Genomic DNA, 114,241 nt, shown 5'->3' with positions numbered 1-114,241 from the left:
GGGACCCGTCGCCGAAGTGGGTGCTCCAGCGGATGCCGAAGGTCTGGACGCCGAGGTGGGCCAGCCGCCAGGCGATGGTGGTGACGGGGGCGGGGTCGGGGGTGGGCCAGGCCCAGTCGATCTTCCAGGTGCCGTCGACCTGGCGGATGGACCAGCAGTTGGGGACCGGCTCCCAGAAGTACTCCTCGTCGGTGAGGCCCTTGAGCCGTGGGAGGAGGTGATAGGACCAGTAGAACTCGATCTGTGCCACGAGTTGGTCACGCCACATGACAGACCTAGCCGATGACGTGGCGGGCGGTGCGTTCACGAGGTATCGCCACCTCGACACGATCCCCGCCGCCGGTACCGCCCTCACCGGATAGGCTGCTCCTGCGCCAGGGACCTAACTCGGTTTTCATGAAAGTGTCCTCCCTGTGGGGGCTACCTCACAGTCTCCTCGGCGGCCTTGGTGGCGTCCAGGGATCGGCAGGCGACAACGCACAGCCGCTGTCGGCCGGGGGTCGCGCTCGCCCGCACGTTCCGACAGGCCCAGGATCCACTCCCGGGGTGTCCGGATCCCTCACCCGCGTGCGCCGGCTCGTTCCGATGTGGAGCGAAGACGGTCGACTAGTGCCGTGTCCAGGTGGGGAGGGTCGTTTATCCGTGGATCCAGGTGGTCGCTGGCAAGGCGCCGGGAAGCCGCTCGTACCGGGTTGTACTCGGGCTTTCCGGCAACGCCGCCAGCGGCCGCCTGGGCCGCGGAGAAACGTGCCCTCCTCGCCTGGACGCGGCACTAGGACGACGACGTGGCTCCGACCCGCCTGCCGGTGCGGTACAGGTCACGCATGAGCACGACCTCGGCGCCGTAGTGGATCAGCTCCCGGTTCACGTGGAGGATCAGGGTCGTGAACGAGCGCTCGTCCGCGGGCTGGTGGGCCAGGACGCCGCGGCGCCAGTGCTCGTAGTGGGTCGCCAGGGCGCGCAGGGCCTCGGACGCGGTCTTCGGCCAGCGGACCTTGTCGACCGTGAGGGAGCCGTCGCCGAACATGGCGCTTGCCCGGATGCCCAGGGTCTGGATGCCCATGTGCGCCAGGCGCCACGCGATGGTGGTCATGGGCGCGGGCTCCGGGGCGGGCCACTCCCAGTCCATCGACCACGTGCCGTCCTCACGCCTGCGCACGGACCAGCACCCGGGCACCGGCTCCCAGAAGTACTCCTCGTCCGTGAGCCCGCGCAGTCGCGGCCACAGGTTGTGGTCCCAGTAGAACTCCAGCTGCGCCAACAGCTCTTCACGGCCTGAGCCCGATCGTTCGCTCACGGCGCAGACGGTAGCGCCACTGTCACCTCGGCTCCACCATCGGTCGCGTTGGCGAGGGTGAGTTCAGCCGAAAGGACGCGTGCCTGGGCCACCGCGATGGTCAGGCCGAGGCCGTGACCATCGGATCTGTTCGGATCGGCCGTGCGGAAGCGGCTCGGGCCGTCACGCAGCAGGTCGTCGGCGAAGCCTGGGCCGTGGTCCCGCACCACGATCGTGCGGCCCGACACCGTCACCACCACCGGCGGCGAGCCGTGGCGCTCCGCGTTCTCCAGGAGGTTCACCAGCACGCGCTCCAGCCTGCGCGGGTCGGTCCGCACTGTCTCCGCCTCCGACACCACCGCCGACGGCACCCGGCGGGACACGAAGTCACCCAGCGGCACCGCCACCAGCTCCGCCTGCTCGGTCGCCGTGTCCAGTCTGGCCACCTCCAGGATGTCCTCGACCAGCGACCGCAGCACCCCCACCCGGTCGCGCACCAGCTCGGCGGGTCTCGACGGCGGCAGCAGCTCCGCGGCCGTCACCAGGCCGGTGACCGGCGTGCGTAGCTCGTGCGCGATGTCGGCGGTCACCCGCTGTTCCGCCACGATGCGCTCCCGCAGCGCGGCCGCCATCGCGTCGACCGCGTGGGCCAGCTCGGTCGTCTCGTCGCCCGGCCGGTCGCCGATCTCCGAGCCAACGGTCAGGGTCGCGTCGCCTTCGGCCACCCGGCGGGCGGCCACCGCGGCTCGGCGCAACCGCTTCGACAGCCTGCCGCCCAGCAGCACGCCCAGCACGGACGCCAGCACGAACACCCCGACCGAACCCAGGATCAGCGCGTTGTCCAGCTGACGCAACGCGTCGTCGCGGTCGGTGTAGGGGCTGCGCAGCGACAGGACGTGCCCGTCGGTCTCCGCTGCCGCCCAGATCCACGCGCCTGCCTGCGTCCTCTGCAGGTAGGTGGCTCGGCGGCCGCCGTCGACCGCCACGAGCAGGTCGCGGGGCACGTCAGTCGCGTCGAGTCTGCTGCCCAGTGCCGCGCGGCCGGTGAGGCCGTAGTCACGCACCACGAGCTGGATCCGCTCGTCCTGCACGCGCCTCGCGTCCGCCAGCTGCACCCTGCTGAACTCGGTGCGCACCAGCAGCGACAGCGCGACCGCCAGCACGGCGCTGACCAGCGCGATCACGGCCGAGAGCCGCCAGCGCAGGCTCCGAGGGAAGAGCCTCACGTCCCGCTCTTGAGCTTGTAGCCGAACCCCCGCACGGTCTCGATCAGGTCCTGGCCGATCTTCGCCCGCAGGCGTTGCACGTGGACGTCCACGACCCGCGAGTCGCCGCCCCACTGGTAGTCCCACACCTGTTCGAGCAGCACGTCCCTGGTCAGCACGGTGCCCGGCGAGTCGACGAAGCACAGCAGCAGCCGCAGCTCGGTCGGGGTGAGCTCGACCGGCTCGCCCTTGAGGCGGACCTCCAGCGCGTCCCGGTCCACCTCGAGGTCGCCGAACGACGTGCCCGACTGCACCGGCGCGACCGCGCGGCTCATCCTGCGCACGACCGCCCGGATCCGGGCCACCAACACCGTGCTGTCGAAGGGTTTTGTGACGTAGTCGTCCGCGCCCGCCTCCAGGCCGAGCACCACGTCCACCGGGTCCGCTCGGGCCGACATCATGATCACCGGGGTGGGGCTCTCCTCGCGGATCTGGCGGCACAGGGACACGCCGTTCATGCCGGGCAGCATGATGTCGAGCAACGCGACGTCCGGCGGGCGCTCGCGGAACGCGTCGAGACCGGTCAGCCCGTCGGCGGCCACGTCGACGGTGAACCCGTTGCGCTCCAACGCGAGCTGGGTCGCCTCGCGGATCACGTCATCGTCCTCGACGAGCAGTACTCTCACTTCGGCTCAACCTCGATGAACTTCGTGCCGTCCCACCGGTACAGCACCACGGTCTGGTCGGTCGGGCAGCAGGGGTCGTCCCTGGTGGCCCACCGGTTGTGGATCACGAGCAGGCCAGGACGCTCCTTCGTGGACACCACGAGGTCGAGGGAGGCGTCCTCGACCTCCAACAGCCTGCTCGGGGGATGCGTGGCGAGGTCGTACACGTAGGCCGCGTACCCGCTGGTCGCCTGGCGGACGCCGGTGGCCATCGCCTTGGCCTTCAGCTCCGTGTCGGTGCACGGGTACAGCGTCACCAGCAGCTCGGCCACGCCGTCGCCGGTGAGGTCGATGTACCGGTCGTCGATCGGGTAGGAGCCGTCGGGGCACGGGACCAGCGTGGCCTTGATCTTGGCGTCGAGGGTCTCGTCGGCACGCAGGACGGCGACGGCGTCGGCCGAGGCCGGGGTGCCGCTCGGCGTCGTCGTGGTCGACGGCGGCGGGCTGACCTGGCTCGCGCGGCCCTCCACCTCGACGCCGCCCGCCACGCCGCAGCCGCCGAACAACATCACACCACAGAGCAGAACGAGCACTCTCCGCATCCGATCCTCCTTCCCGCGCAAGGAGACCATGCCAGGCCGCGCACCGCCACATTCCGCTGTTACCCGGCCGGGGCAGACCTGCCGGTCGCCTGTTACACGACCGTCGCCACCCGGGCGCAATCCGTCCCTAACGTCGGTGGGGAGCGGGGTCCGTCCGGAATTGGGGGTTCTGTCATGGTGGCGTGGCTGGGGCGGGCGTTCGTCACGCTCCTGTCGGTCGCCGTCGTCGCGGCGGTCGGGTTCGGCTGGTACACCTACCGGACCGCGGCCGACAACGTGGTGCGCGACGACGTGATCCCGGCCGCGCCGGAGCAGGCGCCGTCGGCCCGCGACCTGCCGAGGACGTCACAGACGATCCTGCTGGTCGGGCTGGACTCACGCACCGACAACCAGGGCAACCCGCTGCCGAGGGAGGTCCTCGACGCGCTGAACGCGGGCGACGCGACCGGCGTGCAGAACACGGACACGATGATGGTCGTGCACATCCCGGCCGACCCCGAGAAGAAGGCGTTCGCCGTGTCGCTGCCCCGCGACTCCTATGTGGACATCGCGGGCGGGTTCGGCGAGCACAAGCTGAACTCGGCCTACGTCAGGGGGAAGAACGAGGAGGCGAGCCGCCTGCAGGGCTCCGGTCTCGACGCGGCGGCGATCGACCGCGAGTCCTCGACCGCGGGCCGCAAGAACCTGATCGCCACCGTCCAGAACCTGACCGGGCTCACGATCGACCACTACGCGGAGATCAACCTGTACGGGTTCTCGGAGCTGACGAAGGCCGTCGGCGGGGTGCCGGTCTGCCTGAACGAGCCGGTGCACGACACCTACTCCGGGGCGAACTTCCCGGCGGGGGAACAGGTGCTGCAGGGCGTTGACGCGCTGCGGTTCGTGCGTCAACGGCACGGTCTGCCGAACGGCGACCTGGACCGGGTGCGACGGCAGCAGGCCTTCATGGCGGGGCTGACGAACCAGCTGTTCAGCTCGGGGACGCTGACCTCGCCCAGCCGGATCAGCTCGCTGGTGGACGCGCTGACGAAGTCGGTCGTGCTGGACCAGAACTGGGACCTGATGAGCTTCGCGACCCAGGTGGCCACCCTGACCGGCGACGACATCCAGTTCTCGACGATCCCGACCGGCACCATCAACCTGTCGACGCCGTACGACGGGAGCGCGGTGGAGGTCGACCCTGACCAGGTTCGGGCCTACTTCCAGGGGCTGCTGAACGGCCCGACGGCCAGCACGCAGTCGCCGCCCACTCCCCCTGTTGAGCCCGGCACGCCCGAGGCCGGGTACCACACGTCCACTCCGGACGACCGGTCCGTGACCGTGCAGAAGCTGGCCCAGGAGCAGCCCGACGCGCAGACCATTACGGCCGCGGGAATCCCCTGCGTCAACTAGCGCGTCGCCCGACCGTACTGAAGGACGCCTTCAGTACGCCCAGCGTTACGAAGGACGCCTTCAGTACCCCCAGCGTTACGAAGGACGCCTTCAGTGCCCCCAGCGTTACGAAGGACGCCTTCAGTACGTTGGGCGAGGGCGTCAGGCGACCAGCATCGGGGCCTGGATCGACGAGTCGTGCTCCAGGATCAGGTGTTGGAGCTGTTGCAGCTCGCGGCCCGGTTCGATGCCGAGGCCGTCGACGAGGGCCATCCGCGTCCGGCGGTAGACCTTCAACGCATCGACCTGCCGACCGGAGCGGTACAGGGCGAGCATGAACTGCTGGCACAGCCGCTCCCGCAGCGGCTCGGTCTCCGTCAGGATCTCCAGCTCCGGTGTGATCTCCCGGTGGTGCCCGCACGCCAGCTCGGCGTCGAAGCAGTCCTCCAGGGCCAGTAGGCGCTCGTTCTCGACGGCGGCCAGCTCCGACCACATCGTGCCGCGTTCGACCAGGTCGGCCAGTGCCCTGCCGCGCCACAGGTCCAGCGCCTCGCGCAGGAGGGCCACGCCACGCTGCGCCGAGCCCGCGTCGATCGCCGTGCGGCCCTGCTCCACCAGGTGGCGGAAGTGGTGCATGTCCACGTTGTCCGGGTCGACCTGCAGGCGGTAGCCGGGCGAGTGGGTGTGCAGCCTCGCGTCATCACCGTGGGCCGCGAGGGTCCTGCGGATCCCCGACACCGCGTTCTGCACCATCTTGCGGGCGGTCAGCGGGGCGTGTTCGTCCCAGAGGGCGCGGAGCATGCGACTGGTGGGCACCACGTGGTTCGCGTGCAGGAGCAGGTAGCCGAGAACGGCGCGTTGCACGCCGCCGCCGAGCTCCACCTGTTCGCCGTCGTCCACTACTTCCAGTGAACCAAGTAAGTGAAACCTCATCGCACGTCACCCCTAGACAGTGGTCTCGCATTCTTCACGCCCCCCAGCAACAGTTTCATAATCACATGTCCGACCACTCCGGCGGAACCCCCGCTCCATCGGGCCTTCCCTTCTCCGGCGCCCGTTTTCTCGCTTTAACGTCGACGAAGAGCCTGGTCCCGGGGTCGGCCGTGAAAAAAGCACTGTCGCCAGATGAAAGGCTCAGGCGACAGTCCTGGAGTGGTTAGGGTGAAACGGTGAGCGGGGCACCGCGAAACATTTTCAGGAAAAGAACTTCGTCAGTGGGCGATAGGGATTCGCGCGCACAGGCCGAAACGGCTGTCGCCCTCGTACAGGGCCGTCAGCAGGCCACCGAGGGCCGCGACGCGGTCGGACATGTTGCGGATGCCGCTGCCCCAACCGTCCTTGTCCCGCTCCGACGGCAGCGTGGCGCCGTCGTTCACCACGTTGAGGCGCACGCCGTCGTCCTGTGTCCGGATGCTGATCTCGCAGCACTCGCCCTTGCTGTGCCGCAGGACGTTCGTCACTCCCTCACGCAACACCGTCGCGAGCACCGTGCTCACCTCGGGCGGCAGCTCCTCGTACGCGACGTCCATGCGCACCGCGAGCCCCGCGGTGGTCAGCAGGGACTCGGCGGTCCGGCACTCCTCTTCCAGCGACATCTCGTGGTAGCCGCTCGCCACCGAGCGCACGTCCGCCAGCGCGTGTCTGGAGATCTCCAGGACCTCCGCCAGCTCGACACCGGCGCGTTTCGGGTCCAGCAGGATCAACCGGTACGCCAGCTCGCTCTTCAGCGTGATCGCCGAAAGGCTCAGGCCGAGCAGGTCGTGCAGGTCCCGCGCGAAGCGCAGCCGGGTCTCCGCGAGCGCCACCTCGGCCAGCTCCTGGCGCGCCGCCCGCAGCTGGCGGACCGTGCGGGCCATCCACGTCAGACCATAGGTCACCAGCGCGAGGTCCACCTGGACGAAGATCTGCCCGAGCGCGCTGGGAAGCAGCGTGCCGGAACCGATCTGCGTCCACGCCACCGCGCCCGTCACGACCGCGAAGACCGTCCACCCCAGCGCGGGGCGCAGTACCAGCAGCGCGCTTCCCGCGAGGAACCCGGGAAGACCGGTCCACGACTCGTTGAACTGCAACCACGGCAGGCCGACCAGCAGCGCCTGCAGGCCGAGCAACAGGTATCCCGTCGGGGAGTGCAGGCGCACGCCCGGCCTGCTGAAGTACGCCAGCTGCAACACCAGGGACGCCAGCAGGTACGCGGAGCCGATCGCGACGTGGCGCACGTCCTGGTCGACGAACATCAACCGCATCACGGCCTGGAGGAACAGGCCACAGAGCACGGCGACGACGAGGCCGCCGGCCAGCTTGGTCGCCACCTCCGGCATGGACCTGCGCGGCTGGTCGGCGGCGGCGTGCGTGCCTTCCGGCGACCTGGCCGTCACCGGAAGGCGGACGTGCAGGCGTAGTCGCCCGCCGGCATCCACCTCCACCGACAGCCTGCCCGCCATGCGGGACACCATGGTCTGCAGGTTCTCGAAGTCGTTCGCGTCGTCGGGGACCTCGCCCGGCTCGTCGTTGACGATCTCGACCGTGACGAAGCCGTCCTCCTGGCGCAGGACGATCTCGCAGTGCTCCACATCGCGGTGGCGCAGCACGTACGCGACGCCCTCGCGCAGCAGCGCGGACAGTGACGTGCGCATGTGCGACGGCAGCTCCCGCAGCTCCACCTCGACCTGCAGCTCCACATCGGACGCGGCGAGCATCTGCTGGATGGTCTGCGTCTCGTCGTTGAGCGAGATCTCGCGGTACAGGCGCGCGATCGAGCGCACGTCGGCGAGCGCGCGGCGGGAGATCTCCAGGATCTCCGACAGCTCCCGCTCCGCCCGGCCGGGGTTCCTGCGCACCAGGCGCAACGCGAGCTCACCCTTGGGGGCGATGGCCGACAGGCTCAGGCCGAGCAGGTCGTGCAGGTCACGGGCGAACCGCAGGCGTTCGTGCGCCACCTCCGTCTTCGCCAGCTCGTCACGGGCCTCGTGCAGCGCGGTGACCAGCCGGGCCAACCGCGTCAGGCCGTAGACGAACAACCCGGCGGTCCCGGTGTTCACGAGGATGTAGACCACGTCGAGTGACGAGGAGCTCACGTAGTACTGCGCGACGCCGGTGCTGATGGTGATCGCGGTGAACACCGGCCACGCGACGTACGACCGCATCACCAACAGGGCGCTGCCCGCGAGGAACGACGGCTGGGAGACCCACGCCTGTCCGAACACGATGACCGGCAGGTACGCCAGCAGGGCCTGCAACACGAACATTCCGTAGGCCTGTGGTGACGCCAGGTTCACACTCGGCCGGCCGAAGTAGAAATACTGCAGCGCGAGCAGAGCGCCGAGACAGGTGACCGCCAGCAGTATTTCGCCGACGCTCATCCGCTCTTCCAGCACCCACAGCAGCGCGATGGAGCCGAATCCGCAGAAGACGGTCGCGACGATGGCCCTGGCCAGGGTCAACGCGATCAACGCGCCGTGGTCCTCGGCGTCGTCGACGGGACCGGGAACCGTTGTCCGGTCCAGGTTCTCCACAGCCGACGACGTCATGCCCGCCTCGCTATCGCCGCACCGACCGCGCTCGGCGCACAGTGCGGGGTCGAGCGCCAAGTCCTCCAAGGCCTGAATTATATGCAGAGATCATGTCGCCTCCGTCAGCGATCAAGTCATGCTTCAGAGGAACATCGGGATGGGATTCACCTGGTTGTAAGGCGTCGGTTGGGCCAATCGGGCGAGACGCACGGGTACGTCGAACAGCCGACCGGGCGCGAATCGCGCCCAGAAGTGCCGCATGCCGGGCACGATCACCTTCACGACCGGGAGCTCGACGTCCGGTCGCGTCTGGTCGAGCACCAGCAGCTCCATGCCGAGTTCCTCCACCTTGGCCCGCAGCCCGTCGAGGTCCTCGAGGAGGTCGCTCCTCGGCGTGTAGTCGTAGTCCTCGGGACCGAGCGCGGGACCGTCCGCGTCCGGCGCGAGGTAGGGCTGTTCGGCCAGCGTCGCGGTACGCAGCCAGTTCACCATGTCCGGGTCCTCGCAGCGGTACCGACCGTCCGGTTCGGCCGCGATCAGCTGCGGCATCATCTGGTTCAGCTCGGTCAGCGCACGGCGCAGCGCGAGCCGCGGGTCGAGGTGGGCGCCGAAACCGAACAGGATCTCCTCGTTCTCGCGGTCGACCCGGCGGGACACCGCGGCCATCACCGGCACGCCGAAGTCCGAGGTCAGGTCGAGCACCCAGACCTCACGGCCAAGGCCCGCGTACACGTCTCGCAGCTCCTCGAGCCACGGGTCGTCGAACCGTTCGAGGTCGACGGCGGGCTGGGTGGTGCGGTTGTACCACCACAGCGCGACCGCCTCGCGCTCGATCAGCTCGAGCAGGCCCTGCAGCACGGCGTCCTCGACGCTGCTGCCCGCCGCGTTGCCGTTGGAGTCGGCGTGCAGGTAGTGCGGGCCGGGCTCGTTCGGGGCGCCGAAGTACAGCATGGCGGTCGGGAGCAGCTTGTGCCGCCGCTCTGAGAGCGACCAGACCGGTGTCCAGTCCATGACGACGTCCTCGTCGAACGGCGCGGACACGTGCTGGAAAGGACCGTGCGCGGCGTTCCAGTCCGACCGGGACTCGTACTGCCGAGCGTCGTAGAGCTGGCACGCGTTCGGGTGAACGGCGTCGTCCCCCAGCGAGCGCAGGCTACCCCGCACGCGCAGCTCGTCGCCGAAGAAGTTGCCGGAGTACCGTTCGATCGCCTCGCAGAGCGCGCTCGCCCGCGCGTGCACCGCGGTGACGCCCTTGCCGCCGTTCTCGATGCGCATGGTGGCGCGCAGCGTGCTGACGTTGTTCATCCGCGCGGCGACGTTCGGGCCGGAGCGGAACGAGTTGAAGAACTCCGGGCCGTGCTCGTCGCGCCTGATCTCCTTGATCACACCGGTCACCGGGCTCACCAGGTGCTGGTAGCGGTCGAGGACCTGCTCGGGCGTCTGCGAGCGGTGGCCGCCGCTGTAGGAGGCCTTGCGCCGCGACTCCAACGCGACCGGACGCCGTGCCTTGCGCCGCATGAGGTCGGGGTCGCCGCAGGTGGGGCACTGCGGGAAGGGGCGGAGCTCGTGGGGCTCGCCACGCAGCTCGACGCTGTCGAAGGTCCAGATCTGGCCCTGGTTGGGATGGCGGTGGCCGGAGAGCCACTTAGTTGCCTCGAGCGCGATCATCCCCATCGCCGCCGCACGCAACGCCGGGATGGACGCGACCGGACTCTGGGCAGGCCCCCGCCTGCCCAGAGTGCTCTGCGCGACCGCCTCGGCGTTGCGGTGGCCCCACAGGCGCACGGACAGGCAGTGCCAGCAGCCCGGCTCGGCCGGCTGGAACACCGGGCCGAGCCAGACCTTGACACCGACCGGCTTCGCGAGCAGCCAGGGCAGTCCCTGTGCCCGGTGCATGGCGTCGATCTCGGCCAGCTCCGGGTTGAGGTAGTCGTCGCACAGGACGACCGAGAGCGCGGGCGCCGAGCAGGGATCGTGCTCGGCGGCCACGGTCAGACCGGCGGCCCGCACAGCCGCCAGTGCCGGTTGTACGTCCACGTCGCCCACCGTCATCACCCGGAGGGTCTGCGCGGACGTGTTGGCGACGGCGGTGGTCGAGTCGACCCCGATGGCCTCCCAGTAGGCGAGCGTGTGCTCGTCGACCGAGTGGTCCACCGGGGGCCGCAGCGCGACCAGCCCGGCGTCGGCCAGTCGCCGGATGAGCCCGGCGACCTGCTGTGGCGTCATGCCCCCTGGCATGGCGCCCAGAAGGGTCGCGATGTCGCGGGTACCGTCGAGCAGCGCGGCCAGGGCTTCGACGTTGGCACCCTTGAGCACCGTCACGCCGTTCTCGGCGAACAGGTAGGTTCCTTCGCCTGCCGACACCTCCGCACGAAGGTGTCGCTTGAAGCCGACGAGCGGCGCTGCCACGGTCCCCGCGTTCATCACGCGACTCGCTCGAGTGAGTCCGTGCCGGTGCAGATGCCGGAGCTCGGGATCAGCGCGGCGTTGCGCGGGTTGGTCCACTGGTCGAACTCGTCGATGGCCAGCTCGATGTCGAGCAGGTCGGCACCGAAGCCGAGCCCGGTTAAGAGGACGTTGACGTCGTTGCCGGGAAGGGTATTCTGGACGGTTTCCTGCAGGGTGATGTTCATGATTTTACTCCGCTGTGGGTCGGGGATTCTGCGAAAATGTGAAATAATTTCCCGGAGCCGGGAAAGTCAGGCACATTCCGAGCAGCCGAGCAGCCCCTCGGAACGTCTCGAACACTTTCTCTGGTCGACCGCAGCACTCAGGCGGCGGTCGGGAACTCGACGTCGGCGACGGGCCATTCGGCCGGGTCGTCCCCGAGCGCACTCAGTTCGGCGACCTGCGGGCGGCACCACGGTGAGACGGTGATGTCGCCGGTCGCCACGGCGTAGACGAACTCCGGCCATCCGACCCATTCGAAGTCACCGACCTCGACGGGGTCCGGACACGGTGGTTCGTCGGTGACCACCCGGAAGACTGGGCACAGCTCGCCGGTGAGCTCGCCGTCCGCCCGCATCCCTTGTCGGGAAGTCGGCAGGATCAGCTCGGCCGCAGACGAGATCCCCAGCTCGTCCCGCAGTGTGCGGGACACGGCTTCGGGAAGGGATTCGCCGGGGGCCGGATGCCCGTAGCAGGAGTTGGCCCAGATACCGGGCCAGGCTTTCTTGGCGTGCCCCCGCATGGTCAGCAGCAACCGTCCGTCGCTGGTGAACAGGTAGCAGGAGAACGCGGTGACGTGGTCTAAGTCCGCTTCCGACATGGCGACATCCCGGTCAGCTCTCGGTCACCGTGAGGACGGCGGTGGTCTCGCGGGCGACCCGTCGGTGGGTCCCCGTCGTGACTCGCGCCAGCACAGTGCCGGTCATCATGGGAGTACTGCCGGTGGTAGTGGGTCCTGGCGGGTTCGACCTTGCCCCGTCCCGGAGGACGCTGTCGAAGTCACTGCCTGGAACCTCACACATGGTGGTGGTCATGGGAGCCTCCTTGCAACCACTCCGGTGGGGCGGAGTGGGAGCTTTTCGCTCCCCACAAATTTGCGCCATCCGGGGGGTTTGAAACAAGGCAGCAGGTCACCGTCTACTCAAGGATTGCTCACTACCGCCTCGTGAATCGCTCACGTTGGCTTGAGTACCGCTTGACTACACGGGGGTAGGACGTTCTACTGGACCACGCCGACCGGCCGCTCAGCCGAAGAGCCAGCGGAGCACGGAGTCCGAGGCCACCACCAGGACGCCGGTCCAGAGCCCTGCGCCGATGACGAGCCACGTGAACAGGCGCCATCTGGCCATGCCGACCGCGGTACCCACCGCCGCCGACACCCACGTGCCGAACACGGCAGGCCCGACCAGGCCGAGACCGACCGGACCGAACCGGTCGAGCACCGCGTGCGCACGGCGGGCCGTACGGCCGCGCCGCTCGGCACGTCGTGAGGTCACCTCGGGGACGCGTACGGGCCGTCGCGCGCGCCAGAACGCGCGCAGCCGCTCCATGGCGAACAGCGCGACCGCGAACGAGGACGTCACCCCGGCGAAGACGGCGAGGAACGCGAGGGGCGGCGGCAGGTCGAACGCGAGACCCGTCGGCGTCGCGGCCGACGGGCCGAGGAGGAACGCGGCGAGGACCACGGTGCCGAACCTGCCCACGGGCCCTCCTCGCCGACTGTCATGAAGGCGTCCTTCGTAGCGCCGGCCGTTACGAAGGAGTCCTTCACTGCACGGTAGGAGCCGGGAGTCAGGCGCCGGTAACCGCCGAGGAACCGTGGCGGGGTCTGGCGGACCTCGCGAGGCGGTCGAGCAGCATGTCGGAGGTGAGCGAGTGGTTGGCCAGCACCGGTGCCGTGGACAGCAGGGCCATCTGCAGCGCCTGGATGCGCTCCGACGGCTCGATGCCCAGCTCGTGCAGCATCCGCTGCCTGAAGCGCAGGTAGACCTCCAGCGCCGCGGACGTGCGGCCCGAGCGGTACAGCGCGAGCATCAGCATGGCGTGCGCCGACTCGTGCAGCGGGTGCTCGACGACGAGGGAGGCCAGCTCGCTGATCGTCTCGCGGTGGCGGCCGAGACACAGGTCCGCGTCGATCCTCGTGGTGTGCGCGTAGAAACGGCGTTCCTCGAGCCTGGCGACCTGGGCACGCAGGCCGGTCCCCCACTGGCCGGGGTGCACGACCGTGCCCCGCCACAGCGCGAGCGAGCGGCGCAGGCTGTCCGCCGCGCGCTCGTGGTCGCCCGCGTGCATGGCGGCGCTGCCCGAGGTGACCAGCTGCTCGAACTCGGTGATGTCGAGCTGGCTCGGGTCGACACGCAGGATGTAGCCGCCCGAGCAGGTCTGCAGCACCTCGTTGGTGACGTGCTCGACCGACAGGCCCAGCACGACCCTGAAGAGCCTGCGCAGCTTGAACATGTACGTCTGGAGCGTGGCGTGTGCCGTGCGCGGCGCGTCGTCCCCCCACAGCTCCTTGATCAGCGCCGATGCGCCGACCGGCTTGTTCGCGTTGAACAGGAGCGTGGCGAGGATCAGGCGCAGCTTCGGCGCGCTCGGGGCCACGTCACGGTGCCCGTGCCTGATGACCAGGGGGCCGAGCAGCTCGAACCGCAGCTCGGACACCGGGTGCTCCACCGGTGTCCTCGGGGGGAACACCTCGGGATCGGGATCGGCGTGGACGTCCGGGATATCGGTCGCCTCGAGCAGAGCGGCGAGCAGGCTGAGCTTTTCCTCGTGCGTCATCGCGGCCAGCACGTCTGTCTTGGCGACCATTTCGGACCTCGCTATCCGCCAGTCCGCCGCGCTTTCCGGGCCGGACGGCTCGGAAAGCCCCCAGGAAGGATGCGACGATCACGGGTTTCAGGACAATGACAAAGGTATTGGCGCCTGCCGCCCAACCGATAGTGACGGCGTCACAAACGGGGAATGAGTAACAGAGGTCGAGCAGGTGACCCGCGCACTGTCGTTCACTCAAGCGAGAGGCAACCCTGGTACCAGGCGCACTCCAGTGACCGTCTGGGAAGTGAAAGTAATGCCATGACAGACCGACTGACGGGTTTCTCCGCCGACACCGCTCGGGCCGGACTCGAGGACGGCCTGCCGCCAGCTCTCCTCGAGCTCGTGCGGCGTGACGTGGCTGCCCTGTGCTGGTACAACCGAACCCAGGCTCCCGGGGTGACTCTCGACGGCCGCCCCGACCACGGGGCGGCGAGCCGCGGGAGAGCGAGCCGAACCACCAATCGTGTGAACCGTGCGGCGCGGCATGTGCCACGAGGAGCGACAGTGCACATCGACTCCGGGGCGCATCTCCTCGACCAGGGCATTCCGTTGTGGTCGTTCCGCGAGGACGTGGCGATCGAGTCGACCGAGGTCGGGCTCAACATCCTCACGCGGTGGGGCGAGGTACGCATCGACAGGCCCACGGCGGCCATCGACGACAGCCTGCACCGCATGACGCTCGGTCCGGTGGCGCTCACCAACGTCACCGACCTCGACTGGGCCGACCTGCACGACGTGTTCCGCCAGCTGCCCGGCTGTGTCGTCCGCTCGCTCGGCCTGCGCAACTCCGCGTCGCCGTTGCTCTCGGCGACCCCGGTCACGCAGAACGCACGCTTCGAGCTGCCCAAGCTGGACGGCACCCAGGTCCTGCGCCTGTCCCGCTTCGCCTTCCTGCGTGACAGCGCGGGCGAGATGACGCTCGAGTCGCCGCTGTCCCACCACCGCGTGGTGCTGCACCGGCCGCTCGCCTCGTGGGTCGTCAGCGCGCTCGGCCGCACGACGACCACCTCGGAGGTGGCCCGCGTGGTCAACGTCGCGGAGCCGCTGGTCGCGGAGATCATCGCGTACCTGGTCGCCGCGGACATGGTGGTCCACGGCGAGGAGGGCGAGGCACTGGCCCCGGCACCGAGGTTCGGCGAGGACAGCGACCCCGCACTGGTCACCTGGGCCCCGCACGACCTGCTGTTCCACTCCCGCAGCCGTCTCGGCCGCCACGACGCCCCCGTCGGGGCGGGCTTCTCCGGCGCGGACCACCTGCCGCCGCTGCCCGTCGTGAAGCCGCCGCCCGCCGGGCCGCGCTTCCCGCTGTACCGCCCCGACCTCGACGCGCCGACCGTGCGGGAGATGACACTGTCCTCGGCCATCGAACAGCGCAGGTCGGTGCGCGAGTTCGCCGAGGACGGCCCCTCCGCCGAGCAGCTCGGCGAGCTGCTGTACCGGTCGGCCCGGGTGCGGTCGCTGACCGACGCCGTCGGTGCCGGGCTCGTGCCCTACACGGTGTCCGAGCGGCCCTACCCGAGCGCGGGATCGCTGTACGAGCTGGACCTGTACCTGACCGTCGACCGCTGCGCCGGGCTGCCACGCGGGATCTACCACTACGACCCCGACGGCCACGCGCTGACGCTGGTGAACGACCGGTCCGAGCACGCGGACGAGCTGCTCGACAACGCGATGGTGCTGATCGGCGCCACCAGGCGCCCGCCTGCGCTGATCACGATGACCGCACGGATGGGTCGGCTGTCCTGGGTGTACGACAGCATTGCGTATGCCACTACGCTCAAGCACGTCGGCGTGCTGCAGCAGACCCTCTATCTCGTCGCGACGGTGCTCGGGCTCGCGCCGTGCGCGCTCGCGACGGGGGACGACGAGGTCGCCACCGCCGCTTTCGGACTCGACTACCCGGCAGAGGTCAGCGTCGGCGAGTTCGTCGTCGGACTGCCCATCTCGAGGTGACAGGGGGTACTCACTCATGGACGGAACGCGCTTACCGAGAACCCGGCGATCATGAAGGGTTCACTGACACCGGGTGGCGTGGTACAACGGGCGGGTAGCTGGCACCCCGGAGGGACGCCACGCATGATCAGGGTGATGCTTGCCGAGGACATGCACATGGTGCGCGGCGCACTGGTCGCGTTGCTGAACCTGGAAGCCGACATCGAGGTCGTCGCCGAGGTCTCCAACGGCAACGACATCCTTCCCACCGCGAGGTCCGTTCGGCCGACCGTGGCCGTCATCGACATCGACCTGCCCGGCAAGGACGGTCTGACCGCGGTGGCCGAGCTCCACGAGGCGCTGCCCGAGATCCGCACGCTCATCCTCACGGGACTGTCGCGGCCGGGCAACCTGCGCAGGGCGCTGTCCGCGAAGGTCACGGGCTTCATGCTGAAGGACGCACCGGCCGCCCAGCTCGCCGACGCGATCCGCAACGTCTCGGCAGGCCGCCGCGTCGTCGACAGCCAGCTGGCCATGGCGGCGTGGGACAGCGCGGAGTGCCCGCTGACCGCACGCGAGATCGAGGTGCTGCGGCTGACCGCGGACGGCATGCAGGCGGTGGACATCGCCTCCCGCCTGTTCCTGTCGGTCGGGACGGTCCGCAACTACCTGACGACGATCATCGGCAAGGTGGCCGCCAGGAACCGCGTCGACGCGATCCGGATCGCCCGCGACGCCGGCTGGCTCTGACCCGCTACCGGGTGGGGCTGCTCCGCTGCGTGAGACCGAGCAGCTCCACGAGATCGCGTCGTGCCCGTGCCACGCGTGACCGGATGGTGCCGACCGGGCAACCGCACACCTCCGCGGCCTCCGCGTAGCCGAGGCCGAGCACCTGGGTCAGCACGAACGCGTCGCGCCGGTCCTCGGTGAGTGCCCGCACGGCGAGCCCGAGGGTGACGGTGTCGTCGATGCCGGGGAGGTTGGGGGACAGTGCCAGCTCGGCAGCCGCCTGCCAGTCGTGCTCCGAGGCGATCCTGGGGCGTGCGTTCGCCGCACGGAAGTAGTCGACGACCACCCGCCGCGCGATGGAGAGCAGCCACGTCCGCGCGTTGCTCCGCGCGGTGAACCGGTGCACGCCCGCGAACGCGCGCACGAAGGTCTCCTGCGTGAGGTCCTCCGCCTCGTTGCGACCCGCGAGGTAGACGAGGAACCGGTAGACGTCCCGCTGGGTGCCCCTGATGAAGGCGTTCGCCGCCGCCCGGTCTCCCCGCCCGGCCGCGAGAGCCAACTTGGTGATCTCATCATCCAGCGCCTCGGACATGCCCCGAAGGTAGCTCCGCCGACGTCCGGAGAGAACGCGGTCGAGCCACGCACAAGTGAGGCTCGTCCCCACGCCGAGCGAAATCCTCTCCGGCGGACGAGAACACGGCAACCGGTCGAGGTTTTCCGACTTTCCCGAAACGGGGAAAAAGGCGATGGCCGGGCCGCTCCCCGGAGAAAGGGGGGCTGCCCGGCCGTCATTCGCCGAACGGCACCGTCACGCGGCGTTGGTCAGCGGCGGGGTACCCGGCAGGTCCGTCACCGGCGCCAGGAGCTCGATCCAGTCGGAAAGAGTCGGCCGCGCCGCCAGATCGACGAAGCCGACCTCGGCGCCCGCGTCGCGCCACCGTTCCAGCAGGGTCAGCAGCCGGATGGAGTCGAGCCCCGCCTCGAACAGGTCGTCCGAGTCGCGCACCTCGTCCGGCAGCAGGTGGAGCAGTTCCGTCACGTCAGCTCGTATGGCAGAGACAGTCAGCGTCAACTCGCGTCACCCCTTGGAAAGAGACGAGCCGGCCCGGCGGCGCCACTGTGCGCCGCCGGTCCCGGTGACACGGGAAATCCACCGGCTAGTCGTCGTAGACGGTGACCCGGTAGGACACCGCGGGCTCGGGGGTCGCGGTGTGCAGCGCCCGGTGGATGAGGCTGCGGTTGTCCCACACCAGCATGTCGCCCTTCTCGAACGTCTGCAGGTGGATGTTCTCGTGCTCGTAGGTCCGGTCCAGCTGGCCGGTGGCCTCGAGCAGCTCCTGCAGGAGGTCCGGCCTGGACGTTCCGTCAGCGTCCTGGACGGACATGGTGAAACCCTCGCTTATGTATAGAACGGTTTCACCGGTGTGCGGGTGCTCGACCGCCGTCGGGCTGACGACCGGCGGGGTCTTGCCGTTGACCTCGTCGATGATCTCCGAGATGGGCCGGTAGACGTCGTCGGGGCGGATCTTGAAGTAGCGCAGCACACTGTGCGTCGCCGTGGTGCCCTTGACGGCCAGCTTCAGGTCCTCGGACAGCGACTGGTAGGCGTCGGCCATGTTGATGAAGAACGTGCCGCGGTTCCTCGACGGCACGACCTGCGGGTAGATGAGCGTGAGGTCGAAGGGACGCGGCATGAACTGGTAGTCCGAGTGCCAGAACTTGCCGGTCTTCGGCACGCCGACCTGCTTGCCGTCGTCCTCCTTGACGTTGGAGGAGACGAAGACCTCCTTGACCTTCGGGTGGTGGTAGACCGGCTCGTAGTACTCGGCCACCTCACCCATCTTCTTGCCGAGGCCGAGGAACTCCTCCGGGTCGAGGTGCTGGTTCTTGAGCACGGCGATCTTGCTGGTGTAGACCGCCTTCTTCAGCTCGGCGATGTCCTGCGCCGTCGCGGTGTTCGCGTCGAAGCCCTCCACGACGACGCCGAGCGCCTTGCCATCCTGTGGGGAAATTTTCATGATGCTTCCTTCGGTAATCGGTGGCGGCCACATGAGAAATTCATGTCCACACTCACAACCCATCACTGCGGTCTCGTGAAGGTAGTCGGGAAGCACCAGTGACTGGTTCCCGCCGCGACGGCACAAATCGTCATCCGGGCATGATTACCGGCTCGTGACCGTGAAGTTCCCCGGGCAATGTTTGCGCAGCATATCCTCGGTGCAATGACGCCTGCCGGGCGTCACTCAGTCCTGAGTGGACCGAGGAGGCGGCATGTGCGTCCGGTCACACCGCACGGTCCACAGTGGACTACCTGCTCGTGGCGCCCTCTAGTTCGCCTTGTCACGTACCCGTCACACGCTGGTGCCGCGGGACGCGGCACCCTTCCCGATGGTAAGAACACCAGGAAGAAGGCACGCAGGTGCGTGTCTGGCCGACGAGCTCGTGACGCGTGCGCACATGCCGAGGAGCGACAAGTGCAACCCGATGCAGACGCGCCACCACCGGAGTCGCGCCAACAGCTCTGGTCGTTCCGCGACGACGTCGCCATCGAGGCGGACCGGAACGGCAACCTGACGATCCTGACCCGCTGGGGCGACGTCGGAGTGCCCTCCCCGCCCCCTGGCGTCGAGGACTTCCTACGTCGTATGACCTACGGGCCCGTGGCGCTCGCCAACGCCGTCGACCTCGTCCCCAAGGACCTGCACGACACGCTCGCGAAGCTGCCGGGCAGCGTCGTGCACTCGCTCGCGCTGCGGGGCGCCTCGAGCCCGCTCATCTCCGTCGTCCCCGTCTCGCCGCGCGGGCTCTTCGAGCTGCCTGCCCAGACGTCGGTCACCGAGTCGCGGCCGATCCGCCTCTCGCGTTTCGCGTTCCTCCGCGAGAAGGGTGGCGAGCTGCTCGTCGAGTCCCCCCTCGCACACCACCACGTGGTGCTGCACCGCCCCCTCGCGTCGTGGGTCGTCGGCTCGCTCGGCCGGCCGACCAACTGCGTCGAGGTGGCACGCGGTGCCAACCTCTCGAGGCCGCTCGTGGTCGAGATCGTCGCCTACCTGGCAGGCGCGGGCATGGTGCTGCTCGGCGACGAGGACGCGGACACGCCGACCTTCGCGGAGGACGCCGACCCCGCGCTGCTCACGTGGTCGCCGCACGACCTGTTGTTCCACTCCCGCAGCAGGCTCGGGCGGCACGACAACCCGGCGGGCGCGGCGTTCAACCACGTCACCACGATGCCGCCGCTGCCCGTGGTCAAGCCGCCGCCCCCGGGCGAGCACTTCCCGCTGTGGCGGCCCGATCCGCTTGGCGGGGACACGCACGAGATGACCCTGACCGACGCCGTGGAACACCGCCGCTCGGTGCGTGAGTTCGCCGAGCGGGGGCCGACCGCGGCGCAGCTCGGCGAGCTGCTGTTCCGCACGGCGCGGATCCGCTCGCAACAGGAGGTCAGCGGCGCGGGCGACGTCCGGTACACCGTGTCGGCACGCCCCTACCCGAGCGCCGGTTCCCTGTACGAACTGGACCTCTACCTCACCGTCGACCGCTGCGCCGACCTGCCGCGCGGGATCTACCACTACGACCCGGAAGGCCACGCGCTGACGCTGATCAACGCCCGCGAGAGCGAGGTCGACGAGCTGCTCGCCGGCGCGACCGTGCTCATCGGATCGACACGGCCGCCGGTCCTCATCACGATGACCGCGCGGATCGGCAGGCTCTCCTGGGTCTACGACAGCATCGCCTACGCCACCACGCTCAAACACGTCGGCGTGCTCCAGCAGACGCTCTACCTCGTCGCCACCATGCTGGGGCTCGCCCCGTGCGCGCTCGCCATGGGAGACAGTGAACTGGCGACCTCCGCGTTCGGGCTCGACTGGCCCTCGGAGGTGAGCGTCGGCGAGTTCGTCATCGGCGTTCCCGGTGACTCACCGGAAACGGTTGTGAACGCAAGGGAATCGGCCTGACGCAAGGGGGGTGCGCCGCCGGATTCCGCGTGATACAACGGGAGGGCTGTCGGGCCCGGAGGGACGCCGAATGATCAAAGTGATGCTTGCCGAAGACATGCACATGGTCCGGGGCGCCCTCGTCGCGCTGCTCAACCTCGAGCCGGACATCGAGGTCGTCGCGGAAGTGGCCAACGGCAACGACATCGTGCCGACGGCGCAGAAGGTTCGGCCGGACGTGGCGGTCCTGGACATCGACCTGCCCGGCAAGGACGGTCTCACCGCCGTCGTCGAGCTCCACGAGGCGCTCCCCGGCATCCGAACGCTCATCCTCACGGGACTGTCCAGGCCGGGCAACCTCCGCAGGGCGCTTTCGGCCAAGGTAACGGGTTTCATGCTCAAGGACGCGCCGGCGGCACAGCTCGCGGACGCGATCCGCAACGTCGCCGCGGGCCGTCGTGTGGTGGACAGCCAGCTGGCGATGTCCGCATGGGACAGTGCGGAGTCACCACTCACGGCACGTGAGACGGAGGTCCTTCGCCTCACCTCCGAAGGACTGCAGGCAGTCGACATCGCGTCGAAGATGTTCCTGTCAGTCGGCACCGTCCGGAACTACCTCACCACGATCATCGGCAAGCTCGCGGCTCGCAACCGTGTCGACGCCATCCGCATCGCGAGGGACGCCGGCTGGCTCTGAACCCCGCGTGGTCTGCGTGCCCGCGACGGCGTGTCGCGCCATGCGCAACGGCACCTCGGCCCTCAGTCGGAACACATTGGGCCCGTGTACCACGGTGATGGTGCCGCCCGCCTCCTTGGCACGCACGGAAAGGTTGTGCAGTCCACCGACGCCCTGCTGCTCCCGGTCGTCCTGCCGCGCGGGCAGCGCGTCGTTGAGGATCTCGATCGACGCGCGGTCCTCGTCCTGACGAATAGTGATCGCACAGTGCTTGGCTTTGCTGTGTCGCAAGAGGTTTGTGACACCTTCGCGCAGCACGGTCGCCAGCACGGTGCTCACCTGGACCGGTAGGTCGATGTGGTCGCTCTCCAGCCGGACCGCGACTTCCGCCGCCGCGAGCACCGACATCGCCGAGCGGCACTCCTCCTCGAGCGACATCTCGCGGTAGCCGGTCGCGACCATGCGGGCGTCGGACATCGCGAGCCGCGAGATCTCGAGTACCTCGAGCAGCTGGTCGGATGCCGCCTGCGGCGCGCTTTCCATCAGCCGATGGGTCAGCTCGATTTTCAGTGTGATCGCCGACAGGCTGTACCCGAGCAGGTCGTGCAGGTCCCGCGCGAACCGCAACCGTTCACGCAGCACCGCGAGCCGCGCGTTCTCGGCGCGGCTCGTCCGAACCTCGGCGACGAGCGCGGACAGCCGGGAGAGGCCGTAGACCACCAGGCCGGTCGTGACCGTGAAGATCGCCGCGTACAGCGCCTCCACGAGCGTGGCGGTGAACACCCACTGTGCCGACGCGGTACTCGCCACGACGACGCCGAAGGCGGGCCACGCGAGGAACGGGCGCAGCACCAGGAGCAGGCTGCCCGCGAAGAAGCCGGGCATGCCGACCCACGCCTCCCCGAACACCAGCATCGGCAGGTAGCCGAGCAGGGCCTGCGTGCCGAGAACCGCGTAGCCGAGCGGGCTTCGGAGTCTGTCGTTGTCCCGCGTGTACCAGAGCAGCTGTACGAGCAGGAGCACGAAGACGCACACGAAGGAGAGCAGGAGGGCACCAGCGCCCACGTCCGGCAGCAGTGACACCCGAAGGAAGCCGATCAGGCTGATGCTGACGAAGACAGCGGTCACCACACCGACCGCAAGCCTCGGCGAGGAGGTCGGTCCTATGTCCCCTAAGTGGCCAGGCGTGCTGGGAGAGCTCACGAGACGGGCTCCGGCACCGGCTCAAGGCGTCCAGCGCGTGCGTAAGTGAGGCGCGCACCACGCACGCCATCTACTCGGCCACCCGATCGCAGGCACCACAGAAACAGACACGACTCTCACCCCTGTAACTCCGCCCGATACCTTGAGTGTGTGTCTCGCTTGTTCACTTGTGGCCGGCCGTCCGGCCACCCCGGTCGAGCCACGGGTAGCCGCCACCGGCACGCTCACCGCAATACATTCCGCAAATGAACGATCCGCCATGAGCAGATTACACCAGGTTCGCGGCGCTCGGGTGAATTTCTTACTGCGCGAAGTCCATTCCGCTTTTCGGTCTAACGGCGCTGAGCCTGGCGGCTCGCCGGCCGCAGCGACGCGGCGAGCGCCGTGACGAGGTCCTGCCTGGCACGGGCCACGCGGGAGCGGATCGTCCCCACCGGACAGTCACACACCCGCGCCGCGTCGGGGTAGCCGAGGCCGAGCACCTGGGTGAGCACGAAGGCGTCGCGCCGGTCGGGTGGCAGGTTGCGGACCGCATCGTTGATCGCGACCGTGTCGTCGGGACCTGGCAGTTGGCGGGCTGCGACCTCCTCGGCGGCACGGTACCGCTCCTGGTCAGCGGCGATGTGCGGCCGGCTCGCGGCGGTACGCAGGTGGTCGGCGGCGACCCCGCGCGCGATGGCGAGCAGCCAGGTCCGTCCGGTGTCACGAGCGCCGAACCGGCGCGCACCGCGCAACGCGCGGACGAAGGTCTCCCGCGTGAGGTCCTCCGCGTCGCCGTGCCCGACCAGGTAGAGCAGGAAGCGCCATACGTCACGCTGCGTGGCGCGGATCAACGCGCTCGCCGCGTCCCGGTCGCCCCGACCCGCCGCGACGGCTAAGTCGGTGACCTCGTCCCCTGAATCCGACATAATAATCAGGGTAGCTCCGGAATCGACCGCGGAACGGACGGTCGAGTGGGGGTCGAGTGAGACTCATCCCGAAATTCAAGAATGTGTTGGAACCAGGTGGCGCGAATTTCCGACTACTAGTTCGTGGACTGCGAAGACTTCCGAGAAGCCCTGAGCGCACGCCTTGACGACGAGGAGGGCGCCGCGGACCATCCGACCGACGCGCACCTCGACCACTGCACCGACTGCCGCTACTGGTACGACGCCGCGGCGCTCATCACGCGGCGCACCAGGACCTCCGCGGTGGTGGCCTGGCCGGACGTCTCCGACGCCGTGCTGGCCCGCGTCCCACCCCGCGTGGAACGCCCTTTCCTGGTGCGTGTCGCGCTCGGCGCGGTCGGCGTCCTGCAGTGCGGCACCGGTCTGGCCACCCTCGCGGGGACCGCGTACGAGACGGGTGCGTGGCAGGTCGCACTCGGTGTCGCCCTCGTGACGGCCGCCGCGCGGCGGCTGTCCGTCACCACCCTGCTCCCCCTGCTCGGCACCCTGGTCGCACTGCTCGCGCTGGGCGAGGTCGCGGGTGGCACGAACCCGGCGGGCATCGCGTCACTGGTGCTCGCCACGGCAGGCCTCGCACTCGCCGTGGTGCTCGGCAGGACCCCGCCGCAGGACCGGGGACCCAGCCCGTCGAAGCCCGCCGCGAACCGGCTCCGCCTCCCGGGAGAGCCGGAGGATAACCGCGACTCGGCAAGTGTGGTAATTCACGAGACCAGAACGGCCAAGAGCGCCTGAGACGTAGGACGATACGGGTTGTCGTCCAGCTCGCGAACCGCCGTAAACGGTGACGTCGAGGTGTTGAAAAATGTCGAACCGGCGGGGTGTCCGTCGGTTCGACATGTTCGAATCATGACGATGAATTCCCTCAGCTCGCCCTGGCCAGCGGCCGGGCACCGTACGTGACGCGGACGATGCCGTCCTGGTGGCGTTCAGTCACCGCCGTCACCCCGAAGACGTCCGAAAGCACCTCCGGCGTGAGGGCGTCCAACACCGGTCCGGTCGCCACGACCCGGCCGGAGTCGAGCACCGTCAGCCGGTCGCAGCTGCGGGCGGCGAGGTCCAGGTCGTGCAGCACGGCGAGCGTGGTCACCCCGACCGTGTGCACCAGCTCCAGCAGCTCGAACCTGGCCCGGATGTCGAGGTGGTTGGTCGGCTCGTCCAGCACGAGCAGCTCCGGCTCCTGCACCAGCGCCCTGGCCAGCAGCACCCGCTGACGCTCACCGCCGGACAGCGAGCCGTAGATCCGCTCTGCGTAGCCGAGCATGCCGGTCCGCTCGAGCGAGTCGACCACGATCTCGCGGTCGGCCGCGGTCTCCCGGTCGAACATGCCCTTGTGCGGTGTGCGGCCGAGCGCCGCGACCTCGTGCACGGTCAGGCCCGGTGGCGTCGGGCTGTTCTGCAGTACCGCCGCCGTGCGCCGGGCAGCCGTCCGCGCGGAGAGGGACCACACGTCCGCGCCGCCGAGCAGCACGGTGCCCCCACTCGGCCGTACGGACCGGTAGATGGTCCGCAGCAGCGTCGACTTGCCGCTGCCGTTGGGTCCGATCAACCCGACGAACTCCCCTGGCGCGACGTCGAGGCTGACGTCGTGGAGGATCGGGGTGCCGCCGATTGCGACACTCACGTTGCACACTTCGAGTTTCATGACGCGGACAAGCTCCTGTCCCGGCGCATGAGCCAGATGAAGAACGGCACGCCGAAAACGGCGGTCAGGATGTTGAGCGGCAGCTCGTTCGGCGGGTCGAGGGTCCTGGACAGCAGGTCGACGACCACCAGGTACATGGCGCCGACCAGGGCCGCGAGCGGGAGCAGCCTGCGGTGGTCGACCCCGAACGCGAGGCGCACGAGGTGGGGCACCATCAGGCCGACGAAGCCGATGCCGCCCGCCACCGCGATGAGCACGCCCGCGAGCAGCGACGTCAGGATGATCAGGACGATCCGCAGCCGCTTCACGTCGATGCCGAGCGCGGTCGCCGACTCGTCGCCGGTCACCAGCGCGTTGAGCTGGCGGCCGTAGAAGGTCAGCAGGACGGTCACCGCGATCACCACGACGCCCGCCACGTGCAGTTGCTCCCAGTGCGCCCCGGACACGCTGCCCAGCAGCCAGAACATGATCTGTCGCATGTTGTTCGGCTCGGTCTGCAGCTGGAGGTAGCTCGTGATCGAGGTGAACACGTAGCTGATCGCCACGCCCGCGAGCACGAGCCGGACCGGGTTGAGGCGTCCGCCCTGCTGTCCGAGCAGGAACACGAGCGCGACCGCGAGCATCGAGCCGAGGAAGGCCGCGCTCGACACCCCCAGGCCGCCGAGCGCGCTCGCGCCGAGCGCCATCACGATGACCGCACCGACCGAGCCGCCCGCGGACACGCCGAGGATGAACGGGTCGGCGAGCGGGTTGGACACCAGCGCCTGGAGCACCACACCGGCCACCGCGAGCCCGGCACCGCACAGCGCGGCGAGCAGGACCCTCGGGATCCGGAAGTTCCACACGATCTGGTCGTACGCCCGCTCGACCCCGGACTGGCCGCCGGTGAGGTGCGCCCACACGATCCGCCAGCTGTCACCGAGCGACACCGAGACCGAGCCGACCGCGGCCGCCGCGAGGATGGCGAGGACCAGCAGACCGCCGAGGACGAGCAGGCACACCGAGAGCGGCACGCCGTGCAACGGCGCAGGCCGCGCGGAAGCCCTCGGCTTCCGCGTGACCGGCAGTTCACGCACCGTGGTCATGACTTAGAACGCCTCTTCGTGGGCGACGTGTGCGATCTTGTCCACCGCGATGTCGTTGCTGGGGCCGAGGTAGATCGAGTCGGACAGCACGACGTAGGACTTCTTCTTCGCCGCGTCCCACTGCGGGAACTCGCCGAACAGCTTGGCCGCGTCGGCGTCCGGGTCCTCGGACATGTAGTCGACGACGACCAGCACCTCGACGTCCGCCTTCGCCACCTGCTCACGCGAGGGGTTGGCGAACATCTGATCGCTCGCCGTGGCGAACACGTTGTCGACGCCGGCCTTCGCCATGATGTCGTTCCAGATGGCGGTGCCGCCGACCGAGCTGAACTCGCTGCCCATGGCCATGCCCGGGATGATCAGCATCGCCTTCTTCTTCGGCAGGTTCCCGACCTTCGCCTGGATGTCGGCGATCTCGTTCTTCGAGTCGGCGATGACCTTCTCGGCCTTCTCGCTGACCCCGAAGATCCTGCCGAGGTCACGCAGCAGTGTGTAGCTGTCCTCTATGGACGGTGTGCCGCTGACCGTGCTGACCTCGCCGCAGCTGCTCTCCGGCGCGTAGGTGTTGGCGCCGACGGCGGCCAGGTCCTCGCGGGTGGCGAAGCCCGCCTCGGCGCGGAACCCGCCGTTGTAGGTGGAGATCACGAAGTCCGGCGCCAGCCCGATCATGGCCTCGCGCGGGATGTCCATCATGTCGTTGAGCTTGATGTCACCGGTCGGCAGCTTCGCGATGGCGGCGGCGCGGCCGGGCACCTCGGAGGCGCCGTACGACTGCGCGTTGGCGACGATCCTGTCGCCGAGTCCCAGCTCCAGCAGGGCGGACACCTCGGCGACCGAGCCGCCGTTCATCACGACCACCCGCTTCGGGGCCTCCTTGAACGTGTACTCCTTGCCGCAGTTCCTGATCGTCACCGGGTAACCCGCCGTTGGCGCACCACTGGTCGGGTCGGCGCTCGTCGTCGCCGCGCTGCACGCCGTGGCGGCGAGGCAGACGACCGCCGCCGCCGCGGCGGCGATGTGCTTGACCTTCATGGGTTTCTTCTCCCTTAGTTGGTTGCGGTCGAGACCGCTTCCTTCTGTGGCACCGGCGCCGCGGCGTCGGCGAGCTCCTGGACCGGCTGCCTGTGCAGCCGCGCGCTGAGCAGGCTCGTGGTCGTGGCGAGGGCCGCGAGCAGCAGCGCGGCGAAGGTGAAGGCCCGCGCGTGGTCGGCGAAGGGCACGCCTGCGTCACCGGGGGTCGCGCCGAGGACCGTGCGGTAGCAGACGCCTGCCGCCGCGACACCGAGTGCGAGACCGACCTGCGTGACCGTCGTGGCCATGCCCGACGCGGCACCCGCCTCGGCCGGGGCGACCCTGCTGAGGATCCCGGCCACGAGCGGCGCGACGACGAGTCCCTGGCCGAAGCCGACGATCGAGATCATGGCCACGAGCAGCGGCGGCTGGACACCCTCCGGCAGCTGGACGACGAGCGCACCCGCGTACAGCACGGTCGCGACGAGGGCGGTGCCCGCGACGGGCAGGGGCATCATGACCCGGTGACCGAGCCTGCGGCACACGGCCGAGCCGAGTGCGAAGGTGAACCCCAGTGGCACGAACATGAGCCCGGCCGTCGCGGGGTCGATGCGCAGGCCGGTCTGCAGGTAGTACGTGTACACCAGGTAGAGGCCCGCGCTCGTGGCGAAGAAGGACAGCACCGTCAACAGGGACAGGCGCATGCCCGGGGCGGTGACGACCCGCGGCGGGAACAGCGGGTCGCCACCACCTTTGTGCAGCTCACGCTGCTGTGCGGCCAAGATCGCGAACACAGCGAGCGCGAGCCCCAGGCCGAGCCACAGCCACCACCTGTCGCCCGGCCCGAGGATCAACGCCACCAGCAGGGCGGGCAGCCCCACGGTGGTCAGCAGTGCGCCGACGAGGTCGAGACGTCGTGACCTGACCGCCTCACCCTTCGGCAGCAGTGCGGTCAGGACGAGCACGACCAGCCCGACCGGCACGTTGACGAGCAGGACCGGGCGCCAGCCGAGCCCCGCGACGTCGAGGTCCACGAGTACGCCGCCGCCCGCGATCCCGGTGATCACACCGAGACCGATGACGACGCCGTAGACACCGAGCACCTTCGCACGTGCCTCGGCGTCGAGGACCGTGGCGCGGATGATAGCGAGAACCTGCGGTGCCATGAAAGCCGCCGTGGCGCCCTGCAGGAACCGCGCGGTAACCAGCAGCTCCGCGCTGGGCGCTAGTCCACAGAGGAGGGACGTGATCGTGAACCCCGCCACGCCCCACAGGAACACGGACCGGTGGCCGACCCGGTCGCCGAGGCGCGCGCCGGTGACCATCAGCGCACCGAAGGCGATCACGTACGCGGCGCCGACGAGCTGGATCTGGTCGAAGCCCGCGTCGAGGTCGTCCTGGATCGAGGGACTGGCCACGTTGACCACGAACCCGTCGACCTGCGTCATGAAGGTGGCGGCCAGCACCGCGATGAGGCCGAGCCACTCCCGTTTACCGATCACGGCACACTCCTGTGTTGACTAGTTCCCGCCGCGCGTGCCGCGATGGCCGCGGCGATCCTGGCGAGTGGTTCGGCACTGGTCATCGCGTTGTGGCTGCACGGGATCCGGTGTACGTCGACCTGTCCGTCCACATGCGACGACCAGGTGTCGGGGCCTGGCCAGTCGGGGGTCTTGTCCTCGGTGGCCTCGAAGAGCAGCACGTCGCCGACGATCCGGCGCGGCGTCCACTCGGCGCCGAGGCGGGAGTGGTGCGTGAAGGTCTGGTAGGCCAGGGCGATCTGGTCGGGGTCAAGGCCCGCCAGCTCGGCGGCGACCTCGCTCTCGGTGAGCGGGGGCCGGTCCCGCCACGCCGCCGGGAAGGGGTACGAGTCGAGCAGCGCCACGAGTACGACCTGCTCACCGGCCTCCTGCAGCTGTGCGGCCATCTCGTGGGCGACCAGCCCGCCGAAGGACGCGCCGAGCAGGTGGTAGGGGCCTGCCGGCTGGATCTCCCGCACGCGGGCGACGAAGCTCGCGGCGAGGTCGGCCACGGTCGTGGTCCGCACGCCGACGAGCTGCAGGCCGTACACCGGGCGGCCGGGAAGTGCGGCGAGCAGGCCGGTGTAGGCGAGTGCGAGGCCGGTGGCGGGCGCGACACAGAACAGGGGAGGTTCGATGCCGTCGGCACGCAACGGCAGCAGCACACGGTCCTCGTCGCCGTCCTCGTCGCCGTCTCCGCCGATGGCGACGGCGAGCCGCGCGGCCGTGGGCGCCTCGAAGACCGTGCGGATGCCGATCCTGACGCCGAACTCCCCCCTGACGCGGTTGATCAGCTTGGCGACGAGCAGGGAGTGGCCGCCGAGGGAGAAGAAGTCGTCGTCGATGCCGACCTCGTCGATGCCGAGCAGCTCGGCGAACAGTCCACAGAGGACCGCCTCGCGGTGGTCCCGCGGTGCCCGGCCGGAGACCGCGGTCGACTCCGGCGCGGGCAGCGCAGCGCGGTCGAGCTTCCCGTTGGTGGTGCGCGGAATGCGCTCGAGCGTGACGTAGACGGGCGGGACCATGTAGTCCGGCAGGCGTTCGGCGAGGTAGTGGCGCAGGTCCGCGGGTTCCGGCACCGTCGAGACCGGCACCGCGTAGCCGACGAGCCGCGGCTGCCCGGGAGTGTCCTCGCGGGGTATCACGGCCGCCTGCGCGATGTCCGGGTGGCCGGTCAGCGCTGCCTCGATCTCACCGAGTTCGATGCGGAAGCCGCGGATCTTGACCTGGTCGTCGGCGCGGCCGAGGAACTCGAGCGTGCCGTCCGGGCGCCAACGGGCGAGGTCCCCGGTGCGGTACATCTTCCCGGCGTGGAACGGGTCGTCCGGGAAGCGTTCCTCGGTCAGCTCCGGGCGGTCGTGGTAGCCGCGGGCGACGGGTGCGCCCGCGAAGTACAGCTCGCCGACCACACCGGGCGGGACGAGCCGCCGGTCGCCGTCGAGCACGTACGCGCGGGTGTTGGCGAGCGGGCGGCCGACGATCGGCTCCGCGCTCTCGTCGAGCCGGCACCACAGCGTGTCCACTGTGCACTCGGTCGGGCCGTACAGGTTGTAGACGGTCATGCCCGCGTCCCGCAACGTGGTCCACAGCGCGGGTCCGGTCGCCTCGCCGCCGAGAGCCAGCACCGCCGGTCTGCGTGGCGCGTCGAGGAAGCCTTCCGACACCAGCTCCTCGGCATAGGTCGGGGTGATGTCCATGAAGTCGATCTCGTTGTCGGACACGTACGCCAGGAGCTCGGTCGGCTGACGGCGCAGCTCGTCGTCGATGAAGTGCAGCTCATGGCCGTCGAGCAGCCAGAGCAGGCCCTCCCATGAGGTGTCGAACGACAGCGACGCGGACAGGGCGGCCCTGCGTGCCCTTCCGCCCGCATTGGGGCGGATGAGCGTGTCCCGGTGGTGGTGGAAGAGGTTCACCAGGCCGCGGTGCTCGATCACGACACCCTTGGGCGTGCCGGTCGACCCGGACGTGTAGATGAGGCAGGCCGCGTCCCGTGGTCCCGGACCGGTTCCCGGAGTGTCCACATCGGACGACCGGTCCAGCGCGGGCAGCTCGTCGAGCACCAGCACCGGTCCGCTGTCGGCGATGATGGCCTCGATGCGCCTGGCCGGGTAGTCGGGGTCGACCGGTACGTACGCGGCGCCGGACCTGAGCACGGCCAACAACGCGACGATCGCGTCGGAGGTCCTCGGCAGCAGTAGCGCGACGTAGGTGCCCGGCCCGGCGCCACGCTCGACGAGCCACCGCGCGAGCCGGTTCACCCTGCCCGCCAGCTCGGTGAAGGTCAGCGCCGCGTCGCAGGCCACGAGTGCCGTGCGGTCCGGGGTCGCCTTCGCCTGTGCGGCGAGGAGGTCCGGCACGGTCACCGCCGGCAGGGGCCTGTCCGTGTCGTTCCACGTCTCCAGGAGCAGCTCGCGTTCGCCGTCCAGCAGCAGGTCGATGTCCGTGACCGGCACGTTCGGCTCGCTCGTGACGCGCCCGAGGAAGGTCATGAACCGGTCGAGGTGCGTCTTCAGCTCGTCCGGGTCGTAGGAGTTCGGGTTGGCGTCGAGGACGATCCGCAGCCCGTGGCCGTCCGCGCGGTCGTAGATGTGCACGACCATGTCCTCGACCAGGCCCGCGCTCACGTTGTGCACCACACCGGGCGTGCCCGCGAAGCGCAGCCGGTAGTCGAACGGCATGATGTTGACCGAGGGGCCGAAGAGCTTGCGCTCATTGGCGACCAGCCTGAGGTCGCGGCGCAGCTGCTCGTACCGGTAGCGCAGGTGTGGCCTGCCGTCGCGCAGCTGGGCGGAGACCTGGCCGGTCAGCTCGGTGAACGTGATCCCGGGCGGCGTGCTCACCCACAGCGGCACGACGTTCGTGACCATGCACGGCACCCGCACCGACACCGACCCGAGGCGCACCATCACCGGCAGCGCGAGCACGGCCTCGTCGGTGCCGGTCATCCGGTGCAGGTAGGCCGCGAACGCGGCGGCGAGCGTCTCCGTCCACATGGCACGCGCCTGGGCGGCGACGGCCTTGAGCGCCGGGATGGCGTCGTCGAACTCGGCGCTGACCCGGATCACCGACCGCGCGAGCCTGCCCGGATCGCGCGACAGCACCACGGGCACGGGCCGTCCCTCGGCCATGCCGACCCAGTAGTCGCGGGCGGCGGCGTACTTCTCCGAGTCCAGATAGGACTGATCCTCGCGGACCACGCTCTCCAGTGACCCGAACGGATGGGCAGGCGGCTCGCGGTCCTCGGCGAGCGCCGTGTAAACCTCGGCGACCCGGCGCGCGACGAGCGAGAGGCCGTACCCGTCGAGCGCGATGTGGTGCACCCGGTGGTACCACAGGACGTGGTCGGGCCCGAGGAGGAACACCGCGTGGCAGAACAGGCGGTCACGGCGCAGGTCCACGGCCACGGACAGGTCCGCCCGCATCCACTTCGTCGCGGCGGCATGGGGGTCCGGCTCGTCCTGGACGTCGACGACGTGCACCGGCCACGAGGAGTCGGGCGCAAGCCGTTGCCAGACGTGGCCTTCCTCGTCCGTGCCGAACACCGAGTGCACCGAGTCCGTCTCGGCGACGGCCCGGCGGATGGCCGCCTCGAGCAGGACGACGTCGACCGGGCCGTGGATCTCCACGTACTCGGCCGTGTTGAAGGCGGGGCTGTCCCGGTCGAACTCCTGACCGGTCCAGATCCCCTCCTGGGCCGCGCCGAGCGGCATCGCGTCACGCATGTGTCTTGACCGTCCAATCCGGACTAGCCGTCGTAGACGGACAGGGCAGGCTCTGGCGTCGCGGTGAGCGGCGCGCGGTGGATCAGGCTGCGGTTGTCCCAGACGAGCAGGTCACCCTTCTCGAACGTCTGGACGTGGATGTTCTCGTGCCGGTAGGTCTGGTCGAGCTGGCCGGACGCCTCGAGCAGCGCCGCGAGCAGGTCCGGGCGGTCCTCGCCGTCCGCGTCCCGCACCGCCAGCGTGAAGCCCTCGCTGACGTGCAGCAGGGTCTCCCCCGTCCTCGGGTGGGTGACCGCCGCCGGGACCGTCAGCGGCGGGTTCCTGCCGTTGACCTGCTCGACGATGTCCGGGAGCGCCCGGTCGAGGTCCTCCGGCTCGAACCGGACGTGGCGCAGCAGGCTGTGCGTCGCGATCGCGCCGCTCACCGCCTGCTTCAGGCTCATCGACAGGCGCTTGTAGGCGGCCGCGGTGTCGATGAAGTAGATCGGCACCACCTTCGGGTAGACCATGCCGAAGTCGTACGGCTCGGTCATGAGCTGGTAGTCGGAGTGCCAGAACGAGCCTGAGTGGTCGTAGGCAGGGTCGAAGTGCTCCACCTCGCGACCGAGACTTCTGCCGAGCGCCAGGAACCGCCGTGGTGTGAGGTCCTGGTCCTTCAGGACGGCGATCTTGCTGGTGTAGACCGCCTCCTTCAGCGCCGCGATGTCCGCCGCCGACGCGCTACCGGCGGCAAACCCCTCGACGGTGACGCCGAGCTCCTGTCCTGCCTGCGCGGTGATTCTCATTCAGAAGTTCCTCGTGTCGCATGCCATCAGTCCACTGTGGAAGGCCGAGGCGGGTGGGACCCCGACATCCCACCCGCTCGACCGTGTCCGGGTTACGAGGCCGTCACCATCGCCTTCGGTTCGACCTCCGCCGCCTGTCCGGTGGCACGCGGTGGCTCGTTCTCGGCCAGTGCCCTGAACCGCCGCAGCCGCAGGCTGTTCGACACCACGAACACCGAGCTGCCCGCCATGATCAGCCCGGCCAGCATCGGGTTGAGCAACCCGCTCGACGCGAGCGGGATGGCCGCCACGTTGTAGGCGAAGGCCCAGAACAGGTTGCCCCTGATCGTGCCGAGTGTCCTGCGGGCCAACCGGATCGCGTCCGCCACGACGCGAAGGTCGCCGCGCACGAGCGTCAGGTCGCTCGCCTCGATGGCCACGTCGGTGCCGGTGCCCATCGCGATGCCGAGGTCGGCCTGCGCGAGCGCGGCGGCGTCGTTGACGCCGTCACCGACCATCGCGACGACCTTCTTCCCCTCCTGCAGGCGTTTCACCTCGGCGACCTTCTCCGAGGGCAGGACCTCGGCGATCACCTCGGTGATGCCGACCTCCGCCGCGACCGCCCGCGCCGCCGCCTCGTTGTCGCCGGTGAGCAGGATCGGGGTGAGCCCGAGCTTCCTGAGCTGCCGGACGGCCTGGGCACTGGTCGGCTTCACCGTGTCGGACACGACCAGCAGACCGCGGATCTCGCCGTCCCAGCCGACCGTCACCGACGTGCGGCCCGCCGCGTCGGCCTCCGCCTTCGCCCCTGCCAGCTCCGAGGGCAGCGAGTCGGCCCACCCGGCCAGCAACGACGTGCGGCCGACGATCACCTCGTGGCCGCCGACCGTGCCGCGCACACCGAGCCCCGCCTCGTTCGTGAAACCGTCCACGGTGGGCAGCTCACCGACCCGCTCCCTGGCGCCCGCCGCGATGGCCCGCGCGATCGGGTGCTCCGACGCGTGTTCCAGCGCGCCGGCCAGCCGCAGCAGCTCGACGCCCTTGACCCCGGCCGCGGGCACGACGTCGACCAGCGACATCTGCCCGGTGGTGACGGTGCCGGTCTTGTCGAGCACCACCGTGTCCACGGTCCTCGTCGACTCGAGCACCTGCGGGCCCTTGATGAGGATGCCGAGCTGAGCGCCCCGGCCAGTGCCGACGAGCAGCGCGGTCGGTGTGGCAAGGCCGAGCGCGCACGGGCAGGCGACGATCAGCACCGCCACCGCGGCCGTGAACGCGGCGGCGGGTGGCTGGTCCGAGCCGAGCCAGAAGCCGAGCGTGGCGAGCGACAGCAGGATGACGAACGGCACGAAGATCCCGGACACCCGGTCCGCGAGCCGCTGCACCTCCGCCTTGCCGGTCTGCGCCTCCTCGACGAGCCGCGCCATCTGCGCGAGCTGCGTCTCCTCGCCGACCCGCGTGGCACGCACCACGAGCCGGCCGCCGACGTTCACCGTCGCGCCGACCACCTCGTCACCCGGCCCGACCTCGACCGGGACGGACTCGCCGGTGAGCATGCTCGCGTCGACGGCCGAGGAACCCTCCTCCACCACCCCGTCGGTCGCGACCTTCTCCCCAGGCCGCACCACGAACCGGTCGCCCTCGGCCAGCTCGGCCACCGGCACGGTCACCTCGACGCCGTCCCGCAGCACCGCGACTTCCTTGGCACCGAGGGAGAGCAGGGCACGCAGGGCGGCGCCGGAGCGGCGCTTCGCGCGTGCCTCGAAGTACCGTCCACAGAGGATGAACAGCGTCACGCCCGCGGCGACCTCGAGGTACATGTTCGCGGTGCCGTCGGTCCGCTCGATCGTGATGCGGAACGGGTGGCGCATGCCGGGCATGCCGGCCTCGCCGAGGAACAACGTGTAGAGCGACCAGGACAGCGCCGACAGCGTGCCGACCGAGACCAGCGTGTCCATCGTCGCGGCGCCGTGGCGCAGGTTGCCGAAGGCAGCCCGGTGGAACGGCCACGCGCCCCACACGACCACCGGGCCGCACAGCGCGAGGCAGGCCCACTGCCAGTAGTCGAACTGCAGTCTTTCCCACATGGACATCGCGATGACCGGGACGGCCAGCACCGCGACGATCCACACCCGGTTGCGGGCGGACCTCAGCTCGGCGTCGTGCCGTGCCTCCTCGTCGGTGCCGGGGTCCACGGTGGACGTCGTGGTCTCCTTGACCACCGGCTTCGCGGTGTAGCCGATCTCCTCGACGGCAGCGATCACCTGCTGCGCCGAGACGTCACCGGCGAGGGTGACCTTCGCCTTCTCGGTGGCGTAGTTGACCGAGGCCGCCACGCCGTCCAGCTCGTTGAGGTGCTCCTCGATCCGCGCGGCACACGACGCGCACGTCATGCCGCCGATCAGCAGCTCGCACCGGTCGTCAGTGGCCATGCGACGTCCCTCCCGAAGAACCACCGGCTGCCGCCGGAGTGCCGCCCGAGAGCGCGGCCTTCTCGTTCGCGGCCTTGATCGCCTCGTAGGTGGCCTCGTCCAGGCCGTGCGGCGGCGGGTTCTTGCCGCCGACGTTCACCGTGAACACCGCGGTGTGCACGACGCCGCCGTGCTGGAAGTCCAGGAAGAACCGGTAGGCGCCGTAGGTCGGCGGCGTCGCCATGAAGTCGATGTCCGGCCCCGGCTTCGTCCTGCCGTCACCTGGCGTGCCCGTCGGATGCACGTGGAGGTAGGCGAGGTCGCCGTCCCGCAGCACGACCAGGTGGCCGTACGCGGCCAGGTAGGGCTCCAGGTCGGTGACCGGCTTGCCGTCCTTGGCGATGCTGATCTTCAGGTTGCCCATCTTGCCCGCGGTCAGCGTGCCCTTCATCGTGGCCGTGTAGCCGTCGACGGTCGTCGTGTTCGACGGCGCGGGCAGCGCGTGCGGCTGGAAGTTGCCAGCCACCGAGATGTCCTGTGCGACGACCGAGTTGTGGATGCCCCACAGCGGGAAGAAGTCCGCGAACACCTTGTACTCGCCCGCCTCGGCGAAGGTCAGCGGCACCCGCCACACGCCGTCGGGCCCCAGGTTGGGGTGCACGTGCTGGAAGTTGGTGAGGTCGCGCCGCGCGACGATCATGTGCAGCAGCTTGTCGTGCTGTGGCTTGTACTTCATCAGCGGCGTGCCGTCGTACTGCAGGATCTGGAAGGCGAACGTCACCGGGACACCGGCCTGGACCGAGTCGGTGAGCACCTTGATCTGCATGCTCTCCCCGACGACCTCCAGGCCGCTGGCGGCCGGCTCCACCTCCGCGGCGACCGGGGCCGCCGCGGCCGGTGGCGGACCGACGATCCTGCCGACGACGTAGGCGCTCCCGAACACCAGCACAAGGGCGAGCGCGAACGCCCCGAGCTTCGTCAACGTCTTCATAATTCCCGTCCCATGTGGACTATCGGCTTGATCCGTGCCTTCCTGCGACAATAAGTGGGGGTGAGCGCACGGGCCACGAGAACCAGCCGGAGGACGTTACCGCACCAGCCTGCGATTACCGCCCCGTGGACAGACGGATGACCAGCACGGAATCAAATGTGGAGACAGGGTGAGGCAGCCGCCTGGTGGTAGCGGCTGCCTTGGGAGGAACGTCTTCCCGCTGTTGCTGCTGTTCGTTGGCACCACCGCCGGCGCGTTGCCCCGCCCCGGCGGTGGGCCGGACCCTGGTGCGTTTCGGTTGGCTCAAATGTCGGTCATCGCCCCGCACACCGGCAAGGTCGCGGCTCATCGATCGGTCCAGGATTTCTCACCGGCGCCTGGTGAATCGTTCACTCGTGCGCCCGTCATCGGTTACCGTGAGGAAATCATGATTCGTGACCTGGGGGTTCCCGGGCAGTGACCTGCGGTGCGACGCTCTGTGCCGACCGGTACTCGGTCCACGGTTCCAACTCGGAGTGAGACCCATGCAGTTCTCTGTTCTCGGTTCGACCGAGGTCACCGCGGATGGCGTCCAGCAGGAGCTGGGCGGGGTCAAGCAGCGGGCGATCCTCGGCTACCTCGTGCTGCACGCCAACAAGGTCGTGCCGACCAGCCAGATCCTGGCCGCGATGTGGGAGGGCAACCCGCCGCCCACGGCCAGGAAGATGGTCCAGAACGCGGTGTCGGGCATCCGCAGGATGCTGGCCAACGACCCGAACGCGCCGGAGCTGCTGACACACGCCCCCGGCTACCAGCTGCGCGTCGCCACCGACGACGTCGACCTGTTCCGCTTCCGCGCGCTCGTGCGGGAGGGCCGGGCGGCCATCACCGACGGCATGCCGAGCCACGGCGTCGAGCTGTTGCGTGACGCCCTGTCCATGTGGCGCGGCCGCGCACTCGCCGACCTCGTCGAGACCGGCATCGGGTGGTCGGAGCTCGCGGCCATCGAGGACGAGCGGCTGTCCGCGCTCGAGGACCGCCTCGACGCCGAGCTGGTGTGCGGGCGACACCGCGAGATCACCCCGGAACTGGAGGTGCTGACCGCGACCGAGCCACTGCGTGAGCGGCTGTGCCTGCAGTTCATGTTGGCGCTGTACCGGTCCGGGCGGCAGGCGGACGCGCTGCGGGTGTACCGGCGCACCCGCGAGGCGCTGATCGACGGCCTGGGCCTCGAGCCTGGCCGGGAGCTGCGGGAGCTGCAGCAGCGCATCCTCGAACACGACGCGGCCATCCAGGTCACCGCCGTAGCGGCCTGACCGGTGCGCACCGACCGGCTCGTGCCCCTGCCCGACATGGTCCGGGCAGGGGCGAGCCGCGCGGGCATCGCCTTCGCCGATGTGCGGCGCGAGGTGACCCACGCCGAGCTGGCGGCACGCACCGAACGGTTGGCAGGACACCTCGCGGACCTGGGGGTCCGCCCAGCGGACCGGGTCGTGGTCCTACTGGACGGCGTGGCGGGTGTGGAGAGCGTGGTGGCCACGGTGCGGGCCGGCGCCGTGGCCGTCCCGCTCGACGCGACGGTCGACGACGCCGAGCTGGCCAGGCTCGTCGCGGACGCCCGCGCCACCACGGTGATCACCGACGCCGCCTGCGCGCGCCGCGTCTCGCCGAGGACGCTCATCGTGGACGGACCGTACGACGGCGCGGCACTCGACTACGAGATGCTGGCGACGACCGACCCGGTGTCGGCCGCGCGCGACGGCGCCGACCTCGACGGCGTGTCCTTCCTGTGCCACACGGCCGGGGTGACCGGTCCACGCCGAGGAGTGCCCACCACACAGCGGAACCTGCTGTGGGCGGCACTCGGCTCGTACGGGGACGTGCTGTCCGCGAAGGACCGTCTGCTGTGGACACTGCCGCTGCACTGCGGGCCCGCGCACGTGTTCGCGGCGCTCGCGACCGGCGTCACGGTCTGGCTTGCCGCAGGCCGCAACAGCACCGAGGTCCGCCACGCCCTCGCCGAGCAGCAGAGCACGGTGATCGCCGCGAACGCGATGATGTTCGCCGAGCTGCGACGCCTGACCCAGAGCGTCCGGTTCGGGCTGCTGGTCGGCTCCGGCCGCGCCGACTCGCGGTTCCCGCTGCTGACCGTGTACACGATCACCGAGACGGCCGGCCCGGTGGCGATGAGCAGACCGGGCAACGACGGCCTGGTGCCGATCCCCGGCGTCCGGGTCGCCGTCGCGGACGACGGCGAGATCCTGGTCAGCGGCCCGACCGTGACCACGGGTGGCTGGTACCAGACCGGCGACCTCGGCACGCGCGACGAGCTGGAACGCCTGACGGTCACCGGCCGCGTCGCGGACCTGATCAACGTCGGCGACGAGGTGGTCCGCCTCGAGGAGGTGGACGCGGCCCTGCGCTCGGTGCCCGGCGTCCGCGACGCCGCGATCGCCCACGGCCCGGTCGCGTACGTGGTCGCGGACGACGTGGACGCGGGAGACCTGTTCACCGCGTGCCGCACCGCGCTGACCGCCGCCGCGGTGCCCGCGGAGCTCTACGGCGTCCGCGCGATCCCGCGCACGGCGACGGGTTCACCACTGCGGCACCGACTTCCCGGCCTGCCCGCACGCCTGCTCGGGGTGGCCGCGGGCACGCACGAGACGCTCTTCGCACAGCACTGGGAGCCGCTCCCCGAGGTGACCGGGGAGCCGGGCAGGTGGGCGGTCACCGGCCCGGCCGAGCTGACGGCCGGGCTCGACGCGCCGGGTTTCGTCGTCGAGGCCGGACACTCGACGGTGGCGGAGGTGGTCGGGTCGTGGCTCGCGGAGCACACGCACATCCGCCTGGTCCTGCTGACGCACGGCGCGGTCCACGCAGGCGGCTACGCCCCCGACCCGGACGGGGCGGCCATCTGGAGCCTGGGCAGGCAGGCTCAGTCCCGCCACCCCGGCCGGCTCGTCCTGCTGGACGCCGACAAGGTGACCGACGCGGCACTGGTCGCGGCGGTGGCCTCCGGCGAGCCAGAGCTCGCCCTGCGTGCGGGTGAGCTGCTGCGACCGACGTACACGGCCGTCCCGTCGGCGTCGGCGGGGCGCCCGCTGTCCGGCACGGTGGTCGTGGTGGGCGACGAGCCGTCGCTGGCGTACCACCTGGTGGCTGCCCACGACGTGCGTGAGCTGATCCTGACGGGTCCGGCGTCCCCGCCCGAGGTCCCCGGCGTGGACGTGGTGCACCGGGCCGGGATCGCCGAGGCGTTGGAGGAACGCCTGGTGGACGGCGTGGTCGGGGTGGACCTGACCGCGCGGGAGGCGTGGACCCTGCACGAGACGACGCTGGCGCACAACCTGTCGGCGTTCGTACTGCTGAACAGCCACCCCAGCGCGGTCGCCGACGCGTTGGTGCGCCACCGCAGGATCCTGGAGCTGCCCGCGGTGTCGGTGACGTGGAACCACGACGGCTTCACGACGCTCCCGCCCTCCTGGCGCACGCCCGTGGTCGACGCGGCACTCGCGGTGGCCGAGCCGTGCGTGGTGGCGGGTCTGCGTGGCGCGCGGGCGGCGGAGGCGGTACGCGAGTCGTTGAAGGAGCGGGTCCTGTCGGCCCAGGACCGCGTCGGCGTGCTGCTGGACGTGGTGCGCGCCGAGCTGGTCGGGGTGCTGGGCCTGCCGGTCGCACGGGGCATGTCGTTCCGCGAGCTTGGCCTGGACTGGCTGGCCACGGTCCGCTTCCGCACCCGCCTGTGCGCGGCGACCGGACTTGACCTGCCCGCGACACTGACCTCCGTGCATCCGACACCGACGGCGCTGGCCGAACACCTGTTGTCCGCACTGGGAGTGCTGCCGCCGCTGAAGGCGATAAAGAGCCTCCAGTCCACTGTGGATGTCGTCGAGCAGGCTCCCCCACAGCCCCAGCTGGTCCCGTGGCTCCTGTCCGCACCCACCGAACAGGCCCTGCGCGAGGAGGCGGCGTGGCTGGCACGGGCACTGGGTGACCACGACGTGCTGGCGACAGCGAGAACCCTGGCCGCGCGGCCCGTGTATCCGCACCGGGCGGCGATAACGGGCACGACCCGCGAGGAGCTGACCGACGGCCTCCGCGCGGTGGCGGCGGGTGCCCTACCGTCCACAGTGGTCGGTTCGGGAGGCGTGGCGTTCCTGTTCACCGGCCAGGGCGCCCAGCGCGTCGGCATGGGCGCGGAGCTGTCGGCGCGGTTCCCCGTCTTCAGGACGGCGTTCGACGAGGCGTGCGACGCGTTCGCCCCACACCTGCCGACGCCACTGAACGACGTGCTGAACACGGAGGCGTTGCACGACACGGAGTTCTCCCAGCCTGCGTTGTTCGCCGTCCAGGTGGCCCTGTTGCGCCTGCTGGAGTCGTGGGGCGTGCGCCCGGACTACGTGGCGGGCCACGCGGCAGGCGAGCTGGCGGCGGCGTACGCGGCAGGCGTGTGGTCGCTCGCGGACGCGGCGCAGCTGGTGGCCGCGAGAGCCCGCCTGATGCAGGCGCTGCCGAGGACCGGCGCGATGGTGGTGGTCGAGGCGACCGTGGAGCAGATAGCCCCGCTGCTGTCGCCGACGGTGTCGGTGGCGGCCGTCAACGGGCCGACGACGCTCGTGCTGTCCGGCGAGGCGTCCGCGACCCTGGCGGCGGCGGAGGAGCTGGCCGACCGGGGCCGCAAGACGAGGCGCATACCGGTGACACACGCGTTCCACTCCCCCCAGATGGATCCGATGCTGGCGCGCCTCGAGTCGATCGCGCACACGATCCCGCACCGGACCCCCGTGATCCCCTTGATCTCCACCCTTTCCGGCGAGGAGGAGACGCCGGACGCGCGTCACTGGGCCACGCAGGCAAGATCAACCGTCCACTTCACGAAGACGCTGGCGACACTGACCGGCAGGGGTGTCGAAACGTTCGTGGAGCTGGGTCCCGACGCGGTACTGACCCGGATGACCAGGAACAACGCGCCGGACCGGGTCGCCGTCCCCACCATGGCCGACAGGCAGCCGGAGACCAGCACGGTCGCCAGGGCGTTCGGCAGGCTGTTCACCCTCGGGTCCACAAGGGACACACTGGCCTTCTTCCCGGCGGTCCCGGAAATCCCCCTCCCGGACCGGGAACCCCACCGCCGGTCCGCGTAGTCGACAAAAACGGGACAACCCGAGCGTGCGCGGAGACTCCCCGGAATCCGTGGAAAAACAGGTACTATTGGCTCAGACCTGTGGCAGTTCGGGGAGGCGGCATGGCAAACCTGACAGACGCTGATCTCGACTCACAAGTGGTCGACCTGACGGCTGTCCCCCTGGCCGAGCTGCGCACCCTCCACACATCGGCGCTGGTAGCGGCCCTGGAACGGATGTACGCGGCAGCCGAGCACGTGACGGGAACCGAGGTCCAGGGGCAGGCCCCGCCACCCGGTAGCCGTATCTGACCTTTCGGGGGAAGCCCTGACCACGCACCGACTCACTCGCGCTGCGTTCGATCAGTTGTGCGCCGGCCCGATCACCGGCGACACGATGGCGTTACTCGAGAACTCACAGCACAGCCATCGCAGGCTGGCCTTCCGCGCCCTGCTGGACCAGCTGCGGGTGAACCCCGCCACGGTGGGAACCCGCGTCCAGCCGGAGGAGGCGTGGCGCGTGCTCGCGGAGGCCGAGCGCAGGGACGCCGACGTGGTGGCCGACATCCTCATGTACCCGACGGTCGGCGTCTGGCTCACCCGCGCACTGCACCACACGCGTGCCGGCCGGGGCACTCCCTGGGCGGAACTCGGCTACCTGCATCTGATCGCCGCCTCCGCCGCCATCAGATGTGGTTACCAGTGCACGATTCGGGTGCCGGTCTGGCGCGGGTTCGTCTCCCTCCCCACCGTCGGGCACCTGCGCCTCCCCGGAGCGTTCCCGTCCGGCTCGGTGGACGTCGCCTGCGCGGGCGCCGGCTCGCGGGCCCACGTCAACCGCGCCGTCACCATCCCGCTCGACGGCACGGACCCCGCCTTCACCCCGACCAGGCGGCACGTGAACACCAGCCGCGGCGTGACGATGTGCGTCTGGGTCGAGGACAGGGACGCCTACCACGGCTTCGGCGACCCCGTCCCACCCGTCGTCCTCACGGACGCCGAGTCCTCGGAATGGCACAAGCTCCTCGACGAGGCGTGGGACGTCCTCACCCTCGACCATCCCCGGCACGCGCGGGAGCTGGCCGCCGGACTCCGCATGGTCGTGCCGATCGAGCCGGACTCGGACACCATCGGCGCGTCGTCCCCGGCCGCGTTCGGCGGCGTGCGCATGTCCGCGAACGCCTCGGCGACCGAGTTCGCCGAGGCACTCATGCACGAGCTGCAGCACTCGAAGCTGAACGGCCTGATGGGCCTGGTGAAGCTCGTCGAGGACGACGGCGGGCGCTACCTCGCCCCGTGGCGCGACGATCCGCGGCCCCTGGCCGGCCTCGTGCACGGCGTGTACGCGTTCACCTGCGGCGTCGAGTTCTGGCTCGCGCAGGAGCCGACGGCACAGGTTCACGAGGCACGCCGCATCGCGTTCGACATCGCCTACCGGCGCGCACAGGTGCGGCGGGCGCTCGGCACTCTCGCGGCGAGCGGCCACCTGACCCAGCCGGGCGAAGCACTGGTGGAAGCGGTCTCGGCACGGCTGGCGGTCTGTGAGCAGGCGCCGGTGACCACGATGCTGGCCAGGACGGTCACCACGATGCTCGACGACCACCAGGGACTGTGGCGGTTGCGCCACGTCCGCCCCGACGGCGAGGCGGTCACCGCGTTGGCGACCGCCTGGCGCGACGGCGCCCCACCACCGTCCCGTGCGGTCGGCTCACACGTCGTCACCGGAGACGAGCGCCGCCTGCCCGCGAACCGGCACGCCCTGTTGCGTGCCAGGGCCATCGACCCGGACCTGTACGCGGCACTGGCACGCGTGCCGGCCGAGCTACCCGGCACGACGCCCCGTGCCGACGCGGCGCTGTGCGGCGGCGACCACGCGGGCGCGGCCACGGCCTACGAGAACCGGCTCCACGACGACCCTGAGGACGGCCAGGCGTGGGTCGGTCTCGGCCTGGCCCTGCGGGCACAGGGCCGGAACGCGACCGCGTTGCTGGCGCATCCGGAGGTCACCGTGGCCGTGCACCGCCGGGTTCGGCTGCTCACGGGCCGAGCCCCCCGCCCGACGGCGCTGTCGGCGTGGCTCAGCCCTTCCCTGTGACCTGAGGGCTACAGCTGCATCGTGTCGGTGTCGCAGTTCGCCCGGACGTTCTGGCTCGCGGCCAGGGTGGCCGGGTGCTCGTCGCCGAGCACCTTGCGGAAGCTGACCGAGGTCTTGGTGTGCAGGATCGCCGCCTTGTCGGGGAAACCGAGCAGGTTGAGGTCGATCGAGAGGTTGTGGGCGATGGCGAGCGTGGTGGGGTGCTCCGCGCCCAGCTTCCGCGTACTCCGCTCGAGGGTGTCCTCGTCGAGCCTGCGTGCCTCCTCCAGGTCCCCCAGCTCGGCGAAGTCGCTGGCCAGGTTCGCCCTGGCGACGAGAACGAACGGGTGGTCCTCGTCGAGCCGGGTCAGGAAGCCGTCCACGGCACGTTTGTTCAGCTTCCGCGCCTCGTCGACGTCACCGGCCAGCCGCCTGCTGACGGCCAGGTTGGTCGTCGCGATCATGGTGAACGGGTGCTCGGCGTAGTAGGTCCGCTCGAACCCGGTGACACTGCGGAGGCCGAAGTCCAGCGACTTCTCGAGATCCCCCATCTGGCGCAGCTCGGTGGCCATGTCCATCATCGAGGTGACGGTGTCGCCGTGGTCGGCGCCGTGCCGCAGGCGGTAGCGGTTGTAGACGTCCTCCGTCAGGTCCATGGCCTTGGCGTGCAACCCCGCCTTGCGCCGCGCCACGGCCAGACACCGGTCGCCGCCGATCGTGATGGGGTGGTCCCGCCCGAGAACCTCGGTGGCGATGGTGCTCGTCTCCTCCTGCATCTGACAGGCCTCGACGTACTGCCCGCACTCGCGGATGTCCATCGCGAGCCCACTGCGGGTGTTGAGGGTGGACGCGTGCGAACCGCCGAGGATCGCCGTGCGCCGCCGCAGGATCGTCTGGTCGAGATCCCTCGCCTCGAAGTACTGGCCGGTGAGACGGAGCCGCGCGGCGTAGTTGTTCGCGTACGTCAGCGTCGACGGGTCCTCCTCACCGAAGACGTTCCGCGCACGTTCGAGGATGCTCGCCGAGCGGTCGCGCTCCTCAGCCAGCTTGCCCTCCGCCCTCGGGTCGATGAGGAAGACCTCGGCCATGGCGAGGGTGGCCTCGTGGTCCTCGCCGAGGTTCTCCGTCATCAGCTCGTACACCTGGCTGTTGAGCTCCCTGGACTCCGCCGTGCTGCCGACGCGGAAGTAGGCGTTGCCGAGGTAGCGGCCCATGACCAGCGTGTCGACGTTGGTCTTGCCGAGCGACTCCTGCCACGTCTCCCACGCGCTCTGCGCCAGGCTCAGCGCGCCGCGGTAGTCACCGGAGTTCGTGAGGTACCTGACCAGGTTCGTGACGAGGGTGATCACCCACTTGTCGGTGCACTCGACCGCGCGGGAGTTGATCGCGTGTGGCAGCAGGTCGGCGTAGACCGGCCAGTTCTCGCTGATGTTCGGGTCACCCGGGTCGCCGTTGACGAGCATCAGGTGGACTGAGTGGCGCATGTTGTCCCATTGTGAACGGTCCAGCTGGTCCCGCAGGACGGCCTGGACAAGTCGGTGGAGTTGGATGGTGTTGCGGCTGTGGTCGATCTTCGCCAGGCTGTAGCGGTTGATCTCGCGGATCGCCTGGTTGAGGCGGATCGGATCGCCGAGTGCCTCCGCCAGTGCTTCTGGCACCGGCGCGACACGTACACCCGTGAAGAGGCTGCGGGAGATCGGTTCCGGGCTGAAGAACGCACAGACCTGCAACAGCTCCAGCGCTCCCCGCCGATCCTCCTTCAGCTTGGTCAGTGGCACGTTCCACGCCGCCGCGACCGGGAGCTCGTACTCACCGGGGGCACCTGCCTGCAACAGCGCCGCGCTGTTCTTCTCCAACAGGTCGACGTACTCGGCGACGGGCATGCCGGTCTGCGCACGCCAGGACGCGGCCTGCTCGACGGCCAGTGGCAGGTCGCCGAGGGCCTCGGCCAGGCGGTTGGCGTCCGCGTCGGTGATGTTGCCGCCGCCTCGTCTGCGCAGCAGCTCCTTGCTCTCCTCGCGGGTGAACAGGTCGACCTCGACGGTGCGTGCCACGCCTGCCCATTCGGCGTTGCGCGACGTGACCACCACGTGGCCGAGACCCGTCGGGAGGAACGAACGGACAATGTCCGGATGTTCGGCGTTGTCGAAGACCAGGATCCAGCGGCGGTTCTGGACACCGCTGCGCAGGGTCTCGAGCACCGCGGGCACGGCGGTGTCGGCGCTGCTCGCCTTGATACCGAGGCGCTTGGCGAGGTCCACGAAGCTCGACCGAATCGTGGTGGGGTGTTCAGCGGGAATCCACCACACAATGTCGTATTCCGTGGCGTGTTGATAAATGTACTCGACGACGGTCTGCGACTTGCCGACACCGCCCATTCCGTGCAATGCTTCCGGCAGCACGACAGTTGCCCGCTCACCGGGTTCGAGCAAACGAATACGAAGTTGCTCCAGCAGTTCCTCGCGGCCGACGAAATCGGGGTTTCGCAGCGGAACCGAACCCCAGATCTGCGGTTGACGCGCCAACGCCCGGCCACTTCCCTCCGGATGACTTGACTCGGGCGCAGTCATGTTCCCTCCATCTTCAGCTAACTGAGGTAAAGTGTCGGACACCGGCCCATCCTGCTGCTGCGGAGATTCAGGCCCGATGATCGTACTGTCGTCCGGGCTCTGCTCGCTGGCGGGTAAGGGCGGATCGATCTTGCGCAGCTTGGCGCGGAGGCGTCCGGCGCGCGGGGCGTACCTGCCGGACAACGCCCGGAATACGGCCTCCTGCACGCGAAGGTAGGGTCGCGCCTCGACCGTCGGCTCCGGGGTCGGGGTGTTGTCCGGGTCGGTCAGGGCGTCGCGGAAATTTCGCACGATCGGGTTACGCGGTCCGAGGTGGTCACCAATGAGTCTGGCGACGCGCACGGTGTCACTGCGACGGCCACTCGACAGCAGCTCCTCCCGTACGCCTTTGTGGAACTCGTAGCCGACCGCGTCCCGGTCGTCGGGGCGGAAACCCGTTTTCCTGAGCAGGCCGCCGAGCACGACCTCCGCGATGGCGGACAGGTCGGAGGTCGGCAGCAGCACCCTTTGCACCAGCTTTATCGTCGGCAGCGACAAGGGCACCGCGGCGAGCAATCCGGCCAGCTGGAATGCGGGCACGGACGCGAACGCGCGGAATCTCAGCACCCGTTCCCTCGGCAGGATTTCCACCGGCTCGGGGAAAGGCGCCACGACGGGTTCCTCGACCACCGCGTCGGGTTCCACGAACACCGAGGTGGTGTCCACCCAGCCCGCGCCCGCCACCGAGACCAGCCGGGCCCACGACGACCACCATTCCGGTTCCAGCCCCAGCACCGGGATCGGCACCGCCGAGTCATCCTTTATGGACAGTCCGGCCTCGGTTCGGACCCGCAGCATGGTGTTCGGGGAGCCCGGGACGGCCGCACGAAGCGCGACCCGGCGCGGGGTCAGGTTGCTCCAGTGCCACAGCCTTTGTGGAAGCAAATTGACCAGGGCGACCGGCGTGCGACTCGCCCACGAGGCGAGGACACGGGCGATCGCGCCACTGCGCCAGCCGTCGCCGATGCCGTCGGTCAACGCGAGGAACAGCGTCCGGCCCGTCGGGTCGAGGTGGTCGCGCCAGCCCGTCACCGCCCCGTCCGGGCCCTCGGCCCGCAGCACCACCTCGCCACCGCTCGCGCCGTCGACCAGCAGCACCCGCACGTTGCGGAACGCCCCCTGGCGGCGCAGCAGGTCGCACAGCTCGCGGACAAGCTGCTGCCACACGTCGGCGGCACCGGCGGTGTCGACGACGATCACCAGCTCGAACTCGTGCCACGACTGGGGGCCGAACACCGGGATCCACAGCCTGTCGCGTGCGGCTCGCTCGGCGGTTGCCTCCTCGTTCAGCACGGTCCGCCACGGCGACGGCCGCCTGCGCGACAGCGGGCGCAGTGCCCTGGCGATCAGGCGGCTGTTCGGCAGTGCCGGGGACGTCGGCCACACCAGGGGCGCCGCGGACGTGTCCTTGTCGAAGCCGGCGCCACGTACGGGGTGCGGGCGCCCGACGGTCCAGTCCTGCGGCTCGGGCCCCGGCGTGGGCACAGGGGCCTCGGCGGGTGCCCGAGGCTCGTCCCGGGGTGGTTCTGGTGGCTTCTCCGCTGACGGTGGGGGCGGTGCGGGTGGCCTGCGCGACGGCGGCGGTGGGGGCTGCGGTGGAGGTGGCGGGGTCGGCGGCGCCGTGGGGCGGAGCGTGCCCGCGAGCCACAGCGCGTCGCGGACCTCCCGCCACTCGAGGTCGGCCGTCGCGAGGCGCGACTGACCGGCCTCCTGGACGTCCAGGTGCGGGAGCACGCCCGAGTCCAGACCGGGTCCGCCGTCGGCCGGGTCGTCGAGTGGCAGGCCGCTCATCTCATCCCGCCTCCGACGAGGACGTCAGGGGATGCCAGATGGCGGTGAGCAGCTCCTGCCAGTCGTCGTCGGGTTGGTAGGCGCCGGACGTGGCCAGCTCCATCGCCATGTGGACGGCGTTGAGCAGCTGGTCGGAGGCCAGCCCGCCAGTCTCCTCGCTGCGGGCGAGGAACTCCGAGATCAGCCGGGAGACGTCGATGCCGTCGGTGTCGCCGAACTGGGCGGCCACCATCGCGCCGAGCTGTTCGAACGACGGCGGCTCCACGTGCAGTTTCAGGCAGCGGCGCAGGAAGGGGGCCGGGAACTCCCGTTCGCCGTTGCTGGTGATGATGACGACGGGGAACGACCGGCACCGCACGTGGCCCCGCCGCACCACCGCTGAGCCCTCGTGGTCGCCGGTCAGCACCGTCACCTCGGGATGGCGTGCGGCCAGCCGCGACAGCTCGTCGATCGTGAACTCGGCGTCCTCGAAGACGTTGAGCAGGTCGTTGGGCAGGTCGATGTCGCTCTTGTCCAGCTCGTCGATCAGCAGGACCCTCGGCCGCTCGTAGGGCAGCAGAGCCGTGCCGAGCGGACCGAGGTGCACGAACTGCCCGATGTCCGGCTCGACGCCCTGCTGAGCGTTGATCTCCTGCACGCGCCCGATGGCGTCGTAGGAGTAGAGGCCGTCCCGCAGCGCGGTCCGCGAGGAGATGGGCCAGCGCAGCACCGGTCCCAACCCCAGCTCGCGGGAGATCAGGTACGCCAGGCTCGACTTGCCGGTGCCCGGCCTGCCCGTCACCAGCAGCGGCCGCCGCAGGTAGATCGCGGCGTTGACCATCGACACCTCGTGCGGGCTGGGAATCCGCCCGGTCACGGAGACACCGCCGATGCGCCGGTCCGCCTCGCCGCCGTCACCCGAGGGCGGCCTGCACACCGGCTCCCCGGCGAACCGTCGCCACGGAGGCGGCTCCGGCAGCGTCTCCACGGCGCCCGGCAGGCCAGTACCGCGATACACGTGCCAGCCCACAAGCGCCTGAACCGAATCGGAGTTCATGCCGCCTCCCTGGGATCGCGAGGAGGGCCTAGGTCGGCCGGCACGACCAATCGTTCCGGATCGTCCCACATCAGCGCGAGGTTGTGGCCGACATGCCCGGCGTGGGACTGGTAAGCCGTTGTCCGAAGCTGTTTCACGCGTTGTAGGACATCACCCGGACCATCACCATGCAGCAGTTCCCGCACCGCGGTCAAGAACTCGTCGGAATCGCAGTCCGCACGAGACCAGACGATGACCGGTATACCCGCACGTAACGCGCAGAAGACCTCCGGCCCACCGCCCGGGGCGGGATCTGGTGGTTTGCTCAGCATCAGGGAGACCACATTCGGATCGTTCTCGAAATCGGCGACCAGCTTGACGATGGTGTCATCCTCCTCCACCCGACGACCCGATTCGGGCAGAATCGCACCGTTCTTGAGCTGATCAGTGAGAACCTCCCAGCGTTGCCACCACGACCGGTGCCACTTGCCGGCCTGCATTCGCTCCAGTGATCGAATCGCGAACAAGTAGCGACAACCGATCGGCACCGGCGGGAGTGGAGTTTCCACCTCCCACGCCCACTGGTCGACATCCAGGTTCAACAGTTCACCCGAAAGAACCATTTCAATCCGGATGTCCGGCTGGTACCTCGCCCAATTCGTTTCCACCGACTCGATGAGCGTCGCGACCTGCCGTTTGACCTCGTCGAGAGTGCCGGTGAAGTCGTCGCCCCGCTTGGGCCGCCACCCTTCGGAGAGGTCGAGCTGCCTCCAGTGGTCGAGCTGGTAGCGGTCACCGGTGAGGCCGACCCGGCGCAGCAACATGACGAGGTAGGCGGGTGAGTTCGGCGGCGGTCCCGGTGGCGGCGCCTTGAACTCACGCCGCATCTTCTGCAGCTCGGTGACCACGCCGAGCCTGCTCGCCTGCCGGTCGGCCCACCTGCGCAGCTCGATGGACAGCTCGGAACGCCTGCCGAACGCCAGGTGCTCGACGAACAGGATCGGCTTCGGCAGGCCGCTGGGGTCCGCGTTCAACGTCTCCAACGTCAGGAACACCTCGTGATAGCTGGTTTCCGCCGGCAGCTCCGGCGCGTCGGCACCCGCGACCTGGCGGTACAGCTCGACGAGATCCTTGAAGATCATCCCCGACAGCAGCGCGAAGAGCCGCTCCCGTTCCTCCGCTGGCCACAGCGGCAGGTCGGCGGTGTGTTCCGCAATGATGCGCTCGACCGCTAGAAGATGGATGGTTCCCTCGTCCATCTCCCGGATGATGTCCAGCAGCGCCCGCAGGCCGTCCGGACGGCGGGCGCAGACCTCGACGATGTTGAGGATGTGCAGGTGCGCCTTCGGGCTCTCGTCGATCTGGAGGATGGTGTTGAGCCGGTCGGCGAGCAGCCGCACGACGAAGTTCCTGTCCTGGACCGATCCCAGGCACTGCAGGTTCGCGAGCGCCTTCGTGAGCGGCCACAGTGTTCCGCCGCTGCCTGGCGTCACGAGGCCCGCTCCTCTCCCCGACGTTCGACGTCGCTCCGGACTTGCCTTCCCCTCACCGGCTCGTCGCGGCACCCAACGACAACAGGTGCCTCAGCGGCACCGACTCGACCGACTCCTGGTTCATGATCGCCTGCACCAGCTCCACGACGCCGTTCTCGAAGTCGAGGCAGGTGCGCAGGATGCTCATGACGTGCGCCCGCCGGTTGCCGAAGTAGCGGATCATCCCGGAGAAGCGCAGGTCCTCGACCACCTGTGAACGCAGGTGCTCGTTCTTCATGCACGGGATCGTCTCCAGCACGTCGACGAACTCCCAGAACTCCGGTGACGCCGGACGGATCACCGGTACGACGAACAGCTGCCGCTCGTCGGGCATGGCGACGGGCCGCTCCACCGACGGCGCCGTCTGGGGCGGGACCGCGACCCCGTGCGCGGACCCGTGGTCGGGCAGCCGGATCCAGCCGTGGCAGCTGGTCTCCTTGACGTCGACGGGAACTCGCAGGTACTCGTTCGGCGCGTAGGCCGCGTGGTGCCTGATCACCTCGGTGAAGAACCATTCCGACGCGATGACGGCGAGCGTGCCGGACGACCTGGCCAGGGCCTCCTTCAGCGGCGGCGCGTCGAGCAGCCTGCACGCGTGGATGATGGCGGTCGCGGTCACGCCGTGATCATCGTAGGTCACCTCTCCCGCGTGCAACGCCATCCTGAGTCTTATCCGCTCCTCCGGCGGATGCACCTCGTTGTGCGCCCCGAGCGCGGCGACCAGCGCCGTGGGCAGACGACCGGCAAATGCCCCCTTCGGCACCTCGGCGGGCACCAACGCCAGAATCGAGTCGCCGACGTCCTGCCGGAAACACCGCTCCCAGGGAATGCCCGCGGCCGCAAACGCCTGTTCAACCGCCTCGTACATCCCGTCACGCAGGGTGACCCGGTTCGGGCGGGTTCGGTCCATGCCTCCGAAGCCCGCGATGTCGACACTGCAAACCGTCTGATGAACGTCCACACTCACTCACCCCGGGTTCAGGATGCAGCGCGTCTACTGCCGGCACAAGAACGGAAGACCCGACAATTGCACCTGAAACCGGTTCGTTTCCGGAGATCGCTGCTAGGAGCCGAGCCGGCGCGAAAGTGTCGTGTTTTTGTCATCCCGGCACGTTCCGGCCCCCGGCACCCTGCGCATCCGGTTCTTCACGTCCCGTGGGAGAAGGCGCTCGACTCCTTGCCACGCAGGGGCTTCTCCTGCCTGCCGAGCCGCTCGACCACGCGCCGGAGATCGTCGACCAGGAGGTCCGCGAGGTCGTGGGTCATCCCGTTGCGCACGACGACGCGGAGCACGGACAGGTCCGTCCGGTCGGCGGGGAAGGTGTAGGCGGGCACGAGCCAGCCGGCCTCCCGCAGGTGCGCGGAGACGTCGAACACGGAGTACTCGGTGACGTCGTCGGCGAGGGTGAAGGCGAAGACGGGCAGCTGGTCGCCTCGCGTGAGCAGGCGGAACGGCCCCGTGTCCGCGATCCGGTCCGACAGCCCGGTGGCGACGTCCCGGCAGTACCGCTGCACGCGCTGGAACCCGTCGAACCCGAGCCGCAGGAAGGTGAAGTACTGGGCGACGACCTGCGCGCCGGGCCGGGAGAAGTTGAGCGCGAAGGTGGGCATGTCACCGCCGAGGTAGTTGACGTGGAACACGAGGTCGTCGGGCAGCGACGCCTTGTCCCGCCAGACGACCCAGCCGACCCCCGGGTAGACGAGTCCGTACTTGTGTCCGGACGTGTTGACCGAACAGACGCGCTCGAGCCGGAAGTCCCACTCGAGGTCCGGGTCGCAGAAGGGCGCGATCATCGCACCCGACGCACCGTCGACGTGGACGGGAACGTGGGGGTGGTGCTCGTCGAGTGCCTGGCAGATCTCGGCGACGGGCTCGTAGCTGCCGTCGAAGGTGGACCCGAGCACGGCGACGACACCGATCGTGTTCTCGTCGCAGTAGCGGACGGCCGCCTCGGCGGTGAGGTGGAACCGGTCCCCCTCCATGGGCACGACCCGGGCCTCGACCTCCCAGTAGTTGGCGAACTTCTCCCAGCAGATCTGGACGTTCGCCCCCATGACGATGTTGGGCCTGCCCGATCCCCCGGTCCGGTGCTGCCACCGCCGCTTCATGGCCAGCCCGGCGAGCATGCACGCCTCGCTCGACCCCGTGGTGGAACACCCGACCGCGGTGCTCGGGTCCGGCGCGTGCCACAGCTGCGCGAGCATCCGCACGCACCGCTCCTCCAGCGCGGCCGTGCGCGGGTACTCGTCCTTGTCGATCATGTTCTTGTCGAAGCACTCGGCCATGAGCCGCTCAGCCGTCGGCTCCATCCAGGTGGTCACGAACGTGGCCAGGTTGAGCCGGGCGTTCCCGTCGAGCATCAGCTCGTCGTGGACGATCTGGTAGGCCACGTCCGGCGACAGTCCCCCGGACGGCAGGGAGTTCCTGGGCAGCTGGACGGGCTCGTCCACGAAGACGGGGTTGACGGCGACGAGATCGCGTCGGGAGTCGCGGCTGTCGCCGGAGTTGGCCAAGGTCATGGCCCCACGTTAGAAGCGGCCGTGGGGGCCCGCAGCGTTACCGCTCGCGCGTGCCGACCACGCGGGCCGCCCGCGCGCGCTCACGCTCGTGGAGGATCCCGAACGTGAAGCCGTTCTCACCGGCCAGGTGGGCCTGCATGCCCAGCTCGCGCAGCATGGGCTGCGCGACGCTCCCGTCCACGTACTCGCCGAGCAGCTTCGTGAGCTTCTTGGCCCGCCTGCGCTTCTTCGACCCCGGCGACGCCACCTCGAGCGCGTACCGGTACCGCTTCGCCGCCTTGCGGGTGTCGTGCAGCGTGTCCTGTTCGTCGATGCGGCGGCGGGCCCTGCGCGCGTGCCTGCCCAGCTCCTTGGCCGGCCGGGCCGCGTGCGGGGCCATCGGCAGGTCCGCCAACCGGTCCAACTCGTCGAGCAGCCGCCGGTAACGCTTGTCGCCCAACGCCTTCAGCACCGTCTCGCGGGCACCGGCCTGCGCTGGGCCGAAGTACCGGGTCAGCCGCGCCTCGACCGGGCCGACCACCAGCTCCTCCGGCAGCGACGCCACCTCCGCCCGCAGGTGCTCGTACTGCACCTCCAGGTCACGCGACGGGGAGAGCTGACGGCCGAGCCACTTCAGGTCGTCCCGCACCCGTGCCGTGCCGGGCAGCAGCCGCTTGTACACGCGCAGCACGCTGCGCAGCCGCCTGCACGCCACCCGCATCCGGTGCACGGAGTCGTCCTCGTCGCGGCGCACACGCAGGTCCTGCTTCACCAGCTCGTCGACCTGGGTGCGCAGGTAGGCGAGCAGCACCTCGCCCGCGGTGTCACCAGAGGAGGGCGACTCGGGCGGCGGCATCACCCTGGCCAGCTTCGAGCGGTGCCGGGACCGGCGCAGACCCGCCTTGCGCAGCGCGCGGTCCAGTGCGGGGCCGGCGGCGGGGTCGGCCAGCTCGACCTCCAGCTCGTGCCACTTGTCCGCGGCGTCCGTCGAGTCGAGACGGCGTGCCGTCACCCGGTCGTCGGCGACCTCGGCCACCAGGCCACCCGGCCCCGTGAGCCGCCAGGTCCGCCGCTTGGTCTTGAGCTGGGCCACCGGCCGCAGCTCGATGCCGCGGGTCATGCCGAACGTCAGCTCGGCGAGCTCCTCCGGCGGCGCGTTCGTCGCGGGCGCGGAGTCGAGCGGGAGCCGCAGCTCCACCCGCGAGTCGCCGCCGACGGGGACCTTGAGGTGCCAGCCCTCGTCCGCGCCGCCGGTGCGCCTGCGCAGCGTCGCGCCGTGCCTGGCGAGCCGCTGGTCGGCCGTGTCGTAGTAGACGGCCGACAACCGCACCTCCTGCGGACCTTCCACCCCGGAGATCCCGGGCAGGTCGGCCAGCGGCGGCAGATCGTCGCCCGCCTCGTACTTGAGTTCGGTCTCCAGCTCACTGACGACAGCCATAGAACCTGTCTACCCGTCACCTGGCGGGTTAACCACCGCGGCCAGCAACGAACGGAGCGGCTCCTCGAACCGCGCCATCGACCGCGCGTCCTCGATGGACGGTTGGCCGACCACCGCCGAGCTGGCCACCGCCACCGCGCAGCGGGACCCGACCGCGATGCCCAGCTGTGGCGTGGCGCCGTCGTGGCGCGCGGCCGCCGCGACGGCCTCGGCGTGCGCGTCCTCGGCGGCGTCCGCGACGAACACGAGCAGGAAGTCGCGGAACCGCACGCCGACGGGCTCGGCGTGCACCTTCACGCAGCCCCGCAGCTTGCGTCGGGCCTCGACGGTGTCCGGTGCGTTGCCGAGCCACACGGCGGGCAGCTCGTGCGCCACGCCCGCGTCGGTGACCTCGTAGGTGCCGTCGTCCTCGATGAGGTCCGCGACACGCAGCGCGAGGTTCAGCAGGTCGTCGGACTCGAGGCCGCTGTCGCTCTCCAGCAGCACCGGTCCCGCCGCGGTCCTCAGCTCGCGGTAGCCCCAGTCGGCGTGGATGTCCACGTCGTCCATCACCGCGCGGGCGATGATGTCACCGACCGCCTGCTGTGCCCTCGGCACCGCGCCGACCAGCACCTCGTCCGGCTCCAGCCCGACCCGCCGCGCCGCGTAGGAGGCGAGCGAGGCCACCACCACGACGTCACGCCAGTCGACCCGCTCGACGTCGATGACCGAGAGCGCGTCGAAGGCGGCCTCCGCCGCACCGGGGTCCTCGTTGCGCAGCGCCGCGAGCACGCAGCGGCGGGCGAACGTCATGATCGTGTAGAAGTCGTCCATGGTCAGGCTTTCCCGCACCCGCGCGCGGTCGGCGACCGTGGTGTAGGCGCGGACGAACGCCCACACGGCCGCGTCCTCCTGCGCGTCGACCCACCGCCACAGCACGTCGGCCGCGTCGGGGTACTCGGTGTCCCGCAACGGCGACGGCCCGGCCGCGGTAACGCGGTGTAACTCGTCTGCCACGCGCGCGACAGCAAGTTCCATACCCAGGAACACATCGTCGTTCATGGTCGCCACTCTAAGTGAGCAGTCACTCTCGGCACCCTCGCGTGGGAACACTGTCCTTACTCTGTCAACTGGACAGAGTCCGCTCCCACAGCCGCAGATACACCTCGGCTCCCCTGCTCATGTCCGACACGATGGCCTGGCCGTCCGGGCCCGCGACGATCCGCAGGTCCTCCAGCCAGTCGGGCACCATGCCGTAGTGGGCGAACCCGTCGACGTTCACGTCGTACACCCGCTGTCCGGTCCGCTGTCTGTCCACGACGGACCCGCCGTCGAAGGTGCGGAACGGGTACTGGACCATGCTGCCGACCCTCGGCGGCGGCTGGTTGCCGAACCCGTTCGTGTCGAAGCCGACCCCGAAGCCGAACTCGTAGCGCGGGTCGGCGACGGCCTTCATCGCCTTCCACTCGCCGTAGAACTGCTCGGTGCCGAACCCGTACGGCACGGCCATGCCGCCGAGGGAGTAGATGCGCGGGTAGTAGCTCGGGTCGACCCACGAGTGCCCGGACACGACGCCGGGATAGTCGTTGGCTTCCAACAGGTCCAACGCCTGGTCGGTGGCCTTCGCACTCATGTGGTCGACGTCGACGATCATGCCCCGGTCGATGATCCCCTGGATGGCGTACGCACCGAGGTCGGTCAGCCCGTTGACGTTGCAGTGCGGAGCGCTCGGGTAGACCGGAAGGGTGACACCCGGTGGTAGTAGGGCCTGGAGCGGCCCGGCGAGCACGCCTGCTTCGAAGGAGATCGTGTTGTCGTGCGCGCCGGTCGGGCACGGCTCGACCTGCCAGAAGCGGCTGGTCGAGTAGAAGTTCGCCGCGTTGACGATCGTGCCAGCGGTGCCGCCGTCGAACCGGACGCCGCACAGGGCGTTGTCGAACTTGTGGCACACGAACATCCGCCGCACGCCGAGGTCGTACAGCTCGTCGAGGCCCGCGTCGATGTCCGCCCGGTCGCACTGCGGCACACCGTTCCGCACGCCACACCCGAACGGCTGCGACACCTCGACGCCGAGCACCACCGCGAGCTTGCCCTGCTCGATGACCGAGCGCGCCTGCCGCGGGTCCCGCACGATCCGGAACCAGCCCGTGCCCGGCCCGCCGCTCTGGTCGTCGATGAAGTCCTGCAGTTCGTAGATCCGCTGTGCCTGCAGGCGGATCGACGCCATGTCGTCGCACGGGTTGGTCTTGATCGGGTAGATCTCGCACAGCGCCTGGTTGTTGACGAACAGGTTCGTGTAGACCCGCAGGCCGCCGCGCCACGCCCGCTCGACCCAGCGGTAGTAGGTCGCCTCGTGGGTCCAGGAGTTGTGCTTGGGCCAGTCCCTGAAGGTCGGCCAGCCCCTGGTTTCGTGGGTGAACGTCGGGTAGCCCCCGCCCGCGAGGTTCTCCCACCACGCGCCGAGACCGTTCGGCTCGTGGTCGGGGCAGTCGACGAGCGCGGCGGTGATGCCGTACGGGCTCCACGGCTCGCCGCAGTGGATGTCGCCGCCGATGAACTCGTACGCGGTCAGGTGGTTGTGCAGGTCGGCGAGGCCACGCACCTCGCCGTTCACGGTGCCGGTGAAGGGCTCGCCGGTGATGTCCAGGTCCGCCTCCGGCGCGGTCGCGCAGCCCTCGGCGGGAACGAGCGTGAAGCGGGTGCCGGTGGCGCGCAGCGCGAGGGTGCGCAGGATCGGGTCGACGGCGAGCTGCCGGTTCGCGGTGACGGCCGTGACCACGACCGCGTCGCCGTCGTTCGCGAGGCGCCAGTCGGTGTCCGCGCCCGCCGCCCGCGCCGACAGGACACCGAGCGTGCCGAGGCCCTGTCCGAGGAAGTCGTTGCCGTTGCCGAAGAACAGGTAGCTCGCGGCACCGGTCCGCTGCAACCGGAACGGCTGCGCCGCGCCGGTGCCGGTGGCCTGGTAGCCGCCGAGTGCGTTGCGCACCACGAACTTCCCGCCTGGTGCCTGGAGCGCGACGCACGCGTCGTTCAGGGAGTCGACGTCCGGCGGCGCGGCCTGGGCGACCGGCACGCCGAGCGCGGCGATGGTCAGCACGGCGGCCATGGACCCGAGAACGCGTCGTCGCATCGGTAACCTCCGGCGTCGGCTGAGGCCTACCGTCGCGTAACAACCACCCTCCGTCAATCCGCCGATCAGCCTGTTCAGCGGACGAACGCGACAGCGGCGACGATTCGCCTGCGGTCGACGAAGTCCTCCGGTTCGAGCGTGGCGAGCCTGACCCGCACGGCGTCGAGGAAGTCGGCCCTGGCGTCGGCGGACAACCCGGCGAGGCGGCGGGCCGTGTGCCCGAGGATGACGTGGTGCTCGACGAACCGCTCCATCGTCGGTTGGTACGACCAGGTCACGGGCAGACTCTCGACGTCGGCGAAGCCCGAGTCCCCGAGCAGTGCGGTGAGCTTGTCGGGTGTGTTGACCACGTCGTGGTTGGCGACCAGGGGCGCGTCCTGTGGTGCGTCGTACCGGTCGAGCTCCTCGTGCCAGATGTCGGTCGCCCGCACCGGGAAGTCCTCGCCCCACGTCGTGACGCCGAGCGCGCCGCCCGGCGTGAGCACCCGGCGTGCCTCCCGCAGGCCGGTCGGCGGGTCGGGCAGGTGGAAGAGCATGAACGCGAGCACGGCGACGTCGAACGAGCCGGTGGCGAACGGCAGCCGCATCGCGGTACCCACGACCCTGGGGAACGCGGCGGGCGCGCGGGCGATCATGCCGGGCGACCGGTCGAACCCGACGACGGTCGCGCCCGGCGCCGTCTCGGCGAGCCGTGGCAGGAGGGTGCCGACGCCGGTGCCGAGGTCGAGGACGCGGCGAGCGTCGGCCAGTGGCAGCCGGTCGACCAGCTGTCTGCTGACGGGGTGGAGCACCCCGGCCCAGATGCGTTCGTACTCCTGAGCGGCACTGGAGTAGTGGTTGGCGAGGGTGCGGACGGAGTCGTCGACGGTCACGACGGACACGTTAGGGCCAGTGTCGAGATCCGCGCTCGTCGTTCGTCCTCGGCGCATGGAGTTGTACCGACACGCACAGGACGAGTTCGACAGGACACTGGCGGCGGTGCCGCCGTCCGGCTGGGACATCCCCTCGACATGCCCGGGCTGGACGGTCCGGGACGTCGCCGGACACGTGATCTGGGGCCAGCGCCAACTACTGGCCTGGGCGACGGGCGGCGCCGACCCGTCGCGGGCGGGTGCCCCCGGCTCGCCACACCCCGCGGAGATGATCGCCGACGACCCCCTGACCGAGTGGCGGATGGCCAGGGACGAGGCCAACGCGGTGCTGACCGAGGAAACCCTGGCCAGGAGGATCACCCTGCCAGGCATGGGCGAGGTCCCGATCGCGGCGGTGGCCCGGGTTGCTCACGTGCGACATCACCACCCATTCGTGGGACATCGGCCATCCGCTCGGGCAGTCGGTGCGGTTGCCGGCGGCTCTGGTCGCGGCCGCTCACGAGTGGGCGCGGGCGCATGCGGTGCGGGTGCCGGGGTTCTTCGGTCCGGAGCTGACACCGGCCCCGGACGCCGACGCCCAGACCCGCATGCTCGCCTTCCTGGGCCGCGCGGCGTAGCCGGGCGACTGCACTGAAGGCGTCCTTCGTGACGTTTTGGCCTGGGCCGCCGAGGGATGTGCCCTCGGCGATGTGGTGCCTGGGATCCGGCAGGGTGGGGTGCCGGGCGCTGCACGCCCGGCACCCGTCCACGGGATGCGCTGTTCTGGCAGGCGGAACCGGACAGGCAACTTCGTCGCCCGCTGGGCGGAGATACACGGGGTCCAGCAGTCGTCTCCACGGTCTGCTGCGGTCTGAGCGCATTCCGGGCGGCCTCCGGCCCCCCGAAATCCAGCCTAGCGACGGCCACCGACACGATCAGAGTCTCAGGGGCATCAGGTTCGACCGTGCATGCCCTGCGGCGATGCACGGTTCACCCACCGAAACGCACATGACGGGTGGAAGATCCTCAATGGACGCAAGCCGGGCGTGACGAAGGCGTCCTTCGGTGCACCAGGCAGGCATGGTCCGTCGGACTCGACAGAACAACCACGCGGTAGACCATCCCACCTCGCCAGCCGCGCGCGAAACGCCCGGCCCCCACACTCGAACAGGCGCCACTCGAAACGCCACAGCCAGCCGGAACCCACCACTGGATCCAGGCCCAGTTCAAGGAAAGCGTCCTTCAGCGGGGTTCCGGAGGTGCGTCCCGCAGGCGGCCCGCCAGGAAGCGGCGGTCGGCCGGGTCGGTGGCCAGTTCGTGGGCCCGCTCGTAGGCCACGGCCGCTTCCCCCTCCCGCCCCTGTCTGCGCAGCAGGTCGGCGCGAGTGGCGTGCCACAGGTGGTACCGGTCCAGCCCCTCGATGCCGTCGACCAGCTCGAGCCCCGCCGCGGCCCCGACCGACTCCGCTACCGCCACCGCGTGGTTCAACGCCACCACCGGCGACGGCTCGACAGTCAGCAGCATCGAGTACAGCGCCGCGATCCGTGCCCAGTCCGGCGGCGGCTGCGCATGCTGCACCGCGATCATGGCCTGGAGCTGGTAGGGCCCGACCGTCCCGTGCCGCAGCGCCCGGTCGAGGACGCCGACCGCCTCCGCGATCCTCACCTGGTCCCACCGCGACGTGTCCTGGTCGGCCAGCAGCACCAGGTCCCCCTCCGCCGACAGCCGCGTGCCCGAGCGTGACTCGTGGAGCAGCAGCAACGCGACCAGTCCGAGCACCTCGGGCTCGTCCGGCATGAGCGTCGCGACGAGTTTCGCGAGCCGGACTGCCTCGTCTCGCAGCCCAGGCCCCGTGCCGTAGGCGTGTGTGTAGATCAGGTAGACGACCGCGAGCACGCTGGTCAGCCGCTCGGGCAGGAGGTGGTCGGCAGGCACCGCGAGGGAGATGCCCGCGTCGCGGATCTTCCGCTTCGCCCGCACCAGGCGTTGCGCGAGCGTGGCCTCGCCGACCAGGAACATCCGCGCGATCTCACCCGCCGTCAGCCCGACCACCGCCTGGAGGGTCAGCGCCACCCTCGCCTCCTCCGCCAGGGCGGGATGGCAGCACGTGAAGACCAGGCTCAGGCGTTCGTCACCCAGGCTGAGCAGGCGTTCGACGGAGTGCTCCGGAAAGTCGGCCGGCACGGCGGACGCCTCCTTCTCCCGGCCGACCCGGTCGCGGCGCAGCCGGTCGATCGCCCGGTTGCGGGCCACCGTGAGCAGCCACGCGACCGGGTCGTCCGGCACACCGGCCACCCAGCGGCGCAGGGCCAGCGCGCACGCGTCCTGCAGCACGTCCTCGGCGAGCTCGAAGTCGCCGAACACGCGGATGAGCGCCGCGAGCATGCGCGCGCGGTGCTCCCGATAGACCCGCTCGACCGCGGGCCCCGGCGTGTTCACACGGGCGAGTGGTCGAGGCCGGGCAGCTTCGCGAGCGGACGCACCTCGATCGTGCCCTGGCCTGCCATCGGACAGAGCGCGGCCAGCTCGAGAGCCTCGTCGAGGTCGCGGCAGTCGAGGACGTAGTAGCCACCGAGGTGCTCGCGGGTCTCCACGAACGGACCGTCGGTGATCAGCGTCCTCCCCTCGCGGACGGCGACCGTGGTGGCCGCGTCGTCGTTCGTGAGCGGGTCGCCCGCCACCCACGCGCCCCGGCGCCTGCACTCGTCCGCGAACGCGTTCACCCTGGCCAGGGCGTCCTCGAACTGCGGGTCGCCCGGCTCTGGCCGGTCGCAGTTGTAGATCAGCAGCAGGTACTTCACGTCTCCTCCATCCACGTCCTGCAGAGGATGACGAACGTGCCCACCCGATCTCGACAGGTCCTCAGCGAGATTTTCGCGCCGGCCGGCTCGCCACGATCACACTGTCCCTCCCGACCTGTTGTATCTCCGGATGGTCGGTCTCGTTGCACCAGTGGCCGTTCTCACCCAGGTACCGGAACCGGACGGGGGTGCCGTCCGGGACGGTCACGGCCACCGAGCGCAGGCCGTTGCTCCTGGGGCGCAGCTCGTGCGCGCCGGGCCGCCACCCGTTGAAGTCGCCGACGACGCTCACGCGCCCCCTCGGCTCGTTCGGTCGCAGGACGAAGGTGACGCGGACATCACCGGTGCGATCGCGGTCGATCCTCAGCACGTCAAATCTCCACAGTCGATCTTGTCGGAGGGTCGTCAACATAATGCCCGCATGACCGTGCCGGCCTTCCACGGCGCCGGTGAAAATCCCCCGAAAGAGTCGGGTTCGACGCCACCGGGTGACAACACCGCGAGCACGGGCTGAATACCTTGTCCGATATGGCGAAACCCCTCGCACTGGTGGTCACACTGGTCCTGGTTGGACTGTCCCCTGTGGCCGAGGCGGCGCCGCCTGCCGACGAGTGGGCGGTGTGCGACCGGATCCCGGCCGCCTACCCGACCGCGCCGGCGGGGGCGGTGGTGGTCGAGCCCGTCGACGGCGAGGTGCGGCGCCAGACGGCCGCGCACCCGGCGGGCACCACGTTCTGGCTGGCGGCGGGCACCCACACGCTCGGTGACGACGAGTACGGCCAGATCATCCCCAAGGACGGCAACGCCTACCTCGGCGCACCGGGCGCGGTGCTCGACGGCCGGGGCGTCAACCGGTACGCGTTCACCGGGTACGCCACGGACGTGGTCGTGCGCGACCTGACGGTCCGGCACTTCGTCGCGCCCCGCGACGAGGGCGTGGTCAACCACGACTCCGCGGACGGCTGGGTGATCGAGCACAACACCGTCGAGGACAACAAGGGCGCGGGCCTGATGGCGGGGGCGCACCAGCGGGTGCGTGGCAACTGCCTGCGTGACAACGGCCAGTACGGCTTGAACGCGCACAAGGACGGCGACCTGACCGATCTCGTGCTGGAGGGCAACGAGATCACCGGCAACAACACCGACGACTGGGAGCACCGGTCACCCGGCTGCGGCTGCACCGGCGGCGTGAAGTTCTGGTCGGTGAACCGTGCCGACGTGCGCGGCAACTGGGTGCACGGCAACCACGGCGCCGGTCTGTGGATGGACACGAACAACAACGACTTCCTCGTCGAGCACAACCTGGTCGAGCACAACGAGGCGGAGGCGTTGTTCTACGAGACGAGCTACAACGCGGTCGTCCGCGACAACACCTTCCGGGGGAACACGATCGTGACGGGCAGGGCCTTCGCGGCGCGCGGCGACGACTTCCCGGTCGGCACCGTCTACGTCTCGGAGTCCGGCGGCGAGCCCCGCGTGCCCGCCCGCACGGACGAGCTGGAGATCACGGCCAACAGGTTCGAGGACAACTGGTCGGGCGTCACGCTGTGGGAGAACGCGGACCGCTTCTGCAACAGCCCGGCGAACACGTCGACGGGCACCTGCACGAAGCTGGTGGCGGACCGGTCGAGCTGCGCCCAGCCCGGCATCGCGGACGAGCCGCTCCGGAGCGACTGCCGGTGGCGGACCCAGCACGTGCACGTCCACGACAACACGTTCACCGTCGACCCGACCACCGTCGGCTGCGACACGGGCTGCGCCCGCATGGCGGTGCTGTCCAACTGGGGCACCTACCCGGAGTGGTCCCCCTACAAGGCGGACGCGGTGCAGCGGTCGATCACGTTCGAGCAGGACAACGTGTGGCACCACAACACCTACGTGGGCCCGTGGACGTTCACCCCGTTCGACACGTCCGGCGTGCTGGACCACCAGGCGTGGCAGGCGGCTCCCTACGGCCAGGACAGCTGCAGCGCGTTCACGCTGGCGCCGACGACGTGCTAGCCGCTGTCACGTCCGGCCGGGTCGCCGAGTCCGACACGGTATGACACCCATCCTCGTCACCGGCGGCACGGGCACCCTGGGCCGCGCGGTGGTCGCCGAGCTGAGGTCCTCCGGTCTCGCCGTGCGGATCCTGAGCCGGAAACCGGGCCGCGACCACGTGGTGGGCGACCTGACACGCCCGGTGTCGCTGCCCGAGGCGGCGACCGTCGTGCATCTGGCCACCACTCTGAGAGGCCGGAAGGACGTGGCGACCACGCGACACCTTCTGGAGGCGCTACCGGGCGTCCGCCACCTGATCTACATTTCCATAGTCGGAATCGACGAAATCCCGATCGGCTACTACCGGGGAAAGCGTGCGGCGGAGGCCCTGGTTTCCACGGTTCCGCACACAATCCTGCGGGCGACCCAGTTCCACGACCTGGTCCGCGGAATTCTGGCGGGAGCTTCGAAGCTCCCGGTGATGCCGATCCCGGCGCTGAGGGTCCAGCCGGTGGACGTGCGAGACGTGGCGGCGCGCCTTGCGGAGCTGGTCGCGGCCTCGCCACAGGGCAGGGTCGAGGATTTCGGCGGCCCCGAGGTCCACACCTTCGAGGCGCTCGCCCAGCAGTACCTGAGAGACGCGGGCCGATCCAGGAAGCTGCTCCGGGTGTCCCTGCCGGGGAGGGCGTTCCGCGCCTACCGCGACGGCGCCAACCTGGCCCCGGCACTGGGCCTGCGAACCTTCGCCGACTACCTGGCGGCGAGGCCGTGATCCGCCCGCTGGGGGCCAACCTCACGTGGGTGGTCCCGCACCAGGCCCACTACTCGGCAGGCGAGGTGGTGGCCCTGGCCGTTGGGTACTGCGACCGGCCGCGTTGCTGGTAGGCGCCCGCCAGCCGCGAAATAAACTGGTTTGGCCGGCCCCCCGAGGCCGGCCAAACCAGCTGGCTCATCCCAGTCGCACGACCGCGTAGTCCGACACGGCGGCGAGGACGTCCTCGGCGAAGGTGCCTGGGCTCGCGGCCCCGGTGCCGGGGCTGGCCGCGAACGCCGCGACCTCCTCCGGCGGCGGGCACAGGGCACCATCCAGATAGGACAGCGTGATCAGGTCGTTGCTCGCGGCAGGCTCGATCACCGTTCGCCAGCCGGTCTGTTCCTCCCACACCAGGGCCACGTCCAGCTCGGGGAATGCCGGCACCCGGTCCTCCAACGGGATGTAACCCGTCAGTGGGCGTTCCACCCGCACGGAGAACGCCTCCCCGGAGCCGCACGCCTCGGCCACCAGGCGGACGTACTCCCTCAACCCCCTGGCCGGCTCGCCCCAGCTCTCGAAGTCCATCCTTCACCTCACCCTTCGGCGCACAGCGCGTACTCCCCCACGGGATACCCAGGCCGTCACACCTTCACACGTACGGGAAGGGCGGTTTTTTTCAAACAGGTGAAATTGGGTCCGGTCAGACCAACGCCGGGTGGGCCATTCGTGCCAGTGAGTTACCGCTCGGCTACTCTGGGGCAGCGGTGGCGGACGGGCGCCAGGACGGCACCACGTCGAAGGCCGGCGCGTCCACTGTGGCCCAGTCGGCCTCGTACGTGAACGGCTCGGAGTCGAGGTCCTGCCGCCACGCCGCGAAAAGGGCGATCAGCTCAGCGAATTCCGACTCCACGAATCGATGTGTCGTACTTCCGATCAGTCTCGTTACCAGTGTCAAACGTTCCCAGTTGCCGTCCGGAAACCAACAGAAACCCACTGTGACAACGAAAAGCCGACTGCCCCACCATCTCGGCATGATCAAACCGCATGACAGGGCCGATCGTGGGGTATCCACGTCGAGAAGAGGTGTGTGATGCGAGATACCTTCCACGGCGAGCTGCTCGAGCTGCGCGACCTGCTGAGTGACATGTGCGTGCAGGCGGCGACGGCCATGCGCGACGCGACCGACGCGCTCCTGTCCGCCGACCTCGTCCGGGCCGAGGCGGTGCTCTCCGCCGACGCCGAGCTCGACCGCAGGCGTGACGAGGTGGAGGAGCGTGCGCGGCAGATGCTCGTCCTCCAGGCACCCAAGGCGAGTGACCTACGTCTCGTCCTGTCCTCGATCTACTGCGCCGACCGGGTCGAGCGCATGGGTGACCTCGCCGAGCACATCGCGAGCACGACCCGCCGCATACACCCCGCACACGTCGTGCCGCCCGAGCTGCGGGACACGTTCGCCGAGCTGGGCACCATCGCGGCGAGCATGGCCGACGGCCTGGTCCCGCACATCGCCTGCCCTCGGGAGGGCACGTTCGCCGAGCTCGACGAGACCGACCACCGCGTGGACGACCTGCACGCCGAGGTGCTGCACCGGATCACCGGCGTTGGCTGGCGGCACGGCGTCCAGGCCGCGACCTCACTGGCCCTGGTCGTGCGCTTCTACGAGCGGTTCGCGGACCAAGCGGTGTCCGTCGCGAAACGGGTCGAGTTCGTGAGCACGGGTGTGACGCCGCGCTAGCGTTCGCGGACGTGACGCTGAGAGTTCGCGGCTACGCCCTCCCCGACGGCGAGTACGTCGACCTGTACGCCGACGGCGACCGGTGGACCACCGACCCCGTGCCAGGAGCGGACCTGGTGGCAGAGGGCTGGCTCGTGCCGGGACTGGTCGACGCGCACACCCACCCCGGCGCGGAGGAGGTCGGCGACCGGCTCGACGAGGACCTGCTGCGGGCGCACCTCCACCAGCACGTCGAGGCCGGTGTGACGGCCATCCGCTCCCCCGGCCTCGCCGACGACCCGCCCGCCTGGTTCGGCACCGACCCCGACCTGCCGAGGGCCTGGCACGCGGGCCCCTGGCTCGCCCAGGCGGGCCAGTTCTTCGACGGCTGGGGGCGCCGCCCGGACCTCGCGGACCTGCCTGCCGTCGCCGCCGAGCAGGCACGGCGCACGGGCTGGGCCAAGATCGTCGCCGACTGGGGTGTCGACGACGACGCGATACCGCCGGACGTCCTGCGTGCGGCGGTCGAGGCCGTGCACGCCGTCGGCGGCAGGCTGGCCGTGCACAGCCAGCAGTCGGCTGGTGGCGCCGCGGCAGTGGTCGCGGGCGTCGACTCGGTCGAGCACGGCATGTGCCTCGACCCGGCGCTGCTGAACGACATGGCCGCGAAGGACATGGTGCTCACGCCGACTCTTTCGGTGCTGATGTCATCCCTGGCCAGGGCCAGGACGCGTCCGGACAGCCCCGGCAGACGCTGGTACGTCCAGGGTGCGTCCGCCCATCCCGGCCTGGTCGTCGCCGCGGCCGAGGCAGGCGTGCCACTGCTGGCCGGCACGGACTCGCTGCCCCACGGCCGCGTCCTCGACGAGGTCCGCGCGCTCGCCGACGCGGGCCTGCGCCCCCACGACGCGCTGGCCGCCGCCTCGTGGACGGCCCGGCGCTACCTGGGCCTCCCCGGCCTCGAACCGGGTGCCCCGGCCGACGCGGTCGTCTACGAGAGCGACCCGCGAGCGGACCTCGACCAGCTGGCGCACCCACTTGCGGTGGTCCTGCGTGGTCGTCGCGTCCGTTGAGATCGACCAGTATGGGTGGTATGGGCCTACTGCTGCGTGATGTGACGATCGGGTTCACCGGCCGGCGTGCCGACGTGCGCGTCGAGGGTGGCCGCGTGACCGCCGTCGAGCCCACCGGGCTGCCGGGCGACGGCGCCGAGGTGGTCGACGGCCGGGGCGGGACGCTCCTGCCGGGGCTGGTCGACGCGCACGCCCACCTGCTCCAGTGGGCCAGCTCGCGGCGCCGCGTCCCCCTCGCGACCGCGAGGTCCGCCACGCACGCCGCCGAGCTGATCGCCTCGGCCGACGCCACGCCGGGCGTCCTCCTGCAGGGCGCCAACTTCCACCCCGCCCTGTGGCCGGACCGTCCGGACAAGGCGCTGCTCGACCGGGCACTCCCCGGCCAGCCGGTCGCCCTGTTCAGCAACGACCTGCACACGCTGTGGCTCAGCTCCGCCGCCATGCGGATGGTGAACGTCGACCACCCGACCGGCGTGTTCGTCGAGGACCAGTGCATGGCACTCACCGCGACCCTGCCGAAGCCGTCGACGGAGGTCACCGACCGGTGGGTCCTCGAGGCCACCGAGGCCGCCGCCGCCAGGGGCGTCACCACGATCGCCGACTACGAGTACGCCGACACGGTCACCGACTGGCGCCGCCGCGCCACCCCGGCGACCCGGATCCGCTGCGTCGTCGCCAGGTTCCTCCTCGACGAGACGATCGCGCGCGGCCTGCGCACCGGCGACCCGGTCGGCGAACGGCTCACGGTCGGCCCGCTCAAGATCTTCATGGACGGCTCGCTCAACACGCGTACCGCCTACTGCCACGACCACTACCCGGACAGCGCCTACGACGGGGAGCTGCTCGCACCCCTCGACGAGCTGCTCCCCGTGCTGCGCGGAGCGGTCGCGGGCGGCATCGGCCTCGCGCTGCACGCCATCGGCGACCGGGCCAACACGCTCGCCCTCGACGCGTTCGAGGCCCTTGGCGTCGGCGGTCGCGTCGAGCACGCCCAGCTGCTCGCTCCCGGGGACCTCCCGAGGTTCGCCCGGCTCGGCGTGGTCGCCGGCGTACAACCCGCACACCAGCCCGACGACCGCGACGCCGCGGACCACCACTGGGCGGGCCGCACCGACCGCGCCTTCGCCTACCGGGCACTGCACGACGCGGGCGCCACCCTGGAGTTCGGGTCCGACGCCCCGGTCGCCCCGCTCGACCCGTGGGACGGCATCGCCTCCGCGGTCTCGCGGACCGACGACGACCGGCCCGGCTGGCACCCCGAGCAGGCCCTCACCCTGGCGACCGCCGTCGCGGCCAGCACGGGTGGCGACGCGACCGTGCGGGAAGGCGGCCCGGCCGACCTGGTCCTGGTCGGCCGGGACATCACGGGTCTACCCCCGAGCGAGCTCAGGGACCTGCCGATCCTCGCGACCGTCCTCGGCGGCGACCTCACGCACCGGGCGTAGGGCCGCCACCAGCACCGCGACGGCGACCAGCCCCGCGACGGCCGCGACGGGTGCCAGTGCCTCGATGCCGACGTGGCTGATCACGAACCCGCCGGACAGGCCGGACAGACCGACGCCGAGGTAGATCGCCGAGGCGTTCAGCGACAGCAGGAGCCCGCTGTTCGCCCCGGCCAGCCCGATCAGGTGGTGCTGCATCGGCGGGTTGAACGACCAGGTGAACATGCCCCACACGAACATCACCACGGCCGCCGCGGGCACGCTGACCACGGTGAACGGCAGCGTCGCGAGCAGCAGCACCGAGGCGCCGAGCGCGGTGAACAGCGGCAGGGGGCTGCCGAACCGGTCAGTCGCGCGTCCGCCGAGCGTGTTGCCGACGGTCGCGCCGATGCCGTAGCCGACCAGCAGGAAGCTGATGGTCGCGCCGTGCGCGCCAGAGGAGGCGGACAGCAGCGGCGCGATGTAGGTGAACGGCGCCATCGCCGCCAGCACGCCGAGCACGGTCACGCCGAGCAGGAGCAGCACCCGCCGGTCCGCGGCGACGGCCAGCCGCGCCCGCAGCCCGACGGCGGCAGGCGCCGCGACGGCGGGCACACCGAGCCGCACGGCGACCGCTCCCAGCACCGACACGGCGGCGACCAGCGCGAACACGCCGTGGTAACCGAGCGGCCCGCTCAGCAGGTTGCCCGATGGCACGCCGATGACCAGCGCGAGCGTGAGGCCCCCGAACACCATCGCGACCGCGCGGCCACGGCGCTCCGGCGGGTTGAGCACGGTCGCGAACCCGGTCGCCGTCGGCGTGTAGACGGCCGCCCCCAGCGCCGCGATCACCCGGGTGACGAGCAGCAGTTCGTAGGTCGGCGCTACTGCGGCGAGCGCGTTGCCGAGTGCGCTGACCAGCAGTGCGACGACCAGGAGCCTGCGGCGCTCCCACCGCCCGGTGAACGCGGCGAGCAGCGGGGCCGCGATGGCGAGCGCGATCGCGAACACCGTGCCGAGCTGCCCCGCGGTGGCGATCGAGACGCCCAGCTCGCGGCTGACCTCGGGCAGGATCCCCGAGACGATGTATCCGCTGGTGCCCACGGTGAAGGCGCCCAGTGCGAGCAGATAGGTACGTGGCGACATGTCTCTCCCTGTGGAACTACTTGTACGACGGACACCGTACTACGATTGTCGTCGAACTACGATAGGTGTCGTACGATGGGAGCCATGACGGAAACGCTCGTGCACCCGGAGCGGTCGGAGATCCAGATCGAGGCCGTACTCCAGGCGCTGGCCGACCCGGTACGGCTGCGGATCGTGCGTGAGCTGGCCCGCATCGGCTGTGACGGTGTCGCGTGCGGTGCGATCGACCTGCCGGTGACGAAGTCGACGCGGACCCACCACCTGCGGATCCTGCGTGAGGCGGGCGTGATCCACGTCCGCCCGGTCGGCACGTCCCGCATCACGACACTGCGCCGTGACGACCTGGACGCCCTCTACCCCGGCCTGATGAACGGCATCCTCGCGGGCGTCGGCTGACCGCGTGCCCTACCGCCCGCCGACGCCGGACGAGCACGCCAGGGCCGCCGCCGCGCTGAAGGCGCTTCTCGCCGGGAAGACCCCGCACCTGACAGGCCTGCCGTTACAAGTGACCCAGGGCCACACCACCCTGCTCAGCGACGGGTCGCTGCTTCTGCCCCGGCGCGATGCCTCGTCGGCCGGCTGGGGTGCCGTGGCGTTCCGCGACTCACCGGACCTGCTCATCGAGGTCCCGCATCCCGGCTCGGACCGTTACACGGCCCACCTCGGGCTGGAGCTGTTCGACGCCATACCGACGGCGGGCCTGTTGGTGGCGGGTGCGCCACGCCGCGTCGCCGACGTCGCCCACCTGCCGGAGTCCCTCTTCCATACGTACGCGCAAACGTTTGCGACCGCGGAGTTACAGCTCCATGGCTTCGCCGCGGCCAGCGCGCCGGACACCGACGTGATCCTCACGGCAGGGGCGGGCAGTGCGACGGACCTGCACCTCGCGCTGGCCGAAGCCCTGACGCGGCAGGGCCTGCGGGTGCGGCACCACGAGCACCTCGCGGGCCGCACGAACACGCAGGGCATCGCCGCCGCCGCGCACGGAAGGCCGTTCCTACACCTGGAGCTCGCGCCGCTCGTCCGTCGCGACCACCGTGACCGCGTGGTCGAGGCGGTCGCGGACACGTGGCACCAGCGTGGTCACCAGTAGCGCCACGGCCGCGGCCCCCGCCGCGATCAGGAACGCGACCCGGAACCCGGCGAGCGAGGGCACGGTCAGCGGCCCGACCGTGATCGTCATGCGTGCCAGCAAGGTCGCCATGACGGCGCTGGAGATGGACGTGCCGACCGAACGCATGAGCGAGTTGAGCCCGTTGGCCGACGCCGTCTCCTGGACGGGCACCGAACCCATGATCAGCCCCGGCATGGCGGCGTAGGCGATGCCGACACCGCCGCTGACGATCACACTGGCCAGCATGATCTCGAAGGAGCTGTGCAGCAGCACGGTCGAGGCGAGGTAGCCGACCCCGATGACGGCCGTGCCGACCATGAGCGAGGTCCTCGGCCCGCGCAGCCGCGTGATGCCCGCGGAGACGGGGGACAGGGCCATCATCACGAGCCCGCCTGGTGCCATCCACAACCCGGCCGCCACCATCGACTGCCCCAGCCCGTAGCCGGTGAGGGCGGGCGCCTGCAGCAGCTGTGGCAGTACGAGCGAGGCACTGAGCATCGAGAAGCCGACGAGCACGGAGGCGATGTTGGTGAAGAGCACCGGCCGCCGCGACGACACCCGAAGGTCGACGAGTGGGTACCGCACGCGCAGCTGGTAGAGACCCCACAGGACGAGCACGACGACCGCCCCGCCGAACAGCCCGAACGTGGTCGGCGAGCCCCAGCCCCACGCGTTGCCCTTGGTGATGGGCAGGAGCAGGCAGACGAGGCCGACAGCGAGCCCGACCGCGCCGAGACCGTCGAACCGGCCCTCGGCCCTGACTTTCGAGTCCGGCACGAAGGCCCACAGGAGCGCGAGACAGGCGACACCGAGGCCCGCGGAGAGCCAGAACAGCACGCGCCACGACGACGACTGCGCGATGACGGCCGACACCGGCAGCCCGATCGCGCCGCCGACACCGAGCGTCGCACTCATCATCGCGATGGCCGAACCGACGCGTTCCACGGGGAGAATGTCGCGCATGATGCTGATGCCCAGCGGGATCACGCCCATGGCGCAACCCTGGAGCCCTCGGCCGACGACCATCGGGACGAGCGAGCCGGCCAGCGCCGAGACCGTGGACCCCGCGATGAGGAGAACGAGGCTGGCCAACAGGATCGGCCGCTTGCCGTAGAGATCGCCCAGGCGCCCGCTGACCGGCATGATCACCGCGGCCGCCAGCAGCGTCACGGTGATCACCCAGGAGGCGTCCGCCGGGTCCGCCCGCAGGATCGAGGGCAGGCTGGGAATCAGTGGTATGACAAGGGTCTGCATGAACGACGCGACAAGGCCGCAGCTCGCCAGCACGGTGACGACGAAACCCGAACGCACATGTGTACGGTACACATCCGGTGCTGGAGGACAGGACGATGCGTGGTAGAGAACACCTGCTGGCAGCCATATCGCGCGAGCTGACGCTGATCAGCCGCCACCAGTTGGTGACGGCGGCACGGGGCGTGCTGGAGCGTTCGGCCTACCTGATACTCAACCGGATCGACGTGACCGGCCCGATGACCGCACGCGAGCTGGCGGACGCGCTGCAGCTGGAGATCTCCACGGTGACCCGCCAGGTGGCCGCCATGCTGCGCGAGGACGTGGTGGAGCGCATCCCGGACCCGGCGGGCGGCCTGGCGAGGCGGCTGCGCATCACACCGACAGGCGCGACCAGGCTCGCCACGGACCGGGAGCGCTACCGGACGGGCCTCGCCAAGCTCGTGACCGACTGGCCCGACGACGACTGCACAGCCCTGTACCGCCTGCTACGCGACCTGAACGAACGAATCGAGAACCTGCAGGGCACCCCATGGCCTCGCGAAGACGACTGACCCCATCGCCCCCACCCACCCCGGCCCGCTTGCACTGAAGGACGCCTTCCTAACGCCCGGCGCACCGAAGGACGCCTTCATAACACCCCAACCCACCCAACGACGCCCTCCCAACACCCGATGCACTGAAGGACGCCTTCCTAACGCCCAGCGCACCGAAGGACGCCTTCGTAACGCCCAGCGCACCGAAGGACGCCTTCGTAACGCCCGATGCGCTGAAGGGTGCCTCGGCTCGCTCGGTTCGCATCGACCGAGCATCTTCCGCCTGGCTTTACGTTTCGGTGGTGAAACCTGCCCGCGGCAGGAGGCCGATTCGCTCCCCCGGCCCCGCCAAACCGAGCCTCGGCCCCTCGTCGAGCGCCTGCTCAGTCGAGCGTTGCCCGCCGGTTTTGTTGCCAGAACGGCGCATTCTCGCGAGGTGGTGCCGGGCGCTGCGCGCCCGGCACCCGCACCACCCCCACAACCGACGCGCCCTCGGTCGCCCCAGGCTCGATGCACCGAAGGGCGCCTTCCTAACACTCGGCGCACTGTCAGTCCTCGTCCAGCCGCACCGCGCGGGACACCTTCCCGTCCTCGTCATCGGTCAGGCTGTTCAGTGCGGTGACAAGCTTCTTCTCCTCGTACAGCAGGTGCGTCTCCAGCAGCGCGGCGAGTGTGTCCAGGTCCTGTCGCGGCACCTCATCCATCGTGGACAGATCTTTCAGCCGATCGAGGAGCCCGGCAATCTGCCGGTGATCACGTCGCAGTTCGTCCAGCACCGGCGCCAGCTCCGGATAGTGCTTGCGCAGCACCGGAAATCCGCCGTCGTCCTCCGCCTGGTGATGCCTCTCGAGCACCGAGCAGAACGTCAGGCAGTGCACTTGGAGATCCATCCCCGTATACGTGCCGTCACGTAGCCGGGAGAGCAGCTCACGCAAACGTATGTGCGAATCGATCAGTTGGTTACCGAAAGCTGTCAGGCGCTCGTTCATCGCCGCCATGAGATCACAAAACCACCGGACGATGTCGTACGTCTCGTGAATACTCGGCCGCATGCTCCTCAGTGTCACGACCACGCACCGGCCGGCGGCCGATCTCGGCTTCCTGCTGCACAAACACCCCGACCGCGCCCAGCGGTTCGAGGTGTCCACCGGCGCGGCCCACGTCTTCTACCCAGAAGTCACCGAGGAGCGCACGACCGCCACCCTCTTACTGGACGTCGACCCGATCGGGCTGGTGCGCAAGGGCGGCAACACCCTCGGCCAGTACGTCAACGACCGCCCGTACGCGGCGTCGTCGTTGCTCTCGGTCGCCATCGGCAAGGTGTTCGGCACGGCCATGCGCGGCCGCTGTGACGCGCGCCCCGAGTTGGCCGCGACGCCGATCCCCTTGGAGTTACGGCTTCCCGCCTGCCCACGCGCCCACGCGCGACGGCTCTTCGAACCGCTCGGCTGGTCCGTCGAGGCCACGCCGATCCCGCTCGACCCAGCGTTCCCCGACTGGGGCGACAGCCCGTACGTGGACCTGTGCCTGCGCGGCACGCTGCGGCTGGCCGACGCACTGACGCAGCTGTACGTGCTGCTGCCGGTCCTCGACGACGCCAAGCACTACTGGGTGGCGGCCGACGAGGTCGACAAGCTGCTCCGCGCGGGCAAGGAATGGCTCGCGACGCATCCCGACCGGGAGCTGATCACCACCCGCTACCTGGCACACAAACGCCGCTACACCGAGGAGGCGATGGCGCGGCTGACCGAGCTGGACGACCGGCCAGAAGAGGACGTCGACGAGCAGGAGCAGCCCGAGCGCCTGCCGACCTTGGCACAGCTGCGCCGCGAGGCGATCGTCGGCCAGCTGCGGGACCTCGGCGCGCACCGGATCGTCGACCTCGGCTGCGGTGAGGGCAGGCTGCTCCGCGAGCTGGTCACCGACCCGGCGTTCACCGAGATCGTCGGCGTGGACGTCGCCGCGAAGCCGTTGCGGGTGGCGGCCGCCCGCGTCGAGCGCTTCGCCGACCGCCAGCGCGCCAGGGTCACGCTGCACCAGGGCTCTGTCACGTACGCGGACCCACGCATTACCGGCTACGACGCGGTCGTGCTGTGCGAGGTGATCGAACACGTCGACCCACCACGCCTCCCCGCACTGGCCGAGGCGGTGTTCGGCGCGGCACGACCAAGGCACGTGCTGGTGACGACTCCCAACGTCGAGTACAACGTCCGCTGGGAAACCCTGCCGGCAGGCAGGGTCCGCCACCACGACCACCGTTTCGAGTGGACGCGCGCGGAGCTGGCGGCGTGGGCGGACGGCGTGTGCGCCGCACACGGCTACCGGGTCCGGCACGTCCCGGTTGGCGAGGTCGACCCCGAGGTCGGCGCGCCGACGCAGCTGGCCGTGTTCACCAGGGAGGCGGTCTGATGCGCAGGATCACAATCCCGGAGCTGAGCCTCGTCGCGCTCGTCGGCGTCACCGGCTCGGGCAAGTCGACGTTCGCCCGCGGGCACTTCGCGTCGACGCACGTCCTGTCGTCCGACACGTTCCGCGCCATGGTCGCCGATGACGAGAACGACCAGTCCGCGACCGAGGACGCCTTCGCGGCACTGCACTTCGTGGCGGGCAGGCGGTTGCGCGCCGGCCGCCTGACGGTGGTCGACGCGACCCACGTCCAGCGTGAGGACCGGGCGAAGCTGGTGGCGCTGGCCCGCGAGTACGACGTACTGCCGACAGCCGTCGTGTTCGACGTGCCGTTGGCGGAGCTGCGTGACCGCAACAGGAACCACCGCGACCTGGCCGACCACGTGATCCGCCGCCAGCACGAGGCGCTGCGACGCTCGATCCGCCATCTGGCGAAGGAGGGCTTCCGCAAGGTCCACGTACTGTCCACAACGGACACCGAGGTGGTGGTCGAGTACGAGAAGGCCTACAACGACAAGCGCGAGCTGACGGGCCCGTTCGACATCGTCGGCGACGTCCACGGCTGCCACAGCGAGTTGGTGACGCTGCTGACCCGCCTCGGCTACGTGGTGACCGAGGACGGCGCCCACCACCCCGAGGGCCGCACGGCGGTGTTCGTCGGCGACCTCGTGGACCGGGGCCCGGACACGCCGGGCGTGCTGCGCCTGGTGATGGGCATGGTCGCGGCGGGCACCGCGCTGTGCGTGTCGGGCAACCACGAGAACAAGCTGGTCAGGGCGCTGGACGGCCGGAAGGTCACGGTGTCCCACGGCCTCGGGGAGTCGCTGGCACAGCTGTCGGACGAGCCCGCGGAGTTCCGCGAGTCGGCCCGGGAGTTCATGTACGGCCTCGTGAGCCACTACCGCCTGGACGGCGGCAGGCTGGTGGTGGCGCACGCGGGCCTGAAGGAGGAGTACCAGGGCAGGGCTTCCGGGCGGGTACGCGCGTTCTGCCTGTACGGCGAGACGACGGGTGAGACCGACGAGTACGGCCTGCCGGTCCGCTACCCGTGGGCCGACGACTACCGAGGCCAGGCGACGGTCGTGTACGGCCACACGCCGGTCCCGAAGGCGACGTGGGTGAACAACACCATCTGCGTGGACACAGGCGTCGTCTTCGGCGGTGAGCTGACGGCACTGCGCTGGCCGACCCGCGAGCTGGTGTCGGTCCCGGCAGAGAAGGTCCACTACGAACCGGTGAAGCCGCTGGCCGCCCCGAGGCGGCCGAGGGACCTGCTGCGCATCGACGACGTCCTGGGTACCCGCCACGTGGACGCACGTCTGATGGGCCGCCTGAAGGTGCGGGAGGAGAACGCGGCGGGCGCCCTGGAGGTGATGAGCCGCTTCGCCATAGCCCCTCAGTGGCTCCCGTACCTGCCCCCGACGATGGCCCCGTGCGCGACGTCCACAACGGATGGGGTGCTTGAACACCCGGCGGAGGCGTTCGCCGCCTACCGGGACGACGGTGTGCCGCACGTGGTGTGCGAGGAGAAGCACATGGGCTCCCGGGCGGTGGTAGTCCTGTGCCGGGACGAGCAGGTGGGCAGGAGCCGCTTCAACGCACAGGACGGCGCGGCGGGCGCGGTCTACACGAGAACGGGTCGCTCGTTCTTCGACGACCCGACGGAGTTACTGACCCGCCTGCGGGCGGCGGCAACGAAGGCGGACCTGTGGTCGACGTTGGAGAGCGACTGGCTGATCCTGGACGCCGAGCTGCTGCCGTGGTCGGCGAAGGCGGAGCAGCTACTGCGCCGCCAGTACGCCCCGGTGGGCGCGGCGGCGACGGCGGCACTCCCGGCAGCGGTGGCGGCACTGGAGAACGCGGCGGCGAGAGGCACGGACGTGACCGCACTGCTGACCAAACACCGTGCGAGGCTGCGGAACGCGAGCGACTACGTGTCGGCGTACGCCCGGTACTGCTGGCCGGTGAAGGGAATAGGGGACATCAAGCTGGCCCCGTTCACGTTGCTGGCGGCAGAAGGCCGGGTGCACGCGACGAACCCACGAGAGTGGCACGAGCAGCTCCTGAACCGCCTGACGGACGCGGACCCTGACCTGTTACGCCACACGAGGCGCACGACGGTGGACGTGACCGATCCGACGTCGGTGGCGGCTGCCACCGACTGGTGGACGGCACTGACGGAGTCGGGCGGCGAGGGCATGGTGGTCAAACCGGCGGTCACCCCGTCGGACCGGCTGGTGCAACCGGGCATCAAGTGCCGGGGCCGCGACTACCTGAGGATCATCTACGGCCCGGACTACACCGAACCCGAGAACCTGGCGCGCCTGCGGCAACGAGCACTGGGCCGAAAGCGCTCCCTGGCACTGCGCGAATACGCACTGGGCATGGAGTCCCTGACGAGGTTCGTGGAGAACGAGCCACTGTGGCGAGTGCACGAACCGGTGTTCGCGGTACTGGCACTGGAGTCCGAGCCGGTGGACCCACGACTGTAGTTCGCCGACTCACCCGGGGCAGGCCGGGGCAGGCCGGGGCAGGCCGGGGCAGGCCGGGGCAGGCCGGGGCAGGCCGGGGCAGGCCGGGGCAGGCCGGGGCAGGCCGGGATGAGGGTAGAGCTGGAGGAGGTGTCCTTGTCGCGTTCGGGGTGCGGGTCGAGAGGCAGTTCAGCGGGCCTGAGGTGTCGGGAGCGACGGTGACCGCCGAGCCCAGTGACGGCGGCAACGGCCGTCTCGCCGCGACTCTCACCGTGGACGGCAACGTCGTGGGTCTTCTGCAACCCTAGGGCGCGACGATGCCCGACTCGTAGGCGAAGATCGTCAGCTGGACGCGGTTCGTCACGTCCAGCTTCGCGAAAGTACGCGTGATGTGGGTCTTCACGGTCGCCTCGCTCAGGAACAGCTCGCCGGCTATGTCGGCGTTCGACTTGCCCTGGGCGACGGCCGTGACCACCTCGCGTTCGCGGCCCGACAGCTCCGCCAGTTTCGCCACGGCACGCTGCCTGCGGGGATTGGCCCTCGCCGCCACGAAGTGGCCCACCAGCTTTCGGGTGGTACCCGGTGACAACATCACCTCGCCCTTGGCCACCACGCGCACCGCCTCCATGATCTCCTGCGGGGCGCCCTCCTTCAGCAGGAAACCGCCCGCACCGGCGGCCAGGGCGTCGAACACGTACTCGTCGAGGTCGTACGTCGTCAGGATCAGGACCTTCGGCGGATCGGGCAGTGCCGCCACCGCGGCGGTGGCCGCTATGCCGTCCATGCGGCGCATGCGGATGTCCATCAACACCACGTCCGGCCTGGTCGCCCGCACCTGCCCCACGGCCTCGTCACCGTCCGCGGCCTGCCCGACGACCTCGATGTCCGGCGCACTCCCCAGGATCATCGCCAGACCGGTACGCACGAGCGGGTCGTCGTCGACGAGCAGCACCCGCAGCTGAGTCACCGGAACATGGTAGTGACCCCGTCAGCCGGGCGGCCACGGGAGCCATGCCTGCACGGCGAACGTCCCGTTGGTCGTGGGGCCGATGTTCACCCGGCCACCGAGTGCCGTCACGCGTTCGGAGATACCGGTCAGGCCACTGCCGCTGCCCGGCGACGGCGGCGCCGGGTGCTGCCGAAGCCCGTTCACCACCTCCAACGCCACGCCCACACCGGGTCCACCTCGGACGACCACCTCCGCGGGCGCCCCGGGGGCGTGTCGCACGATGTTCGTCAGCGACTCCTGCACGATGCGGTAGACGGCCATCGCGAGTGGGGCCGGCGCGGTCTGTGCCATGTCGAGCATCACGGTCAGGTTCACCGGGACACCCGCCTGCCGGGTCTGCCCCACCAGCGTCGGCAGGTCGGCGAGTGTGGGTACCGGGCCCTGCAGGTGGAAGTCCCTGCCGTCCCTGAGCACGCCGATCACCTGGCGCAGGTCCTCGAGCGACTGCCTGGCCGTCGACCGGACCGTGCGTGCGACGTCGCCGGCCGTCTCCGGCGCGGTCACCTCCAACGCGCCTGCCTGCAGGGATAGCAGCGACAGCCGGTGCCCCAGCACGTCGTGCATCTCGTGGGCGATCCGTGAACGCTCCTCCTGGCGGCTCATCTCGTCCCGCAGCAACGCCTCCGTGCGTTCCCGCTCCCGCAGGTCCGCCCGCGTGCCGCGCAGGATCCCCACCGCCAGCGGGACCGCGGTCAGCACGGCCGCGGTCACCACCGTGCCGATCACCTTGCCCGGCCCCGAGTCCGCGATCCACGTGCCCATGATCGTGACCGACTCGTGCCACCCGGCGTCCCGCCACACCGCGAGCGACGTCGCCGCGTACACCAGGAAACCGCCGAGCCACAGCATCCGGTCGCGGCGGGCCGCGGCCAGGGCGGCCAGCGCGACGAGCGCTGCCAGGGCGTCGGCGGCCAGCAGCAGCGACGGGATCAGCGTGAGGCCGCACACCAGCACGGGCCACCGGTGACGCCACACCAGCAGCACCGCCGCGCCGACCGCCGCCACGAAGCTCAGCCACGCGAACGCCGACGGGTCGATCGGGTCGTCGACCGACCGCAGCTTGTCGTTGCCCACCACGTAGATGCTGCTGAGCACGCAGGCGGCCACCGCGATCACGGTGGTCACCACGCCGAGCACGCGCCTTCCCATGGGCAGAGCCTACGGACGCGTCACGTGGTCATCATCAACCTATCCGCGATTCACGATTACGACGAAAGTCTGAACGTCGATGGGCTCGCGTACGACGCGGCGGGGCGCACCGCGCTGCTTCCATTCCGGCAGCAAGGAAACCCCGAAAGGAACAGTCCCGTGACCCAGTACGCCCCACACCAGCCCCAGCAGCAGGCGAAGCCGAGCAACGGTCTCGGCACCACCGGTTTCGTCGTCGGCATCGTCGGGCTCGTGCTCTCGTTCATCCCGCTGGTCGGCGTGGTCGCGTGGCCGCTCGTCATCCTCGGGATCATCTTCTCGGCGGTGGGCATCAGCAAGGCCGCCAAGGGACGCGCCACCAACAAGGGCATCGCCATCGCCGGTCTGGTCGTGTCGGTGGTCGGACTCGTGGTCTGCGTGCTCTGGACCGCCGTCTGGAAGAAGGCCGCCGACGAGGTCAACGAGGAGGCCAACCGGGAGGCCGTGATCGTCTACGAGATCACCGGCGACGCGCCGAACGTGGACGTCACCTACTCCGTGTTCAGCGACGAGGACATGTCCACCAAGGACGAGAAGGTCGCGACCCTGCCGTGGACCAAGGAGGTGCGGACCAAGGGCTACGTCAAGGAGGGCCAGGTCATCGTCACCACGGGGGAACAGGGCGGCACCGTGACGTGCAGGATCACGGTGGACGGCAAGGAGGTCGAGACGAACACGGCGAGCGGCCCGTTCCAGCTGGCCACCTGCGACAGCATCTGATCCAGCACGGGGGGTGTGCCCTTCGGGCCGCGAGTCGCGGTCCGAAGGGCACCTTTATCGCATCAAGGAACGACTTCCACCACGTCACCGGGGTGCAGCGCGTTGTAGTACGTCTGCGCCGCCGCCTGCGACAGGTGGACGCAACCGTGCGACTGCTGGCTCAGGCTGCCTTCGTGGAACGCGATCCCGGTGTCGGTGAAGAACACCGAGTACGGCATCGGCGCGTCGTAGGCATTGCTCCAGTGGTCGATGTCCTTGTACGTCACGTGGAAGGTGCCAGGCGGGGTCTCGTAGCCCGGCTTCCCCGTCGTGATCGGCACGCCGCCGTAGGTGACGTTTCCGTTGGACATCAACCAGGACGTGTTCGCACTGAGATCAATACAGGCGGCGGCTGCCGCACTGCAGGGAACTCCCGGCGCCGCCTGGGCGACCACCGGCAGTGCGAGCATTCCCGCCGCGCCGAGCATTCCGGCCGCGACTGCCACACGTAGCTTTCCCATGATCGGCCTCCCATCCGCCTGTGAAACAGGCTCGTGTTCGGTGCGATGGGAAGCGGGTACCACCTGTGAGCGCGACCAAACTCACAGTTTCGTCAGATCGACGGCGTCCGCCATCGCCTGGTAGCCCGCGTCGTTCGGGTGCAGGTGGTCACCGCTGTCGTAGGCGGCCAGCATCCGCTGTGGGTCGGCCGGGTCACGGGTCGCCGCGTCGAAGTCGACCGTGCCGTCGAAAACCCCGCTGGTACGGATCCAGTCGTTCACCGCGACGCGCGCCGCCTCGAGGGTCTCGTTCCAGGCGCCCCATCCCTTGAACGGCAGGATGGTCGCGCCGATCATGCGGATGCCCCTGGCGTGTGCCTGCGCGATCAGCTGCCGGTACGCGGAGATGATCATCGCGGGGTCGGTCTGGTGCGGCTCCTGCTGGAGGTCGTTGACGCCCTCGAGGAGGATGACCGTGCGGACGTCGCCCTGGCTGAGGACGTCGTCGGCGAAGCGTGCCAACGCGTTGCGGCCGAAGGCGCTGCCCGGCTGGTCGAGCAGCAGGCGGTTGCCGCCGATGCCCGCGTTCAGCACGCCGAGCCTGCCGTGCAGCCGGTCCGACAGCAGGTCCGGCCACCGGTGGTTCGCGCCGCTGGTCGAGCCGACGCCGTCGGTGATCGAGTCGCCGAAGGTGACCACCGAGCCAGGTGCGAACGAGCGCACGTCCACGCCGCTGACGTAGTGCCACACGGCTGTCCGCTCGGTGAACGCCTCGCCGGACTCCTGGCCGGTGAAGTCGCCGTTCCTGGTGAAGAACGAGGTCTGGCCCGCGAAGTCGTGGTAGGTGACCGGACCGGACGGGGTCGGCACGTACGTCGTGACGAGCAGGTCGCTGTCGCTCGGCACGTTCAGCGCCACCGGGTCGCTCAGCACCTCGGCCGCCCTCGGCACGACCACCGACTGCTGACCGCCGAACAGCAGCGTTCGCATGGTGCCCTGCCTGGCCGCGGGTGCCGTACTGGAGGCGGCGACCGCGATCGTGACGTGGCCGAACGTGAGCGGGCTCGTGCCGAAGGTGTTGGAAAGCCGCACCCTGGCCTGCAGGCCGCCGATGCTGGTGTGGACGACGTTGCGGATCGAGTAGTTCGGGTAGCCGTTCGGCGTGTTCGCGACACCCGTGCCCGGCGAGGCCGACCACGTGCCGACCCACCCGCCCGGCGGGGCGTTCCGCTGGTACTCGACCGCCGTCGTGCTCGAGGCGACCGCCCCGGAGCCGACGAGCGTGACCACCACTGCCCCGAAAACCAGCAACCGTCGCATGACGTTCACCGTGGCTTTCTGGCTTCCGTCGCGGCAACCGCTGATCAGGTGACGGGTCAGCTGCGGTCCGTGACCAGGTCGAACCCGTCGGGGATCACGGCCACCAGCTGCGCGAGGCTCACGTCGGTCACGCGCAGCCACATGACGTCGAAGGTGATCGCCTCGGGTTCCGCCGCACGGCAGCGGACGACACGGTGCGTGTTCGTCCGCACCCACAGGTCCACCGGCGGTGCCGTGTGCCTGCGCAGGACGGTCGTCTCGCCGCCCGCGACGGGCTCGCCGGGACCGGACACCGTGACCGAGCCGTCCGCAAACCCGGCCTCGACCTCACCGGGGGTCAGCACGCAGTCCCCGTGGAGCACTCGTGGCCCGTGCCGCCACTCCCCACGCGTGTAGTCGACCTCGCGGCCCGCGCTGCGGTCGGCGTGCAGCCGCCGGTCGACCGTGACCCGCTCACGGACCACGCCCGCCTCCGTCACCCACCGCTCGACGAGCACACGCGGGCTCGAGTCCGGCTCGTACCCGCGCTGGTAGGCGATCGCGTACGCCGGATCACGCGTCACGAGAATCGGCAGCGGGGCGGGCAACGGCCGGGGCACGGCGAGCCCCGATCCCCCACCCACCTGTATCGACGGCACGAAACTGACCACAGCCCCAGCGGCGGCAAGCGCGATCCCCAGACCCGCGATCCGCCTCAGCCAGCTCAACACACCGGAAAGACGCTGCCGCACAAGGAAAGGTTGCCCGCTACCTCTGTTCGGCGTAGCCCGGCGGGATGACCGTCCGCACGCAGCCGCGTGAGCGCCCGGCTGGTCTGCTGCTTGACCGTGCCCTCCGCGACACCAACTGCCGCCGCCGAGTCCGCGACGGACAGGTCGGCGAAGAACCGCGGCACCATCACCTCGCGTTGCCCGCTGGGCAGCGTGGCCGGCGCCCGCAGCAGGGTGTTCGACCGGTCGAACACGAACCGCTCGAAGTCGGGGTGGAGGCGCACGGACGGGTAGACGACGCCGTCCGGGGTTAGGTTGACAGCATGACGAAGGTCGCTCTGTTGGGTACGGGACTCATGGGCGCGGGGATGGGCCGCAGCATGGCGCGGGCCGGACTCGACCTCACGGTGTGGAATCGCAGCCCGGACAAGGCACGGGCCGTCGGTGTGCCGGTCGCGGACGATCCGGCCTCGGCGGTCCGGGACGCGGACGTCGTGGTCACGATGCTCTTCGGCTTCGAGTCGGTCGCGCAGGTGATGACCGAGGCACTGCCCGCGATGCGGCCGGACGCGGTCTGGCTCCAGACCACCACGGTCGGCCTCGAGGAGACCACCCGGCTCGCCGAGCTCTGTGCCAAGCACGGTGTCTCCTTCGTGGACGCACCGGTCTCCGGCACCCGTCAGCCCGCAGAGAGCGGTGAGCTGACCGTTCTCGCGGCAGGCAGGCCGGATGAGCGGCTCACCCCGGTGCTGGACGCGATCAGCGCGAAGGTGGTGTGGGTCGGCGAGCGGCCCGGCGACGGCCACCGGCTGAAGCTGGTGTCGAACGCGTGGGTGCTGTCGGTGGTGGCGGGCACGGCGCAGAGCGTCGCGCTGTCGCAGGCACTCGGCATCGACCCGAAGCTGTTCCTCGACCTCATCGCGGGTGGTCCGCTCGACTCCGGCTACGCGCAGGCCAAGGCGAGGGCGATGCTCAAGGGTGACTTCACGCCCGCGTTCGCGCTGGGTGGCGCGGCCAAGGACGCGTTGCTGATCCAGGAGGCGGCCGCCGAGTCCGGTGTGGACACGACGTTGGTCGCGGCCATGGCCCGGCTGTTCGGCAGCGCGGGTGACCCGGAGGACGACATGGCTGCCGTCATCCGCGCGCTCCGGCCGTAGCGGTCACAGCCGGACCCGCAGCGACTCGGTGCCGTGCTGGACGAAACCCCGTGCGCCGTAGTGGAAGGACGGCGGGTCGGCCGGGTCGACACGCAGTGCCGGGACGGCGTCCAACAGGGCCGTCACCGCCGCCTGTACCTCGATCCTGGCCAGTGGTGCGCCCGCGCAGTAGTGCGGCCCGAGGCCGAAGCCGAGGTGTGCCGGGCGGCGGTCGAGGGAGAACCTCTCCGGCTCCGGGTGCGCCGCCGGGTCGTGGTGCGCGGAGGCGATACACAGGTAGACCATGCCGCCCTTCGGCAGGTCGACGCCCGCCACCGACGTGTCCGCCGTGACGAGCCGATACAGACCCGCGGACGGGTTGGCCCACCGGAACGCCTCGTCGATCGCGTCGGCGATCCTGGCGTGGTCGACGCGGACCGTCGCCAGCGCGGGCGGGTTCAGCAGCAGGCTCGCGAGCGTGCCGGACAGCATCTGGATCGTGGTCTCGAAACCGCCCAGCAGCAACGAGATCACGGCCATCGTGCAGGCGTCGACCGAGAAGCTGCCCTCGTCGAGGTGTGCGCGGACCACGTCGCCGAGGAGGTTGTCACCCGGCCTGGCCGGGTCGACCAGCGTCTCGGTGTAGGCACGCAGGTCGCGGTAGGCCCGCTGTCCCGGTTCGACCACCTCGGGGTCCATCGGCGAGCCGAGCCACCTGACGACGTCACGTACCCACGCCAGGCCCTGGTCGCCCAGCTCGTCGGGAATGCCCAGAAGATCGAGGAAGACCGCCATCGGATACCTGGCGATCAGGTCCCCGACCAGGTCGGGAATACCACGAGCCCGCCGAGGTAGAGCCGCTTGCGCCCGAACCGGTCGGCGAGTGCCCCACCCGACAGGATCAGCGCCGACAGGCAGAGCGTGTAGCTGTCCACGACCCACTGCAGGGTGCTGAACCCCGCACCGAGGTCGAGCCGCATGTCCGGCAGGGCGACGTTGACCACGCTCACGTCGAGCAGCGACATGAACGTACCGAGGAAGACCGCGAGCACCACCCCACTACGGCACCATGTGCCGCTCAAAGGTGGCTGGAGCCTACGACCTGAAGTAGGCCGCGAGGTCCAGTGAGGCGGGGTCGGCCGTCCACAGGAACCGGTCGTGCTCGCCCTGGTTCAGGACCACCTCGCGGGTGCTCTCCTCACGCACGTCGAAGATCCGCGCGTGCACCCGCCGGTCCCTGCCGGTGACGTCGAGCCAGTTGTGCCTGGCCCGCTCGTTGATCACCCGCACGACGAGACCCGTCTCCTCGGCCACCTCACGCGCGGCGGCCTCCTCGTGCGACTCGCCGGGCTCGACCGTTCCGCCCGGCAGCTCCCACCGCCCGCCGAGGAGTGCGCCAGGAGCGCGTCTGACATACAGCACGGCACCGGCGCGCACTACGCGGCAGTACACGAGGTGCAGCTCACCCATGTTCCAACAGCGTAACCAATCACCCACCGCCACCACTTGACTACAGCGAAAATATGGTCTAAACCAGATGTTGTGGTCTAGACCACACATCTCCGGCTGACCCCTGCACACCGGGAGATTCGTATGGGCCTGAAGAGAAAACTCGTCATGTTCGCCACCGCGGCCGTCATCGCACCACTCGGGCTCGTGGTGCTGCCCGCCGCGACCGCCAACGCACACGGCTACATCTCGACACCACCGAGCCGCCAGGCGCAGTGCGCCAGGGGCACGGTGTCCTGCGGCGACATCAAGTGGGAGCCGCAGAGCGTCGAGGGTCCCAAGGGGCTGCGCAACTGCCACGGCAACGTGGGCCGGTTCGCCGACCTGAACGACGACTCGAAGCCGTGGCAGGCCACGTCGGTGGGCCGCACGGTCAACTTCACGTGGACGTTCACCGCCCGGCACGCCACCTCGACGTTCGAGTACTTCATCGGCAACACGAGGGTGGCCGAGTTCAAGCTCAACAACCAGCAACCGCCACCCACACTCACGCACTCGGTGAACCTCGGCAACGTGAGCGGGCGCGTGAAGCTCCTCGCGGTGTGGAACATCGGTGACACGGCGAACGCGTTCTACACGTGCGTCGACCTCCAGGTCGGCGGCTCGTCGCCGGCGGCGGCACCCCAGCCCGCACCGCAGCAGGCCGCGCCTGCCAGCGGCACGTGGGCGTCCGGTGCCGGCTACACCGCCGGATCCGTGGTGACCTACAACGGCAAGACCTACCGGTCGCTGCGGAACCACACCGCGCTGCCGGGCTGGGAGCCGCCGAGTACCCCTGCGCTCTGGCAGGCCGTCTGACCCGCTCGGTAGCGCTGCCGGCCGGCCCGACCGCTCCGGGCCGGCCGGCACCCCGCCTGGGAGGCATCGTGAAACGCTTGCTGGTACTCGTTCTGCTGCTGTTGCTGGCCGGTTGTGGCGGGGTCGGCGTCACCGAGACGACCGGGGTCTCGCTGTCCGCGCCGCCGCCGGACACGTCCTACAACGACACCGACGTGATGTTCCTGCAGATGGCCGTGCCGCAGCACGAGCAGGGCATCGAGATGGCCAAGCTGGCCGAGAAAAGGGCTTCGCGCCGGGAGATCCGCGACCTCGCCACCGCGATCCGGCTGACGCAGGAGGACGAGGTGGCGCGGATGAGCCGCTGGCTGGAGAAGTGGCGCCAGCCCGTCGCACCCGACCTCGACCCGGCCGCCCACGCGGGTCACGGCGGCATGCACGGCTCCGACCCCGCGGTGCTCGAGGTGCTGCGGAACACCCCTGCCGGCCCCGACTTCGACGGCCGGTTCCTCAACCTGCTGACCGGGCACCAGCACCTCGCGGTGGAGCTGGCGCTCATGGAGGAGAAGGACGGCTTCAACGCCGACACGAAGGCGTTCGCGGGGCGGATCGTGAAGTCGCGCACCGCCGAGATCGAGCAGATGGGCGCGTACCTCTGACGGGTCGGCCGGGCCCGTCTGACCGGATACGGCCGGACGGGCACGGGGTCCGCGGGTGATCCTTTCCTTCCACCCACGAGGAAGGAAAGTTCAGTGCTCGCAAAGGTTTTCCCGATCCCGCTCAAGCCAGGCAGCCAGGGTCGGGCGGAGGAGCTGGTACGTGACTTCGCACCGAAGGGCCCCGCGCAGGAGGACGGCACGCTGTCGTTCCGCGTGTACCGCGACCCGGCCCGCCCGGACTACCTGCTGTTCGTCGAACACTTCGCCGACCAGGCCGCGTACGACGCGCACACGGGTTCCGAGGTTTACGCGAAGCTGATCGCCGGTGAGTTCGCCGCCATGGTCGAGGACTTCGTCGAGATCGACCACGAGCTGGTCGTCAGCCACTGAGCAGGAGGTGGACCGTGGCGAGCGATCGCCACGGTCGCCACCGCTCCGGGTCGGCGTCCCCGACCGCGTCACGGATCGCGGGATCGGTCGCCGGGAAGGCATCCCGCGCGCCGAGCCGCAACGCGAAGTGCTCGCGTGCCGAGGCGTCGGCGAAGCGGGGCTCCTCCCCCGCCGCCATCGCCTTGGCCAGCTCCGCGACCGGCTCCCCGGTCTCGGCGAGCACGTCGGCCGACGGGAAGACGTGCGTGAGCCCGTGGTCCAACCCTGGCACGGGGACGCCGTACCTCGCCGCCAGCTCCCCGGCCCGCGCAGGCCCGACGGCGATTCCCACGGCCACCTCGAACGGCGTCCACACGCCGGAGATCCGCACCCCGGGCCTGCGCGTGACGAGCGGCCCGAGCACGGCGTCCGTGGCCAGCTCGGTGCGTGCGACCACGGGGTCGAGGTCCACGCCGACGAGCCCGGCGATCCGGGAGACGACGTGGATCACGCCCTCCCAGTGCGGCAGGTGGGCACGCACGAGGAGGTGGTCGTCCCCGCCGGGTCCGATCTCGATCATGCCGGGCGCGCCGTCGAGCATGATCGTGCGCCGGTAGTGGCCGTCCACGACGGACTCGACGCCGGGGATGGCGCCGCGCCCCAGGAGTGTGACCATGGCGGGCCAGTCGTAGGGCGCGGTGAAGGGCAGCCGGAGCACGAGCCCGCCGTCGGCGGCGAGCCGGTCGTCCCGGCGCCTGCGGGCACGGAGTTCCTTCGGCGTGGCACGGAAGATGTCCCGCATGGCCCGGTTGAACTGCCGCAGGCTGCCGAACCCGGCCGCGAAGGCGACGTCGGCGATCGACAGGTCGGAGTCGTCGAGCATGCGGCGCGCGAAATGCGCACGCCGGGAGCGGGCGAACTGGTCTGGCGTGACCCCGAGGTGGTCGTGGAACATGCGCCGCAGGTGCCGCGCGGAGACCCCGAGCCTGGCGCCGAGCGCGTCCTCGTTCCCGTCGTCGAGGAACCCGCCGATGATCAGCTGCACCGCCCGGCAGACGATCTCCGGTGCCTCGTCCGGCACCGTGCCCGCCACCCGGTAGGGCCTGCACCGCAGGCACGCCCGGTACCCGGCCGCCTCGGCCGCCGCGGGCTGCTCGAAGGTGCGGACGTTCTCCGCCTTCGGCTTGGCCCCGCAGCCAGGGCGGCAGTAGATGCCGGTGGTGCGCACGGCGGAATAGGTGGTCACGGGTCAACACTCCCCCGTCCGGGGCCCTCCGGCTGGCCGGATCCGGACATGTGCCTCACTCGCCGAAGTTGCTCGCCGCAAGCTCCTCGAAGGTGTGCAGTGCCTCGGCGGCCTGAGGCCCGGCGGCCGAGACCCTGATCTCGTCGCCGCCCTGGGCGCCCAGGGCCATGAGGGCGAGAACGCTGCGGCCGTCGGCGGTCGCGGCGCCGAAGTGGACGGTCACGGTCGCGTCGAGACCGGTCATCGCGCGGGCCACCACGGCGGCGGGGCGGGCGTGGAGGCCGATCTTGTTGGTGAGGGTGATGCGCACCTCGTCCTCGGCATCCGGCGCGGTCGGGGCCGCCTCGGTGGTGACCTTCGCCGCCGACTCGGCCGCGGCGGCCACCGCGGACACGTCCGCCTCGCCCTCGGCGGCGACGGCGGCGGCCACCGCGCCCTCCACCAGCGGGGCGTCGGCCAGGCGGGCGTTCTCGGCCGTCTCGACCGCCATCTCGGCGACCATGCGTGCGCTGCCGAGGTCGTACAGCACCACCGTCCCGGCGCCGCCGTCCGCACGCTCGATCGCCGAGACGACGGCGTCGAAGTCGGTGCCGATGCCGCCGTCGTCGGTGCCGCCCGCCGCGACGACCGTGACGTTCGGCGCCATCTGGGCCGCCACCTCCACGACCCCGGCCGCCAGCTGGGCGCTGTGGGACACGACGACCAGGCCGACGCGGGTCACCTCGCGGCCACTTCCGCGAACGCCCGCAGCAGCAGCATGGTCGAGCGGGCGCCCGGGTCCATGTGGCCCGCGCTGCGCTCGCCGAGGTAGGACGCCCGGCCCTTGCGTGCGACCAGCGGGACCGTGGCCTCGGCACCGGCCTCGGCGGCGTCCGCCGCGGCCGACAGCACGGCGGCCACGGAGTCGCCGGTCGCGGCCTTCACGGCCGGGTCGAGTGCGTCGACCATGGTCTTGTCGCCCAACTCGGCCTTGCCACGCGCGACGACGCCGCCGAGCGCGGCCGTCAACGCCTCGACGACGTCCGCCGCCTCCAGTTCGCCCCGGTCCTTGACCGCGGTCGACGCGCGGAGGAACGCGGTGCCGTAGAGCGGGCCCGCCGCGCCGCCGACCTTGGAGATCAGGGTGGTCGCGACGGTCTTGAGCACGGCGGCCGGGCTGTCCGGGGTGGCCGCGTCGAGCGCTGTGAGCACGGCCTTGAAGCCTCGGTCGAGGTTCTCGCCGTGGTCGCCGTCGCCGATGGCGCGGTCCAGCTGGATCAGCTCGACGCGGTGCTCGGCGACCGTGTCGGCGACGGCGCGGATGGCGGTGACGAGGTCGGCGGCGGTGCAGCCCACGTCAGCGCCCCCACCGCAGGCCGGCCGTCTGCACTGGCGCGTCCCACAGCTCGACCATCTGGTCGTCGAGCTTGAGGAGGGTGAGGCTCATGCCCTGCATCTCGAGGCTCGTGACGTACGGGCCGACGAGGCGGCGCTCGACCGTGATCCCGCGGTCGGCGAGGAGGCGCTCGGCGATGCCGTGGGCCAGGTACAGCTCGATGAGCGGGGTGGCACCCATCGAGTTGGTGAACAGCAGGACGCGGTCACCCTCGGTGAACGGCAGGTCCTCGAGGATCGGTTCCAGCAGGCGGGCGACGATCCCGTCGGCGTTCTCGACCGGCATGCGCGCGCGGCCGGGCTCGCCGTGGATGCCGATGCCGACCTCCATCTCGTCGTCGGGCAGGTCGAAGCTGGGCTCGCCGACGTGCGGGACGGTCGGGGCGGCGAGTGCCATGCCCATGGACCGCACGTTGTCGACGACCCGCTGTGCGACGGCGAGCACGGCGTCGAGGTCGTCACCCCGGTCCGCGGCGGCCCCGACGATCTTCTCGAGCGGCAGGGTGCCGCCGACGCCGCGACGGCCCGCGGTGTAGAGCGAGTCCTTCACGGCGACGTCGTCGTCGATGACGATCGTGCGCACGTCGGTCTCGACCAGCTCGGCGGCGGTCTCGAAGTTGAGGACGTCACCGGTGTAGTTCTTGACGATGAACAGGGCGCCGGCGCCGCCGTCGGTCCGCTCGACGGCGGTCTGCATCTGGTCGGGCGTCGGCGAGGTGAACACGGCGCCGGGGCAGGCGGCGTCGAGCATGCCGGGGCCGACGAAGCCGCCGTGGAGGGGCTCGTGGCCGGCCCCACCGCCGGAGATGATCGCGACCTTGCCCTGTACGGGGGCGTCGGCCCGCAGGATCACGGCCGGATCGTGGATCACGGTCAGCAGGTCGCCGTGGGCAAGCTCGATCCCACGCAACGCCTCTGCGACAACGGTTGACGGGTCATTGATGATCTTCTTCATGGCATGCTCCCGGAGAGGTGGCGGCGCTGCCCCGCGCTTGATCGTAGTCCGGTTGGGCGCGTCTCACCGGGAGCGATCGTGACGCCGGTCACCGTGGTTCACGTTCGGCTCGGGTGGGTTCGTCTCGTGGGCATCTGTTCGCGAGAAAGGAACCGAGATGCACAGGATCGTGGTGGTGGGTGCCGGGTACGCGGGGATGGCGACGGCCGTGAGCCTCGTCGGGCGGACCCGCGGGCGCGACGACGTGGCGGTGACCGTCGTCAACGGGAGTGAGCTGTTCACCGAGCGGTTGCGGCTGCACCAGCTCGCGTCCGGGCAGGAGCTGGCGCGGCTGCGGATTCCCGAGCTGCTGCCCGACGTCGAGTTCGTGCTGGGGTGGGTCACCGGGATCGACCCCGACGCGCGGACCGTCCGGGTCGACGACACGCGGGTACTGGAGTACGACACGCTCGTGTACGCACTCGGCGGGGTGGCCGACACCGGCGCGGTACCCGGGGCCGACGACCACGCCCACACCCTCGACAGCACCCACGACGCCGAGCTGCTCGCCCACAGGCTGGCCACTGTGGACACCGGCACCGTCGCCGTCTGTGGTGGTGGGCTCACCGGGGTCGAGGCCGCCGCCGAGATCGCCGAGCGGCACCCCGGTCTGGACGTCGTCCTGATCGGGCGGGAGGAGCCCGGCGCGACCATGGGTGCCAGGGCCAGGGCCTACACCCAGGCGACGCTCGCCCGGCTCGGTGTGCGTACCCGGCTCGGCGACGTCGTCAAGGTGCTGCCCGACGGGGTGACCCTCGCGGGTGGCGAGACCGTTGAGGCCGATGTCGTGTTGTGGACCAGTGGCGTCCGGGTGTCGGTGCTCGCCAAGGGCATCGCGGTCGACGGGCGCGGGCGGATCGTCACCGACGCCACCCTGCGGTCGGTGTCTCACCCGAACGTGTACGCGGTCGGTGACTCCGCCGCCATCGAGCAGGGGTTCGGGGTGCTGCACGGCACCTGCCAGAGTGGCATGCCGACCGGCGTGCACGCGGCCGTCTCGATCGTCCGGGAGCTGAAGGGCAAGGCGCCCAAGCCGTTCCGCTTCGGGTATTACCACATGCCGGTCAGCCTCGGCCGTCATGACGCGGTCGTCCAGTTCACGAGGCCGGACAGCAGCCCGCGTCGTTTCACGCTGACCGGGCGGCGGGCGGTCTGGTACAAGGAGACGGTGAGTGCCGCGCCCTGGCCGACCTACGGCCGGATGAGGAAGTACCCGGCGACCGGCTCGTTCTGGCCCCGCGGCGGCCGGTACACGCGATGACGTTCGCCGACCACCGGAACCTGCTGTTCTCGGTCGCCTACCGCGTGCTCGGCTCGGCCGCCGACGCCGAGGACGCGGTCCAGGACACCTGGGTGCGGTGGTCGGCGGCCGACCGGTCGCAGGTCGCCGATCCCAAGGCCTACCTGGTGCGGATCGTCACGAACGTGGCCATGGACCGGCTGCGCTCGGCGGCCAGGCAGCGGGAGACCTATGTCGGGCCATGGCTGCCCGAGCCCGTGATCACCGACGAGGTCGCCGACGTCGAGTCGGTCTCGATGGCCCTGCTCGTGGTGCTGGAGTCGCTGACGCCGCTGGAACGTGCGGTCTTCGTGCTCAGGGAGGCGTTCGGCTTCGGCTACGGCGAGATCGCGGCGGCCGTCGAGCGCTCGGAGGACACCGTGCGGCAGGCCGCGCACCGGGCGCGCGGCCACGTCCAGGCGCGGCGGCCCCGGTTCCACGCCGGACGGGCGCGGCAGCGGGAGGTCACCGAGCGGTTCTTCTCCGCCGCCGGCGGTGGGGACCTCAACACGCTCATGCAGCTGCTCGCCCCGGACGTGACACTGTGGACGGACGGCGGTGGCAAGGTCCGGCAGGCCACGCGGCCCGTGACCGGTGCCGAGCGGGTCGCGAAGTGGTTCGCCGCGGTGGCCACGCGGCCCTACGAGGGGGTCGCGCCCTCGGACATGCGTGCCGAGGTGGTCGACCTCAACGGGGCGGCGGGCATCGTGTTCACCGGCGGGGGCCGGGTGATCTCGACCGTCACGTTCGACCTGGACGAGCAGGGGCTGATCACGGGCATCCACAACGTCGCCAACCCGGACAAGCTGAGTGCGGTCGCCACCAGGACCGTGCACCGCTTCGACTAGTCGATCTCGTCGGCGTCCGACGTGCCCTCGACGTCCACCGGGGTGTCGCCGGTGAACTCGACCAGCAGGCCGTCCGGGTCGGCGACCGGGAACGGGGCCTCGGCGAAGCGGACCAGCCAGCCGCTGTCGCTGAAGGTCACCTCCGGCAGGTCGAGGCCCAGCGGTTCCGGCAGCTCCGGCACGCCGAAGGCCTCGGGGTCTTCCGCGACCCGGCGTGCGACGAAGTCGGTCGCGGCGGCCAGGTACCGGTCGACGTCGCCGACCACGGCGTCGATCAGCGTGAAGTCCAGGTCGGTCAGCTCGAGGTGTTCCAGTAGGACGGAGACGTCGACGGCAAGGCCGAAGGCCGCGCTCACCGGCGGGTCCGGCAGCCGCCAGAGGCGCAGACCGTCCGGGGCCTCGCCTGGCACGAACGTGGAGGGCTCGATCACGGCCCGACAGTAGCGGGCGGCGCGGGTAGTTTTGCGTCATGACACAAACCGAGCAGCGGGAGCGGCCCACCGTCCGCCGCGGCCTGTTCCCGGTCGTGCTGGTCGTCGCGATCCTGCTCCTGTTCGGGGTGCCGTGGCTGACGGTCGTGCTGCCGTGGGCCACGCCGGTCGTGGTCGTGGGCACCGTGGTGTTCGTCGCGGTGGCGGTCGCGTTCCCGTTCCTGATGTTCCTGGGGCACGCGCGGGCGCGGGACTGGGCGGCGCGGATCGCCGACACGACGATCGGCGTCACCTGGGTGCTGTTCGCGTGGTCGGTGATCGGGCAGGTCGCGCACCTCGTGCTGCTCGGCGTGGACGACTCGGCGCGGGTCGTCGCGGTCGGCGTGCTCGTGGTGTGGGTGGTCCTGGTGGCGTGGGGTGTCCGCGAGGCGATGCGGGTGCCCCGGGTGCGCCGGGTCGACGTCACGCTGCCGAAGCTGGGCGCCGACCTCGACGGGACGACCGTGGTCGTGCTGGCGGACACGCACTTCGGGCCCATCAACCGGGTGAGGTGGTCCACGCGGACGGCCGCCGCCGTCAACGCGCTGAAGCCCGACGTCGTGTGCCACGCCGGGGACATCGCGGACGGGACGGTGGACGCGCGTCGTGCCCAGGCCGCGCCGCTCGGCACGATCTCGGCAGGCATGGCCCGGGTGTACGTGACGGGCAACCACGAGTACTTCGGCGAGGCCCAGGAGTGGCTCGACCACATGTCGGAGCTGGGCTGGGAGTCGCTGCACAACCGGCACGTGGTCGTGTCCCGGGGTGACGCGCGGCTGGTGCTGGCCGGCATCGACGACCACACGGCGAAGTCGTCGGGCCTGCCCGGCCACGGCGCGAAGCTCGACCTGGCGCTGTCCGGCGCGCCCGCCGACGCGCCGGTGCTGCTCGTCGCCCACCAGCCGAGGCAGGTCGTGCACGCGGCCAACGCGGGTGTGGAGCTGCAGGTGTCCGGCCACACGCACGGCGGGCAGATCTGGCCGTTCCACTTCCTCGTCCGGGTCGACCAGCCGACCGTGCACGGCCTCACCCGCCACGGGGCGACCCAGCTGTACACGTCGCGAGGCGCGGGCTTCTGGGGGCCGCCGCTGCGTGTCTTCGCCCCGAGCGAGATCTCGCTGCTGACCCTGCGCTGCGCCTGACCGGGCCCGCTTTGCACTGAAGGACGCCTTCAGTGCGCTGGGCGTTACGAAGGACGCCTTCAGTGCGCTGGGCCGGGTGCTGGGTTACGCGTCGCGTAGGCGTAGCGCCACCGCGCCCGCTGTCAGTGCACCTGCCGCCCACAGTGCCAGCACGCCGAGGCCCTGCCACGGGCCGATGGGCAGCTGGTCGAGACGGGTTGTCGCCTGGACCGACAGGCCCGCGGTCATCGGGCTGAGCTTCTGCAGGCGGTCACGCCAGTCCGGGTCTGAGACCAGTGCCGTGACCAGCGGTGTCAGGTACAGCAGCGACAGCACCACGCCGACCGCCGCAGCCGCGTCGCGGACCAGCGCTGCCACGCCGATGCTCAGCAACGCGATCAAACCCAGGTACAGCACCGACCCCACTGCCGCCCTCGACGTTGCTCCGTCCGAAAGGGACAGCCCTTCCGGCACGAGCGCGTCGCCTACGGCCAACGAGGCGAGCACCGCCGCCGCGCCTGCCACCAGCGTCAGCGCGGTCACCACGAAACTCTTGGCGGCCAACACCTTCAGCCGGTGTGGCACCACCGTCAGCGTGATGCGGATCATGCCGGTGCCGTACTCGCCGCTCACGGTGCCCACCGCCAGGACCACCACCGCCGCCTGGCCAAGGGCGACGCCCGTCAGGGTCGACTTCACGGGGTCACCTCCGGCGGATACCGCCTGGGCGGTCAGCACACCCACCACGGCGGTGAGTGCCACCACGCCCGCCAGCAGCAACGGTGTGCCCGGCACGGTCCTGGCCTTGGTCCACTCCGCGTGCAGCGCGGTCATGCGTCCCTCCTGCGCAGTGCCAACCCGGCGAACACCAGCGCCACCACGGCGTACAGGCACAGCACCGCGAAGCCACCCGCGGGCGACAGCGGGAAGTAGCCGTCCGACGGCGTGTAGGTCGTGTTGACCTGCGGGTACTCACGCACGCTCTGCTGCACGGCGAACGCCGCCGCCGGGGTGACCGCCGTCAGCCACTCGGCGGGTGCCTGCGGCAGCACGGACGCGACGGCCAGCAGGTACGGCAGCACGATCCCGACGATCATGGCCGTGACCGTGCCCGCACCCCGGCGCAGCAGCATCCCCACCGCCACCGCCAGCACCGCGGCCACGCCGAACAACAACCCGGTGCCGACGACCACGCGCAGCACGGTGAACGTCGAGGTCGGGAACAGGCTGAAGCCCTTCGCCTTCTCCAGCGCCTCGACGATCGGCACCGTCAGCCCCGCCGCCACCACACCGACCACGAAGGACACACCGCCCATCACGATCCCCTTCGCGGCGAGGAGCCTGCCTCGGCGCGGGTTGGCGGCGAGGCTGGTGCGGATCAGCCCGCGGCGGTGCTCGCCGGTGACGAACATCGTGGCGACCACGAGCACCGCGATGAGCCCGGCGAACCCGCCGACCAGCGTGTTCTCGACGGTCTTGGTGAGCGAGCCGCCCGAGAACACCATCGGCGCGATGTCGCCGCGTCCGGTGACCGCGAACTCGCCTGCGCTGTCGGTGAACCCGGTCTCCGCGTCGGGTTCACCGCCGACGTCGGTGTGCTGCCAGTCGCCCGTCCAGTCGCCGTCGGTGGTCACGTCGTCGAAGGTGGCCGTGAGCTGGGTCGGGCCGCTGTCCTCCTGGATGTTGCCGAACGAGCGGGTGATCTCCTCGTGCGCGGGCGACGAGACGAACATGCCCGCCTCGACGGTGGCGCCCAGGTCGATCTCTGCGGTGCCGATCGTGGTCCAGTGTTCGCCGTCCGTCGACGCGGCACCCGTGAGCGTGTTTCCCTTGCGGCTCAGGCGAACCCAGCCCGCGTCCGACGGGCCCGCCGTGTCCCCGGTGAAGTTCTGCTGCATGCGGGTGCCGTGGCTGCCGGTGCGCAGGACCGCCGCGTACGGGGAGCCGACCTTCGTGCTCTGCTTGAGGATCACGCCTGCCTTGGCCCACGGTTCGGCGTCCTCGAGAGGCGCCACGCGGGCGGTGATCGTGCCGTCGCCCGCGAGGGTGCGGTGGACGAACGTGAAGTCGTCGCGGACGGGGGTGCCGTCGGGGCCGGTGGGCAGGGTGCGGTTGGCGCAGCTCTCGCCGTGCGGGCCCGCGCACTGGAAGCTGCTGCCCGCCGGGCCGAGCAGTCCGACGAGCACGGTCAGCGGGATGGCGGCGAGCAGGCCGACGACCCACCCCCGGACGGTGCGGAGCTTGGTCCACTCGGCACGGATCAGGTTCCTCACGCCTGCTCACCCGCCCGGAACTCCACGGCCTCGCGGGTCAGCTCCATGTAGGCCTCCTCGAGTGAGGCGCGGTGCGCGCTGACCTCGGTGAAGGCGATGGCGTTCTCGTTGAGGACGGTGATGACCGACGCGGCGGGGAGCCCGTCGACGGTGAGTGTGTCGGACCCGGTCGTGGCGACGGTGGCACCCGCGCCTGCGAGGGCGGTCATGGCCGGTGTGCGTGCGGTGGTCCGGAGGGTGACGCGGTCCCCGGACGCCGCGGTGATGAGGTCGGCGACCGTGGTGTCGGCGATGACCCTGCCTCGGCCGACCACCACCAGGTGGTCGGCCGTGTCCTGCAGCTCGCTCATGAGGTGGCTCGACACGAGGACCGCGCGACCCTCCCGGGCCTTCTGCCGAAGGAAGGTCCGCATCCAGACGATGCCCTCGGGGTCCATGCCGTTGAACGGCTCGTCGAGCATGAGCACGGGCGGGTCCCCGAGCAGCGCGGCGGCGATGCCGAGGCGTTGGCGCATGCCGAGGGAGAACCCGCCGGCCCTGCGTCTGGCGACCGAGGCGAGCCCGCTGATCTCGATGACCTCGTCGACGCGGGTGGCGGGGAACCCCTGGGAGTGCGCGAGCCAGAGCAGGTGGTTGCGTGCGGACCGGGACGGCTGGAGCGCACCGGCGTCGAGCAGTGAGCCGACGTGCGCGAGGGGTTTCCGCAGCTCCCGGTAGGGCCGGCCGCCGACGTGCGCGTGCCCGGCGTCGGCGGCGTCGAGCCCGAGGACGACCCGCATGGTGGTGGACTTGCCAGCACCGTTGGGGCCGACGAACCCGGTGACCTGTCCTGCGCCGACGGTGAAGGACATCCCGTCCAGCGCGGTGGTCGCCCCGAAGCGCTTGCGCAGCCCGGCGACCTCGATGGTGGCTTCCATGCTCCGGAAGGCTATGGCGGTCGCGGGGCGGCGTCGTCCCGTTGGGGAGCCATGTTCGGTCTCGCCCCCGCAGGGGACGGACGTCGCTCGTGGGAGTGACGCCAAGCTTCCTGCCGGCGGAGACAATGACCCCATGCGCGACGGAGAGTGCACCATGCGTGCGGCCTTCCTGCTCGGGGGCGCCGCCTTCGGGGAGGCACTCGTGCGGGTGCTCGTCGCGGACGCCGATCTCATGTTCGGGCTCACGCTCTGTCTGCTGGCCGTCGCCGGGACCGTCCCACTTGGACTGGTTCGGCCCCTCGCCGCCGTCGTCCTCCTCGCCGCCTTCGGGTTCCTCTCATTGGCGCTCCTGCACGTGCTCACCGTGGGGGCGGCCGCGGCGTTGGTGATGGGGCTCGTTCGGGTGGCCTCCGTGTGGACGCAAGCGCTTGCGCTCCCCTTCGTCGTGATCGCGCTCGTCCGGCCGACGGTCGTGACCGTGCTGCTCGCCGCGATCGTGCCTGCCGCCGGGTGGGCCGGGGTCGCCCTCGCCGCCCGGAAGGAGGCGCTACTCCACCGGGCAGCGCGCAAGGCTGTGGCCAACACGCTCGTCGAGCACACCGCCCGGGGCGAGCGGGCCAGGATCGCGCGGGAGCTGCACGACGTCGTCGCCCACCACATCTCGATGATCGCCGTACAGGCCGAGACCGCCCGGCTCACCACGCCCGAGCTGCCACCCCTTGGGGCGCAACGGTTCGCCGAGATCGGCGACCGGGCCCGCGCCGGGCTCACCGAGATGCGACGGCTACTCGGGGTGCTCAGGGACGACGAGGACGGCACCGCCGCCGAGCTGCGGCCCGCCCCCCAGCTCAACCAGCTCGTCGACCTCCTCGACGACGCGCGCCAGTCCGCCAACGCCCGGCTCATCGTCTCCGGCGCACCCGTCCCACTCGACCCCGGCGTCGAGCTGGCCGCCTACCGCATCGTCCAGGAGGCACTCACCAACGCCCGCAGGCACGCACCGGGGGCCGCCGTCGACGTCGAGCTGCGGTACGGGGCACGGCTCACCGTCCGGATCCGCGACAACGGACCGGGACCGGCCAACGCCGCCGGGCACGGGCTCACCGGGATGCGTGAGCGGGCCGCCGCGGCCGGTGGGACGCTGCGTGCGGGACCGGCCGCCGTCGGCGGGTTCCTCGTCGAGGCCGTCCTGCCCGTGGAGGACCAGTGATCCGCATCGTCGTCGCCGACGACCACGAGGTGGTGCGCACCGGGTACGCGGCCCTGCTCGACACCCAGGCCGACTTCACCGTCGAGGGAACGGCGACCGACGGGCTCGAGGCCGTCCGGCTCTGCGCGGTGCACCGGCCGGACGTCGTGCTCATGGACGTCCGCATGCCCGGCATGGACGGGATCGAGGCCACCAGGCACGTCGCGGGCGCGGCGAAGGTCCTCATCCTCACCACGTTCGACCTCGACGAGTACGTCTACGACGCACTGCGGGCAGGTGCGAGCGGGTTCCTCCTCAAGGACGTCACCGCCGAACGGCTCTTCGACGCCGTGCGTGTCATCGCCGCCGGGGAGGCACTCCTCGCACCCACCGTCACGCGGCGGCTCATCGGGGAGTTCGCCCGGCTGCGGCCACAGCCGCGGCCCGTACGGCTGTCCACCCTCACCCCGCGCGAGACCGAGGTACTCGAGCTCGTCGCGGAGGGACTGTCCAACCCGGAGATCGCCAGGCGCCTCGTGGTCACCGAGGAGACCGTCAAGACCCATGTCAGCCGCATGCTCGGCAAGCTCGGCCTGCGTGACCGCACCCAGGCCGTCATCGCCGCCTACGAGTCCGGACTCGTCGTCCCGCGCTCAGAGCGCCGGTAGCATCCCGCCGTCCACCGCCAGCATCGAGCCGGTCAGGTAGGACGCGGCGGGCGACAGCACGAACGCCGCCACCCTGCCGAACTCCTCCGGGTCGCCGTACCGGCCGAGCGGGATCGCGGCGAGCGCCGCCGCCCGCTCCTCCTCGGTGGCCTTCGCCTCCACATAGGTCAGGCGGTCGGTCGCGATCCTGCCGGGCACCAGGCCGTTCACGCGCACCCCGCGCGGACCCAGCTCGTTCGCCATCGCCTTCGCCGCCATCGCGAGGCCGGGCCGCAGGCCGTTCGAGATGCCGAGGTTGCCGATCGGCACCCGCACCGACGACGACAGCACGAACGCGATCGACCCGCCTTCCGACAGCGACGCCGCGACCGTGCGGGCCAGGCGGACCGCTCCGAGGAACACCGACTCGAACGCCGTCCGCCACTGCTCGTCGGTCACCTCGGTGACCGACCCGGACGGCGGCCCGCCGACGCTCACCAGCAGCCCGTCGACCCGCCCGAACCGCTCCCGCGCGACCTCGATCAGCCGGTCGGGCGTGGCGGGGTCGGCGTTGTCGCACGCCACCCCCGCGCAACCCAGCGACGCGGCCGCCTGCTCGACGTTCTCCTCGGAGCGGCCCGTCAACACGACCCGCGCACCCTCGTCGACCAGCGCGGACGCCGTCGCGAAGCCGAGCCCCCTCGTCCCGCCGGTGACCAGGTACACCCGGTCCTTCAGCCCAAGATCCATGCGCCCAACCTAGCCCCGTGAAACCGGCCGAGCGTGGCTGAAACCGCGGTGAAACCCCGCTGATCCGGCGCGGCCACAGGCTTTCCCCCGAGCAGGCACGAAACCAAAGGGGAGACAGATGACGACCGCGATCGGAGCCACCGGGCTCCGCAAGAGCTACGGGGACACCGTGGTCCTCGACGGGATCGACCTCCACGTGCCCTCGGGCAGCGTCTTCTCGCTGCTCGGGCCGAACGGCGCGGGCAAGACGACGGCCGTCCAGATCCTGTCGACGCTGATCACGGCCGACGCGGGCACGGTCGTCGTCGGCGGGCACGACGTCGCCACCGACCCGGACGCCGTCCGCGAGGTCATCGGCGTGACCGGCCAGTTCTCCGCGGTCGACAAGCTGCTCACCGGCGAGGAGAACCTGCGCCTGATGGGTGAGCTGTACCGGCTGCCCAAGCGGCGGATCCGTGACGGGGCCACGGCGCTGCTGGAGCGGTTCGACCTGGTCAAGGCCGCGAAGAAGCCCGCGGCGACCTACTCCGGCGGCATGATGCGCCGACTGGACCTGGCGATGACGCTCGTCGGCGGCCCGAGGGTGATCTTCCTCGACGAGCCGACCACCGGCCTCGACCCACGCAGCCGCCACGACGTGTGGGAGATCATCCGGGGGCTGGTCGCCGACGGCGTGACCGTCTTCCTCACCACGCAGTACCTGGAGGAGGCCGACCAGCTCGCCGACCGGATCGCGGTGCTCGACCAGGGCAGGATCGTCGCGGAGGGCACGCCGACGGAGCTGAAGCGGCGCATCCCCGGCGGCCACGTCCAGCTGCACTTCGCCGACGTCCGCGAGCTGGACACGGCCGCCCGCATCCTGGGCAACGCCTCGCGCGACCAGGAGTCACTCACGCTCACCGTGCCCAACGACGGCAGCCGCCGCGCGCTCAAGGCCCTGCTGGACCGCCTCGACGACGCCTCGATCGGGACGGACTCGCTGACGGTCCACACCCCCGACCTCGACGACGTCTTCTTCGCACTCACCGGCCACACCACCGAAGCAGAGAAAGCGACCCTGTCATGACCATCACCGCCACCCGGCCACTCGCCGCGACCGCCAAGGGCCGTCCCATGAGCGCGTTCACCGACTCGGCCACCATGCTGCGCCGCAGCCTGCGCCACGCCGTCCGCTACCCCACACTGACCGTCGGCGTCGCGCTAGTGCCGGTGATCATGCTGCTGCTGTTCTCCTACCTGTTCGGCGACACGATCGCGGCGGGCATCGGCGGCGGCTTCGACTACATCGACTTCATCGTTCCCGGGATCCTGCTGATGACGCTGGGGTCCGCGACCCAGACGACCGCCGTCGGGATCTGTACGGACCTCGCCGACGGCATCGTGGCGCGTTTCCGCACCATGCCGATCGCCCGCACGGCCGTGCTGACCGGGCACGTCGTCGGCGCCGTCATCCTGAACATGGCCAGCATCGTGCTGGTGATCGCCGTCGGGCTCGCCATGGGCTTCCGGCCAGGCGCAGGCGTGGTCGAGTGGGTCGCCGCGCTCGGCCTGGTCCTGCTGACCGCGTTCGCCCTGACGTGGGTGGCCACGGCGCTCGGCATGCTGGCGAGGCTGCCGGAGGGCGCCAGCAACATCGTCATGCCGCTGTCGTTCTTCTTCCCGTTCCTGTCGACCACGTTCGTCCCGCTGGACGCGCTGCCGAGCGGCATCCGCTGGTTCTCCGAGTACCAGCCGTTCACGCCGATCATCGAGACGCTGCGTGGCCTGCTGGTCGGCGGTCCGATCGGCCACAACGGGTGGCTCGCGGTCGGCTGGTGCGTCGTGCTCGCCGCAGGCGGCTACCTGTGGGCGAAGTGGCAGTTCAGGCAGGACCCCCGGCGCTGACCCGGGTGCCCAGCACGGCGAGCGCCGCGGCACGCAGCCCGTCCCGGTCGAGACCGGCGTACTCCGACACCGCAGCGGCGTACGCCGGCCCGTCGGCGTTCTCGACCGCGTCCCGCACGTCCGCGACGGTCGGCGTCGGCCGGAAGCTCCGCACGAAGTCGAGCCGCTCGGCCAGCGCGACGAGCCGGACCCCGGACCCCGTCGCGCCACGCGTGATGTCGGCGATGCCGAGCGCGACCAGCACGGCGCCTGCCAGCTGCTGTTCGCCGATGTAGATCGGCGGCCGCTCGATCGGGCTCGACAGGAGGAGCGCCAGCTGGCGGGGCAGCTCGGCCATCAGTTCGGGGACCAGGTCGAGCCGGTCGTACCTGGCGTGGGCGGCGACCGCGCCTGCCTCCGTCTCCAGTGCCCACGGCCGCAGGGTCTCCGCCTCGTCGCGGTCGACGTCCGTGTGCTTCCCGGGGTCGAGCGCCGCCGCGGCACGGCGCCACAGGCGCAGTCCCTCGTCCACCTCGCCCCGTGCGAGCGCCAGCTCCGCCCGCGCCGCCAGCACGAACATGAACGTGCCTGCCTCGACGTCGTCCTCCGGCGAACCCGCGTTGTCGACTGTGGCGCGGCCCAGCCAGTGCTCGGCGTCGTCGAGGCGCCCGAGCCGCAGGTTGGCGAGCATCATGCCCCAGTACACGCCTACGACGTCGCGGTGCGCGCCGATCCGGTCGAGCAGCCGGACGGACTGGGTGAAGTACCCGAGTGCGTCCTCGCCCCGCTCGACGCGCAGCGTCAGCTCGCCGAGCCGGGACAGGGCCAGGATCCACAGCCACGGTGTCGCGTTCGTGCCCCACGCGGTGAGCAGCGGCGCGCACACCTCGATCGCGGCGGGCAGGTCGCCCGCCTGCTCGGCCGCGTAGCTCAGGATCAGGCCCGCGATCGCGGCCACCTGCGGCCTGCCGCCGTCGAACAGGGCACGCAGCACCGCCTGGTCCGGCGCGAAGACGCCCGGTTCGGCCAGCACGACCGCCGTGGCCCGCACCGCCGTGTCCGGTTCGGCCGTCGGGAGCCTGCGCAGCGCGTACAGCATGCGCGCGGTGGCCGCCGACCGGATGGCGAGCGCGTTGAGCAGCGGCAGCGTGATCGCGACGCGGGTGATCTCGACGTGCTCGGGTGCCGGCCGGTAGTGGGCGAACAGCTGGGCGGCGTCGTCGCAGAGCGAGGCGGCACGCAGGTAGTTGCCGTCGACCGACCACAGCGCGGCGAGGACGGCGACGGCCGAGGCGACCGAGGCACCGTCGCCCCGGTCGAGGCCGTGGCGCAGCGCCAGCAGCAGGTTGTCCTGCTCGACACGCAGGTAGTCGGTGCCAGGGACCGGGTCCGGGCCGAACGGGGCGTCGAGGTGGCGCCGCGCGACCTCCCTCGTCCAGGCGAACAAGCCGTCGATCACCCGGTCGGTGTCGCCGGACTCGGCGAGCCGGGCAGCGCCGAACTCGCGGACCGTCTCCAGCATCCGGAAGCGCGTGCCCTCGCGGGTGTCGGCGACCTTGAGCAGGGACTGGTCGACGAGGTTGTCGAGCGTGTCGAGCGAGTCCCGGCCGAGCACCCGGTCGGCGGCGTCGGCCGTGAACCCGCCGGGGAGGACCGCGAGCGCACGCAGCGCGGCACGGCCGTCCGCGTCGAGCAGCTGCCAGCTCCAGTCGACGACGGCCTGAAGGGTCTGGTGGCGTTGCGGCGCGTCGCGGCGACCGCCCCGCAGCAGCGCGAACCGGTCCGCGAGCCGCCGGTTGATCTCGGTGACCGACATGACCCGCACGCGTGCGGCGGCCAGCTCCACGGCGAGCGGCAGCCCGTCGAGGTGGGCGCACAGCTGCGCGACGGGCGCGTCCGGCAGGTCGACACCCGGTCGCGCGGCCCGAGCCCGCTGGCGGAACAGCTCCTCGGTGGTCGCCTGGTCCAGCTCGGGCAGCGGGTACACCGACTCCGACGACAGGCCCAGCCGCGCGCGGCTCGTGGTGAGGATCCGCAGGTCACGGGTCATCGCGACCAGCGTGGCGACGAGGTCGGCGGCCCTGGCGAGCACGTGCTCGCAGTTGTCGAGGACCAGCAGCGCACTCGCGCCGAGCGACTCGGCGACACCCGCGACCGGGTCCACCCTGGTGAACTCGGCGGCGCCGACGGCGGACGCGACCTCGGCGGCGACGTCCCCGTCCTCGGCGACCCCCGCGAGGCTCACGAAGTGCACGGTCCGCCTGGTCGAGGCCCGGCCGACGGCGTGTGCGAGGCGGGTCTTGCCGAGCCCGCCGGGGCCGACGACCGACACGACGCGTGCGCTGGCGAGCAGCTCGGCGACGGCCTCGAGGTCGGCGTCGCGGCCGAGCAGCGGGTTGGGCTCGTGGGCGACGCCGTGGCGGACGCTCGGCTGATCGTCGCGCAGCAGGTCCTGGTGGGCCTGCCGGAGCGCGGGCCCGGGGTCGGCACCCAGCTCGTCACGCAGGGCGCGGCGGTAGGCGTCGTAGCGGGCCATGGCCGCGGCGGGGCTCTTCGTCGCGGCCTCCGACCCGAGCAGCGCGAGGAGGATCTCCTCGTCACGCGGGTACTCGACGGCGAGGTCGGTGAGGGGGCCGACGGCCTCGGCGTGCCTGCCGAGCCGGGCGAGCGCGACGGCACGGGCCCTGGTGAGGGTGCGGTGGGTGACCGCCCGCTCCGCACGCAGGTCCGCCAGCGGGTCGTGTGCCTCGTCCGGCTTGGGCGGTCCGTCCCACAAGGCGAGCCCGGCCTCGGCGTGGTGGAGGGCCTGCCCGTGGTCACCGGCGCGGGCGTGCCGTGCGGCCTGCGCGGCGTGGTGGAGCACGGCCTGCGCGTCGACCTGGTCCTCGCCGAGCGCGAGGCGGTAGCCGGTCGGGGTACGGGCGATGACCTCGTCGCCGAGCTGGGCACGGAGGCGGGAGACGAGGATCTGCAGTGCTTTCGTGGGGTTGTCGGGCCGGTCGTCCTGCCAGAGCCCGTCGACGAGACGGGCGACGCCGCAGCCACCCGGTTCGGCGGCGAGGAGCGCGAGCAGCCCACGCAGCCGCGGCCCGGTGATCTCCCTCCCCCGGAACGCGACGCGTGAGAGCACGGTCAGCTCGACGGTCACCAGGAAAGGCTAGCCGCGCCGGGTGTCGGGGGTGCGGGGCATGATGGGCTGATGACGAGACGCGCGCTGGTGCTCGGTGGCGGGGGACTCACGGGAATCGCCTGGGAGTGGGGTGTGCTGACCGGCCTCGCCGAGGCGGGCGTGGACCTCGGCGACGCCGACCTGGTGATCGGCACGTCGGCGGGGTCAGTTGTCGGCGCACAGGTGGCGAACGGCCTCGCCCCACGGGAGCGGTACGAGGCGCAGCTCCTGCCCCCGGACGGTGAGCTGGCCGCGGCGCTCGGCCGGGGGATGATGTTCCGCTTCGCGCTGACGATGGTCGGTTCCCGCGCGCCCCAACGCGTCCGCCAGCGCATCGGCCGGATCGCACTGAGTGCGGACACGGGGGTCACGGAGGCCGACCGGGTCGGCGTGATCGAGTCGCGGCTGCCGGTCAGGGAGTGGCCTGCCGACACCGCCCTGCACGTCACGGCGGTGGACACGGAGACCGGCGCGTTCCGGATCTTCGACGCCACGTCCGGTGTGCCGTTGGTGCGGGCCGTGGCGGCGAGCTGCGCCGTGCCCGGTGTGTGGCCGCCGGTGACGATCGACGGCAGGCGCTACATGGACGGCGGCATGCGGTCGGCCGCCAACGCGGACCTCGCGTCGGGGTACGAGCGCATCGTGGTGCTGGCCCCGATACCCCGGGGGATCGGCCCGATGCCGGGCACGTTCACGCAGGTGGAGGCCCTGCGCCGGGAGTCGGAGGTGGCTCTGCTGACGCCCGACCCGGACGCCGTGGCGGCCTTCGGCAAGAACCCGCTCGACCCGATCCGGCGGGCGGCCGCCGCTCGGGCGGGCATGATCCAGTCCTCGGCCCTGGTGGAACAGGTCCGGAAGGTGTGGGAGTAGGGCCGCGTCAGGCGGGCCCTTCGCACGTGTGGGTGGTCGCCGTTGCGGCGGCCAGCGCGGACAGGCAGCGGCCCAGCGCGAGCTGCCCGTAGCGGTTGGGGTGGGCGTACTCCTGCTCCTGGCCCTGCGAGAGGTAGGGCACCCCGATCCACCGGATCCACTCGCTCTCGGCCATCGGCAGGGGGTTCTTCAGGGTGTTGTCCTCTGTGGCCTGCGTGACGCCCTTCGCGCACACCTCGTGGCCGTCGAACGCGTGCCGAAGCTCCAGGAACTCGGTGCCCGTGTCCGCGCCCGTGACGCCCTCGATGGCTTCGGCGATCAGCGGCAGGACCGTGTCGTGGGCCCAGTCGGAGTCGTCGTCGTAGAACGGGCAGCCGCCCTCGTTCCACCGGCTCCAGTCGGTGGCCACGTAGCGGTTCTCGGCCGACGCCGGGATGGGTGCCGGGTAGGACTGCAGCACGAGCCGGTAGTCGCCGTCCGCGTAACCGGCGTCCCGCATGACCGTGCGGATGGAGCCGACCGCGCGACGGATGTTGTCCGCCATCGTCAGCACCCGGGCAGGCAGCTCCGGTCCGTACGTGGTCATGCAGTGTTCCGACGAGCCCTCGGTGAACGCCGCCACGCAGCCGAAGATGATGCCCGCGAAGTCGATGTCGTTGCCGCCGACCGACACGGTGATCAGCCGGATCCTCCTGGTCTCGGCCAGCGTCGCGAGCTGGTCGGCCTGGGTGGTGGGGTCCTTGAACGGGGTGGTGTCGATCGCCTCGGTCGTCGCGCCGGAACACGCGAGGTTCACGCGGTTCTCCGGCGCGACGGGGTAGGACACGCCCCCGACCGTGACCGACGGGACATGGGTGATCTCCGCGACGTCGGACCGGTGACAGCCGTTGTCGTAGGAGGCCCCGTACACCCGTGCGGGGTCGTGGTAGCACCAGGACTCCCCGGAGTTGCAGTCGTAGGCGGCGAGGTCGGTGCCCCACCGGCTGCCCGGGTAGTGGGTGAGCCCGTTGCCCCGCCACCGCCCCGCCTCCCCGGAGATGAAGCTGTCCCCCATGGACACGATCGCCGACGGCAGGTCCGCCCGGCTGTCGGCCTCGGCCAGGGCGGGCGTCGCCGTCGCCGCGAGCGCGACGCTCACGGCAACGGCGGTCACACGAGCGAGCATGACACGACTCCACTTCCGGGCCACTGCGAGAGTTCCGTCCAGGTAGGACGAAACGGACCACGTCCACAAAGGACGCTACGGCCGGGATCGGCGTCGTGCCATCCCCCGACGGGCGCGACGAGCGACACCATCGGGACGCGGTTGATCACCCACCGCGACGTGGTGGGTCAGGCGGTCACCTGCCAGAGGTGGCCGTCCGGGTCGGTGAAGGTGCCGGTGTAGCCCCACGGCTGCTGGGCAGGAGCGGTCACCACCTCGGCGCCTGCCGCCACCGCCCTCGCCACCATGTCGTCGACCTCCGACGGGGTCGCCGCGGGCAGGGTCAGCACGCACTCGCTCGTGCCCCGGCCCGCCACCTCGCGGCCGCCGATCACCCAGCCGAAGCCGCCCGTCGGGACCAGCATCATGCTGACCTCGGGTGCCAGGCGGAACTGCAGCGGCTCGGGCACGCCGTCGTCCGCGGGCTCGCCGAACGGCTCGAGACCGAGGCCGTCACGGTAGAAGACGTGGGAGACGCGGCGGTCGGCGATGGGCAGCGCGATGATCATGGGAGTTCCTCTCGTAACCGGGTTCGCGCCACCGACGAACACGAACGGCCCGGATCGACACCCTAGACGCGGGCGAACAGCCAGTGGTCGGTGCGGCCGGGGTGGCGGACGGCCGCCGCGATCTCCTCGGCCGACACCGAGTCGCTGCCCGCCGCCATGCACAGGACCGCATCGGCCAGTGCGGCGATCTCCCGCGCGAAGCCCGCGCCGGTCTCCACGCGGTGCGTGAACTCCGTGCGGTCGACGGAGTCGTCGGCGTCCGTGCCGGTCCTGGCCGCGAACGCACGCCACAGCGCGGCGTAGGCCGTCCGCACCGCGCGTGCCGGGCCCGCGCCAGGCGCGCAACCGCACGCCTGCGCCAGCCGCAACGCGTACACCGTGAAGTCGTCGCAGGTCAGGCGGCCGTCGTGGTCGGCGTCGAACCAGTCGAAGCCCGTGCGGGTGCGTACCATCCGGCTCGCCCACGCGACGACCCGGTCCAGGCCCGTGCACAGCAGCTCGACGTGGGTGGCGCCCTCGTGCCGGTCGAACCGGACGTCGGCACCCGCCCACCGCAGGTCCGCGACGAACGCCGCCACGATCTCCGCGGGCACGATCTCGTCCGCGCTGCCCGCGGTCAGGTACACCGGCCGGTCCATCCGCGTCACCGGCACGCGGCACGCCCGCAGCACCCGCGTGACGCCGGGGTGGCGGTGTATGTCGGTCATGCCGGCGTCGGCGTTGGTCAGGCCCGCGACCGCGCCGTACATGTCGACGAGAGTCGCACGCGTGGCGAGGTCCACCAGCCGTCGCCCGGTCTCGGTGAGGAACGGCCTCGCGCCGTCGTCCCCCACGCCTGCCAGCAGGAACGGCAGCAGCAGCGACACCGGCCGGTCGCCGCCGCCGGTCAGGTACCGCACCAGCTCCGGGAGGTGCACGGGTGGCGCGAGCGCGATCGTGCCGCGGAAGTCCAGCTCCGGCGCGTACCTGCTCGCCACCAGGCCGGTGAACAGCGCGGCGTGCGCGCCGTGGGAGAACCCGGCCACGACCCACCTGCGGCCGACCTGGTCGTGCAGTTCGCGGGCCGCGCGGACGATGTCGATCACATCGTCCGCGACGGCCTCGCCGTGGAAGTACGGATGTGGTCCCGGCGTCGCGAGGCCCTCGTAGTCGACGGCGGCGACCACGAAACCCTCGGCAAGCCACCTGGCCACGTGGTCGCGCTCGTACCTGGTCAGCCCGACCCGCGAGGGGGCGAGGTGGTCGGCGAGGCCCGTGGTGCCGTGGGCGAAACTGACCACCGGCCACCCGCCGGGCGGCGCCGGGCCGACCGGCACGAAGACCGACCCGCTGACCACGCGGTGGATGCCGTCGTGCCCGACGCCCCGGTACCGGACGAGGTTCCCGTCCTCGGCGTGCCCGGGCAGGAACTCCGCCGGCAGCGGGTGTCGTTCGAGGACCTCGCCAGTGCGCACGGCTTACGAACGTAACCGGCAGCACCGGCGCACGGCACACCTGTCACCCGCCAGAACCGCGACATCACCCCTATGCCGCAACGGAAAGCGTCAGCGGCGGTAGCTCCAGCGACGACCGTTGCGGACCGGCCGTCTGGTGCCGATGCCCGCGTGGTGCAGCGCGAGGCACAGCAGACCGGCGGTGATGAAGACGCTCGGGCCGAGTGCCGCGGACGTGTCGGCCAAGTCCATGATCAGTGCGACGGCGAAGAAGACCGCTGCCAGGATCGCAACCATGAGGGGGACCTTTCGGGAAGACGGAACTATTCGGCCCCGTATACCCGCCCGATACCCTTGCCAACCTCGCGTGCGGCACGTGGGTTGGAGAACATACAGAGGACAGACCTTTGCGCCAGCGGACGGAAGTGCGGTGGGAGGACCCGGACTTCACGGTGCGCGTCGCCGCCACGGACGACCTGCTCCGCATCCAGCACGAGAACGTGACGAACGGGTGGGACCGCCGCTGGAGCTCGGACGCCGCGCTGCTGCGGCAGGTCGAGTCGGTGGCCGGGGTGTTCCTGTGCCCGATGCTCCGCAACGGCGGCCCCGAGGCGGAGCCGGAGTCCTACCGCTGCTGGGCGTGGTTCGTGCTCGGCACCGACGAGAGCACCCGGGGCGTGACGCTCCTCGACGTCAGCCGTGCCGTCTTCGAGACCCTGCCGGAGCTGGAGAGCCCGACCGAGCTGCGGCGCGTCATCAAGGCGACGATGGCGCGGGTGATGCTGGGCTCCCGCTTCGAGGACATGTGGTGACCGGTCCACCCCGGTGACGTCCAGGCTCTCGGCGGCGGCGACGAACTCGTCGGCGAACCGCGTCTCGTCACGCCAGGCGTACCAGGCCGAGCAGGGACAGCGTGGAGGGTAGGACGGACCTGCCGGCCAGCTCGGTCGTGAGACCCGCGCACTTCAGCTCCAGGGTCGCGCGCCGAGCCAGGAGAGGACGGTCCGCTCGTCGCCGACCGCAGGCCCCTCGAACCGCTCCACCCACCGAAGACCTCGGCTCTCCGCGACACCGTGCCAGAAGTCTCACAATGATTCCCCCTTTTCCTGACCGTTGGTAAGTCAATGGCGCGCCTATAAAACTGACCGATGGTCAGGCAACGCTATGCTGAGAGCATGCTCAGCACCCGCGCGCAGATCCTCGACGCCGCCCGCCGTCTGTTCGTCCGGCAGGGCTACCACGGCACGTCGATCCGCGAGATCGCCGAACAGCTGGGCATGACCAAGACCGCGGTGCTCTACCACTTCCCCACCAAGGCGGACATCCTCGCCGCGGTCGCCGACCCGTTCCTCACGGACCTCGAGGCCGCGCTCGCACGCGTGACCACCCGCCAGGAGGTGTTCGAGGCACTGCTCGACGTCCACCTCGAGCACCGGACGTTGTTGCGTGACAACGTGATACAGGAGCTGACGCGGCTCGCCCAGGCACCCACCCTCCGCCGCTTCACCGAGCTGATGGCCGACGCGAACCGCATCGCGGCAGGGCCCGACCCGACCCTCGCGGAGAAGGTGCGCGCCGCGCAGGCCATCGCCGCGCTGTCCGACCCGGTCACCGCCTTCGCGGACGAGCCGGTCGACCGGCTGCGTGCGGAGGTGCTCCGCGGCGTCGCCCGGTTGTACGCTGAGTGACCTCGGAGGGGGACAGAATGCATCCGATGGTGTACGCGGCACGCACCGGTCTACGGCGCGGGCTCATCGAGTTCCGGCAGACCTACTCGACGGCCACCGACCTGTTCGGACAGATCTTCTGGCCGCTCGCCATGGGCGTCGTGCTGTTCTTCATGCGTGGCGACACTTTCGACGGTGTCCCGTTGGTGACCCTCGTGCTGCCGAGCGTGATGGGCATGTCGATCGTCTTCACCGGGGTACTCGGCACGAGCGGCGTGCTCTGCGTCGAGCGCGAGGACGGCACCCTGCTGCGTGCCAGGACGACGCCGTACGGGATGGTCGGCTACCTCGTCGGCAAGACCACGATGGTGACGTACTGGATCGTCGTCGGTGTCCTGATCCTGCTCGTCCCGGGCATGTTCCTGGTCGACGACCTCGACCTCGGTGTCGGCTCGTGGCTGACCCTGTTGTGGGTCGTCCTGCTCGGCGCGGTCGCGACGCTCCCGCTCGGCGCGGTGATCGGCTCGCTGCTGCCCAACCCGCGCAGCCAGGGCCTGGTCACGCTGCCGTTGGCCGGCCTGATCGCGATCTCCGGCATCTTCTACCCGCTCGCCGCGCTGCCCGCGTGGCTGCAGACGGTCGGCCAGGTGTTCCCCGTGTACTGGCTTGGCCTCGGCGTCCGCTCGGCGCTGCTGCCCGACGAGGCCGCGGCGGTCGAGGTCACGGGGTCGTGGCGGCACCTGGAGACCATCGGCGTGCTCGGCGCGTGGGCCGTCGCCGGCCTCGTGCTCGCGCCGATCGTGCTGCGCCGCATGGCCCGCCGTGAGGCCGGTTCGGCGATGGCCGCCCGCCGCGACGCCGCCCTGCGCCGGGCCTGATTCAGTGCGTCGACGCGGGGAGCTGGGGACGGGAGGCGGCGCGTAGCGCGGGCACGGCCACCAGCATGGCAAGCCCGCAGCCCGCGCCGGCGACGATGAACGTGACACGCGGGCCGAGCGTGCTGACCAGCGGCGCGGCGATCACGTAGGCGACGGCCGAGCCGAGCTGCGCGGCGGTGCCGACGGCCCCGAACGCGCGGCCGAGCATCGGGCGGGGCGTGAGGCGCTGCACGAGCGTGTCGGACGCGACGTTCTCCACCCCGTTGCCGGCACCCGCGACGATCTGCGCCATCGCGACGGCGAGGACCGTCGGCAGGAGCGCGGTGGCGACGGTGCCCGACGCGCTCAGCACGAGCCCGCCGATCAGCAGCCCGACGGCGGGCAGGCGCCCGACGGTCAGCAGCCCGGACGCGGCGAGCATCCCGACACCGAAGGCCGCCTGTGTGAGGCCGAACTCCGCCGCGGAGCCGTGGAGCCGGTCCTCGACGAGGAACACGAGCGCGACGTTGTCCATGGCCACGAAGGACACCACCACGAACAGCGAGAGCGCGAGTGCTCGCGGGCCCGGGGTGGTGGCGACGAACCTCAGGCCCGCCACCGTCTCCGTCCACAATCCCTTCGGGACGCCGTGCGGCCTCAGCGCGGGCAGCCTGGTCAGCAGCAGGGCCGAGACGACGAACGTGAGCGCGTTGAAAGCGAACGCGACCCGTGACCCGCCCGCCTCCACCGCCAGGCCGCCGATCGTGGGGCCGACCGCGGTCTGGAGTGTGAAGGCGGTGCCGAGCAACGCGTTGGCACGCCCCAGATCCCGCTCCGGCACGAGCACCGGCACCACACTGCGGCCCGCGGGCACGAACGCGGTGGCGAAGCAGCCCGCGACCCCGGCCAGCGCGACGAGCACCGGCAGCGACGGCGTGAGGACCGCGAGCAACACGAAGACGACGGCCTGCCCGACCTCGCAGACGGCCATGAGCTTGCGCTGGTCGAGACGGTCGGCGAGTGCCCCCGCGACCGGCCCCAGGAAACGCGGCACCGCGACCGCGAGGAGGACGAGGCTGACCGCCGCGCTGCCGTGGGCAGCCGCGTACAGCACGAGGGCGGTCCGCCCGATCCCGTCCCCGGTGAACGAGACGGCCCGCGACCACAGGAGCACCCGAAACGCCATGTCGAAAGGTTGCGACATCGTGCGTCGCCGTTCGATGATTTCGGCCTGAACCGAAAGGTGGCCGGGTGCCGATCACGTTCCGCCTCACCGACCCAGCGTCGTGCCGCTGGGCGATCTCGCCACTGCGGGAGACGCTGAGCGCCGTGCGACTGCTGACCCAGCCGCACCGGCAGGGCTACCACCAGCCCTGGCTGCGTGCGGTGGCGCCGGCGCTGGCCGAGCTGGACCTGACGCCGTTGCTGCAGGTCACGCGGTACACGTCGTACAACCCGGACTTCCTGTTCCCGCCACCGGCCGCCCCAGAGGCAGGGTTCGCCGACGAGCTGGCCGTGGTCCGAGGGGCCCCGGCGGCACGGGTGCGCGCGGAGCTGTCACGGTGCCTGCGGCAGCAGCACGGCCGCAGGCTGCCGCCGCCCGCGCAGGCGCTGGTGGACCACCCGATCCGGGCGCGGAACCTGCTGGCGGACACGCTGGCGGCGTGCTGGGATCGGCTGATCGAGCCGTGGTGGCCCCGGGTCAGGGACGTGCTGGCAGGCGACATCGCGTACCGGACCCACCTGCTCGCGGAGGGCGGCCTCGCGGCCGTGCTCGCGGACCTGCACCCCAGGGTCCACTGGCAGCACCCGACGCTGGTGGTGGACATCCCGACGACCGGCTACCGCGACGTGGAGGCGGGCCTCGCCCTGATGCCGAGCGCGTTCGAGTGGCCGGGTGTGGGGGTCATCCTGGACCGGCCGTCGCTCCCGACGATCGAGTACCCGGCGCGGGGCATCGCGGCGCTGTGGGAGCCGAGGTCCGACCCGCCAGCCGCGCTGGCGCGGTTGCTGGGCGCGACCAGGGCGACCCTGCTCGCGGCACTGACGGAACCGACGTCGACCACCGCGCTCGCCCGCCGGTGCGCCTTCCCGAACAGCACGGTGAGCGAGCACCTGACGGTCCTGCGCGAAGCCGGCCTGGTGACGACCCACCGCACGGGCCGGTACCTGCGCCACACCCGCACTCCACTCGGCACGCAGTTGGCCTCCCCGTGAGGGAGGGCAACGGATGGTGTCACTCAACGCGCCGAGCGAGCAAACCGTGCAACCCCACAACGCGTGAGCGGGCCGCCGGCGTCTGGACTGACGAGCACGGAAGTCCCTGCGCGAGCGAAGCGAGCCCAGGGACTTCCGCGCGCAGGAGGGAAGACGCCGGGTAAAGGCCCGCTCACCCCGCGAGCGGAGCGAGCCAAACCAACACCGTGAGCGGGCCGCCGGCGTCTGGACTGACGAGCACGGAAGTCCCTGCGCGAGCGAAGCGAGCCCAGGGACTTCCGCGCGCAGGAGGGAAGACGCCGGGTAAAGGCCCGCTCACCC

The 114,241-nt window shown here is 70.7% G+C and carries 104 protein-coding genes and 1 pseudogene (1 of these 105 cut by a window edge); 39 read left to right on the top strand and 66 right to left on the bottom strand.

The genetic code is table 11. The features are described from left to right. From CLV71_RS11455 to CLV71_RS11435, 5 genes are all read right to left on the bottom strand, one after another. Window positions 1-250, bottom strand: the 5' portion of a protein-coding gene (locus tag CLV71_RS11455; protein WP_243866374.1) for a DinB family protein. Its footprint begins 254 nt before the window's first position; only the first 250 of its 504 coding nucleotides appear in the window; its start codon is at window positions 248-250; its stop codon lies off the left edge, out of view. A 522-nt stretch (window positions 251-772) separates the two neighbouring features. Then, complete coding sequence (locus tag CLV71_RS11450; protein ID WP_133902680.1) at window positions 773-1,297, bottom strand: DinB family protein; 525 nt, start codon at window positions 1,295-1,297, stop codon at window positions 773-775. Beyond that, window positions 1,294-2,502 (bottom strand): sensor histidine kinase, encoded by a 1,209-nt coding sequence (locus CLV71_RS11445; RefSeq protein WP_133902679.1) that lies wholly within the window; start codon window positions 2,500-2,502, stop codon window positions 1,294-1,296. Before CLV71_RS11445 ends, CLV71_RS11450 begins: the two co-directional genes overlap by 4 nt. Next, entirely contained in the window at window positions 2,499-3,167 is a 669-nt protein-coding gene (gene cseB, locus CLV71_RS11440; RefSeq protein WP_133902678.1) for a two-component system response regulator CseB, read from the bottom strand. Before cseB ends, CLV71_RS11445 begins: the two co-directional genes overlap by 4 nt. Further along, window positions 3,164-3,748, bottom strand: coding sequence for a hypothetical protein (locus tag CLV71_RS11435; protein WP_133902677.1), 585 nt, complete (start codon window positions 3,746-3,748; stop codon window positions 3,164-3,166). The genes cseB and CLV71_RS11435 overlap by 4 nt, the downstream gene beginning before the upstream one ends. Before the next feature lie 174 nt (window positions 3,749-3,922). Here CLV71_RS11435 and CLV71_RS11430 point away from each other — a divergent pair, with 174 nt between their 5' ends. Continuing rightward, window positions 3,923-5,140: an LCP family protein gene (locus CLV71_RS11430; RefSeq protein ID WP_133902676.1), complete on the top strand. Its 1,218-nt coding sequence runs from the start codon at window positions 3,923-3,925 to the stop codon at window positions 5,138-5,140. A gap of 141 nt (window positions 5,141-5,281) precedes the next feature. On the opposite strand, the gene CLV71_RS11425 is transcribed toward CLV71_RS11430, so the two are convergent. The 7 genes from CLV71_RS11425 to CLV71_RS11395 form a co-directional block, all read right to left on the bottom strand. Beyond that, complete coding sequence (locus CLV71_RS11425; protein ID WP_133902675.1) at window positions 5,282-6,052, bottom strand: AfsR/SARP family transcriptional regulator; 771 nt, start codon at window positions 6,050-6,052, stop codon at window positions 5,282-5,284. A 278-nt stretch (window positions 6,053-6,330) separates the two neighbouring features. After that, a complete protein-coding gene (locus CLV71_RS11420; protein ID WP_133902674.1) occupies window positions 6,331-8,715 on the bottom strand; it encodes a sensor histidine kinase in 2,385 nt (794 codons plus the stop codon). A gap of 54 nt (window positions 8,716-8,769) precedes the next feature. After that, window positions 8,770-11,052 (bottom strand): TOMM precursor leader peptide-binding protein, encoded by a 2,283-nt coding sequence (locus CLV71_RS11415; RefSeq protein ID WP_133902673.1) that lies wholly within the window; start codon window positions 11,050-11,052, stop codon window positions 8,770-8,772. After that, window positions 11,052-11,261 carry a hypothetical protein gene (locus tag CLV71_RS11410; protein WP_133902672.1) on the bottom strand — a complete coding sequence of 70 codons (210 nt, stop codon included), beginning with the start codon at window positions 11,259-11,261 and terminating at the stop codon, window positions 11,052-11,054. Before CLV71_RS11410 ends, CLV71_RS11415 begins: the two co-directional genes overlap by 1 nt. 137 nt (window positions 11,262-11,398) lie before the next feature. Beyond that, window positions 11,399-11,896, bottom strand: a complete 498-nt coding sequence (gene idi, locus CLV71_RS11405; RefSeq protein ID WP_133902671.1) for an isopentenyl-diphosphate Delta-isomerase — start codon at window positions 11,894-11,896, stop codon at window positions 11,399-11,401. A 424-nt stretch (window positions 11,897-12,320) separates the two neighbouring features. Next, the gene (locus CLV71_RS11400) at window positions 12,321-12,779 is read right to left on the bottom strand and encodes a small multi-drug export protein (RefSeq protein ID WP_133902670.1); all 459 of its coding nucleotides are present in this window, start codon (window positions 12,777-12,779) and stop codon (window positions 12,321-12,323) included. 88 nt (window positions 12,780-12,867) lie between these two features. Further along, window positions 12,868-13,887: an AfsR/SARP family transcriptional regulator gene (locus CLV71_RS11395; RefSeq protein WP_133902669.1), complete on the bottom strand. Its 1,020-nt coding sequence runs from the start codon at window positions 13,885-13,887 to the stop codon at window positions 12,868-12,870. Between the two features lie 510 nt (window positions 13,888-14,397). Here CLV71_RS11395 and CLV71_RS11390 point away from each other — a divergent pair. Together CLV71_RS11390 and CLV71_RS11385 are read left to right on the top strand one after the other, a co-directional pair. After that, window positions 14,398-15,846, top strand: coding sequence for a SagB/ThcOx family dehydrogenase (locus CLV71_RS11390; RefSeq protein WP_133902668.1), 1,449 nt, complete (start codon window positions 14,398-14,400; stop codon window positions 15,844-15,846). A gap of 123 nt (window positions 15,847-15,969) precedes the next feature. Beyond that, entirely contained in the window at window positions 15,970-16,575 is a 606-nt protein-coding gene (locus CLV71_RS11385; RefSeq protein WP_133902667.1) for a response regulator transcription factor, read from the top strand. 4 nt (window positions 16,576-16,579) lie between these two features. Here CLV71_RS11385 and CLV71_RS11380 read toward each other — a convergent pair whose 3' ends face one another. The 3 genes from CLV71_RS11380 to scoE all read right to left on the bottom strand — a co-directional run bounded on the left by CLV71_RS11380 (window position 16,580) and on the right by scoE (window position 18,572). Beyond that, the gene (locus CLV71_RS11380; RefSeq protein ID WP_133902666.1) at window positions 16,580-17,146 is read right to left on the bottom strand and encodes a sigma-70 family RNA polymerase sigma factor; all 567 of its coding nucleotides are present in this window, start codon (window positions 17,144-17,146) and stop codon (window positions 16,580-16,582) included. 216 nt (window positions 17,147-17,362) lie between these two features. Next, window positions 17,363-17,626, bottom strand: coding sequence for a phosphopantetheine-binding protein (locus CLV71_RS11375; RefSeq protein ID WP_133902665.1), 264 nt, complete (start codon window positions 17,624-17,626; stop codon window positions 17,363-17,365). An 85-nt stretch (window positions 17,627-17,711) separates the two neighbouring features. Next, window positions 17,712-18,572 (bottom strand): (3R)-3-[(carboxymethyl)amino]fatty acid oxygenase/decarboxylase, encoded by an 861-nt coding sequence (gene scoE / locus CLV71_RS11370; protein WP_133902664.1) that lies wholly within the window; start codon window positions 18,570-18,572, stop codon window positions 17,712-17,714. 456 nt (window positions 18,573-19,028) lie between these two features. Between scoE and CLV71_RS11365 the strand changes: the two genes are divergently transcribed. After that, window positions 19,029-20,510 carry a SagB/ThcOx family dehydrogenase gene (locus tag CLV71_RS11365; protein WP_166664048.1) on the top strand — a complete coding sequence of 494 codons (1,482 nt, stop codon included), beginning with the start codon at window positions 19,029-19,031 and terminating at the stop codon, window positions 20,508-20,510. A gap of 70 nt (window positions 20,511-20,580) precedes the next feature. After that, on the top strand, window positions 20,581-21,186 hold the full coding sequence (locus CLV71_RS11360; protein ID WP_133902662.1) for a response regulator transcription factor: 606 nt from the start codon (window positions 20,581-20,583) through the stop codon (window positions 21,184-21,186). On the opposite strand, the gene CLV71_RS11355 is transcribed toward CLV71_RS11360, so the two are convergent. Both CLV71_RS11355 and CLV71_RS11350 read right to left on the bottom strand, forming a co-directional pair. Continuing rightward, complete coding sequence (locus tag CLV71_RS11355) at window positions 21,082-22,293, bottom strand: sensor histidine kinase (protein WP_133902661.1); 1,212 nt, start codon at window positions 22,291-22,293, stop codon at window positions 21,082-21,084. The genes CLV71_RS11360 and CLV71_RS11355 overlap by 105 nt on opposite strands. Window positions 22,294-22,700: 407 nt before the next feature. Continuing rightward, entirely contained in the window at window positions 22,701-23,276 is a 576-nt protein-coding gene (locus CLV71_RS11350) for a sigma-70 family RNA polymerase sigma factor (protein WP_133902660.1), read from the bottom strand. 123 nt (window positions 23,277-23,399) lie between these two features. Between CLV71_RS11350 and CLV71_RS11345 the strand changes: the two genes are divergently transcribed. Next, window positions 23,400-24,047: a hypothetical protein gene (locus CLV71_RS11345; protein ID WP_133902659.1), complete on the top strand. Its 648-nt coding sequence runs from the start codon at window positions 23,400-23,402 to the stop codon at window positions 24,045-24,047. A gap of 130 nt (window positions 24,048-24,177) precedes the next feature. Here the strand turns inward: CLV71_RS11345 and CLV71_RS11340 are convergent, their stop codons facing one another. The 8 genes from CLV71_RS11340 to CLV71_RS11305 all read right to left on the bottom strand — a co-directional run bounded on the left by CLV71_RS11340 (window position 24,178) and on the right by CLV71_RS11305 (window position 36,461). Continuing rightward, window positions 24,178-24,936: an ABC transporter ATP-binding protein gene (locus CLV71_RS11340; RefSeq protein WP_208297520.1), complete on the bottom strand. Its 759-nt coding sequence runs from the start codon at window positions 24,934-24,936 to the stop codon at window positions 24,178-24,180. A gap of 17 nt (window positions 24,937-24,953) precedes the next feature. Then, window positions 24,954-26,042 (bottom strand): FecCD family ABC transporter permease, encoded by a 1,089-nt coding sequence (locus CLV71_RS11335; protein ID WP_133902657.1) that lies wholly within the window; start codon window positions 26,040-26,042, stop codon window positions 24,954-24,956. A gap of 3 nt (window positions 26,043-26,045) precedes the next feature. Then, a complete protein-coding gene (locus CLV71_RS11330) occupies window positions 26,046-27,074 on the bottom strand; it encodes an ABC transporter substrate-binding protein (RefSeq protein ID WP_133902656.1) in 1,029 nt (342 codons plus the stop codon). A gap of 14 nt (window positions 27,075-27,088) precedes the next feature. Further along, window positions 27,089-28,555 carry an MFS transporter gene (locus CLV71_RS11325; protein ID WP_133902655.1) on the bottom strand — a complete coding sequence of 489 codons (1,467 nt, stop codon included), beginning with the start codon at window positions 28,553-28,555 and terminating at the stop codon, window positions 27,089-27,091. Continuing rightward, window positions 28,552-32,295 carry a non-ribosomal peptide synthetase gene (locus tag CLV71_RS11320; protein WP_133902654.1) on the bottom strand — a complete coding sequence of 1,248 codons (3,744 nt, stop codon included), beginning with the start codon at window positions 32,293-32,295 and terminating at the stop codon, window positions 28,552-28,554. The genes CLV71_RS11325 and CLV71_RS11320 overlap by 4 nt, the downstream gene beginning before the upstream one ends. Before the next feature lie 23 nt (window positions 32,296-32,318). Beyond that, complete coding sequence (locus tag CLV71_RS11315) at window positions 32,319-33,080, bottom strand: TauD/TfdA dioxygenase family protein (RefSeq protein ID WP_133902653.1); 762 nt, start codon at window positions 33,078-33,080, stop codon at window positions 32,319-32,321. Window positions 33,081-33,172: 92 nt separating this feature from the next. Continuing rightward, on the bottom strand, window positions 33,173-35,491 hold the full coding sequence (locus tag CLV71_RS11310; protein WP_133902652.1) for a heavy metal translocating P-type ATPase: 2,319 nt from the start codon (window positions 35,489-35,491) through the stop codon (window positions 33,173-33,175). Continuing rightward, window positions 35,481-36,461 (bottom strand): hypothetical protein, encoded by a 981-nt coding sequence (locus CLV71_RS11305; protein WP_133902651.1) that lies wholly within the window; start codon window positions 36,459-36,461, stop codon window positions 35,481-35,483. The genes CLV71_RS11310 and CLV71_RS11305 overlap by 11 nt, the downstream gene beginning before the upstream one ends. 524 nt (window positions 36,462-36,985) lie before the next feature. Between CLV71_RS11305 and CLV71_RS11300 the strand changes: the two genes are divergently transcribed. The 4 genes from CLV71_RS11300 to CLV71_RS11285 all read left to right on the top strand — a co-directional run bounded on the left by CLV71_RS11300 (window position 36,986) and on the right by CLV71_RS11285 (window position 43,657). Then, the gene (locus tag CLV71_RS11300) at window positions 36,986-37,756 is read left to right on the top strand and encodes an AfsR/SARP family transcriptional regulator (RefSeq protein ID WP_133902650.1); all 771 of its coding nucleotides are present in this window, start codon (window positions 36,986-36,988) and stop codon (window positions 37,754-37,756) included. Window positions 37,757-37,759: 3 nt separating this feature from the next. Next, complete coding sequence (locus CLV71_RS11295; RefSeq protein ID WP_133902649.1) at window positions 37,760-41,584, top strand: acyltransferase domain-containing protein; 3,825 nt, start codon at window positions 37,760-37,762, stop codon at window positions 41,582-41,584. Between the two features lie 101 nt (window positions 41,585-41,685). Next, window positions 41,686-41,874: an FxSxx-COOH cyclophane-containing RiPP peptide gene (gene fxsA / locus CLV71_RS11290; RefSeq protein ID WP_133902648.1), complete on the top strand. Its 189-nt coding sequence runs from the start codon at window positions 41,686-41,688 to the stop codon at window positions 41,872-41,874. A gap of 85 nt (window positions 41,875-41,959) precedes the next feature. Next, window positions 41,960-43,657 carry an HEXXH motif domain-containing protein gene (locus CLV71_RS11285; protein WP_133902647.1) on the top strand — a complete coding sequence of 566 codons (1,698 nt, stop codon included), beginning with the start codon at window positions 41,960-41,962 and terminating at the stop codon, window positions 43,655-43,657. An 8-nt stretch (window positions 43,658-43,665) separates the two neighbouring features. Here the strand turns inward: CLV71_RS11285 and fxsT are convergent, their stop codons facing one another. The 9 genes from fxsT to CLV71_RS11240 all read right to left on the bottom strand — a co-directional run bounded on the left by fxsT (window position 43,666) and on the right by CLV71_RS11240 (window position 58,558). After that, window positions 43,666-48,036 carry an FxSxx-COOH system tetratricopeptide repeat protein gene (fxsT, locus tag CLV71_RS11280; RefSeq protein WP_133902646.1) on the bottom strand — a complete coding sequence of 1,457 codons (4,371 nt, stop codon included), beginning with the start codon at window positions 48,034-48,036 and terminating at the stop codon, window positions 43,666-43,668. 1 nt (window position 48,037) lies between these two features. Continuing rightward, window positions 48,038-49,072: an AAA family ATPase gene (locus tag CLV71_RS11275; RefSeq protein WP_133902645.1), complete on the bottom strand. Its 1,035-nt coding sequence runs from the start codon at window positions 49,070-49,072 to the stop codon at window positions 48,038-48,040. Then, window positions 49,069-50,544 (bottom strand): VMAP-C domain-containing protein, encoded by a 1,476-nt coding sequence (locus CLV71_RS11270; RefSeq protein ID WP_133902644.1) that lies wholly within the window; start codon window positions 50,542-50,544, stop codon window positions 49,069-49,071. Before CLV71_RS11270 ends, CLV71_RS11275 begins: the two co-directional genes overlap by 4 nt. Before the next feature lie 52 nt (window positions 50,545-50,596). Beyond that, the gene (locus tag CLV71_RS11265; RefSeq protein WP_133902643.1) at window positions 50,597-51,493 is read right to left on the bottom strand and encodes an effector-associated domain 2-containing protein; all 897 of its coding nucleotides are present in this window, start codon (window positions 51,491-51,493) and stop codon (window positions 50,597-50,599) included. Between the two features lie 236 nt (window positions 51,494-51,729). Next, window positions 51,730-53,103 (bottom strand): glutamate decarboxylase, encoded by a 1,374-nt coding sequence (gad, locus tag CLV71_RS11260; RefSeq protein WP_133902642.1) that lies wholly within the window; start codon window positions 53,101-53,103, stop codon window positions 51,730-51,732. A 37-nt stretch (window positions 53,104-53,140) separates the two neighbouring features. After that, window positions 53,141-54,520 (bottom strand): CYTH and CHAD domain-containing protein, encoded by a 1,380-nt coding sequence (locus tag CLV71_RS11255; RefSeq protein ID WP_133902641.1) that lies wholly within the window; start codon window positions 54,518-54,520, stop codon window positions 53,141-53,143. A 9-nt stretch (window positions 54,521-54,529) separates the two neighbouring features. Continuing rightward, on the bottom strand, window positions 54,530-55,561 hold the full coding sequence (locus CLV71_RS11250) for a hypothetical protein (protein ID WP_133902640.1): 1,032 nt from the start codon (window positions 55,559-55,561) through the stop codon (window positions 54,530-54,532). A 64-nt stretch (window positions 55,562-55,625) separates the two neighbouring features. After that, entirely contained in the window at window positions 55,626-57,629 is a 2,004-nt protein-coding gene (locus tag CLV71_RS11245; RefSeq protein ID WP_133902639.1) for an amidohydrolase family protein, read from the bottom strand. 74 nt (window positions 57,630-57,703) lie between these two features. Continuing rightward, on the bottom strand, window positions 57,704-58,558 hold the full coding sequence (locus CLV71_RS11240; RefSeq protein WP_243866372.1) for a class I SAM-dependent methyltransferase: 855 nt from the start codon (window positions 58,556-58,558) through the stop codon (window positions 57,704-57,706). Here CLV71_RS11240 and CLV71_RS49235 point away from each other — a divergent pair. Beyond that, window positions 58,557-58,868: pseudogene (locus tag CLV71_RS49235) on the top strand (maleylpyruvate isomerase family mycothiol-dependent enzyme); the annotation flags it as partial. The gene CLV71_RS11240 and the pseudogene CLV71_RS49235 overlap by 2 nt on opposite strands. A gap of 37 nt (window positions 58,869-58,905) precedes the next feature. Next, window positions 58,906-59,118: a DinB family protein gene (locus CLV71_RS49230; protein WP_243866450.1), complete on the top strand. Its 213-nt coding sequence runs from the start codon at window positions 58,906-58,908 to the stop codon at window positions 59,116-59,118. Window positions 59,119-59,722: 604 nt separating this feature from the next. On the opposite strand, the gene CLV71_RS11230 is transcribed toward CLV71_RS49230, so the two are convergent. The 3 genes from CLV71_RS11230 to CLV71_RS11220 form a co-directional block, all read right to left on the bottom strand. Continuing rightward, window positions 59,723-60,919: an RNA polymerase sigma factor gene (locus tag CLV71_RS11230; protein WP_279588728.1), complete on the bottom strand. Its 1,197-nt coding sequence runs from the start codon at window positions 60,917-60,919 to the stop codon at window positions 59,723-59,725. Next, a complete protein-coding gene (locus CLV71_RS11225) occupies window positions 60,916-61,281 on the bottom strand; it encodes a YciI family protein (protein ID WP_133902637.1) in 366 nt (121 codons plus the stop codon). The genes CLV71_RS11230 and CLV71_RS11225 overlap by 4 nt, the downstream gene beginning before the upstream one ends. Before the next feature lie 61 nt (window positions 61,282-61,342). Then, window positions 61,343-61,651 carry an early set domain-containing protein gene (locus CLV71_RS11220; RefSeq protein WP_243866371.1) on the bottom strand — a complete coding sequence of 103 codons (309 nt, stop codon included), beginning with the start codon at window positions 61,649-61,651 and terminating at the stop codon, window positions 61,343-61,345. 158 nt (window positions 61,652-61,809) lie between these two features. Between CLV71_RS11220 and CLV71_RS11215 the strand changes: the two genes are divergently transcribed. Together CLV71_RS11215 and CLV71_RS11210 are read left to right on the top strand one after the other, a co-directional pair. Continuing rightward, entirely contained in the window at window positions 61,810-63,282 is a 1,473-nt protein-coding gene (locus CLV71_RS11215) for a right-handed parallel beta-helix repeat-containing protein (RefSeq protein WP_133902635.1), read from the top strand. A 40-nt stretch (window positions 63,283-63,322) separates the two neighbouring features. Beyond that, a complete protein-coding gene (locus tag CLV71_RS11210; RefSeq protein ID WP_133902634.1) occupies window positions 63,323-64,033 on the top strand; it encodes an SDR family oxidoreductase in 711 nt (236 codons plus the stop codon). A 177-nt stretch (window positions 64,034-64,210) separates the two neighbouring features. Here the strand turns inward: CLV71_RS11210 and CLV71_RS11205 are convergent, their stop codons facing one another. Then, a complete protein-coding gene (locus tag CLV71_RS11205) occupies window positions 64,211-64,600 on the bottom strand; it encodes a DUF6292 family protein (RefSeq protein WP_133902633.1) in 390 nt (129 codons plus the stop codon). 163 nt (window positions 64,601-64,763) lie between these two features. Next, entirely contained in the window at window positions 64,764-64,925 is a 162-nt protein-coding gene (locus CLV71_RS47585; protein ID WP_166664046.1) for a hypothetical protein, read from the bottom strand. A 180-nt stretch (window positions 64,926-65,105) separates the two neighbouring features. On the opposite strand from CLV71_RS47585, the gene CLV71_RS11200 reads away from it, so the two are divergent. The 3 genes from CLV71_RS11200 to CLV71_RS11190 are packed head-to-tail and all read left to right on the top strand — an operon-like array spanning window position 65,106 to window position 68,247. Beyond that, the gene (locus tag CLV71_RS11200) at window positions 65,106-65,750 is read left to right on the top strand and encodes a phosphate signaling complex PhoU family protein (protein WP_133902632.1); all 645 of its coding nucleotides are present in this window, start codon (window positions 65,106-65,108) and stop codon (window positions 65,748-65,750) included. A gap of 11 nt (window positions 65,751-65,761) precedes the next feature. Further along, window positions 65,762-66,802: an amidohydrolase family protein gene (locus CLV71_RS11195; RefSeq protein WP_133902631.1), complete on the top strand. Its 1,041-nt coding sequence runs from the start codon at window positions 65,762-65,764 to the stop codon at window positions 66,800-66,802. A gap of 20 nt (window positions 66,803-66,822) precedes the next feature. Continuing rightward, a complete protein-coding gene (locus CLV71_RS11190; protein WP_133902630.1) occupies window positions 66,823-68,247 on the top strand; it encodes an amidohydrolase in 1,425 nt (474 codons plus the stop codon). Here the strand turns inward: CLV71_RS11190 and CLV71_RS11185 are convergent. Further along, a complete protein-coding gene (locus CLV71_RS11185) occupies window positions 68,173-69,369 on the bottom strand; it encodes an MFS transporter (RefSeq protein WP_133902629.1) in 1,197 nt (398 codons plus the stop codon). The genes CLV71_RS11190 and CLV71_RS11185 overlap by 75 nt on opposite strands. Before the next feature lie 75 nt (window positions 69,370-69,444). Here CLV71_RS11185 and CLV71_RS11180 point away from each other — a divergent pair, with 75 nt between their 5' ends. Continuing rightward, a complete protein-coding gene (locus CLV71_RS11180; protein ID WP_133902628.1) occupies window positions 69,445-69,765 on the top strand; it encodes an ArsR/SmtB family transcription factor in 321 nt (106 codons plus the stop codon). Window positions 69,766-69,769: 4 nt separating this feature from the next. Continuing rightward, window positions 69,770-70,462 (top strand): hypothetical protein, encoded by a 693-nt coding sequence (locus tag CLV71_RS11175; protein ID WP_133902627.1) that lies wholly within the window; start codon window positions 69,770-69,772, stop codon window positions 70,460-70,462. On the opposite strand, the gene CLV71_RS11170 is transcribed toward CLV71_RS11175, so the two are convergent. Further along, window positions 70,367-71,737, bottom strand: a complete 1,371-nt coding sequence (locus CLV71_RS11170) for an MFS transporter (protein ID WP_133903236.1) — start codon at window positions 71,735-71,737, stop codon at window positions 70,367-70,369. The two genes, CLV71_RS11175 and CLV71_RS11170, sit on opposite strands and share 96 nt — an antisense overlap. Window positions 71,738-71,832: 95 nt before the next feature. Here CLV71_RS11170 and CLV71_RS11165 point away from each other — a divergent pair, with 95 nt between their 5' ends. Next, window positions 71,833-72,288 carry a MarR family winged helix-turn-helix transcriptional regulator gene (locus CLV71_RS11165; RefSeq protein WP_133902626.1) on the top strand — a complete coding sequence of 152 codons (456 nt, stop codon included), beginning with the start codon at window positions 71,833-71,835 and terminating at the stop codon, window positions 72,286-72,288. Between the two features lie 530 nt (window positions 72,289-72,818). On the opposite strand, the gene CLV71_RS11160 is transcribed toward CLV71_RS11165, so the two are convergent. Then, window positions 72,819-73,259: a hemerythrin domain-containing protein gene (locus CLV71_RS11160; protein ID WP_243866370.1), complete on the bottom strand. Its 441-nt coding sequence runs from the start codon at window positions 73,257-73,259 to the stop codon at window positions 72,819-72,821. A gap of 61 nt (window positions 73,260-73,320) precedes the next feature. On the opposite strand from CLV71_RS11160, the gene CLV71_RS11155 reads away from it, so the two are divergent. Both CLV71_RS11155 and CLV71_RS11150 read left to right on the top strand, forming a co-directional pair. Then, on the top strand, window positions 73,321-74,679 hold the full coding sequence (locus CLV71_RS11155) for a 3' terminal RNA ribose 2'-O-methyltransferase Hen1 (protein ID WP_133902625.1): 1,359 nt from the start codon (window positions 73,321-73,323) through the stop codon (window positions 74,677-74,679). Then, window positions 74,679-77,168, top strand: a complete 2,490-nt coding sequence (locus tag CLV71_RS11150; RefSeq protein ID WP_133902624.1) for a polynucleotide kinase-phosphatase — start codon at window positions 74,679-74,681, stop codon at window positions 77,166-77,168. Before CLV71_RS11155 ends, CLV71_RS11150 begins: the two co-directional genes overlap by 1 nt. 283 nt (window positions 77,169-77,451) lie before the next feature. Here the strand turns inward: CLV71_RS11150 and CLV71_RS11145 are convergent, their stop codons facing one another. Continuing rightward, entirely contained in the window at window positions 77,452-78,099 is a 648-nt protein-coding gene (locus CLV71_RS11145) for a response regulator transcription factor (protein ID WP_133903234.1), read from the bottom strand. Between the two features lie 36 nt (window positions 78,100-78,135). Continuing rightward, entirely contained in the window at window positions 78,136-79,305 is a 1,170-nt protein-coding gene (locus tag CLV71_RS11140) for a sensor histidine kinase (RefSeq protein ID WP_208297519.1), read from the bottom strand. Window positions 79,306-79,464: 159 nt separating this feature from the next. Between CLV71_RS11140 and CLV71_RS11135 the strand changes: the two genes are divergently transcribed. After that, window positions 79,465-80,064 carry an MmpS family transport accessory protein gene (locus CLV71_RS11135; RefSeq protein ID WP_133902623.1) on the top strand — a complete coding sequence of 200 codons (600 nt, stop codon included), beginning with the start codon at window positions 79,465-79,467 and terminating at the stop codon, window positions 80,062-80,064. A gap of 62 nt (window positions 80,065-80,126) precedes the next feature. On the opposite strand, the gene CLV71_RS11130 is transcribed toward CLV71_RS11135, so the two are convergent. From CLV71_RS11130 to CLV71_RS11115, 4 genes are all read right to left on the bottom strand, one after another. Further along, window positions 80,127-80,564, bottom strand: coding sequence for a L,D-transpeptidase (locus CLV71_RS11130; protein WP_133902622.1), 438 nt, complete (start codon window positions 80,562-80,564; stop codon window positions 80,127-80,129). Window positions 80,565-80,645: 81 nt separating this feature from the next. After that, window positions 80,646-81,863: an SGNH/GDSL hydrolase family protein gene (locus tag CLV71_RS11125; protein ID WP_133902621.1), complete on the bottom strand. Its 1,218-nt coding sequence runs from the start codon at window positions 81,861-81,863 to the stop codon at window positions 80,646-80,648. A gap of 56 nt (window positions 81,864-81,919) precedes the next feature. Next, on the bottom strand, window positions 81,920-82,573 hold the full coding sequence (locus CLV71_RS11120; RefSeq protein WP_133902620.1) for a hypothetical protein: 654 nt from the start codon (window positions 82,571-82,573) through the stop codon (window positions 81,920-81,922). Then, window positions 82,567-82,857, bottom strand: a complete 291-nt coding sequence (locus CLV71_RS11115; RefSeq protein ID WP_208297518.1) for a sigma factor-like helix-turn-helix DNA-binding protein — start codon at window positions 82,855-82,857, stop codon at window positions 82,567-82,569. The genes CLV71_RS11120 and CLV71_RS11115 overlap by 7 nt, the downstream gene beginning before the upstream one ends. Before the next feature lie 39 nt (window positions 82,858-82,896). On the opposite strand from CLV71_RS11115, the gene CLV71_RS11110 reads away from it, so the two are divergent. Then, a complete protein-coding gene (locus tag CLV71_RS11110; protein WP_133902619.1) occupies window positions 82,897-83,730 on the top strand; it encodes an NAD(P)-dependent oxidoreductase in 834 nt (277 codons plus the stop codon). Between the two features lie 3 nt (window positions 83,731-83,733). Here CLV71_RS11110 and CLV71_RS11105 read toward each other — a convergent pair whose 3' ends face one another. The 3 genes from CLV71_RS11105 to CLV71_RS11095 are packed head-to-tail and all read right to left on the bottom strand — an operon-like array spanning window position 83,734 to window position 85,179. Continuing rightward, window positions 83,734-84,504, bottom strand: coding sequence for a cytochrome P450 (locus CLV71_RS11105; RefSeq protein ID WP_133902618.1), 771 nt, complete (start codon window positions 84,502-84,504; stop codon window positions 83,734-83,736). Window positions 84,505-84,518: 14 nt separating this feature from the next. Beyond that, window positions 84,519-84,764, bottom strand: a complete 246-nt coding sequence (locus CLV71_RS11100) for an MFS transporter (protein WP_208297517.1) — start codon at window positions 84,762-84,764, stop codon at window positions 84,519-84,521. Window positions 84,765-84,804: 40 nt separating this feature from the next. After that, on the bottom strand, window positions 84,805-85,179 hold the full coding sequence (locus CLV71_RS11095; RefSeq protein ID WP_133902617.1) for an NUDIX domain-containing protein: 375 nt from the start codon (window positions 85,177-85,179) through the stop codon (window positions 84,805-84,807). A gap of 123 nt (window positions 85,180-85,302) precedes the next feature. Here CLV71_RS11095 and CLV71_RS11090 point away from each other — a divergent pair, with 123 nt between their 5' ends. The 3 genes from CLV71_RS11090 (at window position 85,303) to CLV71_RS11080 (ending at window position 87,044) form a co-directional block, all read left to right on the top strand. Then, the gene (locus CLV71_RS11090) at window positions 85,303-86,016 is read left to right on the top strand and encodes a lytic polysaccharide monooxygenase (RefSeq protein WP_133902616.1); all 714 of its coding nucleotides are present in this window, start codon (window positions 85,303-85,305) and stop codon (window positions 86,014-86,016) included. A gap of 77 nt (window positions 86,017-86,093) precedes the next feature. Continuing rightward, window positions 86,094-86,654 (top strand): DUF305 domain-containing protein, encoded by a 561-nt coding sequence (locus CLV71_RS11085; protein WP_133902615.1) that lies wholly within the window; start codon window positions 86,094-86,096, stop codon window positions 86,652-86,654. Window positions 86,655-86,747: 93 nt separating this feature from the next. Then, on the top strand, window positions 86,748-87,044 hold the full coding sequence (locus CLV71_RS11080; RefSeq protein ID WP_166664045.1) for a putative quinol monooxygenase: 297 nt from the start codon (window positions 86,748-86,750) through the stop codon (window positions 87,042-87,044). Here CLV71_RS11080 and CLV71_RS11075 read toward each other — a convergent pair. The 4 genes from CLV71_RS11075 to dhaK are packed head-to-tail and all read right to left on the bottom strand — an operon-like array spanning window position 87,034 to window position 90,598. Continuing rightward, complete coding sequence (locus CLV71_RS11075) at window positions 87,034-88,269, bottom strand: bifunctional transcriptional activator/DNA repair enzyme AdaA (protein ID WP_133902613.1); 1,236 nt, start codon at window positions 88,267-88,269, stop codon at window positions 87,034-87,036. The two genes, CLV71_RS11080 and CLV71_RS11075, sit on opposite strands and share 11 nt — an antisense overlap. Before the next feature lie 55 nt (window positions 88,270-88,324). Further along, window positions 88,325-88,990 carry a dihydroxyacetone kinase phosphoryl donor subunit DhaM gene (gene dhaM, locus CLV71_RS11070; protein ID WP_243866369.1) on the bottom strand — a complete coding sequence of 222 codons (666 nt, stop codon included), beginning with the start codon at window positions 88,988-88,990 and terminating at the stop codon, window positions 88,325-88,327. Then, window positions 88,987-89,604: a dihydroxyacetone kinase subunit DhaL gene (gene dhaL, locus CLV71_RS11065; RefSeq protein WP_133902612.1), complete on the bottom strand. Its 618-nt coding sequence runs from the start codon at window positions 89,602-89,604 to the stop codon at window positions 88,987-88,989. Before dhaL ends, dhaM begins: the two co-directional genes overlap by 4 nt. A gap of 1 nt (window position 89,605) precedes the next feature. Beyond that, window positions 89,606-90,598 (bottom strand): dihydroxyacetone kinase subunit DhaK, encoded by a 993-nt coding sequence (gene dhaK, locus CLV71_RS11060; RefSeq protein WP_133902611.1) that lies wholly within the window; start codon window positions 90,596-90,598, stop codon window positions 89,606-89,608. Window positions 90,599-90,755: 157 nt separating this feature from the next. On the opposite strand from dhaK, the gene CLV71_RS11055 reads away from it, so the two are divergent. Both CLV71_RS11055 and CLV71_RS11050 read left to right on the top strand, forming a co-directional pair. After that, window positions 90,756-91,898: an NAD(P)/FAD-dependent oxidoreductase gene (locus CLV71_RS11055; RefSeq protein WP_208297516.1), complete on the top strand. Its 1,143-nt coding sequence runs from the start codon at window positions 90,756-90,758 to the stop codon at window positions 91,896-91,898. Beyond that, on the top strand, window positions 91,895-92,764 hold the full coding sequence (locus tag CLV71_RS11050) for an RNA polymerase sigma-70 factor (RefSeq protein WP_133902610.1): 870 nt from the start codon (window positions 91,895-91,897) through the stop codon (window positions 92,762-92,764). The genes CLV71_RS11055 and CLV71_RS11050 overlap by 4 nt, the downstream gene beginning before the upstream one ends. Here CLV71_RS11050 and CLV71_RS11045 read toward each other — a convergent pair. After that, on the bottom strand, window positions 92,761-93,195 hold the full coding sequence (locus CLV71_RS11045; RefSeq protein ID WP_133902609.1) for a hypothetical protein: 435 nt from the start codon (window positions 93,193-93,195) through the stop codon (window positions 92,761-92,763). The genes CLV71_RS11050 and CLV71_RS11045 overlap by 4 nt on opposite strands. 38 nt (window positions 93,196-93,233) lie before the next feature. Here CLV71_RS11045 and CLV71_RS11040 point away from each other — a divergent pair, with 38 nt between their 5' ends. Then, the gene (locus CLV71_RS11040; RefSeq protein ID WP_133902608.1) at window positions 93,234-94,376 is read left to right on the top strand and encodes a metallophosphoesterase; all 1,143 of its coding nucleotides are present in this window, start codon (window positions 93,234-93,236) and stop codon (window positions 94,374-94,376) included. 84 nt (window positions 94,377-94,460) lie between these two features. Here the strand turns inward: CLV71_RS11040 and CLV71_RS11035 are convergent, their stop codons facing one another. The 3 genes from CLV71_RS11035 to CLV71_RS11025 are packed head-to-tail and all read right to left on the bottom strand — an operon-like array spanning window position 94,461 to window position 97,545. Next, window positions 94,461-95,189 carry an ABC transporter permease gene (locus tag CLV71_RS11035; protein ID WP_133902607.1) on the bottom strand — a complete coding sequence of 243 codons (729 nt, stop codon included), beginning with the start codon at window positions 95,187-95,189 and terminating at the stop codon, window positions 94,461-94,463. Further along, window positions 95,186-96,628 carry an ABC transporter permease subunit gene (locus CLV71_RS11030; protein ID WP_133902606.1) on the bottom strand — a complete coding sequence of 481 codons (1,443 nt, stop codon included), beginning with the start codon at window positions 96,626-96,628 and terminating at the stop codon, window positions 95,186-95,188. The genes CLV71_RS11035 and CLV71_RS11030 overlap by 4 nt, the downstream gene beginning before the upstream one ends. Further along, a complete protein-coding gene (locus CLV71_RS11025) occupies window positions 96,625-97,545 on the bottom strand; it encodes an ABC transporter ATP-binding protein (protein WP_133902605.1) in 921 nt (306 codons plus the stop codon). The genes CLV71_RS11030 and CLV71_RS11025 overlap by 4 nt, the downstream gene beginning before the upstream one ends. A 133-nt stretch (window positions 97,546-97,678) precedes the next feature. On the opposite strand from CLV71_RS11025, the gene CLV71_RS11020 reads away from it, so the two are divergent. Together CLV71_RS11020 and CLV71_RS11015 are read left to right on the top strand one after the other, a co-directional pair. Continuing rightward, complete coding sequence (locus CLV71_RS11020) at window positions 97,679-98,755, top strand: sensor histidine kinase (protein WP_133902604.1); 1,077 nt, start codon at window positions 97,679-97,681, stop codon at window positions 98,753-98,755. Next, complete coding sequence (locus tag CLV71_RS11015) at window positions 98,752-99,402, top strand: response regulator (RefSeq protein WP_133902603.1); 651 nt, start codon at window positions 98,752-98,754, stop codon at window positions 99,400-99,402. Before CLV71_RS11020 ends, CLV71_RS11015 begins: the two co-directional genes overlap by 4 nt. On the opposite strand, the gene CLV71_RS11010 is transcribed toward CLV71_RS11015, so the two are convergent. Continuing rightward, window positions 99,388-100,131 (bottom strand): SDR family oxidoreductase, encoded by a 744-nt coding sequence (locus tag CLV71_RS11010; RefSeq protein WP_133902602.1) that lies wholly within the window; start codon window positions 100,129-100,131, stop codon window positions 99,388-99,390. The genes CLV71_RS11015 and CLV71_RS11010 overlap by 15 nt on opposite strands. A gap of 118 nt (window positions 100,132-100,249) precedes the next feature. Here CLV71_RS11010 and CLV71_RS11005 point away from each other — a divergent pair, with 118 nt between their 5' ends. Next, complete coding sequence (locus tag CLV71_RS11005; protein ID WP_133902601.1) at window positions 100,250-101,197, top strand: ATP-binding cassette domain-containing protein; 948 nt, start codon at window positions 100,250-100,252, stop codon at window positions 101,195-101,197. Further along, window positions 101,194-102,015 (top strand): ABC transporter permease, encoded by an 822-nt coding sequence (locus CLV71_RS11000; RefSeq protein WP_243866367.1) that lies wholly within the window; start codon window positions 101,194-101,196, stop codon window positions 102,013-102,015. Before CLV71_RS11005 ends, CLV71_RS11000 begins: the two co-directional genes overlap by 4 nt. Here the strand turns inward: CLV71_RS11000 and CLV71_RS10995 are convergent. Next, on the bottom strand, window positions 101,993-105,142 hold the full coding sequence (locus CLV71_RS10995) for an ATP-binding protein (protein ID WP_133902600.1): 3,150 nt from the start codon (window positions 105,140-105,142) through the stop codon (window positions 101,993-101,995). The genes CLV71_RS11000 and CLV71_RS10995 overlap by 23 nt on opposite strands. A 51-nt stretch (window positions 105,143-105,193) precedes the next feature. Between CLV71_RS10995 and CLV71_RS10990 the strand changes: the two genes are divergently transcribed. Continuing rightward, window positions 105,194-106,033 (top strand): patatin-like phospholipase family protein, encoded by an 840-nt coding sequence (locus CLV71_RS10990; protein WP_133902599.1) that lies wholly within the window; start codon window positions 105,194-105,196, stop codon window positions 106,031-106,033. A 7-nt stretch (window positions 106,034-106,040) separates the two neighbouring features. Here the strand turns inward: CLV71_RS10990 and CLV71_RS10985 are convergent, their stop codons facing one another. From CLV71_RS10985 to CLV71_RS10970, 4 genes are all read right to left on the bottom strand, one after another. Continuing rightward, complete coding sequence (locus CLV71_RS10985) at window positions 106,041-107,186, bottom strand: SGNH/GDSL hydrolase family protein (protein WP_166664044.1); 1,146 nt, start codon at window positions 107,184-107,186, stop codon at window positions 106,041-106,043. Between the two features lie 179 nt (window positions 107,187-107,365). Next, on the bottom strand, window positions 107,366-107,746 hold the full coding sequence (locus CLV71_RS10980) for a VOC family protein (RefSeq protein WP_133902597.1): 381 nt from the start codon (window positions 107,744-107,746) through the stop codon (window positions 107,366-107,368). Window positions 107,747-107,808: 62 nt separating this feature from the next. After that, window positions 107,809-109,200 (bottom strand): lipase family protein, encoded by a 1,392-nt coding sequence (locus CLV71_RS10975; RefSeq protein ID WP_133902596.1) that lies wholly within the window; start codon window positions 109,198-109,200, stop codon window positions 107,809-107,811. A gap of 90 nt (window positions 109,201-109,290) precedes the next feature. Further along, window positions 109,291-109,476 (bottom strand): hypothetical protein, encoded by a 186-nt coding sequence (locus tag CLV71_RS10970; RefSeq protein ID WP_133902595.1) that lies wholly within the window; start codon window positions 109,474-109,476, stop codon window positions 109,291-109,293. Between the two features lie 110 nt (window positions 109,477-109,586). Between CLV71_RS10970 and CLV71_RS10965 the strand changes: the two genes are divergently transcribed. The 3 genes from CLV71_RS10965 (at window position 109,587) to CLV71_RS10950 (ending at window position 111,724) form a co-directional block, all read left to right on the top strand. Next, window positions 109,587-109,991 carry a hypothetical protein gene (locus CLV71_RS10965; RefSeq protein WP_133902594.1) on the top strand — a complete coding sequence of 135 codons (405 nt, stop codon included), beginning with the start codon at window positions 109,587-109,589 and terminating at the stop codon, window positions 109,989-109,991. A gap of 363 nt (window positions 109,992-110,354) precedes the next feature. Beyond that, the gene (locus tag CLV71_RS10955; RefSeq protein WP_166664043.1) at window positions 110,355-110,867 is read left to right on the top strand and encodes a TetR/AcrR family transcriptional regulator; all 513 of its coding nucleotides are present in this window, start codon (window positions 110,355-110,357) and stop codon (window positions 110,865-110,867) included. 17 nt (window positions 110,868-110,884) lie between these two features. Further along, window positions 110,885-111,724, top strand: coding sequence for an ABC transporter permease (locus CLV71_RS10950; protein WP_133902592.1), 840 nt, complete (start codon window positions 110,885-110,887; stop codon window positions 111,722-111,724). A gap of 1 nt (window position 111,725) precedes the next feature. Here the strand turns inward: CLV71_RS10950 and CLV71_RS10945 are convergent, their stop codons facing one another. Next, window positions 111,726-112,889 (bottom strand): MFS transporter, encoded by a 1,164-nt coding sequence (locus CLV71_RS10945; RefSeq protein WP_166664042.1) that lies wholly within the window; start codon window positions 112,887-112,889, stop codon window positions 111,726-111,728. 65 nt (window positions 112,890-112,954) lie between these two features. Here CLV71_RS10945 and CLV71_RS10940 point away from each other — a divergent pair, with 65 nt between their 5' ends. Next, the gene (locus CLV71_RS10940; protein ID WP_208297515.1) at window positions 112,955-113,920 is read left to right on the top strand and encodes an ArsR/SmtB family transcription factor; all 966 of its coding nucleotides are present in this window, start codon (window positions 112,955-112,957) and stop codon (window positions 113,918-113,920) included. The last annotated feature ends 321 nt before the right edge of the window (window positions 113,921-114,241 follow it).

Source organism: Actinophytocola oryzae, from assembly GCF_004364325.1.
Taxonomy (GTDB): Bacteria; Actinomycetota; Actinomycetes; order Mycobacteriales; family Pseudonocardiaceae; genus Actinophytocola; species Actinophytocola oryzae.
Note: the sequence above shows the minus strand (reverse complement) of the source record. Positions and strands in the feature narration are given on the sequence as shown.

Bases quoted from the DNA above. Each gene is read 5' to 3' on its own strand.
- CLV71_RS11435 (WP_133902677.1), bottom strand. From the start codon at position 3,748: ATGCGGAGAGTGCTCGTTCTGCTCTGTGGTGTGATGTTGTTCGGCGGC.
- CLV71_RS11430 (WP_133902676.1), top strand. From the start codon at position 3,923: ATGGTGGCGTGGCTGGGGCGGGCGTTCGTCACGCTCCTGTCGGTCGCC.
- CLV71_RS11425 (WP_133902675.1), bottom strand. From the start codon at position 6,052: ATGAGGTTTCACTTACTTGGTTCACTGGAAGTAGTGGACGACGGCGAA.
- CLV71_RS11415 (WP_133902673.1), bottom strand. From the start codon at position 11,052: ATGAACGCGGGGACCGTGGCAGCGCCGCTCGTCGGCTTCAAGCGACAC.
- CLV71_RS11410 (WP_133902672.1), bottom strand. From the start codon at position 11,261: ATGAACATCACCCTGCAGGAAACCGTCCAGAATACCCTTCCCGGCAAC.
- idi (WP_133902671.1), bottom strand. From the start codon at position 11,896: ATGTCGGAAGCGGACTTAGACCACGTCACCGCGTTCTCCTGCTACCTG.
- CLV71_RS11395 (WP_133902669.1), bottom strand. From the start codon at position 13,887: ATGGTCGCCAAGACAGACGTGCTGGCCGCGATGACGCACGAGGAAAAG.
- CLV71_RS11385 (WP_133902667.1), top strand. From the start codon at position 15,970: ATGATCAGGGTGATGCTTGCCGAGGACATGCACATGGTGCGCGGCGCA.
- CLV71_RS11380 (WP_133902666.1), bottom strand. From the start codon at position 17,146: ATGTCCGAGGCGCTGGATGATGAGATCACCAAGTTGGCTCTCGCGGCC.
- scoE (WP_133902664.1), bottom strand. From the start codon at position 18,572: ATGAAAATTTCCCCACAGGATGGCAAGGCGCTCGGCGTCGTCGTGGAG.
- CLV71_RS11360 (WP_133902662.1), top strand. From the start codon at position 20,581: ATGATCAAAGTGATGCTTGCCGAAGACATGCACATGGTCCGGGGCGCC.
- CLV71_RS11350 (WP_133902660.1), bottom strand. From the start codon at position 23,276: ATGTCGGATTCAGGGGACGAGGTCACCGACTTAGCCGTCGCGGCGGGT.
- CLV71_RS11335 (WP_133902657.1), bottom strand. From the start codon at position 26,042: ATGACCACGGTGCGTGAACTGCCGGTCACGCGGAAGCCGAGGGCTTCC.
- CLV71_RS11330 (WP_133902656.1), bottom strand. From the start codon at position 27,074: ATGAAGGTCAAGCACATCGCCGCCGCGGCGGCGGCGGTCGTCTGCCTC.
- CLV71_RS11320 (WP_133902654.1), bottom strand. From the start codon at position 32,295: ATGCGTGACGCGATGCCGCTCGGCGCGGCCCAGGAGGGGATCTGGACC.
- CLV71_RS11315 (WP_133902653.1), bottom strand. From the start codon at position 33,080: ATGAGAATCACCGCGCAGGCAGGACAGGAGCTCGGCGTCACCGTCGAG.
- CLV71_RS11310 (WP_133902652.1), bottom strand. From the start codon at position 35,491: ATGGCCACTGACGACCGGTGCGAGCTGCTGATCGGCGGCATGACGTGC.
- CLV71_RS11305 (WP_133902651.1), bottom strand. From the start codon at position 36,461: ATGAAGACGTTGACGAAGCTCGGGGCGTTCGCGCTCGCCCTTGTGCTG.
- CLV71_RS11300 (WP_133902650.1), top strand. From the start codon at position 36,986: ATGCAGTTCTCTGTTCTCGGTTCGACCGAGGTCACCGCGGATGGCGTC.
- fxsA (WP_133902648.1), top strand. From the start codon at position 41,686: ATGGCAAACCTGACAGACGCTGATCTCGACTCACAAGTGGTCGACCTG.
- CLV71_RS11285 (WP_133902647.1), top strand. From the start codon at position 41,960: ATGGCGTTACTCGAGAACTCACAGCACAGCCATCGCAGGCTGGCCTTC.
- fxsT (WP_133902646.1), bottom strand. From the start codon at position 48,036: ATGAGCGGCCTGCCACTCGACGACCCGGCCGACGGCGGACCCGGTCTG.
- CLV71_RS11275 (WP_133902645.1), bottom strand. From the start codon at position 49,072: ATGAACTCCGATTCGGTTCAGGCGCTTGTGGGCTGGCACGTGTATCGC.
- CLV71_RS11265 (WP_133902643.1), bottom strand. From the start codon at position 51,493: ATGGACCGAACCCGCCCGAACCGGGTCACCCTGCGTGACGGGATGTAC.
- gad (WP_133902642.1), bottom strand. From the start codon at position 53,103: ATGACCTTGGCCAACTCCGGCGACAGCCGCGACTCCCGACGCGATCTC.
- CLV71_RS11255 (WP_133902641.1), bottom strand. From the start codon at position 54,520: ATGGCTGTCGTCAGTGAGCTGGAGACCGAACTCAAGTACGAGGCGGGC.
- CLV71_RS11250 (WP_133902640.1), bottom strand. From the start codon at position 55,561: ATGAACGACGATGTGTTCCTGGGTATGGAACTTGCTGTCGCGCGCGTG.
- CLV71_RS11245 (WP_133902639.1), bottom strand. From the start codon at position 57,629: ATGCGACGACGCGTTCTCGGGTCCATGGCCGCCGTGCTGACCATCGCC.
- CLV71_RS11240 (WP_243866372.1), bottom strand. From the start codon at position 58,558: ATGCGCCGAGGACGAACGACGAGCGCGGATCTCGACACTGGCCCTAAC.
- CLV71_RS11215 (WP_133902635.1), top strand. From the start codon at position 61,810: ATGGCGAAACCCCTCGCACTGGTGGTCACACTGGTCCTGGTTGGACTG.
- CLV71_RS11210 (WP_133902634.1), top strand. From the start codon at position 63,323: ATGACACCCATCCTCGTCACCGGCGGCACGGGCACCCTGGGCCGCGCG.
- CLV71_RS11205 (WP_133902633.1), bottom strand. From the start codon at position 64,600: ATGGACTTCGAGAGCTGGGGCGAGCCGGCCAGGGGGTTGAGGGAGTAC.
- CLV71_RS11200 (WP_133902632.1), top strand. From the start codon at position 65,106: ATGCGAGATACCTTCCACGGCGAGCTGCTCGAGCTGCGCGACCTGCTG.
- CLV71_RS11190 (WP_133902630.1), top strand. From the start codon at position 66,823: ATGGGCCTACTGCTGCGTGATGTGACGATCGGGTTCACCGGCCGGCGT.
- CLV71_RS11185 (WP_133902629.1), bottom strand. From the start codon at position 69,369: ATGTCGCCACGTACCTATCTGCTCGCACTGGGCGCCTTCACCGTGGGC.
- CLV71_RS11180 (WP_133902628.1), top strand. From the start codon at position 69,445: ATGGGAGCCATGACGGAAACGCTCGTGCACCCGGAGCGGTCGGAGATC.
- CLV71_RS11170 (WP_133903236.1), bottom strand. From the start codon at position 71,737: ATGCAGACCCTTGTCATACCACTGATTCCCAGCCTGCCCTCGATCCTG.
- CLV71_RS11165 (WP_133902626.1), top strand. From the start codon at position 71,833: ATGCGTGGTAGAGAACACCTGCTGGCAGCCATATCGCGCGAGCTGACG.
- CLV71_RS11160 (WP_243866370.1), bottom strand. From the start codon at position 73,259: ATGAACGAGCGCCTGACAGCTTTCGGTAACCAACTGATCGATTCGCAC.
- CLV71_RS11155 (WP_133902625.1), top strand. From the start codon at position 73,321: ATGCTCCTCAGTGTCACGACCACGCACCGGCCGGCGGCCGATCTCGGC.
- CLV71_RS11150 (WP_133902624.1), top strand. From the start codon at position 74,679: ATGCGCAGGATCACAATCCCGGAGCTGAGCCTCGTCGCGCTCGTCGGC.
- CLV71_RS11140 (WP_208297519.1), bottom strand. From the start codon at position 79,305: ATGGGAAGGCGCGTGCTCGGCGTGGTGACCACCGTGATCGCGGTGGCC.
- CLV71_RS11130 (WP_133902622.1), bottom strand. From the start codon at position 80,564: ATGGGAAAGCTACGTGTGGCAGTCGCGGCCGGAATGCTCGGCGCGGCG.
- CLV71_RS11125 (WP_133902621.1), bottom strand. From the start codon at position 81,863: ATGCGACGGTTGCTGGTTTTCGGGGCAGTGGTGGTCACGCTCGTCGGC.
- CLV71_RS11110 (WP_133902619.1), top strand. From the start codon at position 82,897: ATGACGAAGGTCGCTCTGTTGGGTACGGGACTCATGGGCGCGGGGATG.
- CLV71_RS11105 (WP_133902618.1), bottom strand. From the start codon at position 84,504: ATGGCGGTCTTCCTCGATCTTCTGGGCATTCCCGACGAGCTGGGCGAC.
- CLV71_RS11095 (WP_133902617.1), bottom strand. From the start codon at position 85,179: ATGGGTGAGCTGCACCTCGTGTACTGCCGCGTAGTGCGCGCCGGTGCC.
- CLV71_RS11090 (WP_133902616.1), top strand. From the start codon at position 85,303: ATGGGCCTGAAGAGAAAACTCGTCATGTTCGCCACCGCGGCCGTCATC.
- dhaK (WP_133902611.1), bottom strand. From the start codon at position 90,598: ATGAAGAAGATCATCAATGACCCGTCAACCGTTGTCGCAGAGGCGTTG.
- CLV71_RS11055 (WP_208297516.1), top strand. From the start codon at position 90,756: ATGCACAGGATCGTGGTGGTGGGTGCCGGGTACGCGGGGATGGCGACG.
- CLV71_RS11050 (WP_133902610.1), top strand. From the start codon at position 91,895: ATGACGTTCGCCGACCACCGGAACCTGCTGTTCTCGGTCGCCTACCGC.
- CLV71_RS11040 (WP_133902608.1), top strand. From the start codon at position 93,234: ATGACACAAACCGAGCAGCGGGAGCGGCCCACCGTCCGCCGCGGCCTG.
- CLV71_RS11035 (WP_133902607.1), bottom strand. From the start codon at position 95,189: ATGACCGCGCTGCACGCGGAGTGGACCAAGGCCAGGACCGTGCCGGGC.
- CLV71_RS11025 (WP_133902605.1), bottom strand. From the start codon at position 97,545: ATGGAAGCCACCATCGAGGTCGCCGGGCTGCGCAAGCGCTTCGGGGCG.
- CLV71_RS11020 (WP_133902604.1), top strand. From the start codon at position 97,679: ATGCGCGACGGAGAGTGCACCATGCGTGCGGCCTTCCTGCTCGGGGGC.
- CLV71_RS11010 (WP_133902602.1), bottom strand. From the start codon at position 100,131: ATGGATCTTGGGCTGAAGGACCGGGTGTACCTGGTCACCGGCGGGACG.
- CLV71_RS11005 (WP_133902601.1), top strand. From the start codon at position 100,250: ATGACGACCGCGATCGGAGCCACCGGGCTCCGCAAGAGCTACGGGGAC.
- CLV71_RS11000 (WP_243866367.1), top strand. From the start codon at position 101,194: ATGACCATCACCGCCACCCGGCCACTCGCCGCGACCGCCAAGGGCCGT.
- CLV71_RS10990 (WP_133902599.1), top strand. From the start codon at position 105,194: ATGACGAGACGCGCGCTGGTGCTCGGTGGCGGGGGACTCACGGGAATC.
- CLV71_RS10980 (WP_133902597.1), bottom strand. From the start codon at position 107,746: ATGATCATCGCGCTGCCCATCGCCGACCGCCGCGTCTCCCACGTCTTC.
- CLV71_RS10970 (WP_133902595.1), bottom strand. From the start codon at position 109,476: ATGGTTGCGATCCTGGCAGCGGTCTTCTTCGCCGTCGCACTGATCATG.
- CLV71_RS10955 (WP_166664043.1), top strand. From the start codon at position 110,355: ATGCTCAGCACCCGCGCGCAGATCCTCGACGCCGCCCGCCGTCTGTTC.
- CLV71_RS10950 (WP_133902592.1), top strand. From the start codon at position 110,885: ATGCATCCGATGGTGTACGCGGCACGCACCGGTCTACGGCGCGGGCTC.
- CLV71_RS10945 (WP_166664042.1), bottom strand. From the start codon at position 112,889: ATGGCGTTTCGGGTGCTCCTGTGGTCGCGGGCCGTCTCGTTCACCGGG.